At 72.7% G+C, this 112,648-nt stretch carries 98 protein-coding genes and 4 pseudogenes (2 of these 102 only partly in view); 51 read left to right on the top strand and 51 right to left on the bottom strand.

All coding sequences use genetic code 11. The features are described from left to right. Together ACZ516_RS07295 and ACZ516_RS07290 are read left to right on the top strand one after the other, a co-directional pair. A protein-coding gene (locus tag ACZ516_RS07295; RefSeq protein ID WP_469009000.1) for a beta-ketoacyl synthase N-terminal-like domain-containing protein crosses the window boundary here: on the top strand, positions 1–4,410 show its 3' portion. The gene continues 2,229 nt to the left of window position 1, outside the view; only the last 4,410 of its 6,639 coding nucleotides appear in the window; its start codon lies off the left edge, out of view; it ends in the stop codon at positions 4,408–4,410. Next, positions 4,407–6,692, top strand: coding sequence for a TIGR03617 family F420-dependent LLM class oxidoreductase (locus tag ACZ516_RS07290; RefSeq protein ID WP_468748823.1), 2,286 nt, complete (start codon positions 4,407–4,409; stop codon positions 6,690–6,692). Before ACZ516_RS07295 ends, ACZ516_RS07290 begins: the two co-directional genes overlap by 4 nt. Before the next feature lie 201 nt (positions 6,693–6,893). Here the strand turns inward: ACZ516_RS07290 and ACZ516_RS07285 are convergent, their stop codons facing one another. From ACZ516_RS07285 to ACZ516_RS07275, 3 genes are all read right to left on the bottom strand, one after another. After that, positions 6,894–7,775: a patatin-like phospholipase family protein gene (locus tag ACZ516_RS07285; RefSeq protein WP_468748822.1), complete on the bottom strand. Its 882-nt coding sequence runs from the start codon at positions 7,773–7,775 to the stop codon at positions 6,894–6,896. A gap of 502 nt (positions 7,776–8,277) precedes the next feature. Next, the gene (locus ACZ516_RS07280; RefSeq protein ID WP_468748821.1) at positions 8,278–8,691 is read right to left on the bottom strand and encodes an arsenate reductase ArsC; all 414 of its coding nucleotides are present in this window, start codon (positions 8,689–8,691) and stop codon (positions 8,278–8,280) included. A 57-nt stretch (positions 8,692–8,748) separates the two neighbouring features. Next, positions 8,749–9,108 carry an ArsR/SmtB family transcription factor gene (locus ACZ516_RS07275; protein WP_468748820.1) on the bottom strand — a complete coding sequence of 120 codons (360 nt, stop codon included), beginning with the start codon at positions 9,106–9,108 and terminating at the stop codon, positions 8,749–8,751. Positions 9,109–9,297: 189 nt separating this feature from the next. Between ACZ516_RS07275 and ACZ516_RS07270 the strand changes: the two genes are divergently transcribed. Together ACZ516_RS07270 and ACZ516_RS07265 are read left to right on the top strand one after the other, a co-directional pair. Then, positions 9,298–10,602: an NAD(P)-binding domain-containing protein gene (locus ACZ516_RS07270; RefSeq protein ID WP_469009612.1), complete on the top strand. Its 1,305-nt coding sequence runs from the start codon at positions 9,298–9,300 to the stop codon at positions 10,600–10,602. A gap of 159 nt (positions 10,603–10,761) precedes the next feature. Beyond that, the gene (locus tag ACZ516_RS07265; RefSeq protein ID WP_469008998.1) at positions 10,762–11,004 is read left to right on the top strand and encodes a chaplin; all 243 of its coding nucleotides are present in this window, start codon (positions 10,762–10,764) and stop codon (positions 11,002–11,004) included. A 63-nt stretch (positions 11,005–11,067) separates the two neighbouring features. Here ACZ516_RS07265 and ACZ516_RS07260 read toward each other — a convergent pair whose 3' ends face one another. Then, complete coding sequence (locus tag ACZ516_RS07260; protein ID WP_469008996.1) at positions 11,068–13,392, bottom strand: FG-GAP repeat domain-containing protein; 2,325 nt, start codon at positions 13,390–13,392, stop codon at positions 11,068–11,070. A 253-nt stretch (positions 13,393–13,645) separates the two neighbouring features. Between ACZ516_RS07260 and ACZ516_RS07255 the strand changes: the two genes are divergently transcribed. Continuing rightward, entirely contained in the window at positions 13,646–14,656 is a 1,011-nt protein-coding gene (locus ACZ516_RS07255; protein WP_468748818.1) for an RICIN domain-containing protein, read from the top strand. On the opposite strand, the gene ACZ516_RS07250 is transcribed toward ACZ516_RS07255, so the two are convergent. From ACZ516_RS07250 to ACZ516_RS07240, 3 genes are all read right to left on the bottom strand, one after another. Then, positions 14,640–15,929 (bottom strand): GDSL-type esterase/lipase family protein, encoded by a 1,290-nt coding sequence (locus ACZ516_RS07250; protein WP_469008995.1) that lies wholly within the window; start codon positions 15,927–15,929, stop codon positions 14,640–14,642. The two genes, ACZ516_RS07255 and ACZ516_RS07250, sit on opposite strands and share 17 nt — an antisense overlap. Positions 15,930–16,263: 334 nt before the next feature. Further along, positions 16,264–17,406 (bottom strand): M20 family metallopeptidase, encoded by a 1,143-nt coding sequence (locus ACZ516_RS07245; protein ID WP_469008994.1) that lies wholly within the window; start codon positions 17,404–17,406, stop codon positions 16,264–16,266. 113 nt (positions 17,407–17,519) lie between these two features. Then, positions 17,520–17,981, bottom strand: coding sequence for a GNAT family N-acetyltransferase (locus ACZ516_RS07240; protein ID WP_469009611.1), 462 nt, complete (start codon positions 17,979–17,981; stop codon positions 17,520–17,522). A 127-nt stretch (positions 17,982–18,108) separates the two neighbouring features. Between ACZ516_RS07240 and ACZ516_RS07235 the strand changes: the two genes are divergently transcribed. The 4 genes and pseudogenes from ACZ516_RS07235 (at position 18,109) to ACZ516_RS07220 (ending at position 21,995) form a co-directional block, all read left to right on the top strand. Beyond that, positions 18,109–18,630, top strand: coding sequence for a CGNR zinc finger domain-containing protein (locus tag ACZ516_RS07235; RefSeq protein ID WP_469008992.1), 522 nt, complete (start codon positions 18,109–18,111; stop codon positions 18,628–18,630). A 222-nt stretch (positions 18,631–18,852) separates the two neighbouring features. Next, positions 18,853–20,253 (top strand): annotated as a pseudogene (locus ACZ516_RS07230) (alpha-amylase); the annotation flags it as partial. Positions 20,254–20,322: 69 nt separating this feature from the next. Further along, positions 20,323–21,291, top strand: a complete 969-nt coding sequence (locus ACZ516_RS07225; protein ID WP_468748813.1) for a LysR family transcriptional regulator — start codon at positions 20,323–20,325, stop codon at positions 21,289–21,291. A gap of 200 nt (positions 21,292–21,491) precedes the next feature. After that, the gene (locus tag ACZ516_RS07220) at positions 21,492–21,995 is read left to right on the top strand and encodes a nucleoside deaminase (RefSeq protein ID WP_469008989.1); all 504 of its coding nucleotides are present in this window, start codon (positions 21,492–21,494) and stop codon (positions 21,993–21,995) included. 117 nt (positions 21,996–22,112) lie between these two features. Here ACZ516_RS07220 and ACZ516_RS07215 read toward each other — a convergent pair whose 3' ends face one another. Both ACZ516_RS07215 and ACZ516_RS07210 read right to left on the bottom strand, forming a co-directional pair. Next, entirely contained in the window at positions 22,113–22,775 is a 663-nt protein-coding gene (locus ACZ516_RS07215; protein ID WP_469008987.1) for a TetR/AcrR family transcriptional regulator, read from the bottom strand. A gap of 50 nt (positions 22,776–22,825) precedes the next feature. After that, a complete protein-coding gene (locus ACZ516_RS07210) occupies positions 22,826–23,767 on the bottom strand; it encodes an alpha/beta fold hydrolase (protein WP_469008986.1) in 942 nt (313 codons plus the stop codon). 152 nt (positions 23,768–23,919) lie between these two features. Here ACZ516_RS07210 and ACZ516_RS07205 point away from each other — a divergent pair, with 152 nt between their 5' ends. Further along, a complete protein-coding gene (locus ACZ516_RS07205; RefSeq protein WP_469008984.1) occupies positions 23,920–25,131 on the top strand; it encodes an acyl-CoA dehydrogenase family protein in 1,212 nt (403 codons plus the stop codon). 82 nt (positions 25,132–25,213) lie between these two features. On the opposite strand, the gene ACZ516_RS07200 is transcribed toward ACZ516_RS07205, so the two are convergent. The 3 genes from ACZ516_RS07200 to argG form a co-directional block, all read right to left on the bottom strand. After that, positions 25,214–25,843 (bottom strand): isochorismatase family protein, encoded by a 630-nt coding sequence (locus tag ACZ516_RS07200; protein ID WP_469008982.1) that lies wholly within the window; start codon positions 25,841–25,843, stop codon positions 25,214–25,216. 109 nt (positions 25,844–25,952) lie between these two features. Next, positions 25,953–26,945 carry a GlxA family transcriptional regulator gene (locus ACZ516_RS07195; RefSeq protein WP_469008980.1) on the bottom strand — a complete coding sequence of 331 codons (993 nt, stop codon included), beginning with the start codon at positions 26,943–26,945 and terminating at the stop codon, positions 25,953–25,955. Between the two features lie 163 nt (positions 26,946–27,108). After that, entirely contained in the window at positions 27,109–28,557 is a 1,449-nt protein-coding gene (gene argG, locus ACZ516_RS07190; protein ID WP_469008979.1) for an argininosuccinate synthase, read from the bottom strand. A gap of 146 nt (positions 28,558–28,703) precedes the next feature. Between argG and pstS the strand changes: the two genes are divergently transcribed. Next, on the top strand, positions 28,704–29,867 hold the full coding sequence (gene pstS, locus ACZ516_RS07185; RefSeq protein WP_469008977.1) for a phosphate ABC transporter substrate-binding protein PstS: 1,164 nt from the start codon (positions 28,704–28,706) through the stop codon (positions 29,865–29,867). Here the strand turns inward: pstS and ACZ516_RS07180 are convergent. Beyond that, positions 29,834–30,190 (bottom strand): annotated as a pseudogene (locus ACZ516_RS07180) (ArsR/SmtB family transcription factor); the annotation flags it as partial. The gene pstS and the pseudogene ACZ516_RS07180 overlap by 34 nt on opposite strands. A gap of 270 nt (positions 30,191–30,460) precedes the next feature. On the opposite strand from ACZ516_RS07180, the gene ACZ516_RS07175 reads away from it, so the two are divergent. The 6 genes from ACZ516_RS07175 to ACZ516_RS07150 all read left to right on the top strand — a co-directional run bounded on the left by ACZ516_RS07175 (position 30,461) and on the right by ACZ516_RS07150 (position 37,025). Then, on the top strand, positions 30,461–31,549 hold the full coding sequence (locus ACZ516_RS07175; protein ID WP_469008975.1) for a cation diffusion facilitator family transporter: 1,089 nt from the start codon (positions 30,461–30,463) through the stop codon (positions 31,547–31,549). A 118-nt stretch (positions 31,550–31,667) separates the two neighbouring features. Next, entirely contained in the window at positions 31,668–33,122 is a 1,455-nt protein-coding gene (locus tag ACZ516_RS07170; RefSeq protein WP_469008973.1) for a PepSY-associated TM helix domain-containing protein, read from the top strand. A 239-nt stretch (positions 33,123–33,361) separates the two neighbouring features. Then, positions 33,362–33,823, top strand: coding sequence for a four-helix bundle copper-binding protein (locus ACZ516_RS07165; protein ID WP_469008971.1), 462 nt, complete (start codon positions 33,362–33,364; stop codon positions 33,821–33,823). Between the two features lie 106 nt (positions 33,824–33,929). Continuing rightward, positions 33,930–35,129, top strand: a complete 1,200-nt coding sequence (locus ACZ516_RS07160; protein ID WP_469008969.1) for an acyl-CoA dehydrogenase family protein — start codon at positions 33,930–33,932, stop codon at positions 35,127–35,129. Between the two features lie 314 nt (positions 35,130–35,443). Continuing rightward, positions 35,444–36,376: a hypothetical protein gene (locus ACZ516_RS07155; protein WP_469008967.1), complete on the top strand. Its 933-nt coding sequence runs from the start codon at positions 35,444–35,446 to the stop codon at positions 36,374–36,376. 232 nt (positions 36,377–36,608) lie between these two features. Beyond that, on the top strand, positions 36,609–37,025 hold the full coding sequence (locus ACZ516_RS07150) for an ASCH domain-containing protein (protein ID WP_469008965.1): 417 nt from the start codon (positions 36,609–36,611) through the stop codon (positions 37,023–37,025). Positions 37,026–37,148: 123 nt separating this feature from the next. Here the strand turns inward: ACZ516_RS07150 and ACZ516_RS07145 are convergent. Next, a pseudogene (locus tag ACZ516_RS07145) lies at positions 37,149–37,223 on the bottom strand (hypothetical protein); the annotation flags it as partial. Here ACZ516_RS07145 and ACZ516_RS07140 point away from each other — a divergent pair. From ACZ516_RS07140 to ACZ516_RS07120, 5 genes are all read left to right on the top strand, one after another. Continuing rightward, a complete protein-coding gene (locus ACZ516_RS07140; RefSeq protein ID WP_469009646.1) occupies positions 37,197–37,403 on the top strand; it encodes a hypothetical protein in 207 nt (68 codons plus the stop codon). The pseudogene ACZ516_RS07145 and the gene ACZ516_RS07140 overlap by 27 nt on opposite strands. A gap of 26 nt (positions 37,404–37,429) precedes the next feature. Next, positions 37,430–37,684 carry a helix-turn-helix domain-containing protein gene (locus ACZ516_RS07135; RefSeq protein ID WP_469008963.1) on the top strand — a complete coding sequence of 85 codons (255 nt, stop codon included), beginning with the start codon at positions 37,430–37,432 and terminating at the stop codon, positions 37,682–37,684. 94 nt (positions 37,685–37,778) lie between these two features. After that, on the top strand, positions 37,779–38,405 hold the full coding sequence (locus ACZ516_RS07130; protein ID WP_469008962.1) for an SAM-dependent methyltransferase: 627 nt from the start codon (positions 37,779–37,781) through the stop codon (positions 38,403–38,405). 216 nt (positions 38,406–38,621) lie between these two features. After that, on the top strand, positions 38,622–39,050 hold the full coding sequence (locus tag ACZ516_RS07125; RefSeq protein WP_469008960.1) for a mycothiol transferase: 429 nt from the start codon (positions 38,622–38,624) through the stop codon (positions 39,048–39,050). Positions 39,051–39,190: 140 nt separating this feature from the next. Next, the gene (locus ACZ516_RS07120) at positions 39,191–40,126 is read left to right on the top strand and encodes an oxygenase MpaB family protein (RefSeq protein WP_469008959.1); all 936 of its coding nucleotides are present in this window, start codon (positions 39,191–39,193) and stop codon (positions 40,124–40,126) included. 165 nt (positions 40,127–40,291) lie between these two features. Here the strand turns inward: ACZ516_RS07120 and ACZ516_RS07115 are convergent, their stop codons facing one another. Next, on the bottom strand, positions 40,292–40,855 hold the full coding sequence (locus tag ACZ516_RS07115; RefSeq protein WP_469008958.1) for a hypothetical protein: 564 nt from the start codon (positions 40,853–40,855) through the stop codon (positions 40,292–40,294). Positions 40,856–41,055: 200 nt separating this feature from the next. Next, the gene (gene cpt / locus ACZ516_RS07110; RefSeq protein WP_469008956.1) at positions 41,056–41,589 is read right to left on the bottom strand and encodes a chloramphenicol phosphotransferase CPT; all 534 of its coding nucleotides are present in this window, start codon (positions 41,587–41,589) and stop codon (positions 41,056–41,058) included. A 275-nt stretch (positions 41,590–41,864) separates the two neighbouring features. On the opposite strand from cpt, the gene ACZ516_RS07105 reads away from it, so the two are divergent. The 3 genes from ACZ516_RS07105 to ACZ516_RS07095 all read left to right on the top strand — a co-directional run bounded on the left by ACZ516_RS07105 (position 41,865) and on the right by ACZ516_RS07095 (position 46,211). Next, entirely contained in the window at positions 41,865–43,418 is a 1,554-nt protein-coding gene (locus tag ACZ516_RS07105) for a phytoene desaturase family protein (RefSeq protein WP_469008955.1), read from the top strand. Positions 43,419–43,539: 121 nt separating this feature from the next. Further along, positions 43,540–44,652, top strand: a complete 1,113-nt coding sequence (locus tag ACZ516_RS07100) for an NAD(P)H-dependent flavin oxidoreductase (RefSeq protein WP_469008953.1) — start codon at positions 43,540–43,542, stop codon at positions 44,650–44,652. Then, entirely contained in the window at positions 44,649–46,211 is a 1,563-nt protein-coding gene (locus tag ACZ516_RS07095; RefSeq protein WP_469008951.1) for an acyl-CoA synthetase, read from the top strand. The genes ACZ516_RS07100 and ACZ516_RS07095 overlap by 4 nt, the downstream gene beginning before the upstream one ends. Positions 46,212–46,256: 45 nt before the next feature. On the opposite strand, the gene ACZ516_RS07090 is transcribed toward ACZ516_RS07095, so the two are convergent. Then, positions 46,257–48,662: a penicillin acylase family protein gene (locus ACZ516_RS07090; protein WP_469008949.1), complete on the bottom strand. Its 2,406-nt coding sequence runs from the start codon at positions 48,660–48,662 to the stop codon at positions 46,257–46,259. Between the two features lie 106 nt (positions 48,663–48,768). Here ACZ516_RS07090 and ACZ516_RS07085 point away from each other — a divergent pair, with 106 nt between their 5' ends. After that, positions 48,769–50,271, top strand: coding sequence for an acyl-CoA synthetase (locus ACZ516_RS07085; RefSeq protein WP_469008948.1), 1,503 nt, complete (start codon positions 48,769–48,771; stop codon positions 50,269–50,271). Between the two features lie 58 nt (positions 50,272–50,329). Here the strand turns inward: ACZ516_RS07085 and paaK are convergent, their stop codons facing one another. Then, positions 50,330–51,619, bottom strand: coding sequence for a phenylacetate--CoA ligase PaaK (gene paaK, locus ACZ516_RS07080; protein ID WP_469009609.1), 1,290 nt, complete (start codon positions 51,617–51,619; stop codon positions 50,330–50,332). A 182-nt stretch (positions 51,620–51,801) separates the two neighbouring features. Between paaK and ACZ516_RS07075 the strand changes: the two genes are divergently transcribed. Continuing rightward, a complete protein-coding gene (locus ACZ516_RS07075) occupies positions 51,802–52,647 on the top strand; it encodes an alpha/beta fold hydrolase (RefSeq protein WP_469008946.1) in 846 nt (281 codons plus the stop codon). A gap of 62 nt (positions 52,648–52,709) precedes the next feature. Here the strand turns inward: ACZ516_RS07075 and ACZ516_RS07070 are convergent, their stop codons facing one another. After that, positions 52,710–54,323: an acyl-CoA synthetase gene (locus tag ACZ516_RS07070; RefSeq protein WP_469008945.1), complete on the bottom strand. Its 1,614-nt coding sequence runs from the start codon at positions 54,321–54,323 to the stop codon at positions 52,710–52,712. Between the two features lie 224 nt (positions 54,324–54,547). Between ACZ516_RS07070 and ACZ516_RS07065 the strand changes: the two genes are divergently transcribed. From ACZ516_RS07065 to ACZ516_RS07045, 5 genes are all read left to right on the top strand, one after another. Further along, the gene (locus ACZ516_RS07065) at positions 54,548–55,348 is read left to right on the top strand and encodes a crotonase/enoyl-CoA hydratase family protein (RefSeq protein WP_358578547.1); all 801 of its coding nucleotides are present in this window, start codon (positions 54,548–54,550) and stop codon (positions 55,346–55,348) included. Between the two features lie 98 nt (positions 55,349–55,446). Continuing rightward, the gene (locus ACZ516_RS07060) at positions 55,447–56,409 is read left to right on the top strand and encodes a Zn-ribbon domain-containing OB-fold protein (protein WP_469008943.1); all 963 of its coding nucleotides are present in this window, start codon (positions 55,447–55,449) and stop codon (positions 56,407–56,409) included. Next, positions 56,410–57,489, top strand: coding sequence for a thiolase domain-containing protein (locus ACZ516_RS07055; protein WP_469008942.1), 1,080 nt, complete (start codon positions 56,410–56,412; stop codon positions 57,487–57,489). After that, complete coding sequence (locus tag ACZ516_RS07050) at positions 57,486–58,688, top strand: thiolase domain-containing protein (protein ID WP_469008941.1); 1,203 nt, start codon at positions 57,486–57,488, stop codon at positions 58,686–58,688. Before ACZ516_RS07055 ends, ACZ516_RS07050 begins: the two co-directional genes overlap by 4 nt. Positions 58,689–58,795: 107 nt before the next feature. Beyond that, entirely contained in the window at positions 58,796–59,038 is a 243-nt protein-coding gene (locus tag ACZ516_RS07045; protein ID WP_358578541.1) for a DUF397 domain-containing protein, read from the top strand. A gap of 65 nt (positions 59,039–59,103) precedes the next feature. On the opposite strand, the gene ACZ516_RS07040 is transcribed toward ACZ516_RS07045, so the two are convergent. Beyond that, entirely contained in the window at positions 59,104–59,865 is a 762-nt protein-coding gene (locus ACZ516_RS07040) for a leucine-rich repeat domain-containing protein (RefSeq protein WP_358578539.1), read from the bottom strand. Between the two features lie 14 nt (positions 59,866–59,879). Further along, positions 59,880–60,191 carry a hypothetical protein gene (locus ACZ516_RS07035; RefSeq protein WP_469008939.1) on the bottom strand — a complete coding sequence of 104 codons (312 nt, stop codon included), beginning with the start codon at positions 60,189–60,191 and terminating at the stop codon, positions 59,880–59,882. Between the two features lie 144 nt (positions 60,192–60,335). Here ACZ516_RS07035 and ACZ516_RS07030 point away from each other — a divergent pair, with 144 nt between their 5' ends. Next, complete coding sequence (locus tag ACZ516_RS07030) at positions 60,336–60,836, top strand: glycosyltransferase family protein (protein WP_358578535.1); 501 nt, start codon at positions 60,336–60,338, stop codon at positions 60,834–60,836. Between the two features lie 141 nt (positions 60,837–60,977). Here ACZ516_RS07030 and ACZ516_RS07025 read toward each other — a convergent pair whose 3' ends face one another. Next, on the bottom strand, positions 60,978–62,963 hold the full coding sequence (locus tag ACZ516_RS07025) for an N-acetylmuramoyl-L-alanine amidase (RefSeq protein ID WP_469008937.1): 1,986 nt from the start codon (positions 62,961–62,963) through the stop codon (positions 60,978–60,980). Positions 62,964–63,253: 290 nt separating this feature from the next. Beyond that, a complete protein-coding gene (locus ACZ516_RS07020; protein ID WP_469008936.1) occupies positions 63,254–64,441 on the bottom strand; it encodes an aminoglycoside phosphotransferase family protein in 1,188 nt (395 codons plus the stop codon). A gap of 235 nt (positions 64,442–64,676) precedes the next feature. Between ACZ516_RS07020 and ACZ516_RS07015 the strand changes: the two genes are divergently transcribed. Then, positions 64,677–66,176, top strand: a complete 1,500-nt coding sequence (locus tag ACZ516_RS07015) for a DNA-binding protein NsdB (protein ID WP_358578529.1) — start codon at positions 64,677–64,679, stop codon at positions 66,174–66,176. Between the two features lie 10 nt (positions 66,177–66,186). Here ACZ516_RS07015 and ACZ516_RS07010 read toward each other — a convergent pair whose 3' ends face one another. Beyond that, on the bottom strand, positions 66,187–67,611 hold the full coding sequence (locus ACZ516_RS07010; protein ID WP_469008934.1) for a PP2C family protein-serine/threonine phosphatase: 1,425 nt from the start codon (positions 67,609–67,611) through the stop codon (positions 66,187–66,189). 280 nt (positions 67,612–67,891) lie between these two features. Further along, positions 67,892–68,827, bottom strand: coding sequence for a hydroxymethylbilane synthase (gene hemC, locus ACZ516_RS07005; RefSeq protein WP_469008932.1), 936 nt, complete (start codon positions 68,825–68,827; stop codon positions 67,892–67,894). 237 nt (positions 68,828–69,064) lie between these two features. Here hemC and ACZ516_RS07000 point away from each other — a divergent pair, with 237 nt between their 5' ends. Continuing rightward, positions 69,065–69,535 carry a GNAT family N-acetyltransferase gene (locus ACZ516_RS07000; RefSeq protein ID WP_361080224.1) on the top strand — a complete coding sequence of 157 codons (471 nt, stop codon included), beginning with the start codon at positions 69,065–69,067 and terminating at the stop codon, positions 69,533–69,535. 25 nt (positions 69,536–69,560) lie between these two features. On the opposite strand, the gene ACZ516_RS06995 is transcribed toward ACZ516_RS07000, so the two are convergent. After that, positions 69,561–69,854 carry a DUF1330 domain-containing protein gene (locus tag ACZ516_RS06995; protein WP_361080222.1) on the bottom strand — a complete coding sequence of 98 codons (294 nt, stop codon included), beginning with the start codon at positions 69,852–69,854 and terminating at the stop codon, positions 69,561–69,563. 167 nt (positions 69,855–70,021) lie between these two features. Here ACZ516_RS06995 and ACZ516_RS06990 point away from each other — a divergent pair, with 167 nt between their 5' ends. Further along, positions 70,022–70,396 (top strand): winged helix-turn-helix transcriptional regulator, encoded by a 375-nt coding sequence (locus ACZ516_RS06990; protein WP_469008929.1) that lies wholly within the window; start codon positions 70,022–70,024, stop codon positions 70,394–70,396. A gap of 68 nt (positions 70,397–70,464) precedes the next feature. Here ACZ516_RS06990 and ACZ516_RS06985 read toward each other — a convergent pair whose 3' ends face one another. Both ACZ516_RS06985 and ACZ516_RS06980 read right to left on the bottom strand, forming a co-directional pair. Next, entirely contained in the window at positions 70,465–71,091 is a 627-nt protein-coding gene (locus ACZ516_RS06985) for a sigma-70 family RNA polymerase sigma factor (RefSeq protein ID WP_469008928.1), read from the bottom strand. Between the two features lie 134 nt (positions 71,092–71,225). After that, complete coding sequence (locus ACZ516_RS06980) at positions 71,226–71,900, bottom strand: hypothetical protein (protein WP_469008926.1); 675 nt, start codon at positions 71,898–71,900, stop codon at positions 71,226–71,228. Between the two features lie 241 nt (positions 71,901–72,141). On the opposite strand from ACZ516_RS06980, the gene ACZ516_RS06975 reads away from it, so the two are divergent. Further along, entirely contained in the window at positions 72,142–72,996 is an 855-nt protein-coding gene (locus tag ACZ516_RS06975) for an alpha/beta fold hydrolase (RefSeq protein WP_469008925.1), read from the top strand. Between the two features lie 17 nt (positions 72,997–73,013). Here ACZ516_RS06975 and ACZ516_RS06970 read toward each other — a convergent pair whose 3' ends face one another. The 3 genes from ACZ516_RS06970 to ACZ516_RS06960 form a co-directional block, all read right to left on the bottom strand. Then, complete coding sequence (locus ACZ516_RS06970) at positions 73,014–74,273, bottom strand: cation:proton antiporter (protein ID WP_358578511.1); 1,260 nt, start codon at positions 74,271–74,273, stop codon at positions 73,014–73,016. A 4-nt stretch (positions 74,274–74,277) separates the two neighbouring features. Next, positions 74,278–74,763, bottom strand: a complete 486-nt coding sequence (locus ACZ516_RS06965) for a cation:proton antiporter regulatory subunit (protein ID WP_358578509.1) — start codon at positions 74,761–74,763, stop codon at positions 74,278–74,280. A gap of 122 nt (positions 74,764–74,885) precedes the next feature. Continuing rightward, a complete protein-coding gene (locus ACZ516_RS06960) occupies positions 74,886–76,424 on the bottom strand; it encodes an ATP-dependent DNA ligase (protein WP_469008923.1) in 1,539 nt (512 codons plus the stop codon). A 257-nt stretch (positions 76,425–76,681) separates the two neighbouring features. Here ACZ516_RS06960 and ACZ516_RS06955 point away from each other — a divergent pair, with 257 nt between their 5' ends. Next, positions 76,682–77,110: an SsgA family sporulation/cell division regulator gene (locus ACZ516_RS06955; protein ID WP_358578503.1), complete on the top strand. Its 429-nt coding sequence runs from the start codon at positions 76,682–76,684 to the stop codon at positions 77,108–77,110. Positions 77,111–77,367: 257 nt separating this feature from the next. Here the strand turns inward: ACZ516_RS06955 and ACZ516_RS06950 are convergent, their stop codons facing one another. The 3 genes and pseudogenes from ACZ516_RS06950 to ACZ516_RS06940 form a co-directional block, all read right to left on the bottom strand. Next, complete coding sequence (locus ACZ516_RS06950) at positions 77,368–78,585, bottom strand: D-alanyl-D-alanine carboxypeptidase family protein (RefSeq protein WP_361083173.1); 1,218 nt, start codon at positions 78,583–78,585, stop codon at positions 77,368–77,370. 143 nt (positions 78,586–78,728) lie between these two features. Then, positions 78,729–79,217 carry a glutathione peroxidase gene (locus ACZ516_RS06945; protein ID WP_358578499.1) on the bottom strand — a complete coding sequence of 163 codons (489 nt, stop codon included), beginning with the start codon at positions 79,215–79,217 and terminating at the stop codon, positions 78,729–78,731. 11 nt (positions 79,218–79,228) lie between these two features. Further along, positions 79,229–80,037, bottom strand: a pseudogene (locus ACZ516_RS06940) (ABC transporter permease). A 101-nt stretch (positions 80,038–80,138) separates the two neighbouring features. Here ACZ516_RS06940 and ACZ516_RS06935 point away from each other — a divergent pair. From ACZ516_RS06935 to ACZ516_RS06925, 3 genes are all read left to right on the top strand, one after another. After that, positions 80,139–81,224: an S-(hydroxymethyl)mycothiol dehydrogenase gene (locus tag ACZ516_RS06935; protein WP_469008921.1), complete on the top strand. Its 1,086-nt coding sequence runs from the start codon at positions 80,139–80,141 to the stop codon at positions 81,222–81,224. Beyond that, positions 81,224–81,880, top strand: coding sequence for an MBL fold metallo-hydrolase (locus ACZ516_RS06930; protein WP_469008919.1), 657 nt, complete (start codon positions 81,224–81,226; stop codon positions 81,878–81,880). The genes ACZ516_RS06935 and ACZ516_RS06930 overlap by 1 nt, the downstream gene beginning before the upstream one ends. A gap of 116 nt (positions 81,881–81,996) precedes the next feature. Continuing rightward, on the top strand, positions 81,997–82,710 hold the full coding sequence (locus ACZ516_RS06925; protein WP_358578489.1) for a DUF2470 domain-containing protein: 714 nt from the start codon (positions 81,997–81,999) through the stop codon (positions 82,708–82,710). Here ACZ516_RS06925 and ACZ516_RS06920 read toward each other — a convergent pair. After that, a complete protein-coding gene (locus tag ACZ516_RS06920; protein WP_358578487.1) occupies positions 82,675–82,962 on the bottom strand; it encodes a DUF1232 domain-containing protein in 288 nt (95 codons plus the stop codon). The genes ACZ516_RS06925 and ACZ516_RS06920 overlap by 36 nt on opposite strands. A 65-nt stretch (positions 82,963–83,027) precedes the next feature. Here ACZ516_RS06920 and ACZ516_RS06915 point away from each other — a divergent pair, with 65 nt between their 5' ends. After that, on the top strand, positions 83,028–83,621 hold the full coding sequence (locus ACZ516_RS06915) for an isochorismatase family protein (protein WP_358912657.1): 594 nt from the start codon (positions 83,028–83,030) through the stop codon (positions 83,619–83,621). A 42-nt stretch (positions 83,622–83,663) separates the two neighbouring features. On the opposite strand, the gene ACZ516_RS06910 is transcribed toward ACZ516_RS06915, so the two are convergent. After that, complete coding sequence (locus tag ACZ516_RS06910; RefSeq protein ID WP_469008918.1) at positions 83,664–84,935, bottom strand: lactonase family protein; 1,272 nt, start codon at positions 84,933–84,935, stop codon at positions 83,664–83,666. A gap of 101 nt (positions 84,936–85,036) precedes the next feature. Next, on the bottom strand, positions 85,037–85,225 hold the full coding sequence (rpmF, locus tag ACZ516_RS06905) for a 50S ribosomal protein L32 (protein WP_361083165.1): 189 nt from the start codon (positions 85,223–85,225) through the stop codon (positions 85,037–85,039). A gap of 225 nt (positions 85,226–85,450) precedes the next feature. Here rpmF and ACZ516_RS06900 point away from each other — a divergent pair, with 225 nt between their 5' ends. Beyond that, positions 85,451–85,681 (top strand): hypothetical protein, encoded by a 231-nt coding sequence (locus ACZ516_RS06900; RefSeq protein ID WP_358578478.1) that lies wholly within the window; start codon positions 85,451–85,453, stop codon positions 85,679–85,681. 54 nt (positions 85,682–85,735) lie between these two features. Here ACZ516_RS06900 and ACZ516_RS06895 read toward each other — a convergent pair whose 3' ends face one another. From ACZ516_RS06895 to ACZ516_RS06885, 3 genes are read right to left on the bottom strand one after another with little or no spacing between them, the layout of a single operon-like run. Further along, complete coding sequence (locus ACZ516_RS06895) at positions 85,736–86,767, bottom strand: glutathione S-transferase family protein (RefSeq protein ID WP_361083163.1); 1,032 nt, start codon at positions 86,765–86,767, stop codon at positions 85,736–85,738. Beyond that, positions 86,764–87,126: a hypothetical protein gene (locus ACZ516_RS06890; protein WP_469008916.1), complete on the bottom strand. Its 363-nt coding sequence runs from the start codon at positions 87,124–87,126 to the stop codon at positions 86,764–86,766. Before ACZ516_RS06890 ends, ACZ516_RS06895 begins: the two co-directional genes overlap by 4 nt. Before the next feature lie 19 nt (positions 87,127–87,145). Beyond that, the gene (locus ACZ516_RS06885; protein ID WP_469008915.1) at positions 87,146–88,627 is read right to left on the bottom strand and encodes a cytochrome P450; all 1,482 of its coding nucleotides are present in this window, start codon (positions 88,625–88,627) and stop codon (positions 87,146–87,148) included. Between the two features lie 117 nt (positions 88,628–88,744). On the opposite strand from ACZ516_RS06885, the gene ACZ516_RS06880 reads away from it, so the two are divergent. After that, the gene (locus ACZ516_RS06880) at positions 88,745–89,353 is read left to right on the top strand and encodes a TetR/AcrR family transcriptional regulator (protein WP_469008913.1); all 609 of its coding nucleotides are present in this window, start codon (positions 88,745–88,747) and stop codon (positions 89,351–89,353) included. Positions 89,354–89,409: 56 nt separating this feature from the next. Here ACZ516_RS06880 and ACZ516_RS06875 read toward each other — a convergent pair whose 3' ends face one another. Next, on the bottom strand, positions 89,410–91,749 hold the full coding sequence (locus ACZ516_RS06875; RefSeq protein WP_469008912.1) for an ATP-binding protein: 2,340 nt from the start codon (positions 91,747–91,749) through the stop codon (positions 89,410–89,412). Between the two features lie 262 nt (positions 91,750–92,011). Here ACZ516_RS06875 and ACZ516_RS06870 point away from each other — a divergent pair, with 262 nt between their 5' ends. Continuing rightward, positions 92,012–92,824: a maleylpyruvate isomerase family mycothiol-dependent enzyme gene (locus tag ACZ516_RS06870; protein WP_361083157.1), complete on the top strand. Its 813-nt coding sequence runs from the start codon at positions 92,012–92,014 to the stop codon at positions 92,822–92,824. 30 nt (positions 92,825–92,854) lie between these two features. Here the strand turns inward: ACZ516_RS06870 and rph are convergent, their stop codons facing one another. Then, a complete protein-coding gene (gene rph, locus ACZ516_RS06865; protein ID WP_469008910.1) occupies positions 92,855–95,452 on the bottom strand; it encodes a rifamycin-inactivating phosphotransferase in 2,598 nt (865 codons plus the stop codon). A gap of 217 nt (positions 95,453–95,669) precedes the next feature. After that, on the bottom strand, positions 95,670–96,629 hold the full coding sequence (gene ppk2, locus ACZ516_RS06860) for a polyphosphate kinase 2 (RefSeq protein WP_358578463.1): 960 nt from the start codon (positions 96,627–96,629) through the stop codon (positions 95,670–95,672). A 197-nt stretch (positions 96,630–96,826) separates the two neighbouring features. Between ppk2 and ACZ516_RS06855 the strand changes: the two genes are divergently transcribed. Together ACZ516_RS06855 and ACZ516_RS06850 are read left to right on the top strand one after the other, a co-directional pair. Continuing rightward, the gene (locus ACZ516_RS06855; protein WP_469008909.1) at positions 96,827–97,696 is read left to right on the top strand and encodes a substrate-binding domain-containing protein; all 870 of its coding nucleotides are present in this window, start codon (positions 96,827–96,829) and stop codon (positions 97,694–97,696) included. A gap of 53 nt (positions 97,697–97,749) precedes the next feature. Beyond that, on the top strand, positions 97,750–98,238 hold the full coding sequence (locus tag ACZ516_RS06850) for a GNAT family N-acetyltransferase (RefSeq protein ID WP_469008908.1): 489 nt from the start codon (positions 97,750–97,752) through the stop codon (positions 98,236–98,238). Positions 98,239–98,247: 9 nt separating this feature from the next. Here the strand turns inward: ACZ516_RS06850 and ACZ516_RS06845 are convergent, their stop codons facing one another. Then, the gene (locus tag ACZ516_RS06845) at positions 98,248–99,063 is read right to left on the bottom strand and encodes a MerR family transcriptional regulator (protein WP_361083152.1); all 816 of its coding nucleotides are present in this window, start codon (positions 99,061–99,063) and stop codon (positions 98,248–98,250) included. 142 nt (positions 99,064–99,205) lie between these two features. Here ACZ516_RS06845 and ACZ516_RS06840 point away from each other — a divergent pair, with 142 nt between their 5' ends. Next, entirely contained in the window at positions 99,206–99,595 is a 390-nt protein-coding gene (locus ACZ516_RS06840) for a PPOX class F420-dependent oxidoreductase (RefSeq protein ID WP_361083150.1), read from the top strand. On the opposite strand, the gene ACZ516_RS06835 is transcribed toward ACZ516_RS06840, so the two are convergent. After that, the gene (locus tag ACZ516_RS06835) at positions 99,576–100,667 is read right to left on the bottom strand and encodes a hypothetical protein (protein ID WP_358699561.1); all 1,092 of its coding nucleotides are present in this window, start codon (positions 100,665–100,667) and stop codon (positions 99,576–99,578) included. The genes ACZ516_RS06840 and ACZ516_RS06835 overlap by 20 nt on opposite strands. A 160-nt stretch (positions 100,668–100,827) precedes the next feature. Here ACZ516_RS06835 and ACZ516_RS06830 point away from each other — a divergent pair, with 160 nt between their 5' ends. Further along, complete coding sequence (locus tag ACZ516_RS06830; RefSeq protein WP_469008905.1) at positions 100,828–102,792, top strand: M13 family metallopeptidase; 1,965 nt, start codon at positions 100,828–100,830, stop codon at positions 102,790–102,792. A 64-nt stretch (positions 102,793–102,856) separates the two neighbouring features. Here the strand turns inward: ACZ516_RS06830 and ACZ516_RS06825 are convergent, their stop codons facing one another. Both ACZ516_RS06825 and ACZ516_RS06820 read right to left on the bottom strand, forming a co-directional pair. Next, the gene (locus tag ACZ516_RS06825; protein WP_469008902.1) at positions 102,857–103,633 is read right to left on the bottom strand and encodes a PIG-L deacetylase family protein; all 777 of its coding nucleotides are present in this window, start codon (positions 103,631–103,633) and stop codon (positions 102,857–102,859) included. A 108-nt stretch (positions 103,634–103,741) separates the two neighbouring features. Then, positions 103,742–106,024 (bottom strand): FUSC family protein, encoded by a 2,283-nt coding sequence (locus ACZ516_RS06820; RefSeq protein WP_358578444.1) that lies wholly within the window; start codon positions 106,022–106,024, stop codon positions 103,742–103,744. A 219-nt stretch (positions 106,025–106,243) separates the two neighbouring features. Between ACZ516_RS06820 and ACZ516_RS06815 the strand changes: the two genes are divergently transcribed. Further along, positions 106,244–106,720 carry a peroxiredoxin gene (locus ACZ516_RS06815; protein ID WP_469008900.1) on the top strand — a complete coding sequence of 159 codons (477 nt, stop codon included), beginning with the start codon at positions 106,244–106,246 and terminating at the stop codon, positions 106,718–106,720. Positions 106,721–106,837: 117 nt separating this feature from the next. On the opposite strand, the gene ACZ516_RS06810 is transcribed toward ACZ516_RS06815, so the two are convergent. After that, a complete protein-coding gene (locus ACZ516_RS06810; protein WP_469008897.1) occupies positions 106,838–107,788 on the bottom strand; it encodes a CPBP family glutamic-type intramembrane protease in 951 nt (316 codons plus the stop codon). A 161-nt stretch (positions 107,789–107,949) separates the two neighbouring features. Beyond that, on the bottom strand, positions 107,950–109,458 hold the full coding sequence (locus tag ACZ516_RS06805) for a helix-turn-helix domain-containing protein (protein WP_469008896.1): 1,509 nt from the start codon (positions 109,456–109,458) through the stop codon (positions 107,950–107,952). A 176-nt stretch (positions 109,459–109,634) separates the two neighbouring features. Between ACZ516_RS06805 and ACZ516_RS06800 the strand changes: the two genes are divergently transcribed. Continuing rightward, positions 109,635–110,966, top strand: a complete 1,332-nt coding sequence (locus tag ACZ516_RS06800; RefSeq protein ID WP_469008895.1) for a M64 family metallopeptidase — start codon at positions 109,635–109,637, stop codon at positions 110,964–110,966. Positions 110,967–111,015: 49 nt separating this feature from the next. Here the strand turns inward: ACZ516_RS06800 and ACZ516_RS06795 are convergent, their stop codons facing one another. Then, complete coding sequence (locus tag ACZ516_RS06795) at positions 111,016–111,381, bottom strand: hypothetical protein (RefSeq protein ID WP_358911934.1); 366 nt, start codon at positions 111,379–111,381, stop codon at positions 111,016–111,018. Positions 111,382–111,580: 199 nt separating this feature from the next. Then, positions 111,581–112,648, bottom strand: partial view of a hypothetical protein gene (locus tag ACZ516_RS06790; RefSeq protein ID WP_469008894.1) — the 3' portion only. The gene runs 96 nt beyond the window's last position; the window shows 1,068 of its 1,164 coding nt (coding positions 97–1,164); the start codon falls outside the window, past its right edge — the gene reads right to left on this strand; the stop codon is at positions 111,581–111,583.

The following is a 112,648-nucleotide window of genomic DNA, read 5'->3' as shown; positions in this document are numbered from 1 at the left end:
GAAAAACCACTGCTGGAACAACTGGCCGCACTACGGCCGCAGCCGACCGGGGTGCCCCTGCTGTCGACCGTCACCGCGGCACCCCTGCCCGGTGAGCGGCTGGACGCGGAGTACTGGTGGCGGAATCTGCGCGAACCGGTCCGCCTGGAACCAGCGGTACGTTCGGTGCTGGACGACGGCCGGCCCACCCTCTTCCTCCAGGTGTCGCCGCATCCCGTCCTGACCGCGGCACTGACCAGCGAGGGCGCCCGGAGCCTGCCGTCGCTGCGCCGCGACCACGACGAACTGGCCACCCTGCACCGTTCGTTGGGGATGCTCTATACCGCGGGCTGCGACCCCGACTGGAGTCGGGTGCTGGGCAAACCCACGCTCCGTGTGGACCTGCCCCACTACCCGTGGCAGCGCGATCGCTACTGGCACCAGTCTGCCGACTTCCCCTGGCCCGCGATAGGCGAGGACCCTATGGAGGCTTCCATGACACCGGCACCTACGGGGGCACCCCCCACGGCTCTCCCCGTCACCAGCCGCCATCCCGTGCTGGAGGAACGGGAATCCGCTCCGCAGGGGCGCCGGCGCTGGAGCGGGCGTCTCGATCACGTGCGCCACGGCTTTCTTCTGGGCCACCGCGTCGGCGACCGCCCCGTGGCGCCGGCCACCTTCTACATCGAACTGGCCCTGGCAGCGGTCCACGAGACGGACCCCGGCAGCGGCCTGGGCGACGTGGTTCTGCGGGAACTGCTGCTGCTCGACGACAACGGCCCCTGGGACCTGCAATGCCGAGTCGAGGCGCAGGGCGATGACGGCAGCCGTATCGAAGTGGCGACCCGCTCAGGGCCCGACGGCCCGTGGCGCGTGCACGCCACAATGAGGCGTACGAACGCCGAGCCGGCCGCGCCGTTGCCAGAGGCGTCCCTCGACGTGCTCCGACAGCGCTGCAGCGCATGGCAGGCCGGTGAACGCTTCTACCGCACCCAGGCACTGGGAGGAAACGACTGGCAGGGCCCGTTCCACTGCATGGCGGAGATCTTCCACGGGCGGCAGGAAAGCCTGGTGCGACTGCGGCCCACCGTGCGGGGCGGATTCCGTGTCCACCCCGGCGTCCTCGACGGCTGCCTTCAGGCCGCCCTCACGACGACGCAGGACACCACGGGGGCCGGACGCGGCTTCGTCCTGCTGGGCGTGGACAGCCTGCACCTGCATGCTGACCTGGAGGTGGATGAACTGTGGGTCCACGCCCGGCAGCTGGCGTCACCGGTGGACGGCGAGCTGTCCGCCGCCCTGACGGTGATGGACGCAGACGGCAAGGTGCTGGCCCAGGCCCACGGGGTACGGGGCCGCAGGCTGCATCCCGCGACCACCTCGGAACCACCGGTCGATCAGGCGCACACCGCCTCCACGCCCCGGCTGCCCACGACCTCGGCTGCGGCGGGCATGCTCCAGCTGCGCTGGCGCCCGCTAGACCCGCCTGACGTCTCCCGCCAAGGCAACTGGCTGCTGGTGGGATCCGGCGGCCCCCTGGAAGCGGCAGTGCGTCGAGCACTGCACTCCACCGGCTGCACAGTCCACTTCCTACGGCCCGGGAACTGGTTCCACCAGGTCGCCCCCGGCGAATTCCGCGCAGACCTCACCGCGCAGGACAACCTGGTCGACGTCCTGGTAGAGGCGTCCAAGGAAGCACCCCTGACGCACATCCTGCACTTCGGCGCCCTGGGCGGCGCCACCCGGGCCGACGCCTCGACCCGCGAAGTCCAATGGACCACCGCCGACCTGTGCTCCGGACTCCTGCCCCTGGCCCGCGCTTTGGACAAGGCAGGACTGACCACCACACCGAACCTCTGCGTCCTCACCCGCGGGGCACAGGCCGTTGTGGACAGTGACCGGGTACCCGCCCCGTGGCAGGCCGGCCTCTGGGCCTTCTCCCAGACCCTCCGCCTGGAAATGCCGAAGTGCGCCACCGTCCTGCTCGACCTCGACGAAACAGCAGAACCGGCCGCCGAAGCACACCTCCTGGTCCGCCTGCTGTCGGCGTCCGGACAAGAGGACAGGCTGGCATTGCGTGGCGAACGCGCCTACGCGCCGCGTCTTGTACCCGCCGGGCAAGACGGGCCCCGACCGGACGCTGTCCGCCTGCAGACCACCGGAGGCATCGGAGGCATCCATCTCGCCCCCCTCTCCAACTGCCCGCAACCAGGCCCGGGGGAAATCGCCGTACAGGTCTCCCACACCGGCCTGAACTACCGAGACGTTCTCCGGGCAGTAGGGCTGCTCGCCGGAGAAGAAGACGGCCTCACCGCATGCGAGTGCGCGGGAACAGTGGTCGGGGTCGGTGCGGACGTCACGGAATTCTCGGTCGGCGACGACGTCCTGACCTACATGTTCACCCCGCCCGCCTCCTACACCCTCACGCCCGCTGCCTGCGCCGCCCACCGGCCGCACGAGCTGACCCCCGCCCAGGCCGCCTGCGTGCCCGTCGCCCACGTCTCCGCCTACCGCGGACTGATCGAAATGGCACAGCTCCAGCCCGGCGAGACCGTCCTGATCCACTCCGCGACGGGCGGTATGGGCATGGCCGCACTGGACATCGCCCGCCGGCGCGGAGCCACCGTCTACGCCACGGCCGGCACCGAATCCAAACGAAACCTCCTTCTGCAGATGGGGGCGGCCCGGGTCGCCGACTCCCGCTCGGCCAACTTCGCCCAGCAGTTGGCCGAACCCGGTGAGGCACCGGTGGACGTCATCCTCAACACCCTGAAAGGGTCCGAGGCACGAGAGGCGAACTTCGCCCTGCTCTCCCCCTTCGGGCGGTACGTGGAAACGGCACGCAACGAACTGCACGAGGGAGAGGCATTGCCCCTGCGCCTCCTCCAGCCCGGCCGCTCCTTCCACCCCATGGACCTGGCCGCCTTGCACCGCCACGACCCGGTAACCCTGGGCGCCACGCTCCGTACCGTCACCGGCCTGCTCGCACGCGGTGAACTCGCACCACCCCGTACCCAGGTCTTCGCCGCGGAGAAGGCGGCCGACGCCATGAGCCTGATGGCACGGGCAGGCCACACCGGCAAACTCGCCCTGGCCTTTCCCCCCAGCCCGGGCCCCGTCCGGAGCGGACCGACTCAGGTTGGAGTGCGCCCGGAAGCCACCTACCTCGTCATCGGCGGTCTCAGCGGCGTCGGCGGCCTCTTCACCGACTGGCTCCTCGACCAGGGCGCACGGCACTTGCTGCTCACCGGCCGCAGCCACGTCACCGCCGACCCCCACGGTGACGAGCGCGCCCAGAGGCTGGCCCGGCTCTCTGCCCACCCGGAGTGCCAAGTGACCTACGCGGCCGTGGACGTGGCCGACGAGAGCGCCATGCGCGAACTGCTGGATGAACGCGAGCGCCGACAGCTTCCCGCGGTGGCCGGTGTGGTCCACAGCGCCCTGGCACTGGAACCCACCCCGCTCATCGACATGACCGAGGCTGAAATCGAACAGACGATGCACCCCAAGGTCGCCGGGGGCTGGACCTTGCACCGCCTCTTCCCCGGAAACGATCTGGACTTCCTGCTCCTGTTCTCCTCCGCGGTCTCCCTGCTGAGCGGGCTGCGCCTGGGCGGTCAACTGGCCGCCTACGCGGCGGCCAACGCCTTCCTGGACGCGCTCGCGGCACACCGGCGCGCGGCCGGACTGCCCGCCACCGTCGTGCAGTGGGGCTACTGGGATCAGACGGGTATGGCTCACCGGCTCAGCGAACGCGGTGACCGCAGCGTCTGCCCCGACGGAATCCACCCACTGCGCCCCGCCGACGCCGCCGAACTGTTCCCCGCCGTCCTCGCGGCCGAAGGGCCCGTCTGCTGCATGCCGGCGGACTGGCCCGCCTACGCGAAGGCCGCGCCGCAGGACGCCGGTGCCCCCATTCTGCGGGAACTTCTCGCCACCTGCGGCAAGGTGCCCGCAGTGATACCCGCGTCCGAGCGTTCCACTCCCTCACCGCAACTTCCTCGCCCCGCCCGGAACATGCCCGGACCCAAAATCGCCGGAGAATCACCGCAGTCGGAGCCCGCGGCGCAACGACGAACTGTTCCTGCTCCCAGGCCGACCGCTCCCGCCCCAGCGGAGCGGCAGTCACAGACAGAGACGGCTCGGGCTCCGTCGGCCGAAACACCCCAGCCGGCGACGGCGTCCTCCACCGCTCTGGAATCGTGGCTGGCCGCCGAAGTCGCGCGAGTCCTGGAGTCGTCCGTCGACGACGTCGATACCACCCGTCCCGTCAACCGGCTCGGCATCGACTCGCTCCTGGCAGCCGAAGTCACCACCCGCCTGCGCCGTGAACACGGACACGACGTGACGGTCTCGCGCATGATCAAGGCCCAGAGCCTGCGCAGCCTCGCCGCCGAACTGGCCTCCAGCACGGGAGCCAATACCTCATGAACACGGCACCGGCCCCCGCCGTCAACGCAGTTCTCCTGACCGGCGCGACCGGGAGCCTCGGCGGCTATCTGTGCCGCGAGCTGCTGCACACCACAACCGCGAGCGTGTACTGCCTGGTCAGAGCGGACGACACCGACGGTGCCCGGCGCCGCCTGCAACAGCGCCTGAACGAACTGGGCATGCCCCACGCCCTCGAAGACCCCCGCCTGCACGCCATTGCGGGAGACCTGAGCACCCCCGCGTTCGGCTGCTCGGAACCGGAGTTCGACGCCCTGGCCGAGACGGTCGACACCATCCTGCACACCGCGGCCACCGTCAACCTGGCCGCCGACTACGACGACCTCGCACCCGCCAACCTGGGAGCGGTCCACCACGTCATCGCCCTGGCCCGGCGCCGCGCCGAACTCACCGGCCGTCCCTCGCGCCTGCACCACGTCTCCACTCTCGCCACCCTCCTCCACGCGCGAACCGCCGGCTGGGACACAGTAGACGAGCGGACGCCTCTTTCTCCGGCCACCAGCGGGCCTCAGGGCTATCCTCGCACCAAGAGAGAGGCCGAGGCCGCACTGCGCACCGCGGCCACCACCGACGGGCTACCGGTCACCGTCTACCGTCCCGGTGTCATCACCGGGCACTCCGAAACCGGGCGGACGACATCGACCGACCCCCTGGCCCCTCTCCTCACAGCCGCCGCGGCGCTCGGCGCCGCACCGACGGGGGAGCTGTGGGTACCCGGCCAGTGCGTCGACGCCGTTGCCCGCTGCATCGCGCGGCTGATCCCCCGGCCGGACCCTGGCGCAGGTGTCTTCCACGTCATCGAACCCGAGCCCCTGCGCATGCACGACCTCTTCGAGGCACTGCGCCGAGCGGGCCACTGCCTGGAGAGCGTGTCAGTGGAGGCATGGTGGAAACTGGTCGAGGACCACGTGCACGACCCATGCGTCCGCCCCATGGCAGCCATGCGCGACGTCAGCCAACCCATGCTGCCCTGTACGGTGCGCGCCGCGGCCCCCCGTGTGCGCTGCGACGTCACCTGGCAGGCACTCACCGACGCCGGGGTCACACCGGCCTCCTGGACACCCCAGTACTTTGACCGGCTGATCGCGGCGTTCTCGCTGCCGACGCCGAGGGGCGCCTCTTCCGTCGAACGCGGACACCACGCCCATCCGGCACGGACAGTGAACCGGATCGCGACGCCACCCTCCACCGAGCCCCCACCCGTACGGATCGACGGCCTAGCTGCCCCGGTCCATTTCGCGCACAACGGCCACGCCCCCGATCCCGTGGCCGCGGCCACGGCGTGCCAGACGGCCGGGTACGGCGGCTTCTGGGTCCAGGAACAACAGCACAACCCGCTGCTCGCCCTCGCCCGGACGGCCGACCACACGACCCTCCCTCTGGGGACCGCGGCCGTGGTCGCCCTCACCCGTAACCCCATGACCCTGGCCCACGCGGCGCACGACCTCCAGCACCTCTCCCAGGGCCGGCTGATCCTGGGCATCGCGCCGCAACTCAAGGCGAACCTGCTCTACCGCTATTCCATGCCCGCCGACCAGCGTCTGTCCCGCATGCGTGAGTTCATCCAGGCGCTTCGGCACATCTGGAGCAGCTGGAACACAGGCGAGCCCCTGAAGTTCCGGGGACGGCACTACAAGCACGTCCTCGACAGCCCCTTCTTCACCCCACCGCCCTGTCCCCACGGGCCGCCACGCGTCTTCCTGACCGCGACCGGGCCCCGCATGGCCGAGCTGGCGGGGCAATTCGCGGACGGACTCATCGCACCGCCCTACGCACCCCCCCTGCTTTTCACCCGCGTCCTCCTGCCCGCCCTCGAACGTGGCCTGGAGAAGGCCGGACGTGACCGTACCGACATCGAGGTGGTGTGCCCCCCGCTGCTCGTGACCGGACGTGACGCGGCGGAACGGCAGATGACAGCAGAACGAGCCCGGACTCTCATCGCGTTCTTCTGCGGCACCCGCGCCTACCGCCCCGTCTTCGACCTGTACCAACTGGGGGCGGTCTCGGACGCCATCGTGCGGATCGCCGCGGACACCGGCCCCTCCCGCTACCGTCGCATGGCCGACCTTGTCGACGACGACACGCTCCAAGTGTTCGCCACCGTCGCCGAGGACCCCTCACAACTGGGCGCCCTGCTGCGCGCCCGCTACGGCGGAAGCGCGGACCGGCTCTTGCTTCCGGCGCCGCACAGCGGGGACGGGGACTTGTGGTGCCCTCAGACCCTGGGGCTGTCAGCCGCCGATCCGCAACTTTCCAGCCACTGACCACTGTTGCACCGCACCTCATGGACGGCCCGCGGTCGCCGGTGTCGGCACAGCCGCGAACCGGCGCGACCGCCGTCAGCATCCACGGGTTCGCCCACGCGTGCGGCGTGGAACTCCGTACGAGCAGGAGCGGCAGGAAGACAGCACCCTGGCCGGAGTACGCAAACAGCCAGGCCGAGCAGGTCGCTTCGTCGTGAGTTCTCAGCCCGGCTCACGCTCCAGGTTCCAGACAGTGGCTGTTCGAGCGGCCCAGGCTGCTGCTTGGGCACGGCCTGCTCGGCCGGCTGACATACGGTTGCGCGCACTGAGAGGGTTGATGCCGATGGCTCGGCGTGACGCCCGATCGGGTGAGATCAACACGACGTGCGCGCCCTTTTCAGCGAGGTATGCGGCCTGATCTTTCGTGGTGGGCCTGCGCCAGTAGAGCCGCGGGACAGGGGCCAGAATGACGACGCGTTCGTAGCCGGCTGCCTGGTGGGCATTGGCGGGGGAGTGCATCCCACCGTCGATGCACAGACGCATGTCGAGGGGAATCGGTGGAAACAGGCCCGGGACAGAGCAGCTGGCGGTGGCGGCGCGCAGCAGACTGATAGGGGTACTGCGGTCCAGGACGATGAGGTTGCCGTTCGCGCTGTCGACGGTGCAGATATGCAGGGTGCGTTTCGGCCATTGCTGTATGTGGAGGGAGGCGCCGATGGCTTGGAATGCCTGGTCCGCACTGCGGGCAGGGAGAAGCCGTGCGAGTCGGGTGGTGCAGCGGGCAGCAGGGCCCGGCTTGCGGGGGCCCAGGAGGGCAACGAGAAGGTTGAACAGAACGGCACGCGTAGTGTGTGGCCCTAGATCCGGTGCGGGCGCACGGGTCTGGCGATCGTAGATCTGTTGGGCTGTGCGTCCCGAGGCGACTTCTGCGCCGATGATGGCGCCGGCTGAGGTTCCGATCACGAGGTCTGCCTGGGAAAGATCGATTCCGGCCTCCGCCAACCCGAGGAGCATGCCGGCTTCCCAGGCGCCGCCGCCCAGGGCGCCTCCTCCGAGGACCAGGGCGCGAGTGGCAGGAGTGGAGCAGGACGGGGCTTCGGTCATGTGCTGGGCTCCTACGCGAGCCGGCATGCCGTGCTTCCTCGATAGCCGCAGCGTTGCTTGCCGGAGATCCATTGACTGAGACCGGGCGATCCGCGGGGGAGGGGGAGGCATGACAGAAACGGCCGCGACACTGAGGGCGTGATGGTGCGATCGAAGGCGCGTGGGAGAGAGTGAGTGCCCTTCGCCCTGCTATCCGCAGAGCAAGTCGCCTATGTTCCAGGGCACCCGCCGTCGCATCGGAAGACAACCCCTGGTGGGGGTCGCATAGGGATTACACGGGGGTGGTGCATCTGCATTCCAACGCTCCCGAGTACATCTCTCCACCCCTCTCTTGCAGTGAGGCCGCGGGCCGGTGACACGCTGCCCCCGCACCTCCATCAGCGGCGCTCTGGCATATGCGACCGGTCGGTGATGGCCACGGGGACGCCGGCGTCGCGCAGGAGGTTGGCGGTGATGTTGGCGTACTAGGGCTCCTCCCCGGCCGAGCCGCGCCCCGCCCTTGTCACGCCGTCCTCCCGGGAGCGATCTCCGCGAGCAGATCCTCCACCAGGGCCCTGATCTCGTCGCGGATCGGACGGACGGCCTCGACACCCCGACCGGCGGGGTCGTCGAGGCGCCAGTCGAGATAGCGCTTGCCGGGAAAGACCGGGCAGGTGTCCCCACAGCCCATCGTCACGCACACGTCCGACTCCTCGACGGCGTCGACGGTGAGCAGTTTCGGGCGCTCGGCGGAGATGTCGATGCCCACCTCGCGCATGGCGGCGACCGCGGCGGGATTCACCGCTCCGCCGGGGTCGGACCCGGCGGAGCGGACCACCACGCGGTCGCCCGCCAGGTGGGTCAGCCAGGCGGCGGCCATCTGGGACCGGCCGGCGTTGTGGACGCAGACGAACAGGACGGAAGGCTTCTCGGGCACCGGGGGCTCTCTCGGCTCGTGTGCGGGCGTGGCGTCAGCTCGTGTGCGGGCGTGGCGTCAGGCGGCGACGCGCCCGAGGACGTGCCCCAGCGCCGCGAGCACGGACGGCTCGACGCGGTAGTACACCCAGGTGCCGCGCCGCTCGGAGGCGAGCAGGCCGGCCTCCTTGAGCCTCTTGAGGTGGTGGGACACGGTCGGCTGGGAGACGCCCACGTCGGAGATGTCGCACACGCACGCCTCCCCACCCTCGTGCGAGGCGATCAGGGAGAACAGCCGAAGCCGCACCGGGTCGCCGAGCGCCTTGAACATCGCGGCCGTCCGGGCGGCCTCCTCGGCCGTGAGGGGGCGCTCCGTCAGGGGCGGGCAGCAGGGCTCGACGTCCGTGTCCACGAGGGGCAGCACCTTGGCATTCGGCATCTGTCTATGTTGACACATGTCGAATCAAGGAGCCTCGCCCCGACGGTGCGCCCGCCCCCGTGCACGCCACGTCTCTGTTTCGGTGAATGTCTATGTTGACGTACGTCGATATGGAGAGCACGCTGGCCGCACAACTCATCGACGGATGTCGAATCAGAGGGAGTCACCGTGAACGCGCCGGACCACCGCATGCCCACCGCCGAGCTGCCCACCGTGGTGATCGGCGCCGGCCCCGTCGGCCTCGCCGCGGCCGCCCACCTCGTCGGGCGGGGCCTTCGGCCTCTCGTCCTGGAGGCGGGCGCCGCCGCCGGAAGCGCCGTGCGCGAGTGGTCGCACGTACGCCTCTTCTCACCGTGGGCCGAGCTCGTCGACCCCGCCGCCGAGAAGCTCCTGGCCCCCACCGGCTGGGTGAGGCCGGACGCGGCGGCCTGTCCGACCGGCGGGGACTGGGTGCGCGCGTACCTCCAGCCGCTGGCCGACGTACTGGGCGACCGTGTCCGCTTCCAGGCGGCGGTGACCGGTGTCTCCCGCCAGGGTCGCGACCGCGTGGTCGACGTCGACCGCGAGCGGCGGCCCTTCACCGTGCACGTCCGTGACGCCGGCGGCGGCGAGCGGCGCGTCCTCGCCCGCGCGGTCATCGACGCCTCCGGCACCTGGGCCACCCCGGGCCCGATCGGCGCCGACGGCCTCCCCGCCCTCGGTGAGCACACCGCGCGGGACCGCGTCTCGTACCGCGTTCCCGACCTGCGGGACCCTGCCGTACGGGCGCGGTACGCGGGCCGGCGCACCGCGGTGATCGGTGCCGGGGCCTCCGCGTTCACCGCCCTGGCCCAGCTGGCCGACCTCGCCCGGGAAGCGCCCGGCACGCACGCCGTGTGGGTGCTGCGGCGCGGCATCGGCGGCGCGACCTTCGGCGGCGGCGCGGCGGACGAGCTGCCGGCGCGCGGCGCCCTGGGCCTGGCGGCGAAGGCGGCCGTGGACGACGGCCACGCCGACGCCGTCACCGGCTTCCGCACCGACGCCGTCGACAGGAGCGGCGATCGGCTGGTGCTGGTGGCCGAGGACGGCCGCCGCCTCGACCCGGTCGACGAGATCATCGTCCTGACCGGTTTCCGCCCCGACCTGTCCTTCCTCGGCGAGCTGCGCCTCGCTCTCGACGAGCGGCTCCAGGCGCCCGTCACGCTCGCCCCGCTGATCGACCCCAACCAGCACTCCTGCGGCAGCGTCCGCCCGCACGGCGTGCGGGAGCTCTCCCACCCCGAGAAGGACGTCCACCTGGTCGGCATGAAGAGCTACGGCCGCGCCCCGACCTTCCTCGCCATGACGGGATACGAGCAGGTCCGTTCCGTCGCGGCCGCCCTCGCCGGGGACCAGGAGGCCGCCGGGCGCAGCGAGCTGACCCTCCCCGAGACCGGCGTCTGTGGCGGCGCGGGCCTCTTCGACGAACCGGCGGACGCCGACGAGTCCGCCGACGGCTGCTGCGGAGCGCGCTGAGCCCCTTCCGAGGCCCGTGGCAGGCGGGCCCGGGGCCGGGTGCGCGCCACGCCGTGGAGAGGCCCGGGGTCACCCGAATGGAGGCAAGCGTTCGCGCGAACGGCCCTCGCGCTATCTGCTGGAGAGAGATCGCATTTCCTACACGGAGGAGATCACTCCATGCGTGTCCGTACTCTCAGCGTCGCCGCCCTGCTCGCCGTCGGCACCATGCTCGGCGGTACGAGCCAGGCGCTCGCCGACGACGGCCCCTCCGCCGACGCCCACGTCGCCAACAGCCCCGGCCTTCTCTCCGGCAACGCCGTTCAGCTGCCGATCGACCTCGGCGTCAACCTCTGCGGCAACACCGTCGACGTCATCGGGCTCCTCAACCCGGCCACCGGCAACCACTGCAAGACCAACTGACGAACGCCTTCGGCACAGCGGCCCGACCGGGATCTCCCCGGCCGGGCCGCTGCGTCGCGCCGGTCAGGCGAGCGAGGCCCAGCTCTTCCAGTACTCCGCCGCGCCGAACGGGACCCGCCCGGCGAAGGAGCCGTCGCCCTTGCCCGCGTTGAGCCACAGACGGTGCGAGGTGTCCCGCGCGAGCAGGTCCTGCCGGCCGTCGCCGTTCACGTCACCCGCGCCGATGACGTCCTTGTAGGAGGCGCCCCAGTCCTTGAACACCTGGACGCGGTCCTTGAGCCTGCCGGTGCGCAGGCCGTCGTAGCGCCACAGTTCGCCGGACTTGTCGAGGGCGAGTACGTCCCCGAGACCGTCGCCGTTGAGGTCCCCGGCGCCGATCACCCGCGAGTAGCCGGTCCAGGCCGCGCGGATCCTCACCCGCGGCTCGAAGGCCCCCGAGCCGTCGGCCGCGTACAGATACACATCGCCGGTGGCCTTGTCGCGGGCCAGCAGGTCCGGGCGGCCGTCACCCGTCTGGTCGCCGCTCGCGAACAGCGTGTCGTAGCGGGTCCAGTCACGGGCGAGGCGCTTGTACGCGGAGTCGGGCGCCGGCAGGCCGCCGCCGCACGCCGGGGTGTACAGCCGGGTCTCGCCGTCGGGCAGCCGGACGATCAGGTCGTTGCAGCGGTCACCGTCGAAGTCGCCGAACGGCACCACCCGCGTCTTCTCGTTCCACGGTGATGCGTAGAAGGTGTCGGTGGGGTTGGTGGTGTCCCCGGTGTACAACTTCATCGAATCGCTGAACGACAGGCCGACGACGTCCCCGCGCGCGTCGTCGGCGTAGTCGTGCCACTTGGGCGCGGCACGCGTGCCCGTCGTCGCCGTGTACGCCGTGGCCGCGCCGCCCGCACCGGGCGACCGCGTCCACACGGCCACCGGCCGCCCCTTGCCGTCGACGGCGGCCCGGCCCGCGCTCACGGTGTCCTTGGTCTGCGCGCCGAGTGTGCGCGGCTTGGACAGATCGCCGCCCTCCACGGTCTGCGCGACGAAGTCCTCGCGCAGGGCACGCCCCAGTTCGAAGCGCTTCTGCGTGTACGTGACCACGACCGCGCCGCCCGCGCCGGCGACCGCGCCCAGCGAGTCCCCGTCGACGTTCGAGGCGAGCTTGCGCGCCGCGCCCCAACCGCCGCCGGAAGAGAGCCGGGTGGCGACGGCGGGCTCGCCCGGCCCCCGCATGCCGACAGCGGTGATGTCACCGTTCGGAGCCGTCAGGAGGTCGGCGGGCGCGGCCGGCCGTGCCCCGACGCCGGTCTGCACGGCCTCGCCCCACTGCGCCGCACCGGCCGCCTTGCGGGCGTAACCGCCGTGCGAGAGCAGTTGGAACCCGCCCTGCGGATGGGCGGCCAGCGTGACCAGCCGGGGCTTCTCGCCCAGCTGCGGCAGCTCACGCGGCGGCGCCCAGGCGGCATCGGCGCCCGCGGGCTTCTCCAGGTACCTGTAGTGCCACTTGTGGGCGGACGGATCCGGGTCGACGCCGTCGCCCTCGTAGAAACTGTTGCCGCCCCAGATCACCCCGACCGTGCCCGTCGGGTCGACGGCGACCCGCATGTCCCACAGCGCGTAGGCGTACACGTGGTCGTCGCCCACGATCGGGTCCGGCAGCCGGTCCAGGGTCGTGGGGGCGGACCAGGCGCCGTCCGGGCCCGACCGCTCGACCACGGTCAGGCGACGCTCCTCGTCCATCCACGCGACGGCCTGGTGGCCCCGCGCGTTGGAGGCCAGCGTGGCGCCCTGGGTACGCGTGCGGTCCCCGGCGCGCGCGACCGTGCCGGTCGTGACGTCCTCGGCGGGCGTGAAAGCGGTGCCGTCCGGTGCGAGCCGCGACATCTTCAGCGTGGCGGCCCCGCCGTCCGCGGGGTCGGTCCACCACAGCAGGGAGACGGCACCGTCGTCGGTGCGCTGGAGGCTGCGGCCCGGGGCGGGCGTGGCCGGCTGCCAGGTGGTGCTGCCCGCGGGCCGCACCGACAGCACGGTCCGGCCGTCCCGGGTGAAGAGCCCCGCGAGGGTCCCGTCACGGGTCGACTTCAGGTCGACGACGCCGGTGACGCCGGGCAGTTCCTCGGGCGCGGTCCACGGACCGAGGCCGACCGGGGCGACCGAGGGAACCGCCGCGGGCGTGGCCGCCTGCGCGTACGGCGCGAGGACACCGAGTGCGAGCACGGACGCGAGCGCGCTTCCCCGGAGCGCGCGGGTCCGCATGGTGGCGTGGGACTGCCTGATGCCGCGGGACGGTGCGGTGACGCGAGGCCGCGCCTGCGCATCGGTCTGCGTGTGCATATCGGCCCGTGCCTGCATATCGGCGTGTGCGGGCATGCCGGTCTGTGCGGGCATGCCGGACTGCTTGGTCATGTGAGAAGGCCCCCCCGGGCTCGACACCTGTCCCGGCTCACTGCCGGGAGAGTAGCCGCAGCGTATATCAGCCAAGATCGTCGCACCCGGGTGGGTTTCCGCCGTGCTGGGGGCCGCCGCCCGGGGGCGGCCGTGTCAGGCGGGCGTCAGCGGTGACGGGCAGCATCTGGCGCCGCCACGCCCGCATCGTGCGAGCCGAGCCGGGGCGCTCGGTCCGCCGGGCGGGCTCGATCCCCCAGGGATGGAGAAGTCCATGCTGAGCTCCCGTTCAGCCCGCCCGTACGCGCTCACCCCGACCCTGCTCCTCGTCCTCGTCCTGGCACTGGCCTCGGCCCTGCTGCCGGGCGCCGGCCAAGTGGCCCGGGCCGCGAGCACCGCCGCCGGCCAGCAACTCAACATCGCCGCGACCCACACCGGCATGTGCCTGGAAGTCGCCACCCAGACAGCCGGCGAGCGCGTCAAGCAGCGGCGCTGTGCCGGCCGGGAGGGAGCGCTGTGGTCCTTGCAGGAATCCTCGGCGCACAGCGGGGCCGTGCACATCATCAGCGCCCTCAGCGGCAAGTGCATGGCGGTGGAGAACTCCAGCGCCGACAACGGAGCCGCCGTCGTGCAGACGGACTGCGACGGCCGGCCCGGCACCAGCTTCTTCTTCGAGGACCTCGGGGACTCCGCGCTGATCCAGTCGGCGACGGCGAGCCCGCGCAAGTGCCTCGAGGTCACCGCCTCCGCCACCACCGACGGCACGCCACTGCGCCAGTGGACCTGCGAAAACCAACCGGGCGCGAAATTCACGCAGGGGACGTTCCGGGGCCTCCAGGAGGGCTGGATCAAGATCCGCCCCGCCAGCGCGCCCGGCCAGTGCCTGACCGAGGGGCGCGCCGGGCTCCTGAGCGTCCCGGTCGCCGTGCAGCGCCCCTGCGCGAAGGCCACGACCCCGCGCACATACCTGGCGTCGCAGGGCAACGGCCTCTACAAGCTCCAGTGGCACAACACCCAGGCGGGCATCCGCTGCCTCATGGTGTTCCCCTTCAGCTCGGTGCCCGACCTGCTGGAGACGACGAGCGACTGCGCGGGGGCCAACTCGTTCTACATCGAGGCGGTCGAGACACCCGTCCCCAACACCTTCCGGATCTACACGCTGTTCACCCCCGACCGGAAGTTCTGCGTGGGCATCACGGACAGGTCCACGGCGGAGGGCGCCGCGGCCAAGCAGGAGGCCTGCACCGACCGCACCGACCAGGTGTTCTTCATCGACTCCGAGTAACACCTGACGGCCGACCGGTGGTCGCCCGGGTGAGCGGGCCGCCCGGGCCGAAGGCCAGGGACGCGAAACGTTCGCCGATGCGGCGATGGGTCGCGGCGTCGGGATGGAGCTGGTCGGGCAGCGGCAACTCCTCGAAGTCCGCCCGGCCGTACAGCTCACGGCCGTCGAGGTAGTGGAGGTTCGGGTCGTCGCCGGCGCGCTGCTTCACGATGCGCGCCAGTTCGTCCCGGATGACGGTCAGCGTCAGCTTCCCGCCGGGCACCTCCGCGGGGTCGCCCATCGCCCGGAACTGGAACCGCCCCTCGCTGAGCCCGCTGAGGTCCGGCGCGCCCGGTCCGGGCGTGTCCTCGTGGATCGGGCACAGCAGCGGCGACACGACCAGCAGCGGAGCGGTGGGGTGCCCCTCGCGGATCGTGTCGAGGAAGCCGTGGACCGCCGGCCCGAAGGCCCGCAGGCGCATCAGGTCCAGATTGACGAGGTTGATGCCGATCTTGACGCTGATCAGGTCGGCGGGAGTGTCGCGCAGGGCGCGTGCGGTGAACGGGTCGAGCAGGGCGCTGCCGGCCAGGCCGACATTGATCAGCTCCACGCCGCCGAGGGAGGCGGCCAGCGCGGGCCAGGTCGTGGTGGGGCTCGCCGCGGTGGAGCCGTGGCTGATCGAACTGCCGTGGTGCAGCCACACTTCGCGGCTGCTTTGCGGGGCCGCCTCGACGGGGGCGTCGGTACGCAGGGCGACCAGCCGGGTGACCTCGTTGTACGGCAGCCAGATCTCGACGTCCTTGACCCGGTCCGGCAGCCCCTGGAAACGGACCGTGCCGACCGGCCCGGGCTCGGTCTCCGCCGCACCGGTGGTCATGTCCAGCGTCAGGACGTTGCCGCCCGTCGTACTGGCCTGACCGGCGAGGGCGCCGTCGACCAGCAGGTCGTACACGCCGTCCGGACGGGGCGGTGCGCCCCGGTAGGCCATCTTGGTGCGGAGCGTGTCGAGTTCTACGGCGGTCGCCCGCGTGCGGAACACCAGCCGTACGCCGGAGGGCTGGGACTCGGCCATGGCCAACTGCCCGTCGGCGCACTGCGCACGGGCCCGGGCGGGCAGCCGGTGCGGCAGCACGCCGTGCTCGGTGCCCTCCACGTCGAGCGCGCCGCGCAGGAGATCGGCGGCGAGGGACGTGGTGATCGGTGTCGTGATCCACTCCGGTTCCGGGGGAGTGGTGCGGGAGCCGGAGTCGGAGGCGGGGCCGGGGGCGGGAACGGGGTCGTGCGGAGAGTTCATGGTCTCAGCCTGTCAAGCGGATACGTGGAAGGCACACGCTTTTGGTGCGGTGTGCGGTGTGCGGTGTGCGGTGTGCGGTGTGCGGTGTGCGGTGTGCGGTGTGCGGTGTGCGGTGTGCGGTGTGCGGTGTGCGGTGTGCGGTGCTGGGTATGGGGCGCTGGGCGCGCGGTGCCGGGCACGGCATGCCGGGTGCTCGTGCCGAGTACGGGGTGTCCGCCACCGCTCCTCGACACGCCTCCGCCTCCCAGCACATCGGCGCGGCCCGGCACAGCTGCGCCGCCCGCACACTTGCGCCCCGCTTTGCGCCCCGCAACGTCTACGTGCCCCGCAACCTCTACGCGTCCCGGACGACCTCCTCGACGAGGGCGGCCAGCAGTCGCGCCCGGGGGACCATCTCGGCGACGACCACATGCTCGTGATCGGCGTGCGCCCCGCCGCCCACCGCGCCCAGTCCGTCCAGCGTCGGACAGCCGATCCCGCCCGTGAAGTTGCCGTCGGACGCTCCGCCGACCGCGACCGACCGCAGCGGGGGGAGGCCCAGGCGCCGGGCGACCGCGCACGCCCGCTCGAAGAGGTCGGCGGACAAGGATTCTTCCAGAGGAGGCCTGTTGGGGCCGCCCCGCACCTCCAGACGTGCTCCCGGCACGGTGATCTCCAGCGCCCGCATCGCCGTGTCCACCCGCTCCTGCGCGCCGAGGCCCGGAACGCGGACGTCCACACAGACCGTCGCCTCGGCGGGCACGGTGTTGGTCGCCGTCCCGGCCCAGGCCATCGTCGGCGTCGCCGTGGTCCGCCAGCCTTCCTGGGCGTCGCCGTCGGCCTGCCGGGCCAGGGCCTCCATGGCGAGGATGAGCTGGGCGGCCCCGATCGCCGCGTTGACGCCCTTCTCCGGTTCGAGCCCGGAATGCGCCGCCTTGCCGTGGACCACCAACTCGTAGGCGGAGGTGCCCTTGCGCGCCGTCTTCAGTGCGCCGCCGTCGCCCGCGGCCTCCAGTACGAAGGTGGCCGCGCACTGCCGTGCCATCTCCTCGATGAGCGGCCGCGAGGTGTCCGAGCCGGTCTCCTCGTCGCCGGTGACCAGGACGCACACCCCCTCCAGGGAGGGCAGCGAGCCGAGCGCGTGGAACATCTGCACCAGACCGGTCTTCATGTCGAAGACGCCGGGCCCGCGCGCGATGCCGTCCTCCAGCGACCAGGGATGGGTCTCCAGGGACCCCATCGGCCACACGGTGTCGTGATGGCCGAGCAGCAGCACCCGGGGTGTGCCGAACACCCACCGCAGATGCGTCACCCCGTCGACGACGAGGCGTTCGGGCGGGACACCGAGGTGCCGGGTGCCCTGCGCCGCCACGACATCGGCGCTGCGCGCCAGCGCCTCCAGGTCGGCGGAGAAGGACTCGCACACCACGAGATCCCGCAGGTCCGCGACCATCGCCGTGAGCTGGTCCGCCGCTCCTTCCGCCGCAGCCCCTCCCATCGCCGCCCCGTTGTCGCGCCTATCGCTGTGCGCATCCCTGGCCACTCCCGACTCCTCCCTGTGAACGTCTCTGTGATGCTAAGCGAGGGCCCGGGGAGTGCCCCGAGGGAACGTCACGGACGCCAGTACAGCGCGGGGTCGGGATGGTCGACGAAGCCCAGGGCGCGGTAGAGCGGTTCGCCCTCGGGGGAGGCGTACAGGTCCACGCGGGAGGCCTCCCGCCCGCGGAACCAGTCCAGCAGGGCCCGCATGATCGCGCGGCTGTGGCCACGGCGCCGGTGCGCCGGGTCGGTGATCACGCCGATGACGTGACCGACACGGCCGTTGATGTTGTGCGGGCCGGGAAACCACTGCTCGACGGTGCCGATGCCGCAGGCGGCGAGGCCTTCGTCGCCGTCCACGACGAGGATCCGCGCGGAGTCGGCGGTGAGCTGGTCATTGAGTACCTCGGCGAGGTGGTGACGCCAGTCGTCACCCGCCGAGGCGGGGTTGAAGTAGTCCCCGCCGAGGTTCTCGAACAACGACGCACGCAGGCGCACGAGTTCCGGCAGATCCTCTTTGGCGGCCCGCCGCACCACAGGGCCGGGACTACTGATCGGCTGTGCGGGAGCGGGAGCGGGAGCGGGAGCGGGCGTCGCGGGCCGAGGGGACGTGAGGTGTTTCTCGGGGTGGCTCATGTGATCACCCTGATGTAATGGCCTTATGCACCTCAACCCTTACGGCGCGGATGCCGTGAACCTGGCGGCGGACCTGGCCAACCGGCGGCCGGTCGACGCCGCGGACCTGACGGAGCGCTGCCGCGCTGCCGGACTGGCCCTGGAAGTCCCCGCCACGGCGCAGGACTTGGTCGTCCTCGGGGCCGCCCTGGACGCGTGGGAGGAAGTCGTCGACGCCACCGACGAGCAGGAGCGGGCGCAGTCGGTCAACCGGATGCTCGCCGCGTCCTGTGCCCACCCCCGGCTGACCGATCACGCGGGCGGCGGCTGGCACCTGCACTACCGCGACGACCAACTCCCCCTCGAAGCCCTGCTGTTCTCCCTGCTGTCCGTCGGCACCGCCCTGCATCTGGCCGGGCGCGGAATGCACCGGCTGCGGCGGTGCGAGGTCGGCGAGTGCACCACGATCTTCGCCGACACGTCCCGTACCGGACGGCAGCGCTACTGCTCCCACCCGTGCGCCAACCGCGACGCGGTACGTCGTCACCGCGCCCGGGCCAGGGCCTGACGCGGCGCCTGGCCGCTCCGGGGTGGCCTCCCCGGTGCGGCGGGGCGTGCGCGAAGGGTTGACCGGGCCTGCCAGGGCGCTTACGGTCCCGATCGCAAGTTCTTGCAGATTCAACCTGCAAGATCCTGCCGGTGATTCAGCGACGCCCCCGCGCCCCCCACACTCCCGCCCGTCCCCGCCCCCCACACTCCCGCCCGTCCCCGCCCCCCACTGGAGGCCCCCATGAACGGTCCGACGCACCCGACCCGCAGACCTGTCGCCGTCACCCTCGCCCTCGCGGCCGGGGTCCTCGGGAGCCTCCTCGGAGCGCCCCCCGAGGCCGGGGCGACCCCGCCCGGCGGCAAGGACGTCACCGCCGTGCTCTTCGAGTGGCGCTTCGACTCGGTCGCCGAGGCGTGCAAGAACCGGCTCGGTCCCGACGGTTACGGATTCGTCCAGGTCTCACCGCCCCAGGAGCACGTCCAGGGCGGCCAGTGGTGGACCTCGTACCAACCGGTCAGCTACAAGATCGCCGGGCGGCTCGGTGACCGGGCGGCCTTCAAGAACATGGTCGACACCTGCCACGGCGCCGGCGTCAAGGTGGTCGCGGACGCCGTGATCAACCACATGGCGGCCGGCTCGGGCACCGGCACGGGCGGCTCCTCCTACACGAAGTACGACTACCCCGGCACCTACTCGGGCGCGGACATGGACGACTGCCGCTCGCGCGTCACCGACTACGGCGACCGCGGCAACGTACAGAACTGCGAACTCGTGGACCTGGCCGACCTGGACACCGGCGAGGGCTACGTACGCGGCCGGATCGCCGCCTACCTCAACGACCTGCTCTCCCTCGGTGTCGACGGATTCCGCGTCGACGCGGCCAAGCACATGCCGGCCGGGGACCTCGCCGACATCAAGTCGCGGCTGAGCGATCCGGGCGTGTACTGGAAGCAGGAGACCATCTACGGCGCCGGTGAGGCGGTCTCACCGGGCGAATACCTGGGCAACGGCGACGTCCAGGAGTTCCGGTACGCCCGCGACCTCAAGCGCGTCTTCAACGCCGAGAAACTCGCCTACCTGAAGAACTACGGCGAGGGCTGGGGGTACCTGCCCTCCGACAAGGCCGCCGTCTTCGTCGACAACCACGACACCGAGCGCGGCGGCGACACCCTCAGCTACAAGGACGGCGCCAACTACACCCTGGCCAACGTCTTCATGCTCGCCTGGCCCTACGGCTCGCCCGATGTCCACTCCGGCTACGAGTTCTCCGACCGTGACGCCGGGCCGCCCAACGGTGGCGCCGTGCGGGCCTGCTACTCCGACGGCTGGAAGTGCCAGCACGCGTGGCGCGAGATAGCGGGCATGGTGGCCTTCCGCAACACCGCGCGCGGCCAGAACGTCACCCACTGGTGGGACAACGGCGGCAACCAGATCGCCTTCGGCCGCGGCGACAAGGCGTACGTCGCGATCAACCACGAGGGCGCCTCGCTGAACCGCACCTTCCAGACCTCGCTGGCCGCCGGCGACTACTGCGACGTCCAGGCCGACAGGCGCGTCACGGTCGACTCCGCCGGCCGGTTCACCGCCACGCTCGCCCCCAACACGGCGCTCGCCCTGCACACGGGCGCACGAACATGCGGCTCCTGACCCGCACCCGCCTTGTCGCCCCCGGCGCGACCTGGGGCGTCCGGCGGGCCTAGGCTCGGCCGTATGGGAAAGACACAGGCCACGGGCAAGGGAGGGGCCGGGAGCGAGGCGGCGGGACCGCAGGCGGGGGTGGGGGCGCTGGACCTCAACCAGTTGCGGACGTTCCTCGCCGTCTACCGCTCCGGGTCCTTCACCGCCGCCGCCCGCCTCCTCGGTCTGTCCCAGCCCACGGTCACCGCCCAGATCCGCTCCCTCGAACGGCAGCTCGACCGGGAGCTCTTCCAGCGGCTGCCCCGCGGCGCCGCCCCCGCCCCGTTCGCCGACGAACTGGCGGCCCGTATCGTCGAGCCCCTGGACGCCCTCGCGGAGGTCGCGGGCCACGGCGTCGACGGCTCGGCGGAGCCCGTCCATCTCGCGGGACCGGCCGAATTCCTCTCCCACTGCGTGCTGCCCGGCCTCGCCCCCCTCGTGGAGAAGGGGGTGCGGCTGCGGATCACCACGGGGCTCACCGACGACCTCCTGGACGAGTTGCGCGCGGGCCGCCATGACCTCGTGGTCGCCACGACCCGCCCCCGCGGCCGGACCCTGACCGCCGTACCCCTGGCCGACGAAGAGTTCGTGCTGGTCACGACGGGTGCCTGGGCGGAGCGGACCGGGGGCGCCGAGGCGATCGCCGGCCAGGGCCCGGCGGCCCTGCGCGGGGTGCCCCTGATCGCGTACGCGGAGGACGTGCCCATCGTCCGCCGCTACTGGCGGCACGTCTTCGACAAGCGCCTGGTCTGCGAGCCCGCCGTCACCATGCCCGACCTGCGCGCGGTCAAGGCGGCCGTGCTCGGCGGCGCCGGCTTCAGCGTCCTGCCCCGCTATCTGTGCCGCGACGAGCTGGCCTCGGGGGACCTCGTCCTGCTGAACGATCCGGAGGACCCGCCGATCAACACGGGCTTCCTCGTGCAGCGCCCCGGCTCCTCGGACAACCCGCACGTCGCCCTGGTCCGCGACCACCTGCTGGCGTCCTCACAGGACTGCGACTGAGGGGAGCGTCTCGTTGCCGTTGCCGTTGCCGCAGGCCCCGGCCGGTTTTCGGAGAAACCTACGAGAGATCGACAGGTCCTTTCAGGTCTTCCACGCCTAGCTGATTCCGGCCACCGGGCTGTGTACTGCTCAACAGGTTGCGATGGATGAGGCGTCCCCGGCGCGTAGCGCCCGCACCCCCACCGAAAAAGGGAGTCACCATGACCGCGTACGCCCAGGAAGCGACCGTCCAGGAGATCGAGAAGGCCTGGATGGACGAGGCGATCAAGCTCGCCACGGACAGTGTCAAGAACGGCGGTGGGCCGTTCGGCGCCCTGGTCGCCAAGGGCGGCGAGGTCGTCGCCACGGGGAACAACCAGGTGACCGCCTCCCTGGACCCGACGGCGCACGCCGAGGTGAGCGCGATGCGCGCCGCCTGCAAGACGCTGGACACCTTCGCGCTGGAGGGCTGCGTCCTGGTCACCTCGTGCGAGCCGTGCCCGATGTGCCTGTCGTCGGCGCTGTGGGCGCGGGTCGACCGGATCGTCTTCGCCGCCGACCGGGACGACGCCGCGGTGGCCGGGTTCGACGACCGCAAGTTCTACGACCTGTTCGAGAAGAAGCCCGCCTCGATGTGGCCGATGCCGGTCGAGCGGCTGGACGTGGCGAACCGTACGGCGCCCTTCGACGCCTGGCTGGCCAAGTCCGACCGCGTCGACTACTGACGGGCTGGCGACCGCTGACCCGGTTTCCGTACGGCCGGGGGCAAGCGCCCCAAGCCTGGGACCGGGATCAGCCGTGCGCCGCCCGTGCGTCAGGACCGGTCGGTGACCGCGTGGGGGTCAGGGCCGTGGTTCGGGGCCGGTCAGCCGCAGCCCGTTCTCCCAGATCTTGTTCAGCGTCGTGACCAGCCGCTCGTACGGGATGCGCTGGCCCAGCACGAACACCGTGTACGCCATGCGGCTCACCATCACCGACAGGGCGTGCGCGGTCACCAGCGGGTCGAGGCTCCGGTCGGCCTCGCCGTTCTCCTGGAGGGTGCGGATCAGCTTGGCGTTGCGTCGCACGAAGGCGTTGCCGCGCTCGATGCGCAGCGCCATGAACTGCTCGTCCACCTGCGCCACTTGCTCGAACAGCGCCATCAGGCGCGCGTTCTTCTTGTACGCCCGCAAGTACTCGCGGTTGGCGGCGTCGATGAGATCGCGGGTGTCGGTGATGCCGGTGCGCTCGCGCAGCTGCGGGTGCAACATCTCCTCCTGCACCTGCTCGACGAGCGCCTGGAAGATCTCTTCCTTGCTGTTGAAGTACGTGTAGAACGACCCGGAGGCGACCTGCGCCGCCTTGGTGATGTCCGTGATCCGGGCGTCCAGGTACCCGTCGCGTTCGAAGACCTCGCGGGCCGCGGCGATCAACGCGTTGCGGGTCCTGACACCGCGCGCGCTGCGGGGCGTGATCGGTTGCTTCTGGCCGCCGTCCGCGGCCGGGGCCTGGGCAGCCACTGCCATCCATTCACTGTCGTTTGCGAATCTGTGCGTAACCGGCGCAGCGGATGCCATCAGCCGACCATGGCGAGGAATTCCAGGAGAGCGGCGTTCACCTCGGCGGGCCGCTCCTGCTGGATCCAGTGGCCCGCGCCGTCGAGCACGACGTGCCCGCGCAGGTCGGTGAGCATCCGGTCGAGGCCTCCGGCGGGCATGAAGCGGGCGACGGGATCCTTGGACCCGGTGACGAACAACGCGGGCTGCTCGATCACGCGGCCGTCCAGGTGCTCGGTGAGCGCCCAGTTGCGGTCCAGGTTGCGGTAGTAGTTGAGGCCGCCGGTGAAACCGGTCTCCTCGAACGTGTCGACGTAGTAGGCGAGTTCCTCCTCGCCGAGCCACGACGGGGGAGGCAACTGCTCATCGGGCCTGGCCGCCCACTCGGCGGAGTAGATCTCCCTCGTGACGAGGGTCCTGCGCACATTGCGGCTCAGCGCCCGGTCCGCGACGCCCGGCTCCTGGAACCACACCATGTAGAAGTCGTCCCCGAGCCGCGAGCGCAGGATCGGCAGGGGCGGGGCGGGGGCCCGCGGCGTCACCGGCACACTCATCCCGGCCACCGCCCGCACCCGCTCGGGATGCGCCAGGGCCATGTTCCACACCACGTTCGCGCCCCAGTCGTGCCCCACGAACACCGCGTCGTCCGCGCCCACGTCGTCGAGGAGCGCGGCCAGGTCCGAGCAGAGCGTCAGGATGTCGTACGCGTCGACGTCGGCGGGGCGCGAACTGCCGCCGTAGCCGCGCATGTCGGGCACCAAGACCCGGTGCCCCGCCTCCGCCAGCGCGAACACCTGGTGCCGCCAGGAGAACGCCAGCTCCGGGAAGCCGTGGCACAGCACCACCGGCGGCCTGCCCGGCCGCGCCTCGCCGTGGTCGAAGACCCGCAGCGTGATGCCGCCCGTGGCGACCCGGCGCGTCGCGACGCGCTCCCACTCGCTGACCGGCACATGCGTCGTCATCAGGCAGCACTCCTGTGGTCGGGGCGTATCGAACTTGACGTTGGATTCAAACATACCGTCGAGGGCCGGGAGATGACTCTTGAACCTGAATACGGATTCAAATACGGTGACGGCGCCGAGGCGAGACGACCGTGGGAGGACCCGTGTTCGACATGACCGACAGGGCCGAGGAGTACCGGGAGAAGCTGCTCGCCTTCATGGACGAGCACATCTACCCCGCCGAGGCGGTGTACGAGAGGCAGCTGGCCGAGTCCGGCGACCCCCACCACCAACCGCCGGTGCTCGAGGAGCTCAAGGCCGAGGCCAAGAAGCGCGGCCTGTGGAACCTCTTCCACCCCCACCCCCAGTGGGGTCCCGGCCTGACCAACCTGGAGTACGCGCCGCTCGCCGAGATCATGGGCCGCAGCGCGCACCTCGCCCCCGAGGCCACCAACTGCAACGCCCCGGACACCGGCAACATGGAGGTCCTCACCCTCTTCGGCACCGACGAGCACAAGGAGAAGTGGCTGAAGCCGCTCCTCGCCGGGGAGATCGCCTCCGCGTTCGCGATGACCGAACCCGCCGTCGCCAGCTCCGACGCCCGCAACATCGAGATGCGGATGGTGCGCGACGGCGACGACTACGTCCTCAACGGCCGCAAGTGGTGGACGTCCAACGCCCTGCACAAGAACTGCCGGGTGCTCATCGTGATGGGCAAGACCGACCCGCAGGGGCCGAGCCACCGGCAGCAGAGCATGATGGTCGTCCCCCTCGACACCCCGGGCGTCACGGTCCTGCGCGGCCTGCCCGTCTTCGGCTACCAGGACCGCGAGGGCCACGCCGAGGTGCTCTTCGAGGACGTCCGCGTCCCGCGCACCGCCCTGCTGGCCGGCGAGGGCGACGGCTTCATGATCAGCCAGGCCCGGCTCGGCCCCGGCCGCATCCACCACTGCATGCGCTCCATCGGCATGGCCGAACGCGCCCTCGACCTGATGATCGACCGTGCCCGGTCCCGTACGACGTTCGGCGTGCCCCTGGACGACCGGGCCAACATCCAGGACTGGATCGCCGAGTCCCGCGTCGAGATCGACATGGCGCGGCTGCTCACGCTCAAGGCCGCGCACCTCATGGACACCGTCGGCAACAAGCAGGCCCGCACGGAGATCGCCGCCATCAAGGTCGCCGCGCCCGCGGTGGCCCTCAAGGTCGTCGACCGGGCGATCCAGGTCCACGGCGGCGCCGGCGTCAGCGACGACTTCCCGCTCGCGAGCATGTACGCCCATCTGCGCACCCTGCGCCTGGCCGACGGCCCCGACGAGGTGCACAAGCGCACCATCGCGCTGCGGGAGCTGCGCCGCCGCGAGACCGAGCGGAACGCCCCGTGAGGGTGTCCCGCGACGGCGGGGCCGCCGCCCGCGCGGGCGCCTGACGGGGCATCGGCCCGGCGGCCCGGACGGGTGCGGCAGGTCAGGCGGGGAGAGCGTCGACGGTCGGGACGACGGTGGCGAACAGATCGGTGAGGGTCGTCAGGGCGGCCCTCTGGAGCGCGTCGGCCGTCAGGACCGTGCCGTCCGGGGCGGCGAGGGCACGGGTGGCGGTCGCCTCCGCGACGACGGTGGGCCGGTACCCCAGCTTGAAGGCGCCCTGCGCCGTGTAGTTGACGCACATGTGCGTCATGAACCCGGCGAGGACCAGCTGCCCGCCGCCGCCCGGGGCGAAGCCGAGGCCGGTGAGTGTCTTCTCCAGCTCGGTGGCGTGGAAGGAGTCGGGGAACTCCTTGACCACGACCGGCTCGCCGGCCACCGGGGCGACCTCGTCGCTGATGGCGCCGATGTGGGCGCGGATGTCGTACGGGGTGCCCGCACCGCCGTCGTTGACGACATGGACGACCGGGACGCCCGCCGCGCGGGCCCGCTCCAGCAGCCTGGCGCCCGCCGCGAGGGCCGCTTCGGCGCCCTCCAGCGCCATGACGCCCGTGCGGTAGGTGTTCTGCAAGTCGATCAGGATCAGGGCGGACTCGCTCAGCCGAGGCGGCCGGCCGTCCAGGCCGATCACGTCGCGCAGGGTGGTGGAAGCGGAGTGCGGGTGGGTGCTCATGAGGTGCCTTTCGGGAAAAGGGCAGGGCGGGGCCTACGGCCGACCGCGTGCCGGAGAGTGCCGGGCGCCGCCGAGGACTTCGGCGGGGATCCGACGGGACGGAGAAGGATCAGAGGGTGGTGGTGCGGAAGCGGCGGCGGTAGGCGGCCGGCGTACTGGCGAGCTGCCGTCGGAAGGCGCGGTGCAGGGTTTCGACCGAGCCGAGCCCGGCGGCGGAGGCGACCTTCTCCAGGGGGCAGTCGGTGCTCTCCAGGAGTCGGCGGGCCGTCTCCACCCGGGCCGCCTCGACGTAGTCGGCCGGGCTCGTGCCCGTCTCCTGCTTGAACACCCGCGCGAAGTGCCGCTCGCTGAGACACATCCGGGCCGCGAGCGCCGCCGCCGACAGGTCCTCGCAGAGGTGCTCGGTGATCCACAGCCGCAGCTCGTCGATGTCACGCCGGTCGGAGACGGGCCGGCTGAGCGGCACCGAGAACTGGCTCTGCCCGCCCTGGCGCCTGAGGTACATCACCAGCTGCCGGGCCACCGCCAGGGCGACGTCCTCGCCATGGTCCTCGGCCACCAGGGCCAGCGCCAGATCCAGGCAGGCGCTGATCCCGGCACCGGTCCACAGCCGCCCGCGGTCCGCGCGGACGAAGATGGGGTCCGGGTCGACCGTGACGGCGGGATGGTCGGCGGCGAGCTGGGCGGCGGTCGACCAGTGCGTGGTCGCGGTCTTCCCGTCGAGGAGCCCGGCCGCGGCCAGCAGATGAGCGCCGACACACACCGACGCCACCCTGCGGGCCGCGGGCGCGGTCTCCTCCAGCCACCGCACGACCTGAGCGTCAATGCGGGCGACCGGGCCGTCCTCGGTCATGTCCACCGCGCCGGGCACCAGCAGGGTGTCCACCCGGCCATCGGTCCCGTCGAAGGACACGTCCGTGAGCAGCCGCACGCCCGCCGAGGTGCGGACCGCGCCGACGACCGGCCCCGCCAGGTGGACCTCGTAACCGGCGCGGCCGCGTGTCACCCGGTTGGCCAGCGCGAAGACCTCGGCGGGACCGGTCACGTCGAGGAGATCGACGTCGGGGAAGACCGCGATGACGACGCGGTGCGAGAGGGGCATGCGGCTATCCTCACGGCCACCGCCGAGGGCCGCAATGACGATTCCCTGTCACATCCGGACACGCGGTCCACGGCGGCGCGCGCGGCGGCGGCCGGGGCACATGACAGCGGGCCCGGCGGAAGGAATCCGCCGGGCCCGCAGGTCGGGAGTGCTCGCGGTGCGCTCAGTCCGTGCCCGCCTCCATCGCGGCACGGTCCAGCATCGTCTCCTCGTCCGTCGTCTCGCCCCGCGAGGCGATCGCCTGGGCGCCACCCGCGTCCATGGCCCCGATCAGGCCCGTCGAGGCCGCCTGCGCGGCACCGATCGGCGTCGGGTGGGCGGTGCCGACCAGGCCGAGACCGACGTACTGCTCCAGACGGGAGCGGGAGTCCGCGATGTCGAGGTTGCGCATGGTGAGCTGGCCGATCCGGTCCACCGGGCCGAACGCCGAGTCCTCGGTCCGCTCCATCGAGAGCTTGTCCGGGTGGTAGCTGAGCGTCGGGCCCCGCGTGTCGAGGACCGAGTAGTCCTCGCCGCGCCGCAGCCGCAGGGTCACCTCACCGGTGATCGCCGCGCCGACCCACCGCTGCAGCGACTCGCGCACCATCAGCGCCTGCGGGTCGAGCCAGCGGCCCTCGTAGAGGAGACGGCCGAGGCGCCTGCCCTCGTTGTGGTAGGCCGCGATCGTGTCCTCGTTGTGGATCGCGTTGACGAGCCGCTCGTAGACGATGTGGAGGAGCGCCATGCCGGGCGCCTCGTAGATGCCCCGGCTCTTGGCCTCGATGATCCGGTTCTCGATCTGGTCGGACATGCCGAGCCCGTGACGGCCGCCGATCGCGTTGGCCTCCATGACCAGGTCGACCGCGGTGGCGAACTCCTTGCCGTTGATGGCGACCGGGCGGCCCTGGTCGAAGGCGACCGTGACGTCCTCGGTGCCGATCTCCACCGACGGGTCCCAGAACCGCACGCCCATGATCGGGTCGACGGTCTCGATGCCGGTGTCGAGGTGCTCCAGGGTCTTCGCCTCGTGGGTGGCACCCCAGATGTTGGCGTCCGTGGAGTACGCCTTCTCCGTGGAGTCCCGGTAGGGCAGGTCGTGCGCGACCAGCCACTCGGACATCTCCTTGCGGCCGCCGAGCTCCGTCACGAAGTCCGCGTCCAGCCAGGGCTTGTAGATCCGCAGGTGCGGGTTGGCGAGCAGGCCGTAGCGGTAGAACCGCTCGATGTCGTTGCCCTTGAACGTGGAGCCGTCACCCCAGATCTGCACGCCGTCTTCCAGCATGGCCCGCACCAGGAGTGTGCCGGTCACGGCGCGTCCCAGGGGCGTGGTGTTGAAGTAGGGGCGCCCACCGGACTTGATGTGGAACGCACCGCAGGCCAGCGCCGCAAGGCCTTCCTCGACCAGCGCGGCACGGCAGTCGACGAGTCGGGTGATCTCGGCGCCGTACGCGGAGGCTCGGCCGGGCACGGACGCGATGTCGGGCTCGTCGTACTGGCCGATGTCGGCGGTGTACGTGCACGGGACGGCGCCCTTGTCGCGCATCCAGGCGACGGCTACGGAGGTGTCGAGGCCGCCGGAGAAGGCGATGCCGACACGCTCGCCGGTGGGGAGGGAGGTGAGGACCTTGGACATGGCAAGAGTATGCATCAGAACGCATGGCCATGCAAACGTCTCCGGCGCACCCGGCCGTCGCCCGATGTTCGCCCTGCCGTCACCCGCCGTCGTCCTCGACCGGCGACCATCTGAGTCCCGATCGCGATCGAGCCGAGGGGACCACGTTGCGACGCCCACGTCCGAGACGTACGTATCGAGGCGGCAGAACGCTCTTCACGGGCCCGCTGGTCGTCGCGGTGGCGCTGGCCTTCGCGGGATGCGGCCTCGCGGGGTGCGGCCTCATGGGGTCGGGGGAGGGTGACGCCGCCGCTCACGCGTCCGCCGCTCCCGCGGCCGTCGCCGGCATCGAGTGCGCGCGGGCGGGGAGGGTCCCGGGGACCGGTTCGAGCGCCCAGCAGAGCGCGATGAAGCACTGGATCACGGAGTACCAGCGCGCCTGTCCCGGTGTGCGACTCGCCTACAACCCGATCGGCTCGGGAGCGGGCAGCGCCCAGTTCCTGCGCGGCGCCACCGCCTTCGGCGGCTCCGACAGCCCCCTGAAGGCCGACGAGATCGAACGGTCCAAGGAGGCCTGCCGGGGCGGTCGCGCCATCGACCTGCCCATGGTCGGCGGGCCCATCGCGATCGGCTACGACCTCCCGGGCGTCGACCGCCTGGTCCTGGACGCCCCGACGCTCGCCAAGATCTTCGACCGGCGCATCACCTCCTGGGGCGATCCGCGGATCCAACGCCTCAACCCCGGCGTCGAACTGCCCTCCCTGCCGGTCCGCCCCGTCCACCGCTCCGACGACTCGGGGACCACGGCGAACTTCCAGGCCTACCTCGCGGGCGCCGCCACCGACGTCTGGCGGCACCCGGTGGGCAAGGCCTGGCAGGGCGGGGCCGGCGCGTCCGCGAGCGGTTCGGGCGGGGTCGCCTCCGAGGTCACCTCCGGCTTCGGCGCGATCGGCTACTTCGAGCTGTCCTTCGCGCGGGCCAGGGACATCAAGACCGTCAGGATCGACACCGGCGCGCCCGCCCCCGTCGAACCGACGCCCACGACGGCGTCGGCCGGAATCGCGGCGGCCAGGGTCGTGGGCGAGGGCAAGGACATGACGCTGAAGTTCCGCTACGGCGCCGCGACGCCCGGCGCCTATCCGATCGTCCAGGTCACCTACGAGATCGTGTGTGACCGGGGAAACCGGAAGGAGACCCTTCCCGCCCTCAGGTCGTTCCTCGGCTACACCGCGAGCCCGGCGGGCCAGAAGCCGCTGTCCCGGCTGCACTACGCGCCACTGCCCCGCTCCGTCGCGGGTCAGGTCCGCGAGGTGGTCCGCACGCTGTCCTGAGCGGGCGCCACCGAGGAGCCGTCCGGGCGCTGGTGCGTGGCGAGATCCAGTGCCTCGTCGACGACCCGCCGCAGCCGGCCGTCATGGAGGGCGTAGACGACCCGGCGGCCCTCCTTGCGCGAGCCGACGAGTCCGGCGAGGCGGAGCTTCGCCAGATGCTGGCTGACGGCGGGCCGCGCGGCGCCGCAGGCCTCGGTCAACGTGGTCACGTCGGCCTCGCCCTCGCTCAACCGGCGGAGCAGCGCCAGGCGGGTGCGATCGGCGAGCAGCGCCAACAGGTCGGCGGCGAGGGCGAATTGCTCCTCGCTCGGCGGGTGCGGGTGCGGGTACTCAGGCCGCCCAGGGTCCGGGGTGGGCTGGTGTGCAGGGTGCGAGGGGTCTGGGGCTTGCTGGTGCGAGGGATCCGGGGCCTGCTGGTGCGCGGGGAGTGGGGCGCCCGGGGTGTGCTGGTGCGCAGGGTGCGCAGGTGAGAGATGCTTGCGTGCGCTCATACGCACATAATGGGGGCCCGCACGCCCGGGGGCCACCGGGCCGGACGGTCCGTCGCGGCCGAGCCCGGCCGGCGTGGCCCCGCACACCGGAAGGGGCACCACGTGAGCGACGAGCACCACGAACACCCCCACCTCCCGCGAGCAGGGCATCACCACCCGCACCCGCACCCGCATCCGCACTCCCACGGCCACGGGCATGACCGTCGCCGGGTCGCCCACCGCCTGCGACACCTCTTCACCCCGCACTCGCACGACTCCGCCGACAAGGTCGACACCGCGCTGGAGAGTTCGGCGCGCGGCATCCGGGCGCTGTGGGTGTCCCTGCTGGTGCTGGGGCTGACCGCCGGGGCGCAGGCCGTCGTCGTGGTGATGTCGGGCTCCGTCGCCCTCCTCGGGGACACCGTGCACAACGCGGCCGACGCCCTGACCGCCGTACCCCTCGGCATCGCCTTCGTCCTGGGCCGACGGGCGGCCACCCGCCGCTTCACCTACGGATACGGCCGCGCCGAGGATCTGGCGGGCCTCGTCATCGTCCTCACGATCGCCGCCTCGGCCGCGTTCGCGGCGTGGTCGGCGGTCGAACGGCTCCTGAACCCGCGCGACATGAGCCATGTGCCCGTGGTGGCCCTCGCCGCGGTGATCGGCTTCCTCGGCAACGAGGGCGTGGCCCGCTACCGCATCCGCGTCGGCCGCGAGATCGGCTCCGCCGCACTGATCGCGGACGGACTGCACGCGCGTACGGACGGATTCACCTCACTGGCCGTGCTGTTCGGGGCGGGCGGCGCGGCCCTGGGACTGCGGCTCGCCGACCCCCTCGTCGGCCTCCTGATCACGGCCGCGATCCTGCTCGTCCTGCGGGACGCCGCCCGCGAGGTCTTCCGCCGCGTGCTGGACGCCGTGGACCCGGCGCTCGTCGACACGGCTGAACGCGCGCTCCTGGAGGTGGCCGGCGTGCACGAGGTGGGCGAGCTGCGGATGCGGTGGATCGGCCATCGGCTGCGCGCCGAAGTGGCGGTCGTCGTGGACGGAGCGCTGACCGTGCGCGCGGCCCACCAGGTGGCGGTCGAGGCCGAGCACGCGCTGCTGCACGCCGTCCCCCGCCTGACCGGCGCCCTCGTGCACGCGGATCCGGCACCGGCGGCGGGGGAGCGCGACCCGCATCTGGCCCTGGCCCACCACACGCACACTTGACCGTGCCGCAGTGGCGCACGTCACACGGGGGCGCGGGAACTTCGCCGGCCCCTGGGCCGACTCCTGGACCGGCCCGGTCGCAGTCGGGCCGTGGCCCGTCGATCCAGGAGAACACCTCATGCCCGCCGAACCCACCGTCCTCGCCGAAGGCGACGGGCAGCAGCCGGCCGACCCTTTGAGCCCGCCCGAGGACACGGAGGCCCGGCCGGCGGCCCGGCGATCCGGCTGGGCGTCGTTGCGTCCGCTGGTGCTGCGCCTGCACTTCTACGCGGGGCTGTTGATCGCGCCCTTCCTCCTGGTCGCCGCCACGACGGGCCTGCTGTACGCGGGCTCGTACCAGGCCGAGAAGATCCTGTACGCCGATGAACTGCGCGTGTCCGTCCCGGCCGGCAAGAGTGAACTGCCCCTGACCCGGCAGGTGGCGGCGGCCCGGCAGGCGCACCCGGAGGGGACGATCAGCGCGGTCCGGCCCGCGCCCGAGGACGGCGCCACCACACGCGTCCTGCTCTCCGGGGTGCCGGGCGTCGACTCCGACCAGACGCTCGCGGTCTTCGTGAACCCGTACACGGGCGAGGTGCGCGGCGCCCTCGCGCAGTACGGCGCGTCCGGGGCGCTTCCCCTGCGCACTTGGATCGACGGGCTCCACCGCGATCTGCACCTCGGCGAGCCGGGCCGGCTCTACAGCGAACTCGCCGCCAGCTGGCTGTGGGTGATCGCGGGCGGCGGCCTCGTCCTGTGGTTCGGGCGCCGCAAGGCACTGCGGAAGCAGCGGAAGCCGGGGAACGCGACGGGGCGACGCCGCACGCTGTCGCTGCACGGCTCGGTGGGCGTCTGGGCGGCGGTCGGCCTGTTCTTCCTGTCGGCGACGGGCCTGACGTGGTCGACGTACGCGGGCCAGAGCATCAGCGACCTGCGGGACTCCCTCGGGCAGAGCACACCGTCGGTGACGGCGCAGACCGCCGGGGAGCACGCCGGGCACGGGGGCGCGGCCGGGACCGCGCGGGCCAGGGCGGGAGCCGACGTCGGTCTCGACGCCGTCCTGAAGTCCGCGCGCGGCCGGGGACTCTCGGACCCGGTGGAGATCGTCCCGCCCGCCGGCGACGCGTCCGGGCCGACGGCGTACGTCGTCAAGCAGATCCAGCGCAGCTGGCCCGAGAAGCAGGACTCGGTCGCCGTGGACCCGGCGAACGGCGCAGTCACCGACGTCCTGCGGTTCGACGACTACCCCGTGCTGGCCAAGCTGTCGCGCTGGGGCATCGACGCGCACGCCGGTTCGCTCTTCGGCATCGCCAACCAGATCGCGCTCGCCGCGCTCGCCCTCTGCGTGATCCTGCTCATCGTGTGGGGCTACCGCATGTGGTGGCAGCGCGGCCGCGCCTCGTCCTTCGGCCGGCCGATGCCGCGCGGCGCCTGGCAGGACGTACCGCCGTACGTCCTGGTCCCGCTGATGGCGGCGATCGCGGTCCTCGGCTACTTCGTGCCGCTGCTCGGCATCCCGCTCGCGGCGTTTCTCGTCGTGGACATCGTGCTGGGCGAGATCGCGTACCGGCGGGGGAGGCGCACGTACGCCTGAGCCGTCGGCGTGGGCCGGACCCCTCGGCCGGCCCGAATCCGGCCTCGTCGTGATGAGTTTCGGGCAGGAGGGTGTGACGCGCCCCGGAACGGGCACTCGAACAATTGGGCCCCGCCGTGTCTCCCCCGTCGCGGCGGGGCTCCCTCGTTTTCGGCAGGGGGCCGCGGAGGAGTCGGGTGCCCGATGGGTTTGGCCGGCGGCGGCTCGGCTACCCGTGCGGGACCGAAGGGAGCAATCCCGTGACCGCCACGCCCTCCTCACCGGCCGTGCCCCGCCCCGCCACCCCCCTCGCCCCCGCGCCGGACCCGCGCATCCGGCCCGACGCGCCCGCGGACGGACCGCCGCAGTGCGACCACCAGGACCTCGTGCGCTATCTGGAGGACCGCTTCGCGTGCGTGGAGGCCTGCGAGGACTGCGTACGGGCGTGTGCCCGCCGCCAGGGTCCCGCCGGGTCGGGCGACGCGGCCCGCCTCCACCTCGCGTGCGCCGACGTGTGCGACGCGACCTCCCGCCTCCTCGGCGAACAGACGGACCAGGCCGACCGGGACGAGCGTCAGGTCCGCGCCCAGGTCGAGTGGTGCCGCGACGTGTGCCTCCAGTGCGCCGCGCTGTGCGATCCGGGCCCCGCCTCGAACACCTGCGCACAGGCGTGCCGACGCTGCGCGCGGGCCTGCGAGGACTTCCTCGCGGCCCTGGGCTGAGCGCCGCCCGCCCCCCGTCACCGGCATTCCCTATTTCTGAAACGGGTTCTACTGTGTGCGCCGTCAAGTCCGAGGCCGAGCGAGCCAGTCAGAGCATGGAGGGGCCGTGCACCTCGAATACACGCCCGAGCAGCAGCAGTTGCGCGCCGAGCTGCGTGCGTACTTCGCCGAACTGGTGCCGGACCACGCCTACGCGCGCCACGCCGATCCCGCGGCGCGGAAGCGGTTCTACCGGCAGACCGTCCGGCGCCTGGGCGCCGACGGCTGGCTCGGGGTCGGCTGGCCCAAGGAGTACGGCGGGCGCGGGCTCACCCCCATGGAACAGTTCATCTTCTTCGACGAGGCCGCCCAGGCCGGCGTACCCCTCCCGCTGATGGCCCTCAACACCGTCGGCCCCACGATCATGCGGTACGGCACGCAGGAGCAGAAGAGCTACTTCCTGCCGAGGATCCTCTCCGGCGAACTCGACTTCGCCATCGGCTACAGCGAACCGGACGCCGGCACCGACCTGGCCGCGCTCAGGACGAAGGCGGTACGGGAGGGCGACGAGGCCACCGGCCACTACACGGTCAACGGCCAGAAGATCTGGACGACCAACGGCGACACCGCCGACTGGGTGTGGCTGGCCGTCCGCACCGCCGCCCCCGAGGAGGGCGTCCCGCTCCACAAGGGCATCACCATGCTCCTCGTCCCGACGAGCGACCCCGGCTACTCCTGCACCCTCATCAACACCCTCGCCTCGCACGACACCACCGCGAGCCACTACGAGAACATCCGCGTCCCCGTCTCCCGCCGGGTGGGCGAGGAGAACAAGGGCTGGCGGCTGATCACCAACCAGCTCAACCACGAGCGCGTCACCCTCGCCGCCCACGGCACCACGGCCATCCGCGCCCTGCACGACGTGCAGCGCTGGGCCATGGACACCGAACTCGCCGACGGCCGCCGCGTCATCGACCTCGGCTGGGTCCGCCGCTGCCTGGCGCGCACCCACGCCAGGCTCGACGCGATGAAGCTCCTGAACTGGCAGATGGTGAACGCCGTCCAGGAAGGCACCTTGACCCCGCAGGACGCCTCGGCCGTCAAGGTCTACGGCTCCGAGGCCCGCCGCGACGCGTACGCCTCGCTGATGGAGGTCGTCGGCGCGGCGGGCGCCCTGAAGGAGGGCTCGGCGGGCTCGGTCCTCCACGGCGAACTGGAGCGCGGCTACCGCTCGGCCGTCATCTTCACCTTCGGCGGCGGCAACAACGAGATCCAGCGCGAGATCATCTCCTGGATCGGCCTGGGAATGCCGCGCGTACGCCGCTGACGCACTGTGACGAGGGTTTTTAGTTGGCATAAAAGACGGTGTGGCGGTCTCCTGAGCGACTACGCCCGCCACATCGACGCATGTTGGTTCATTCTGGTCGCACGCCGCGGCGAGTTGAGTCGTGTAGTTGGAGGCGCGGGAGGCGGCGGCCCGGGCCGGGGTGTGGTCGCCGCCGTCCCTCGACGAGTGACGGAACCGCCGGGGCCGCACCGTGCCGGGGGCCGAGCGGGGCCGCCCACCGACTAGCATCGCCGAGTTCGTGCCACCCACCGGCCCGGGCATCGCGGCACGGCGTACAGGGGAGCTGACACGGCATGAGAACGAAGAGCGCGGCGGCGCGGGCGGTAGCGGTGCTGATACTCGGCGCAGCCGTCGGCGGCTGCGCCGAGCAATCGGACAGGGGGCCGTCCGGCAGCGGCGCGAAGCACACGAAGTCCCACCGCGAACCCGAGGACAAGCCTGATTCACGGGTCGTCGAGGAAGACGACGACCATACCGTCCTCGAACTGTCCGACGGCCGGCAGGTGTCCCTCCGCTTCACTCACCGCGGCCTGGAGGCACAGCATCGCCACGCCTCTGACGACGCCTGGTCCGCCCGGAAGACGGTCCATGAGACCGGCACCAAACCGTGCCACGGCATCAGGGCAAAGGCGTACCGGGACACCGTGTGGCTCGCGGTCGGCTTCGGCGCGTATTGCAGGGACGGCGAAGAACCGCAAGAGGTGATCGCGGCCGTCGCGACCGGGGACCTCTCCTCCTGGACCACCGACCCGACCAAGAACTACCTCGTCTGGCCGAAGGCCCGCATTCGCGACGGTGGCGCCCGAGTGGACTTCATCGATCGCAGCATGCTGCAGACCACCACGCTGACCTGGCGCAAAGGCTCCGGATTCGCCAAGGTGGCCACGGAGTACAAGCCCATCCACCCCTGGTTCGTGGGCCGGTGGCGAGCCAGGGACGGCAGCCAGCAGCTGACCTTCCATCAGGTCGAGCCGGGCAGACGCGCACGCGTGGTCATCGAGTCCCGCACCGGCCCGCGATGCGAGGGCAGCGCCTTTGTCTCCAGCAGCCACCAGCACGGCCTGTCCCTGAGCAACTTCAAGCTCGATCACGGCACCAGGACCGTCAACTGCCCGCCGGAGGAGCTCAAGTACGACTTCGACGTGCAGTCCTCGGACGGCCCGCTGCGCCTACGCACGATCGGCAACCACCCGAAGACCGTCCTGACCTATGAGCGGGCGGGCTGACCTACGACTGCGCATGAGGGGCGGCCGGTCAGGCCCAGTCGAAGGCCCTTGCGGCGGCGGCGAACGGCGAGTGGAAACTCGGCTCCCTCTGCATCGCCACAGACGGCCCCGCCCATCAGCCGAGTCAGCGCTCCGGAGGCAATGCATCTAGGGCGTGTTGCGAGAGTGCTTGCTGTGGGTGTCGGGACAAGCGGCCATTGATCAACGCGACCCGGGTTCGTACCATCTCCCGATGGGACATGACGATCTTCCGACCCTTGAACTCGCTTTTCCCGGACCAGAACGTGACCGTGGCGTGGCGGCGATCCTGAGCGGTCAGAAGACCGCGCTCACAGGCCTCCTGGAGATCTCTGAGCACGCCGGAGAGGCAGTGCCGCAGAGCGGCCAGCGGTTCTCAGTGCTCGATTCCGAGGGTCGTCCGGCCGTCACGATCGAACTCGTCGACGTGCGGGTCGTTCCCATGAAGGAAATCGACGATGACTTCGCGCGAGCCGAGGGGCGTGGCTACTCCGACGTTGCACAGTGGCGAGCAGCCCACGAAGAGTTCTTCCAGAGCGATGGCGTGAGCGAGTTCCTGGGTCGCACCCCCGACATTACCGATGACACTCTCGTCGTCGCCGAACGCTTCCGAGTGTTCAAGCCCGTGTGATCGGTGGCCGGCACCCGACACGACGAGAGTCCGTCGCCACCCTCGCCGTCGCGGACGGTGCCGACCGGGGGTGAGCACCGCGGCCGTACCGCAGGCGAACACCTCGGTGATCTCGCCACGGTCGCAGCCGGCCCGCCACTCGTCGACCGAGATGGGGCGTTCGCTCACCCGGTGGCCGAGGCGCGCGGCGAGGCGCAGCAGCGAGTCGCGGGTGACGCCCGGCAGCAAGGTGCCGGGCAGCGGGGTGGTGCGCACCTGCGCACCACCCCCTCCCTCCCGGTACGCCTCATGATCCTGGGCCGTGAGGTGGCCATCGTGCCCACCGACAGGGAGAACAGCGCCGCGGGCGCCCTCGTCCTCGGTGCCGACGGCAGCTGACCGCCCTGTGCGCCCTGTTCGACTCCTTGTGGGAGAAGGCCGCCCCGCTCGGCGCCGTCGCCCGCGACCGGGAGGAGGACGTTCTGGCCCCGCAGGAGGTCGAGGTCCTCAAAGTGCTGGCCCAGAGTCTCACCGACGAGGCCGTCGCCAAGCGTCTGGGCGTGTCGCCCCGCACCGCACGCCGTATCGCGGCCGACCTGATGGAGAAGCTGGGCGCCCGCAGCCGCTTCCAGGCCGGGGCGCGGGCGGTCGCGAAGGGCTGGCTGAGCGGGGACGGGTGACGGAGCCGCGCGCCTTGCCGAACCGGCAAGTTCCCGTGCCGAATCCTGGTGCGGCGGCAAGGCTGGGGCTCATTCCCCTACCGAAGGAGCCCCGATGAGCACCACCGATGCGGTCACGTTCTGGGACGGCGTCCACGCGGCCCGCCCGGCGGACACCGAGCCCCGGCCGAACACACGGCTCACCGAGACGGCCGCGGATCTGGCGCCCGGCGACGCGCTCGACCTCGGATGCGGCGGGGGCGGCGACACGGTGTGGCTCGCCCGCCAGGGGTGGCACGTCACCGCCGTCGACGTGTCGGCCGTGGCGGTCCAGCGCCTCGAAGCCCTCGCCGGCGCCCTCGGCCTCGCGGACCGGGTCGTCGCCGAACGGCATGACCTGCAGGAGACGTTCCCGCGGGGCGCGTTCGACCTCATCAGCGCCCATTACTTGCAGACGCCGCTGGAACTGGACAGGGCGTCCGTTCTGCGCACGGCCGCGCAGGCGCTGCGCGCCGGCGGACGGCTGCTGGTCGTCGACCACGGCTCGACCGCCCCCTGGTCGTGGGACCAGGACCCCGACATCCGGTACCCGACCGCCCGGGAGGTCGCCGAGGGCATCGGCCTGGACCCGGCGGGATGGACCGTCGAACGGGCCGAGGCGGCGCGCCGGACCGCCACCGGGCCCCAGGGCCGCACCGCCGAGGTCATCGACCACATCCTGCTCATCCGCCGGGCGGCTTGACCGGCCCGGCTTGACCGGCGTGGCCTGACTGGCGCCGTCTGGCCGGTACGGCGTGCCGGGGCGTCGTCCGTCGCGGCGGGCGCAGGCGAGGGCTCGCCCGCCACCACAAAGGTCCCGCGCCACCCCCACCCCAAGGAGACCCCATGCCCACCGCCCCCCCGCCGCGCGCGCCGCGGTGACGCTCCGCCGCCCCGTACCGGCAGCAGCGAGGCCGACGTGCTGCGCGGGTTCCTCGACTACCCGCGGGCCTCGGTCGCCGCGAAGGTCGAGGACGCCCCCGAACCGCACGTCCGGGCGGCGGCGGTGCCCTCCGGCACCAATCTGCTCGGTCTGCTCCACCACCTCACCCACGTCGAACGTGCCACGTTCCTGGGCGTCGAGGTCACCGACTGGCCGGGGACCTTCCGCGCCGCGCCGGCCGACAGCGTGGCCCAGGTCGTCGCCCGCTACCGGGAGGCGGTCGAGCGCGCGAACGACGTGCTCGACGGATGCGCCGACCTCGCCGCGCCCCTGCCCCGCCCCCGTCCGGACACTCCCGCGCCCAGCGGCCGCTGGGCCCTCACCCACCTGATCGAGGAGACCGGCCGCCACGCGGGCCACGCGGACATCCTGCGCGAACTGATCGACGGCACGACCGGACGCTGACCCGCTCCCTTTCCCTCCCGGTTCTCCTCCCCGGGTCTTCTCCCCGGTTTCCTCCCGGGCGGGCACACTTGAGGTGCACGGCCCAGAACGAAACGTAGAACGAGACCCAGAGCGAGACCCCCAAGGTCAGGACGGACCCCATGCCCGCACCCATACCCGCGGCCGCCCCCGACCCCGGCCTCTTCGGGCCCGCGTCGGTGACCTGGCAGGTCCACTCCGACCCCATGATGTGGATCGCCGGGATCCGCGCCCTCTACCTCCAGGCCCTGCACCCCCGCGCGGTGCGCGGCGTCATGCACAACAGTGACTTCCGCAAGGACGCCTGGGGCCGCCTGATGCGCACCGCCGCCTTCGTCGGCACCACCACGTACGGCACCACCGAGGCCGCCGAGAAGGCCGGCGCCCGCGTCCGCAAGATCCACGCGATGCTCACCGCCACCGACCCGGCCACCGGGGAGCGGTACGGCGTCGACGAGCCCGAACTGCTGCGCTGGGTGCACTGTGCGGAGATCGACTCCTACCTCCACGTCGCACGCCGGTCGGGAATCCGGATGCCGGACGACCTCGCCGACCGCTACGTCCACGAACACCGGCAGAGCGCCCGTCTGGTGGGCCTCGACCCCGCCGACGTACCCGGCACGACGGCCGAACTCGCCGCGTACTTCGACCAGATGCGCCCCGAACTGGCCGCGGGCCCCGACGCCCGGGCCGTCGACGACTTCCTGCGGAACCCGCCGACGCCCGCGCTGCTCGTTCCGGCACGCGCCCTGCTGTGGCGGCGCGTGGCCGGGCTGGCGTACTCCTCCCTGCCGCCGTACGCCCACGAGCTGTACGGCAGACCCGCCCCCTCGCCCCCCGTGGTGACGCGCCGCCTCGTCCGGTCGGGCACCGTCCTGCGGGCCGTCCCCGCGCGCGTACGCTGGCAACTCCCGCCCCGGCACATCCTGCGCGCCATGGCTCGCCTGGGCCCCGGCAGCCGCCCGGCCCCGCGCCGACTCCACAGGCGGGCCGCCACCGGCCCGCTGCCCACCAGTAACAGGACCGACGCTCCCGGCACGCCACGGCCCGGGGTCTGAACGGCCAGATCGGGGCACCGCGGGGCAGGGCCATGGCCCTGGCGAAGGCCCGGCCGGTCCGCTACGCGGCCGGTGCGCCGCTCGCCGACGTCACCGGCCCGGCGGCTGCCGACGCTTCCTGGGGGCCGGTACCCGCGACCCGCTGGGGACCGGCCCCCGCGCGGCTCACAGCCAGCCGGAGCGGACCAGAGCCTGCCGCTGCCCCGGGAGAGGGGCGGGCATCTCACCCTCCGGCCGGGTCCCCAGCTCGCCCGCCCGGACCCTCTCCAGCAGCCTGCGGGTCGCGTCCACGATCTCGGGCGCCGCCCCGCGCAGCTGAGCCGCATCGGTCGGACCGGCCGTGTCGGCGGGGAACCGGGCCGCTTCCAGCAGGCCGTCGAGGTCCGCCAGCCGGTCCCCGAGCCAGCCCATGGGGTCCGCGGACAGTTCCCGGACGAAGACCCGCTGCCCCGGGTCCCAGCCGGTGAACGCCGGGTGGTGGTGGGTCCGGTCGAAGCTTCCCGGCCTGCCGTCGACCGACTCCAGGAAGTCGGCGCGCCACACCGGCCGCCCCACCGAGACCGGGTAGGCGGAGTACACGGAGCCCACCAGCTCACCCTGCTCGACCAGCCGCAACTCCAGGCGGACCCCGTGCTCGGGGCTCTCCTGGCCCTTGAGCGGTTCGGGGTCGACGAAGTACAGATCTCCGACCACGACGCCGACCTTGTCGAAAGCGAACATGTAGAGCATGCGCATCCCTTTCGCGATGTGGTGCTGTGACGGTGGCGCGGCCTGAGCCGCCTTCTCGAATGCGGCCGCCCGGCAGGACCCGAGCACGCCGGCGGGGACCCCGACCACCGAAAGCATCCCCGCCCAGCCACTGACCAGACCCGGATACCGGCGGCGAGAGAAAGCCGGACGGGCGGCGCGCTCACCCGGGGTATGTCACTTCACGTCACGCGCGCGGCGATGGTCCGCGCGCAGGCCAGGGCCTCGGTGTGACTGGTGTCCACCTCGACGTCGTAGGTCACGCCCTTGTGCACGGCCTCCGCCTGCGAGGCGGCCATGCCGATCACCCGGTCGCCACGGGCCATCTCACGGCCGGCCGCCACCTCGGGATCGCAGTGGACACCGACCCAGAGCACGTCGAGGCCCTCCAGGTGGGCGAGCAGGCGGCTTTGGGAGGCTGCCCCGCCGAGGAAGACGTCGTCGATGATGATCCGGGCCCCGGCACGCGCCATGGCCGCGACACCCTTCGTCCAGGCCTCCTCCATCTCACGGAAACCCTCGCCCAGCACGACCTCGCCCTGCTGGCCGAACTCCACGCCGGAGCCGGACTCGATCAGTGACGGCGGCAGGCGGTCGATGAGGTCGTCGACGCCGAGGTTGATCCACGGGTCGGGCAGGATCGCCTTCAGACAGCGGGTGATTCCGCTCTTGCCGGAACTGGATCCGCCGTTGAGGACGATGACTTGGGTACTCACTTGATCGGCTCGCCTTCGAGAGTGATGCGTTCCATTTGGCGGGCGTGCGGCCAGCGGCCGGAGGCCCCGTGCCGCCGAGGCCGTCGGCACACCCCGACTATCCTCCAGCGGAACCCGAGGGTCGACGCGGTGCGGGCAGTAGATGTCCTGATGGCCGGCACCGTAGAGCCGGGCACCGCCCCTGCTCGGCAGCACCACTACAAACGCCGCCCGGAACCACAATCCCCGGCCCACCGGGTAGCGGAAGACGGCCCCCGCCCATGCTAGGAAGAGTCATGACCGAACGCGATGCGTACGACGCCGTCATCGTCGGCGGTGGTCACAACGGCCTGGTCGCCGCCGCCTACCTCGCCCGCGCCGGGCGCTCCGTGCTGCTCCTGGAACGGCTCACCCGCACCGGCGGGGCCGCCGTCTCCAGCCGACCCTTCGCCGGGGTCGACGCGCGGCTCTCGCGCTACTCCTACCTCGTCAGCCTCCTGCCGAAGAAGATCGTCCGGGATCTCGACCTGAACTTCCGGGTGCGCACCCGCACCATCTCCTCCTACACCCCGACCGAGCGCGCGGGCCGCCCGACCGGTCTGCTCGTCGGCGGCGGCGAGGCCCGTACCCGGCAGGCCTTCGCCCGGCTCACCGGGGGCCCCGGCGAGTACGAGGCATGGCGGAGTTTCTACGCCATGACCGGGCAGGTCGCCCGCCGCGTCTTCCCGACCCTCACCGAACCCCTGCCCAGCCGGGCGCAGCTGCGGGCCCGCGTCGCCGACGACACCGCCTGGCGCACCCTGTTCGACGAGCCGATCGGTGTGGCGATCGAGGAGCGCTTCACCGACGACCTGGTGCGCGGAGTCGTCCTCACCGACGCCCTCATCGGCACCTTCGCCGACGCCCACGACCCCTCCCTGCGGCAGAACCGCTGCTTCCTCTACCACGTCATCGGCGGCGGCACCGGCGACTGGAACGTGCCCGTCGGCGGCATGGGCGCCCTCACCGCGGCCCTCGCCGACTCCGCGCGCGTCGCGGGCGCGCGGCTGCGCACGGGGTGCGAGGTGACGCGGATCGTCACCGACGGACAGCGAGGCGAGGTCACCTACCGCGAGGGCGAGGGCGACGAGCGGACCGTCGCCGCCCGGCACGTGCTCGTCAACGCCTCCCCGCAGGCCCTCGCCGAGCTTCTCGGCGACGAGCCGCCCGCGCCCGCCGAAGGCGCCCAATTCAAGGTCAACATGCTGCTCAAGCGGCTGCCGAGACTGCGCGACACCTCCGTCGACCCCCACGACGCCTTCGCCGGTACGTTCCACATCGCCGAGGGGTACGAGGAGTTGGCGACGGCGTACGCCGAGGCCGCCGCCGGGGTTCCGCCCGCCGCGCCGCCCTCGGAGATCTACTGCCACTCGCTGACCGACCCGACGATCCTCGCCCCCGAACTGATCGAGCGCGGCCACCAGACCCTCACCCTCTTCGGACTGCACACGCCCGCCCGGCTCTTCGCCCGGGACAACGACGCGGTCCGCGCCGAGCTCCTGCAGTCCACGCTCGCCCGGCTCGACACGTATCTCGCCGAGCCGATCGCCGACTGCCTCGCGTCGGACGCCGAAGGCCGCCCCTGCGTCGAGGCGAAGACCCCGCTCGACCTGGAGCGCGACCTGCGCCTGCCCGGCGGCCACATCTTCCACCGCGATCTCGCCTTCCCCTACGCGGAGGAGGCCGGCGGGCGCTGGGGCGTGGAGACCCGGCACGCGAACGTCCTGCTGTGCGGGGCGGGCGCCGTGCGCGGCGGGGGAGTCAGCGGCATCCCCGGGCACAACGCCGCGATGGCCGCCCTGGGAGCGTGACCCGTTGGCGCACCCCGTGGTCTCGAGCCGGACGGCCGACGGCTCCGAGGTTCGCCCACTGAACTGACGATGCATCAGAAAAGCCCTTCCCTCGTCCGGGCCGCTGCGGCATCCTGCGCCCATGCAGACGGAGTTGAGCAGGAAACTGGGAGTCGAGCACGCCATCTTCGGCTTCACGCCCTTTCCCGCGGTGGCCGCCGCCATCAGCAGGGCGGGCGGGCTCGGGGTGCTCGGCGCGGTCCGCTACACGGCGCCCGACGAACTGGCCAGGGACCTCGACTGGATCCAGGAGCACGTCGACGGCCGGCCGTACGGGCTCGACGTCGTCATGCCCGCCAAGAAGGTCGAAGGAGTCACGGAGGCCGACGTCGAGGCGATGATCCCCGAGGGGCACCGGCAGTTCGTCGAGGACACCCTCGCCGAGCACGGCGTCCCCGAGCTGGCCGAGGGCGAGGCGTCCGGCTGGCGCATCACCGGCTGGATGGAGCAGGTCGCCCGCGACCAGCTCGACGTCGCCTTCGACTACCCGATCGCCCTGCTCGCCAACGCTCTCGGCTCACCCCCGGCCGACGTGATCGCGCGCGCCCACGCCCACGACGTCCTCGTCGCGGCCCTCGCCGGCAGCGCCCGGCACGCCCGCAAGCACGCCGAGGCCGGCATCGACGTCGTCGTCGCCCAGGGGTACGAGGCGGGCGGCCACACCGGCGAGATCGCCTCCATGGTGCTCACTCCCGAGGTCGTCGAGGCGGTCGCGCCGCTGCCCGTGCTGGCCGCCGGGGGCATCGGCGGCGGCGAGCAGATCGCCGCCGCGCTCGCGCTCGGCGCGCAGGGCGTGTGGCTCGGCTCCCTGTGGCTCACCACCACCGAGGCCGACCTGCACTCGCCCGCCCTGACCCGCAAGCTGCTGGCGGCCGGCTCCGGTGACACGGTCCGCTCCCGGGCCCTGACCGGCAAGCCCGCCCGCCAGCTGCGCACCCGGTGGACCGACGCCTGGGACGACCCGCGGGGCCCCGGCCCACTGCCCATGCCGCTCCAGGGGCTCCTCGTCGCCGAGGCCGTCTCCCGCATCCAGAAGTACGAAGTGAAGGAGCTGCTCGGCACGCCGGTCGGGCAGATCGTCGGCCGCATGAACAGCGAACGCAGTGTGCAAGCCGTCTTCGACGACCTCACCCGCGGCTTCGAGAAGGCCGTCGACCGGATCAACCGCATCGCCGGAAGGGGAGGCCAGTCGTGAGCGCCGCCGGGAGCACACCCCCCAACGGATTCTGGGCGCAGGCGGCGGCCGACCCCGGCCGCACCGTGCTCATCGCACCCGACGGCGAGCGGTGGACGGCGGGCCGCCTGCACGGCGTCGCGAACCAACTGGTGCACGGGCTGCGGGCGGCCGGACTGGGACGCGGCGACGCGTTCGCCGTCGTCCTGCCCAACGGCGTCGAGTTCCTCACCGCCTACCTCGCCGCCGCGCAGGCCGGCCTCTACCTCGTCCCCGTCAACCACCACCTGGTCGGCCCCGAGATCGCCTGGATCGTCGCCGACTCCGGCGCCAAGGTGCTGATCACGCACGAAAGGTACGCGGACGCGGCCACGGCGGCGGCCGACGAGGCGGCGCTCCCGGCCACCCACCGCTACGCCGTCGGTGACGTACCCGGCTTCCTTCCCTACGGCCAACTCCTGGACGGGCGACCGGAGTCGGCGCCGGAGGGCCGCACCCTGGGCTGGGTCATGAACTACACCTCGGGCACCACCGGTCGCCCACGCGGCATCCGCCGCCCGCTGTCCGGCAAGCTCCCCGAGGAGTCCTACCTCGGCGGGTTCCTCGGCATCTTCGGGATCAGGCCCTTCGACGACAACGTCCACCTGGTCTGCTCCCCGCTCTACCACACCGCCGTGCTCCAGTTCGCCGGCGCCGCCCTGCACATCGGCCACCCGCTGGTCGTCATGGACAAGTGGACGCCCGAGGAGATGCTGCGCCTCATCGACGCGCACCAGTGCACCCACACGCACATGGTGCCGACCCAGTTCCACCGCCTGCTCGCACTGCCCGACGCCACGAGGGCCGCCTACGACGTGTCCTCCATGCGGCACGCCATCCACGGCGCCGCTCCCTGTCCCGATCACGTGAAACGCGCGATGATCGCGTGGTGGGGCGAGTGCGTCGAGGAGTACTACGCGGCCAGCGAGGGCGGCGGGGCCTTCGCCACCGCTCAGGACTGGCTCAAGAAGCCGGGCACCGTCGGAAAGGCCTGGCCCATCAGCGAGTTGGCGATTTTCGACGACGAGGGCAACCGGCTGGCGCCCGGCGAGCTGGGCACCGTCTACATGAAGATGTCCACCGGCGGATTCGCGTACCACAAGGACGAGTCGAAGACGCGGAAGAACCGCATCGGTGACTTCTTCACCGTCGGCGACCTCGGCCTCCTGGACGAGGACGGCTATCTGTTTCTGCGCGACCGCAAGATCGACATGATCATCTCGGGCGGGGTCAACATCTACCCCGCCGAGATCGAGTCGGCGCTGCTCGCCCACCCCGCGGTCGCCGACGCCGCCGCCTTCGGCATCCCGCACGACGAGTGGGGCGAGGAGGTCAAGGCCGTCGTGGAGGTCGCCGAGGGCCGGTCCGCCGACGACGCCCTCGCCGCCGAGATCCTCGCCCACTGCGCGCGCCGCCTCGCCGGCTACAAGCGGCCCAAGAGCGTCGACTTCGTGGCGACGATGCCCCGCGACCCGAACGGCAAGCTGTACAAGCGGCGCCTGCGGGAACCGTACTGGGAAGGCCGCGAACGCCCGATGTGAGCGTGGGCGGGACCGGGCCACCCGCCGGCGACCCGACCCGTGCGCTCAGTGCTCGCGCACCCGCACCACCTTCAGCGCCGGATCGCCGAGGATGTCCTTCTCGCAGAAGCGGGACGTCACCCAACGCTCCTCGGCGTACAGCCGCGTCTGATCGCTGTGGTGCGGCGAGTTGGGGTCGGCGGACTGGGAGTACGTCAGCAGCGTCCGGGCCCGCGGGCAGCGGCCGTCGCCCCAGCCGACCGCCTGGATGTGGCTCGACCCGTGCGCCACCTCGGTGTAGCCGGCCTTCGGGTCCCACACCGGCTCGATCTTGTTCCAGACACCGAGGGACTCCGTGCCGCCGTGGACCGGGACGCGCCTCCCCTTGCGTACGACGTACTGGTGCGCGCCCAGCGGGGCGCCGAGGGCGATCCCGGCGGCCTTCAGCTCGCTCACCGCGTCCGCCAGCGCCCTCGGGAAGCCGGGCGCGGAGGTGTCGAGGGTGTTCGGGGTGCGCACGGGGTCGGCCGCCGAGAACGGCACCTTCCACATCCGCTTCTGCGACCCGGCCGGCGCCGTCAGCTTGCGCCAGAAGCGGTCGAAGAGCAGCGCGCCCCGGCTCCCGGTGTCCATCGTGTGGTCCCAGCGTGCCAGGACCCGGCACGCCTGGCGCACGTCGACGGCCTTGCCGTCACTGCCGGTCGCGGTGCCCCCGGGCAGTACCGCACAGGCCCGCGCGGTGTCGTCGGCCGCGAGATCCGCCGCGGGCACACGGTTCGCGAACTGCAGGCGTTGCAGGTCGGCGACCGTGAGACCGCCCTTCTCCGCCATCGCGGCGACATCCTCGATGGCCCCGCGCGTACGCAGCGAGCGCTGGGTGCCGATCGTGCCGAAGACCCGTTCGTAGCCGGTGATCGGGCGGTCGGCGTTGGTCAGCCAGGCGCTGTCGTTGGAGTTCTCCGCGTAAGGGGCGTTCTTGAGTGTCGGCATCCTGGAGGGACCGAAGATGCCGGGCTGCAGCGCGTCCTTGTCGGAGCCGAGCGCGCACGAGCCGCGCGAGCCGTCGAGCACGGCCACGCCCGACGCCGGGTAGGTGACCTTGCCCAGGGGCGTGCCGCACCGCCGCACCAGGTCGTCGGTGATGCGGGGCAGCACCTGCGACTGGGTGAGCAGCGAGTGGCCGCGCCGGTCCGCCGCGACGGTGTTCACCCAGGGCAGCCCCTGCGTGTCGCGCAACGCCCGCAGGATGCCCGCGGTGGAACGGGCCCTGCCGAAACCGAGGTCGGTGTCGCTGCCGCGCAGGTTCACGGCGTTGGGGTCGTTGAGCGCGTACGCCGTGGTCGAGGACCAGGGCAGGGGCAGCTGCGGGCCGAGGCCGGTGAGGACGGGACCGTAGCGGGTCCACCACTGCGTGCGGGTGACCGGGGCGCCGTCCTTGACGGGCACCGTCACGGTGCGCTTGACCATCTTGTGCGGTGCGCCGTCGACCACATAGGTGGTCGGGTCGGCGTCGTCCAGCGTGAGCTGGTGCAGGTTCAGGGTGACCCCGGTCGCCACGGTGTGGCTCCACGCCACGTCGCCGTTGAAGCCGATGTTGACCACACCGGTGCCGACCAACGAGGCCCCGGAGACGTTCAGTTCGCCCGGGATGGTCTGCTGCGACTGCCAGAAGCGGCGCCCGCCGTGCCAGGGGTAGTGCGGGTTGCCGAGCAGCAGTCCCTTGCCGCTCGCGGTGACCTGGCCGCTGAACGCGACGGCGTTCGAGCCCATGTCGGCGTCCTGCGCGGCGAACAGCTCCCGGGCCGCCTTCGCCGAGCGGCGCGGATCGGCCGCCCGCTCCGCGCTCCGGGCGCCCGGCGGGCGGGCGGCCGTGATGCCGTCGACGCCGTGCCCCTGCCCCCCGAGCACCTGCACGGCGTAACCCTGCCGGGCCACGTCCAGGGCGGTGATCGGACGGACCCAGTCGGCCTTCGCGCAGGCCGGGTCGGTGACGCGGTTCTGCTTCAGCCAGGCGTTGTAGCCCGCCGCGAAGCCCCGCATGAGCTCCTTCGCCCGGCGGCTCGGACCCCGTGGGGCGGGCTGCGCCAGGAGTTTCTCCACGGTCCCCGCCCCGCGCACGCCACGGAAGTACAGGTCGCTGGCGAGGTTCGTGGACGCCGACGAGAGGGCCCCGCCGGGCGCGGCCTCGGCTCCGAAGTGGCGCGAGCGCTCGCCGCGTACGGTCACGTAGCCGTCGGCGAGCGTGCACACCTGGTCGGCGGCCTGCGCCCAGCCGGTGCCGAAGCCGAGGTCCGCGTAGTCCTTGGCGACGATGTGCGGAATGCCGTACTGCGTGTAGCGGATGGTGGCGTGCAGGCCGACGTCCGCGGGGCGGGCGTCCCGCGGTGCGGCCGACGCGCCGGCCGGCAGCAGGACCACGGCGGTCAGCAGGGCGACTCCGGCGGCGGCCAGTCGTCTCGTCCGGGTAGGCAAGGGTGCCTCCCAACAGTGTGGACGGTAGGTGCTGTTGAGCGTACCAAGTGGTATGTCATCTGTGTCATGCCTTGACCGGACCGCCGCAGCCCCCGAGGATCACGCCATGACGGGTGTACGCGACAGCACGGTCGACGCGGTCCTGCGCCGCAGCGCGCGCCGCACGCCACGGCGCACGGCGCTGCGCTACGGCGAGCGGTCCTGGACCTACGAGCGGCTCGACGACGCCGTCTCGCGCGCGGCCCGGGTGCTGCGCGACCACGGGCTCGCCCCCGGCGAGCGGGTCGCCGCCTACGCGCACAACTCCGACGCCTATCTGATCGGCTTCCTCGCCTGCGCGCGGGCGGGCCTGGTCCATGTGCCGGTCAACCAGAACCTGACCGGCGACGACCTCGCGTACATCGTCGGCCAGTCCGGCAGCTCCCTCGTCCTGACCGATCCGGACCTCGCGGGGCGCCTGCCCGCCGGTGTGCCGGCCCTGCCCCTGCGGGACGCGGACGGCTCCCTGCTCGCGCGGCTCGCCACCGCGCCCGCGTACGAGGGGCCGGGGCCCGGCGGCGACGACTTGGCGCAACTGCTCTACACCTCGGGCACGACCGCGAGGCCGAAGGGCGCCATGATGTCGCACCGCGCCCTCGTCCACGAGTACGTGAGCGCGATCGTCGCCCTCGACCTGACGGGCGACGACCGGCCCGTCCACTCGCTGCCGCTCTACCACTCGGCGCAGATGCACGTCTTCCTCATGCCCTACCTCGCGGTCGGCGCCGAGAACACCGTCCTCGACGCACCCGACGCCGAGCGGATCTTCGACCTGGTCGAAGCGGGGCGCGCCGACAGCCTGTTCGCGCCGCCGACCGTCTGGATCGCCCTCGCCGGCCATCCCGACTTCGCCACCCGCGACCTGGGCGCGCTGCGCAAGGCCTACTACGGGGCGTCGATCATGCCGGTGCCCGTCCTGGAGCGGCTGCGGGCCCGGCTGCCCGGGCTCGGCTTCTACAACTGCTTCGGGCAGAGCGAGATCGGGCCGCTCGCCACCGTCCTCGGCCCGGACGAGCACGAGGGCCGCATGGACTCCTGCGGCCGGCCCGTCCTGTTCGTGGAGGCCCGCGTCGTCGACGAGCACGGCCACGAGGTGCCGGACGGCACGCGCGGCGAAGTCGTCTACCGCTCACCGCAGTTGTGCGACGGCTACTGGGACAAGCCGCAGGAGACCGCCGAAGCCTTCCGCGACGGCTGGTTCCACTCGGGCGACCTCGCGGTACGGGACGCGGACGGCTGCTTCACCGTGGTGGACCGCGTCAAGGACGTCATCAACTCCGGGGGAGTGCTCGTCGCCTCGCGGCAGGTCGAGGACGCGCTGTACGAGCACGCGGGCGTCGCGGAGGCGGCCGTGATCGGACTGCCGGACGAGCGCTGGATCGAGGCGGTCACCGCCGTCGTCGTACGCAGGGACGAGGAGCTGACGGAGGCCGCCCTCATCGCCCACGCCCGCACGCGGCTCTCCTCCTTCAAGGCGCCCAAACGGATCCTGTTCGTGGACGCACTGCCGCGCAACGCCAGCGGCAAGATCCTCAAGAGAGAGTTGCGGGACCGCTTCGGCGTGTCCTGAGGCCTCCTTGGCACGGCCCAGGGCGCCGACCGGGCCGTGACCCTGCGAGGGGGGCGGTTCACGGCCGCTCCCGCAGGTCCACGATCCGCTTGAACTTGCCGACCGAGCGCTCCAGCGTCGCCGGGTCCACGATGTCGACGCCGACCGAGACGCCGATGCCGTCCTTGACCGCCGCCGCGATCTCACGGGCCGCCGCCTCGCGCCGCTGCGGCGTCGTGTCCGCGCGCGCCTCGGCCCGTACCGTCAGGGCGTCCATGCGCCCCTCGCGGGTCAGGCGCAGCTGGAAGTGCGGGGCGACGCCCGCCGTGCGCAGCACGATCTCCTCGATCTGCGTGGGGAAGAGGTTCACGCCGCGCAGGATCACCATGTCGTCGCTGCGGCCCGTCACCTTCTCCATCCGCCGGAAGACCCGCGCGGTGCCGGGAAGCAGCCGCGTGAGGTCCCGGGTGCGGTAGCGGATCACGGGCATCGCCTCCTTGGTGAGCGAGGTGAACACCAGCTCGCCGCGCTCCCCGTCCGGCAGGACCTCGCCCGTGAGCGGATCGACGACCTCGGGGTAGAAGTGGTCCTCCCAGATGTGCGGCCCGTCCTTGGTCTCCACGCACTCCTGCGCGACGCCCGGCCCGATCACCTCCGAGAGCCCGTAGATGTCGACCGCGTCGATCGCGAACCGCTCCTCGATCTCGCGCCGCATCTCCTCCGTCCACGGCTCCGCGCCGAAGATCCCGACCCGCAGTGACGTCGTCCGCGGATCGACGCCCTGCCGCTCGAACTCCTCCAGGAGCGTCAGCATGTACGAGGGGGTCACCATGATGATCTCGGGGCGGAAGTCCTGGATCAGCCGCACCTGGCGGGCGGTCATCCCACCGGACGCGGGGACCACCGTGCAGCCCAGCCGCTCCGCGCCGTAGTGCGCGCCGAGCCCCCCGGTGAACAGGCCGTACCCGTACGCCATATGGATCATGTTCCCCGGCCTGCCGCCCGCGGCCCGGATCGAGCGCGCCACCACGTCGGCCCACATGGACAGGTCGCGCTCGGTGTACCCGACGACCGTGGGCAGGCCGGTCGTGCCGCTGGACGCGTGCAGCCTGCGCACCTCGGACTGGTCCACCGCGAACATCCCGAACGGGTAGTTGGCGCGCAGGTCGTCCTTGGTGGTGAAGGGGAACAGTGCCAGATCGGCGAGCGACCGGCAGTCCTCGGGGCGCAGGCCCGCCTTGTCGAACGCCGCCCGGTAGAACGGGACGTTCTCGTACGCGTGCAGCAAGGTGTCCTGGAGGCGTTCCAGCTGTAGCGCCCCGAGCTCCTCGGGGCCGAGCCGTTCCGCCGCGTCCAGCTCCAGCGGCATACGCGCCATAAGGGGTTCCCCCGTCCCGAACGGGCGACCGATCATTCGGTCGACGATCTTCCGTGAGGTCAGTAATCCAGGCCGCGCGGTGGGCGTCAAGGGATCGCGCACGAACGCTTCGTGCAGGTGGGCCGGGTGCCGGGGCTTTGCCCCGGGGGTCCGGGGGTGTGATGATCATCGGCATGCCGGTATTCAGCGCGTACGACGGGACCCAGTTGGCCTACCACGAGAAGGGGGAGGGGGAGCCGCTGCTCTGCCTGCCCGGCGGCCCCATGCGGGCCTCCGTCTACCTCGGGGACCTCGGCGGTCTCACGGCGCACCGCCGCCTCATCCTGCTCGACCTGCGCGGCACCGGCGACTCCGCGATCCCGGACGACGTCTCGACGTACCGCTGCGACCGGCAGACCGACGACGTCGAGGCGCTGCGCGAGCACCTGGGCCTCGACCAGGTCGACGTGCTCGGCCACTCCGCGGGCGGCGACCTCGCCACGCTGTACGCGGCCCGCCACCCCAAGAGGATCCGCACCCTCGTCCTCGTCACCCCGGCCACGCTGGCCGTCGGCGGCACATTCACCGACGAGGACCGCCGCGAGGCGGCCGCGCTGCGCAAGGACGAGCCCTGGTACCCGGCGGCCGAGACCGCGCTGCGCGAGATCGCCCAAGGCGGCGCGCCCTCCGCGGGCTGGGAGGCCATCGCACCGCTCACCTACGGGCGCTGGGACACGGCGGCCCAGGAGCACCGGGCGCGGAGCACGGAGCAGAAGAACCTGGCGGCGTCCGAGGCGTACTACGGCGAGGCGTCCTTCGACCCGCCCGCGACCCGCGCCGCCCTCGCTGCGGTCGCCGCGCCGGTGCTCGTCCTCGCGGGGGCCTACGACGGCGGGCCGAGCCCCGCGCGCGCCGCGGAGCTGGCCGCGCTCTTCCCGCACGGCGTGTGCCAAGTGCAGCCGGGCGGCGGGCACTTCCCGTGGCTGGACGACCCGGAGTGGTTCGCGCGGCGGGTGGCGGGGTTCCTCGCGCAGCACTGAAGGGCTCCTCCCCCGGCGACCGGGGCGGGCGCTCATGCGCGGGGCGCCCCCGGCGATCACCCTCAGCCGCCCGCCGCCACCGCCTTGGCCCACCGGTAGTCCGCCTTGCCGCTCGGGGAGCGCTGGATGTGGTCGGCGAAGACCACCCTGCGCGGGATCTTGTAGCCGGCGAGCAGCGCGCGACAGTGGGCCTGGACCGCCGCCAGGTCCAACGGGGCCGCGCCGCGGCGGAGTTGGACGACGGCGGCGACCGCGGCGCCCCAGCGCTCGTCGGGCACGCCGGCCACCAGCGCGTCGTACACGTCCGGATGCGACTTGAGGGCCTGTTCGACCTCCTCCGGATACACCTTCTCGCCACCGGTGTTGATGCACTGCGAGCCCCGGCCGAGGACGGTGACGACGCCGGTCTCGTCGACGGTCGCCATGTCGCCGAGCAGTACCCAGCGCTCCTCGCCCTTCCGGAAGAACGTCTCGGCGGTCTTCGCCGGGTCGTTGTAGTAGCCGAGCGGCACATGGCCGCGCTGGGCGAGGCGACCGGGTTCGCCCACCGCGACCGGCTCGTGGGTCGCCGGGTCGACCACCTTCGTACGGTCGTTGACCGTCAGGCGAAAGCCCCTGACCGGGCCCGAGTCGTCGGTGGCCCTGCCGTTCGAGCCGGACTCGGAGGAACCGAAGTTGTTCAGGACCAGCACGTCGGGCACCAGTTGCTGGAACTGCGCGCGGACCGTCTCCGACATGATCGCCCCCGACGAGGAGACGCTGAACAGCGACGAGAGGTCGGTGCCCTTGAGGGGGCCGCGCAGCGCGTCGACGAGCGGCCTGAGCATCGCGTCGCCCACCAGGGACACGCTGGATACCTTCTCCCGCTCGATGGTGCGCAGTACCTCCTCGGGCACGTACTTGCGGTGCAGCGCCACGCGCTGGCCGTAGTTGAAGGCGATGAACGACGTCAGCGTGGAGGTGCCGTGCATGAGCGGGGGCGTCGGGAAGAAGGTGAGGCCCGGCCCGCCCGCCGCGACGCGCTCGGCCAGCTCCTCGGGCCGCTGCACCGGTTCGCCCGCCGGGTCGCCGCCGAAGAGCCCCGCGAAGAACAGGTCCTCCTGGCGCCACATGACGCCCTTGGGCATCCCGGTCGTACCGCCGGTGTAGATGATGAACAGGTCGTCGGGGGAGCGCGGCCCGAATCCCCGCTCCGGTGAGCCCGCCGCCTCCGCCGCCGCGAAGGCCGGCGCGTCCAGCGCGGGTGCGTCGGCGGGCGGCGCCCCCACCCGCAGCACGTGCCGCAGCTTCGCCGCGCGCGGCAGCGCCGCCGCGACCCGCCCGGTGAACTCGCCGTCGAACACGAGCGCCGCGAGGTCCGCGTCACGGTAGAGATAGATCAACTCCTCCGCCACGTACCGGTAGTTGACGTTGACCGGCACGAGCCGGGCCTTCAGGCAGGCCAGCACCGTCTGGAGGTACTCGACGCCGTTGTACAGATGCAGGCCCACGTGCTCGCCGGGCCGCAGCCCGGAGTCGATCAGGTGGTGGGCGAGGCGATTGGCCGCCGCGTCCAGCTCGGCATAGGTCAGCCGGCGCTCGGCTCCCGTACCGGGGTGGTCGATGTAGACGAGTGCCTCACGGCCCGGGACCACGTCGACAACCGACTCGAACAGGTCGGCAAGGTTGTACTCCACCGCACTCCTCCTGACCCCGGCGTCCGATGTCGCGGTCTCCCGCGACATCCGCTCCGGCGGCCATCACAGCAGAGGCACCCACAAGTGGGAAGTGCCGCCGCGAAGTAAAACTGACTGAGTGTCAGAAAGGTATTGAACTGGCTCCCCGCCTACTGCAACCTGTTCCAGGTCCGAGAAGCGACAGGCCGGCCGTACGGCGGCCGTCGACGGAGGGAGCACGGCACATGGCCGGGACGGAACACCTCTCCGTGCGGCGCGAAGGCGCCACACTGATCCTCACGCTCAACAGGCCCGAAGCGAAGAACGCCCTCTCGCTGTCGATGCTCGTGGGCCTCTACGACGGCTGGGTCGCCGCCGACGAGGACGACACCGTCCGCTCCATCGTGCTGACCGGCGCGGGCGGCGTCTTCTGCGCGGGCATGGACCTCAAGGCCCTCGCCGGCAAGGGAATGGAGGGCGAGCGGTACCGCGACCGGCTGACGGCCGACCCCGATCTGCACTGGAAGGCGATGCTGCGCCACCACCGGCCCCGCAAGCCGGTCATCGCCGCCGTCGAGGGCCACTGCGTGGCCGGCGGCACGGAGATGCTCCAGGGCACGGACATCCGCGTCGCGGGACGGTCGGCGACCTTCGGCCTCTTCGAGGTCCGGCGCGGCCTCTTCCCCATCGGGGGCTCGACCGTGCGGCTCCCTCGCCAGATCCCCCGTACGCACGCCCTGGAGATGCTGCTCACCGGGCGCCCCTACTCGGCGGCCGACGCGGCGGCGATCGGGCTGATCGGCCATGTGGTGCCGGACGGCTCGGCGCTGGAGAAGGCCCTGGTCATCGCCGAGCAGATCAACGCGTGCGGGCCGCTCGCCGTGGAAGCGGTCAAGGCCTCCGTGTACGAGGCCGCCGAGATGAGCGAGGAGGCCGGGCTCGCGGCCGAGCTGAAGCGGGGGTGGCCCGTCTTCGACACCGCCGACGCGAAAGAGGGTGCCAGAGCCTTCGCGGAGAAACGGGTGCCCGTGTTCCGACGGGCGTAGGGCATTTGGCCGGTCGCAGGCCTGGCATGGCCGGTCGCGCCGTCTCCCGCGCCCCTCTCGGGGGCCTTCCCGTTCACCGAGTGCAATGGAGTCCGCCCATGGCATCCACCTCTTCCCCCGACGTGCTGCGCGCTCCTCTCGTCGTGGAGTTCCCCTTCACGCGGTCCCTCGGGCCCGTGCAGAGCGCGTTCCTGACCGGGCTGCGCGAACGCACCGTCCTCGGCGTCAGGACCGTCGACGGACACACCCTCGTGCCACCCGTCGAATACGACCCGGTGACCGCCGACGAGCTGCGCGACCTCGTGGAGGTCGCTCCCACCGGCACCGTGACCACCTGGGCCTGGAACCACGAACCCCGCCGGGGCCAGCCCCTCGGCACCCCCTTCGCCTGGGTCCTGGTGCGACTGGACGGCGCCGACACCGCCCTGCTCCACGCCCTCGACGCCCCCGGCCCGGACGCCGTGCGCACCGGCATGCGCGTCCGCGTCCGCTGGGCCGGCGAACGCGTGGGCGCCATCACGGACATCGCCTGCTTCGAGCCCTACGAGGGAAGGGGAGCGGGGCAGCAATCCGGCCCGCACACGGGGGAGTTCGAGAACCCCGTCACCGGGATCGTCGCCTCCGCACGCCTCGACTACACCTACTCGCCCGGCCGCGCCCAGAGCGCCTACCTCCACGCCCTGGCCGAGCGGAAGACCGTCGGCGAACGCTGCCCGGCCTGCCACAAGGTGTACGTACCGCCCCGGGGCGCCTGCCCCACCTGCGGGCTCGCCACGACGGAACGGGTGGAGGTCGGCCCGCGCGGCACCGTCACGACGTACTGCATCGTCAACATCAAGGCGAAGAACCTCGACATCGAAGTCCCCTACGTCTACGCCCACATCGCCCTGGACGGCGCCGACCTCGCGCTGCACGCGCGCATCGCCGGCATCCCCTACGACGAGGTGCGCATGGGCCTGCGCGTCGAACCCGTATGGACCGAAGGCGGCCGCCACCCCGACCACTACCGCCCCACAGGCGAACCCGACGCCGACTACGACACGTACAAGGAGCTGGTCTAGATGGCGCCGCCGAAGCCCTCCGTGATGCGTCCCGCCCGTGCCGTCGCCGTCGTCGCCTTCGCGCAGACCGACCACCGGCGCTCCACCGGCGACCTGTCGGAAGTCGAGATGCTCATGCCGGTCCTCCACGAGGTCCTCGCCGCCACCGGCCTCAGGACCAGCGACATCGGCTTCACCTGCTCCGGCTCGTGCGACTACCTCGCGGGCCGCGCCTTCTCGTTCACCATGGCGCTCGACGGCGTGGGCGCCTGGCCGCCGATCTCCGAGTCGCACGTCGAGATGGACGGCGCCTGGGCCCTGTACGAGGCGTGGACGACCCTGCAGACCGGCGAGGCGGACACCGCGCTCGTCTACTCCTACGGCAAGTCCTCGCCCGGCTCCCTGCGCGACGTGCTGACCCGCCAGCTCGACCCCTACTACGTGGCGCCCCTGTGGCCCGACTCCGTGGCGCTCGCCGCGCTCCAGGCACAGGCGCTCATCGACGCGGGCGAGACCGACGAGCCCGCGCTGGCCGGCGTCGCGCACCGCAGCCGGACCGACGCCACCGCCAACCCCCACGCGCAGCTGCGCGGCGCGGTCCCGCAAGGGGAGTACGTCGTACGTCCGCTGCGCACCGGCGACTGCCCGCCGGTCGGCGACGGGGCCGCCGCCGTCATCCTCGCCGCGGGGGAGCGGGCCCGCGAGCTGTGCGAGCGGCCCGCGTGGATCCGGGGCATCGACCACCGCGTCGAGGCACACGGCCTCGGGGTGCGCGACCTCACCGACTCACCGTCCACCCGCCTGGCCGCCGAGCGCGCCGGAGTCTTCGAACGGCCCGTGGACACAGCGGAGTTGCACGCCCCCTTCAGCTCCCAGGAGGTCGTCCTGCGCAAGGCGCTGGAACTCGGCGACGACGTCACCGTCAACCCGTCCGGCGGCGCGCTCGCCGCCCACCCCATGATGGCCGCCGGACTCATCCGGATCGGCGAGGCCGCCGCCCGGATCCACCGGGGCGCCTCGGACCGCGCCGTCGCCCACGCGACGTCGGGGCCCTGCCTCCAGCAGAACCTGGTCGCCCTCCTGGAAGGAGACGCCCGATGAGCAGTGCGCCAAGTGGCCCGGTGGGCGGTGCGGCGGGCAAGGAGCCCGTGGCCGTCGTCGGGATCGGGCAGACCAGGCACGTGGCGGCCCGCCACGACGTATCGATCGCCGGCCTCGTGCGGGAGGCGGCCCGACGAGCGCTGGCCGACGCCGAGTTGGCGTGGCCGGACATCGACGCCGTCGTCATCGGCAAGGCACCCGACTTCTTCGAGGGTGTCATGATGCCGGAGCTGTACCTCGCCGACGCCCTCGGCGCCGTCGGAAAACCCATGCTCCGCGTGCACACGGCCGGTTCCGTCGGCGGCTCCACGGCGCTCGTCGCCGCCAACCTCGTCGCGGGCCGCGTCCACGGCACCGTCCTCACCCTCGCCTTCGAAAAACAGTCGGAATCCAACGCGATGTGGGGCCTGTCGCTGCCCATCCCCTTCCAGCAGCCGCTCCTCGCCGGGGCGGGCGGCTTCTTCGCCCCGCACGTGCGCGCCTACATGCGCCGCACCGGCGCCCCCGACACGGTCGGCTCCCTCGTCGCGTACAAGGACCGCCGCAACGCCCTGAAGAACCCCTGCGCGCACCTCCACGAACACGACATCACCCTGGAGAAGGTCCAGGCCTCGCCCATGCTCTGGGACCCGATCCGCTACTCGGAGACGTGCCCCTCCTCGGACGGCGCCTGCGCGATGGTCCTCACCGACCGGGCGGGCGCGGCCCGTTCACCCCGGCCGCCCGCCTGGCTGCACGGCGGCGCGATGCGCAGCGAGCCGACGCTCTTCGCCGGCAAGGACTTCGTCTCCCCGCGGGCCGGCAAGGACTGCGCGGCCGACGTCTACCGCCAGGCGGGCATCACGGACCCGCGCCGGGAGATCGACGCCGTCGAGATGTACGTGCCGTTCTCCTGGTACGAGCCGATGTGGCTGGAAAACCTCGGCTTCGCGGCCGAGGGCGAGGGCTGGAAACTCACCGAGTCCGGCGTGACGGAACTCGACGGCGACCTGCCCGTCAACATGTCCGGCGGCGTCCTTTCGGCCAATCCGATCGGCGCCTCAGGCATGATCCGCTTCGCGGAGGCGGCACTTCAGGTGCGCGGCCAGGCGGGCGAGCACCAAGTCGACGGCGCGCGCAGGGCACTTGGGCACGCCTACGGCGGCGGCGCGCAGTTCTTCTCCATGTGGCTGGTCGGGGCCGAGCCGCCCACCTCCTGACATCGACCGCCGCGACGGTGGCCGCGGTCCTCGCGTCGCGGCCTGTGCGGGGCGGGAGGCGAAAGCTAGGCTGGCGCCGGACGACGCAATTCGGGAGGAGCACGGACGTGGCCGAAAGCACCGCTCAGCAGCATCCGCTCGCGGGCTGGGACAAGCCGGAGCTCGACCTCAGCGCCGCCGACTGGCGGTCGAGCAGCGAAGGGCACGGGGACGTGGAGATCGCCTTCGTCGAAGGCTTCGTCGCGATGCGCAACAGCGGCCGGCCCGAGAGCCCGTCCCTGATCTTCACCCCGGCGGAGTGGGGCGCCTTCGTCCACGGAGCCCGCGCGGGAGAGTTCGACCTGACCTAGCACACCGAAGCGCCGCGGCGCACGGAGTCCGTCCTCGCGGTGGCACCGGCTAGCGGTGGTACCGGCTAGTGGAGTACGACGCAGCCCTTGCCCGCAAGCGTACGGAGGAGCCCTCCGTCGACGTGGGTGTCGTTCCAGCGCAGATCCAACTTCTCCAGGGACGGCAACTCGCCCAGCCAGTGCGGAAGATGGCGCACCCGGTTGCCCCGAAGGTCGACGCGGCGCAGCAGGGGCAGCCCGCGCAGGGCCTCCGGGACGGCGGTGAAGGCGTTCTCGCGCAGTTCGATCTCCCGCAGGGAGGTCAGGTGCCGTACGCCGTCGGGAAGAGAGGTGAGACGGTTGCCGCGCAGCCACAGCTCGCGCAGCGCGCCGAGCGCGCCGATCGTGTCCGGCAGGTGGGTCAACCGGTTGTGCTGCGCGCGCAGTTCGACAAGGCCGGTCAGGGTGCCGAAGGAGTCGGGCAGGGAAGTCAGGCGGTTCTCGCCGACGTTCAGGTAGCCGAGCCGGGTGAGCCGGCCGAGTGAGGCGGGCAGCTCGGTGAGCCGATTGTCGTGGAGATAGAGGAAGCGGCTCAACGCCGGGAGATCGCCCAGCTCGGCCGGGACCGCGCGCAGCCTGTTGTGACCGAGGTCGAGGGTGTGCAGCGCCGTGAGCGTCCCGATGCGGGCGGGGACGGCGGTGAGGGCGTTGTCGGGCAGCAGCAGCGCCTCAAGGCGCGGGTGGCGCCAGACCTCGTCCGGCACCTCGCTGAGACCGCCGTGCCAGTAGTTCAGGACCGGGCCGCCGGCCGGTGCGGTGCCGTTGCCGTCGCTCGGTGTGTCGCCCATGGCCTCGCTCCCCTTCACTGCGTCCCCCTGGCCTCACGGCCGGTCATCCCGTCGGCGTCGCCCCCGCGGAGCTTCCGTAGCCCGCTGCCGGTGCCGCCGCCGGTCACACCGCCCTTCGGCGCGCTTCCGTCGCCCTCCCGGCGGTCCCGTACGCCACCGTAGGCCTCGCCCCCGTCCTCCGGGGCGACGTGCCGGGCGGGAGCGGGGCGGACATCGATGTGCCGAGCGGCGATGCGAGGGGGCAGCGGCATGCGGACAGGGGCGGGATGGACGTCGGTGGGGCGGAGGGCGGCGAGGTGCTGACCAGCGGTGGAGTGGACGGCCACGTGCTGAGCGGCCGGGAAGTCGGTGGCGGTGCAGCCTACCGGCGGGGCCCTGCGGGTGCCGAGGGTGTGCGGGCCGACCGTTGGGGGCGGCGAGCGGTCGCGCCCCCGCGTCGGCGGACACCGGCGGCCACGTACCATGGGCGCATGTCCTTCCTCCGCCGCCGCAGCTCCGCCACGCCCGCGGGCCCGGACTTCGATGTCCTGGCCATGGACCCCGGTGACTGGCCCGGCAATCTCGGCGCGGGCCTGCTGCCCGCCCCCGACGGCAGCTGCCAGGGCGTCTTCCTGCGCTACGACCTGTTCGGCGGGCGCGGCCCAGCCATGGTCATCGGTAATCTCCCCGAGGGCGCCCCCGCGCGTGAGACCGCCGAGGGCGAGGTGCCCTTCGAGGTGGCCCAGCTGCTCCTGGCGCTGGAGAACGACGAGGACATCACGGTCGTCTCCACGGAGGACATCCCGGTGATGCAGGGCGACAACCTCCTCATCGTGCGCCGCCTGAAGCTCTCCGAGAGCCGCATCTCCTGCGTGCAGTTCGACCGCAGCGACAACGTCCTGGTGACCATCGCCGCCTGGGACCGGCCGATCACCGACGACCTGTACGCCCTTTTGAAGCCACTGCCCGCCGAGCTCTTCCAGCAGGGCTGAGCACGCCCGGGCCCCCGCGTACGTCCAGCACCGCCCCGTTCCCTTCAGGGAACGGGGCGGTGCCGCGTCTTGCCACGCCAGTCGGCCCAGCTCGGGGTCGCGCACCAGCGACCCACGCCCGGCCGGCCCGGCCCCATGCCGTCATGAGGTCGACGGCATCACCTGCACGTCCGCCGCCCGCACATAGCCGATGCGGTGCCCGTACTGGATCACGTAGTACATGTCCTTCCCCCGCACCACCGTGTGCCGCGCGGTGTCGAAGGTCGGCGCATAGAAGTACTCGCCCGGCACCTTGTCGCCGACCACGTACCTCTGGCCCGCCAGGATCTTGTACGGCAGCGGGGAGACCGCCTGCACGGGCACGCCCGCCGGGTACGCCTCCTTCTCCGGGTACGCGCGCCCGTACACGGGGACCTCGCCCGCCCCGGCCTTCGGCGTCACCACGAGCCCCTTCGCGGACACGGCGGTCGGCTGCTCGGCCGGGTTCTTGAACCAGGCCTTCTGCCCGAGGTACCAGACGGCGGTCCACTCGCCCTGACGGTCCGCGACCGCGTACTGCTGGCCGGTGGACAGCCGCGCGCCCACGTCGTTCACGTCGATCGTGGAGTCCTGGCCGCCCGGACGCTTGCCGATGTCCTTGATCAGCGGCGCGTCGTCACGCGGCGCGGTGTGCACGCGCACCGCCGCCGAACCGTGCGGCACACACGTCTCGGCCGGCTTCACGCAGCCCGTGTACAGCGGTCTGTTCGCCGCGTACTCGGGAGCCACCGTCACCAGACCGCCCTTCGGACCCGCCGTGCGGTGGAACGGCTTGCCGAGCAGGGTGAAGTAGTGCTGCCAGTCCCAGTACGGGCCCGGGTCGGTGTGCATCCCCGGGATGGTCGAGGAGACCGTGCCCTGGACGTTGTCGTGGCCGAGGATGTGCTGCCGGTCCAGCGGAATCCCGTACTTCTTCGCGAGGTACTTCACCAGCCGCGCCGACGTGCGGTACATCGCCTCCGTGTACCAGGTGTCGGGGGCGGTCAGGAAACCCTCGTGCTCCAGCCCGATCGACTTGGCGTTGACGTACCAGTTGCCCGCGTGCCAGGCCACGTCCTTGGCCTTCACGTGCTGGGCGATGTGGCCGTCCGTGGAGCGCAGGGTGTACTGCCAGGACACGTAGGTCGGGTCCTGCACCATGTTCAGGACGCCCTCCCACCTGCCCTCGGTGTCATGGATGACGATCGAGTCGATGCTCTGGCTCTTGGGCCGGTCCGACAGGTCGTGGTTGCCGTAGTCCGGATTCCCGTTGGGGTCCTTGAACTCCTCGTACGGCGCCGGGATCCACTCGCAGGACACCGTCCTCGGGCACTCCGTCTCACCCGCGTCGACCTCACGCAGCCCCATCCGCCCGAGCTGCGCCGGATCGGGCCGCAGTCCGGGCCGGGCCGGGAGCGTCACGCGCTGGCCCGCGTCCGTGGTGCGCCGCTCGCCGGCGCGGATGACGGCGAACACGTCATTGGCGTACGTCGCCGCCGTCGCCTCGTCGTCCGCCCCGGAGAAGCCGGCGATCGCGCCGTACCAGTCGGCGGGGTCGGCACTGAGGGGCTTGCCGAGCCGCTGCTGGGCCGCGGCGAGCAGCGCGGCACCGCCCGCCACGTTCGCGGCCGCGTCGGTACGCAGCTCCTCGGCCGGCAGACCGGTCAGTTCCGCCGCGCGCGGCAGGGTCATGAGCCGCGCCGGCAGCCGCGACTCGTCGGGCACCTTCGTCCCCGGCGGCGGCATCGGGCGCGAGGTGTCCCCGCGCGGGTCCTCCGACCCCTCGCCGTGGTGCGGGGCCGAGGCCAGCGCGGTGCGCGCGTCGGTGAGGTGCATGGGGCCGTAGCCGCCGGTGACGCTGGCCGCGCCGCCGTGCGCGTCCCAGCGGGACTGCAGATACGAGACGCCGAGCAGCACACTGCGCGGTACGCGGTACTCGTCGGCGGCGGACGCGAAGGCGTCCTGCAACTGGGTGGACGTCGGTCGGGGCGCGCCGGACGACGGGGCCGCGCCGAGCAGCGGCACGAGCAGCCCGGCGGACGCGAGGGCGCCCGCCGTCCTGATGGTGCGTCTGCGCGCCGACGAGGTACGGGCGGTGGTTCCTCGCAATGCAGCCTCCTGGGACTTCGGCGCCGATGAAGCGTGGCGGGGCGTGCGGGGCCGGGCGTGCGTCAGTGGTACCGGCTGGCCGACGATCCGTCAATCATGCCCAGCGGACGGGATTTCCCATGTCAGCGCCGGTTCCGGCGGGTCACGGGCACGCTTTCGTCCGGACAGGCGCCGCCGCCTGCGACGCGTCAGTGGCATGGACCAATGAGGGGGGCCCACCTCCAGGGCCGCGGGCATACGAAGGTCCGCGGTGCGCCCCTGTCAGGGTGCGCCGCGGACCTGTCCCCCCGTCAGCGGGTGCCGACCGCCGCCCGCACGGCCCGGCGGGCCATCTGGCAGTCGTCGTGCAGCCGCCTCAGCAGCAGCCGCTGCTCCTCACCCATCGGCGCGGCCCCCGCCTGGGCCGGCCCGGTCGGCGCCGGGGGCGCGTCGTGCATCGAACGCTGCAGCGCCGTCTCGTACATGCGGATCTCGCGGGTCAGCACCAGCATGAGATTGACCAGGAACGCGTCGCGTGCCGCGGTGCCCGTCGACTGCGCCAGCTGGCTGATCTCACGCCGCGCGACGGGGGCGTCGCCGAGGACCGCCCACAGCGTGGCCAGGTCGTAGCCCGGCAGATACCAGCCCGCGTGCTCCCAGTCGACCAGAACCGGCCCGGCCGGCGAGAGCAGGATGTTCGACAGCAGGGCGTCGCCGTGGCAGAACTGCAGCATGGCCTCCGGGCCCTCACCCTGGCGGACCGCCGAATGCGCGATGCCGTGCAGGAGCTTTTGCAGGTCACCCAGGTCGCGGTCCGTCAGCAGCCCCAGCTCGTGGAAGCGGGAGATGCGCTTGCCGTAGTCCATCGGCCGGCCGAACATCTCCGCCGGCGGCCGCCACTGGTTCAGGCGCAGCACGGAGCCGAGCGCCGCCCGGATGTCCGCCCGGGGCGGGACCTCGACCGGATGCCGCTGCAAGGCCGCCACCCGTCCGGGCATCCGCTCGATCACCAGCGTGCAGGCCTCAGGATCGGCGGCGATCAGCCGAGGCGCGCGCACGGGCGGGCGGTGCCGGACGAACGAGCGGTAAGCCGCTATTTCGTGCCGGATCCGGTCGGCCCACAGGGGAGAGTTGTCCAGTAAACACTTGGCGACGGCGGCACCGCGTCCCGCCGTGCCGACCAGCAGCACGGTGCGGCCGCTGCGGCGCAGGACCTGCACGGGGTTGAACTCCGGACAGATGCGGTGCACCGAGGCGATCGCGGTGCGCAGTTGCGCCCCCTGCGGGCCGGACAAGTCGAGTCTCCCGCTGAGCGGTTGGGTACCGGCCCCCGGCACGCGGCGCGTCCGGCCGGCGCCGAGCTGCGCGGCGGAGGGTCGCACCGGCTCCAGATAGGGGCCGCCTCCCGGCGAGGGGGACACCTCGCGGCCCCGGGGGGCCGGGGGGCGCGGGTGGAGCGGACGGGGCGGGGCGGACACGGAGGACGATGCTGCGTACATGGGAGATACAGATCCCTTCGTGTGCCTGTGAATTTGCGTGCGCCTCCCGCCCCGATCACATCGGGAGCACCCTGGGGAGTACCTTGCGGCGACCGGGCCGGGGTGGCGCACTCCTACCTGACACCCGGCGTCCCCTGGCACACCATGTGGCGCACCCTGGCGAACCCTGGCGAATAGTCGCTCAGCAACTGACAGGCGGTTACTGTCAACTCAGCCGAGAACCTGGGGGCTTGACGTGAACGGACAACCCAACACCCGCCTCGCGGACCTGTTCGGCCTGGCCGGCTGGTCCAAGGGCGAGCTCGCGAGACTGGTGAACCGGCAGGCGGCGGCCATGGGCCACCTCCAGCTCGCCACCGACACCTCGCGGGTGCGGCGGTGGATCGACATGGGGGAGATCCCCCGCGATCCGGTGCCGCGGGTGCTGGCCGTCCTGTTCACCGAGCGTCTCGGCCGTGTCGTGACCACTGAGGACCTCGGTCTGGTCCGGCACGGGCGCCCGGGAAAGCGGCGTGGCGACGGGAGTGCGGAGCACCCCGACGACGTGCCGTGGGCGCCCGAGCGGACAGCCGCGGTCCTCACCGAATTCACGGGAATGGACCTCATGCTCAACCGACGCGGCTTGGTGGGCGCGGGTGCCGCGCTTGCCGCAGGCTCCGCACTCAGCAGCGCCATGCACGACTGGCTGCACACCGACCCGGCCCTCGCGGCCGACGCCCCCCGTATCGGCGATCCCCTGTACGCGGACCCCGCCGGCTTCGACCGCTACGAGGCCGCTCCCATCGGCTCCCAGGAGATCGAGGAACTGGAGCGCTCCGTCGAGGTGTTCCGCGCCTGGGACGCGGCCCGCGGCGGCGGCCTTCAACGCAAGGCCGTGGTGGGCCAGCTCAACGAAGTGGGCGGCATGCTCGCCTACCGCCATCCCGATCACCTCCAGCGCCGCCTGTGGGGCGTCGCCGCCAACCTCGCGGTCCTCGCCGGCTGGATGTCCCACGACGTGGGCCTGGAGCCGACCGCCCAGAAGTACTTCGTCATCGCGGCCCACGCCGCGCGCGAGGGAGGCGACCGCCCGCGCGCGGGCGAGGCGCTCTCCCGGGCCGCGCGCCAGATGGTGCACCTCGGCAAGCCGGACGACGCCCTGGACCTGATGAAGCTCGCCAAGTCGGGCGCCGGGGCGGAGGCACTGCCCCGCACCAAGGCCATGCTGTACACCATCGAGGCCTGGGCGCAGGCGTCGATGGGGCGCGGCCAGGCGATGCGGCGCACCCTCGGTCTCGCCGAGGACCTCTTCGGGTCGGACAAGGGGGACGTGCCGCCGCCGAGCTGGATGCAGATGTTCGACGAGGCGGACCTGCACGGCATGCAGGCGCTCGCCTACCGCACGCTCGCCGACCACGACCCGGCCGCGGCGAACACCGCGCAGCGGCACGCCAAGGAGGCCATCGAGCTGCGCGCCAAGGGGCACGACCGTTCGCAGATCTTCGACTACATCTCGCTGGCGTCGGCCTGCTTCATCGCCGACGACCCCGAACAGGCGGACCGGTACGCGCGGCTGGCGCTGGTGTCGATGGGGTCCAACTCCTCCCACCGCACCTGGGACCGGCTGCGGGAGATGTACCGGCTGACGGCGCAGTACGCCGGGAACCCGACGATCCAGGACCTGCGCGAGGAGATCAAGGTCGCGCTGCCGAAGGCGAGGGGGACCAGGAGGGCGGGGCGGACGGCCAAGGCGTGACGCCCCGCCGTCAGCGGCACCGCGCGACCAACAGGCAGGCGTCGTCCTCCCGCAGGGCTGTGCCGAACTCCTCGACGACGATGTCCGCGCACTCCTGCGCCGTACGCCGTTCCGTGAGGCGGGGGGCGAGGGAGAGCAGGAGGTCGGTCGCCGCGTCCCTGTCCTGCCGTGGCACCAGGCCGTCGGTGTGCAGCAACAGCAGGTCCGAGGGCCGCAGATGCACTTCGGCCTGCCCGTAGGGGGCACCGGAGGCGGCGCCGAGGAGTGGGCCCTTGGGCGGTGGCAGCGCGTGTCCCGTCCCGTCGCGGAAGAGCAGGAGGGCGGGGTGCCCGGCCCGCGCCCAGGTGAGCAGCCGCGTGCCCGGGTCGTAGCGGCAGCAGATCGCGCTGCCGAGGGCGTGCGGGACGGTGGTGTCGATCAGATCGTTGAGCCAGCCCATGAGTTTGCCGGGCAGGGCGCCCGCGACCGCCATGCCGCGCAGCGCGCCGAGCAGCATCGCCGTGCGGGAGGTGCCGGAGGTCCCGGTGGCGCCGTTTCCGGTGAGGTCGCCGACGCTCAACAGGGCGTTGCCGTCGGGCAGTTCCATCGCGTCGTGCCAGTCACCGCCGAGGGGGGCGCCGATCGATGAGGGGAGATGACGGGCGGCGAGGTCGAGCCGCGCGGGGGCGCCACGCGGGAAACGCGGCGCCTCGTGCCACGGCGGTGCCGCTGCGCGCGGTTCCGCCGCGGGCCGGTGCCGGGCGCCCGCGTCCTCACGGCGCCGTCGCAGCGAGTCCTGGGTCTCACGCAGTACGCGCTGACTGCGCCGCAGTTCGCTGACGTCCCGCAGGACGGCCCACATGGAGGCGGTGGACCCGTCGGCGCCGAGCACGGGCTCGCCCATCATGTGGACCTGGCGCACCCCGCCGCCGGGGCGCGTGACGCGGAACTCGCCGTCGATGGGCTTCCCGTCGACCAGGCAGTCGGTGACCATCGCGGTCAGCAGCGGCTGGTCGTCGAGGTGCACGAGGGAGGGGAGTTCGTCGAGGGAGAGCGGGGGAGCGGCCGGGTCGCGGCCGAGGATGTCGTACAGCTCGCAGGACCAGCTGGCCTCGTCGGTGAGGAGGTTCCACTCGGCGCTGCCCACCCGGCTCAGGAGCGAGCCCCGGCGCGCGTCGTCAGTGGTGGGCTCGGCCGCCCCGCCGGGGCCGGCGGCAGCCTGCGGCGGGCCGTCCCGCAGCTGGGCGAGATGGTCGTCGAGGTCGTCGAGCTGATGCACCGCAAGGTCGCACAGGGCCCGCTGCCAGCGTCCCGCCGCGTCCGCCCGGTCGGCCGCCGCCTCGCGCCGCACGGCGTCGACCTCGCCGCGGAGCCGGCGCGTCTGCGAGATCAGTGCGTCGACCGTGCCGCGCTCGGGCGGCTGGGCGGCGTGGTCCGCGAAGACATGGGACGGCATGGGTGCTCCGGTGAAGGTGCGGGGCGACCGACTTGACGGGGGGCAGCCATGACGAGTGGCGGCCGTGACGGATGGTGGGCCAAGACGGGTGAGAGACCGGGACGGGTGACGGACTGTGACGGGTGAGAGACCGTGACGGTGGTGGACCGTGACGGACGGTGGACCGCTAACGACTTTCGCACAGCGGGAGGGGGCCTGTAAGGGATTTGGCGACACCCGGCACAGTGTTGCGTCTGGCATATGCCTATGTCCTGCGGAGGGGCCCCGACTCCCCGGCGGGTCAGTGCGCGATGCCGTCGATCAGCTCGCGGGCGCCCTGGCGCAGCAGGGCCACGGCCACGGACGTGCCGAGCGTCGCCGGGTCCAGCGGGCCCGCCCACTCGTGCGCGTTGAGCACCGTCTTGCCGTCGGGCGTGAAGACGCAGGCGCGCAGCGACAGGTCGCCGTTGCGCTGCGAGCGGGCGTACCCGGCGATCGGCGAGTTGCAGTGGCCCTGCAGGACGTGCAGGAACATGCGCTCGGCGGTCGCCTCGCGCCACGCGTCCCTGTCGCCGAGGCCGCTCACCGCGTCGATGGTCGTGGTGTCGTCCTCACGGCACTGGAGGGCGAGGATTCCGGCGCCGATCGGCGGGCACATCGTCTCGACCGACAGGATCTCGCTGGCCAGCTCGGGGCGGCCGATGCGTTCGAGGCCGGACTGGGCGAGCAGCAGCGCGTCGGCGTCGCCCGCGGCGAGCTTTTCCAGGCGGCGGCCCGCGTTGCCGCGCATCGGCACGCACTCCAGCTGCGGGTGCGAGGCGGCGAGCTGCGCGCGGCGGCGCACCGACGACGTGCCGACGCGGGTCCCCGCCGGCAGCTCGTCGAGGGTGAGGCCGCCGGGGTGGATCAGCGCGTCCCGGATGTCGTCCCGCTTGAGGAACGCGGCGAACGTCGTCCCCGCGGGCAGCGGCCGGTCCGCCGGCACGTCCTTGACGCAGTGCACCGCGAGGTCCGCCTCGCCGGCGAGCAGCGCGGCGTCCACCTCCTTGGTGAACGCCCCCTTCCCGCCGAGGCGCGCCAGATCACCCATCCAGCGGTCACCGGAGGTGGTGACGGGCACGACCTCGGTACGGATGCCGGGGTGCAGCGCGGCGAGTTCGGTGCGCACGCGCTCCACCTGGGCCAGGGCCATGGGGGAGGAGCGGGAGACGATGCGGATCAGCTCAGGAACGGACATGCGGTACACGATAGAGGGTGCGTCACGGCGGGCCGGACCGGCGTTCAACTGATCAAAGGACGTACGGCTCGGGCGAGTTGCCCCGCTCCGGTCCTAGCGCGGCCCCCGCCTCGACCACGGCCCGCCCGGGCCCCGCCCCGCCGCCGTGCCCGGCTCCGCATGCGGGACCCGGGGCCGCCTCATAGCGTGAGAGGGACGAAGCGCCGCCGAGCGCGGTACCCGCCCCCGGGAGGCCTCATGTCCACCTCCGCCGCGCCGAAGCGCCCGGCGATCGGCCTCGCGCCGATGACGGCCACCCATCTGGCCGACGTCCTCGCGCTGGGCCGCCAGGTCTACGACACCTCCGTGAAGCCCTACACGTCCTGGTCGCTGTCGGCGATCGCCGGCCACTTGGACAGCGAGGCGTCGGCCTGCTGGGTGGCGCTCGACGGGGACCGGCTCGCCGGGTTCGTGCTCGGCTCGATGGGCTTCGACCAGCGCGCCGACTGGGGCAACCTGGAGTGGATCGCGAGCGCCCCCGAGTACCAGGGGCAGGGCATCGCGAGCCGCCTGGTGAAGGCCTGCTGCGCCACGCTCACCGAAGCGGGCGCGAGCGCCGTGGTGACCGACGTGGAGGCCCGCAACACCGCGTCGGCCGCGCTGATGCGCAGCAACGGCTTTCAGGCGAGCGTGACGGTGACGCTGTTCGTACGCGAAACGCGCGACTGACCTGCCGGCCGAGCCGGAGTCGGGGTCAGGCAATGCCTTCGACGATGCGGAAGTCGCGCTCGACGCAGTCGGAGATGAGCACCAGCGCCTTCTGGTACGCCTCGCTGTCGTAGGCCGCGACGGCCTGATCGAAGCTGTCGAACTCGACCAGGACGACGCGGTGCTTGTTCCCCGCCTCGTGGGCGACGGCCCGACCACCACGGGACAGGGTGCGCCCGCCCCCGGCCCGGACGGCCGGCCCGGCCAGCTTGTCGTAGGCGGTCAGCCTCTCGGGGTCGGAAATGACGCGGTAGACACTGACCCAGTAGCCCTTGGCCATGGAAACCTCCAGTGTTCGGCCGGACAGGTCCGGCGGTGCGTTGACGTGCCGTCGTACGGCGGTTCCGGCAGGGCTGATCGCGACATCGGCGCTCCCATGCCCGGTGCTTCGCTTTTCGAATCACTATGCTGCTTCGAGAAGCGAAGCGCAAGGGAGGAGAGGGGAACATGGCAGGCAGAACACCGCGGCCCGGCGTACCGGTGCGGGGGTCCGCGTCGGGACGCCCGGTCATGGCCGCACTCGACCTGCTGGGACGGCGCTGGACGCTGCTCATCCTGTGGGAGCTGAGTCAGGCCCCGGGCGGTTTCCGTGAGTTGCAGCGCCGGTGCGAGCGCATGTCGTCCAGTGTGCTGAGCACCCGGCTCGGCGAGCTGACCGATGTCCGCCTGCTCACTCTGCGCGCGGACGGGTATCACCTCACCCAGCTCGGTGAGGACCTTGTCGACTCCCTGCAACCGCTGTTCGCGTGGAGCCGGCGGTGGGCGGAGGAAGCGGACCCGGACCCGGATCCGGCACAAGGGTCCGCGCACTGCGACGAGTAGCTGCGGCTCGCCCCCGCCCCCGACACTGGCGTCCGCACCGGACGGGGCCGGTGGCGGGGGCGTACCGGTCAGGCCGCGCCGTCGGCCGCGAGGAGTAGCGCGCTCACCCGCTCCCGGGCGCGCGCCACCCGCGAGCGGACCGTCCCTACGGGACAGCCGGTGGCGGCCGCCGCCTCCGCGTACGGCAGCCCGGCGAGCTGGGTCAGCACGAACGCCTCGCGGCGCGGCGCGTCGAGCGACGCCAAGAGGTCGAGCAGGGCCACGCCCTCGTCGAAGCCGGGCAGGCCGCGCGGCTGCGCCCGCTCGGCGGCCAGCTGCCAGTCGTCGGTGTCGATGACGCGCGGGCGGGCCGCGGCCGTGCGGAAGCGGTCCGCGACGGTCCGGCGCGCGATCGCGAGCAGCCAGGCACGGGCACAGGAGCGGGCGGCGTAGCCGCGCAGCCCGGTCAGGGCCCGCAAGTACGTTTCCTGGGTCAGGTCGTCGGCGCCGTGCAGGTCACCGCTGAGGTGGGCGACGAACCGCCAGACGTCGCGTCGGGTGGCCCGCACGAACCGCTCGAACGCCTCGGCGTCACCGTCACGGGCGGCCAGCGCCCACTCGGTGATCAGGTCGTCACGGGTCGGATCCGCGCCGCGCGCGGGGCGTGGCCGGGCGGAGGAGGCCGGAAGGGCAGGGCCCAGCAGGGCAGGAGTCATCGCAAGAGGTCCTTCGGGGAAGGGAGTCCGGGGACGGCGCGAACGCCGAAGAGCCGCCCGGCGCCGAGGGGCGCGGGCGGTGTCAGGAACCGACTTCGGGAACCGGCGTCAGGAGCCGGTGCCGGGAACGGGTCTCAGGAACTGACCGGAAGGACCGGCGGACCTCTGCGTGCGAGGGCGTACTGGAGCAGAACCCCGCGCAGCCGCGGTACGGGCACGAGCGCGCCGACGCGCGGCGGGGCCGGAGGCGGCGCCGCGACGAGAACCCTGAGGACGAGCCGCAGCGGCACGAAGACGGCCGCGGCGAGCGCGCGTCCGGCGCGGTGGGCGGCGGCCTCCCCGCGCCACAGCCACAGGGCGCAGACCAGCGCGGCGACGAGGTGGGCGAGGAACATGCCGAGGCCGCTGTGCCCGAACACGGACGTCAGCCAGTCGGGCATGCCCGCCTCGGACCCGGCGGCCGTGGCGGTGCCGGCTTGGGGGCCGGGGGACGGCGGCGGCATCGGATGGTTCATGTGGTTCATGCCGTCACCGGCGTGCGCCGGCCGTGGGCCCATCCGCTGCGCCACGGCGAACAGCTCGTGCAGGAGCAGCTGCGCGCCGACCGTGGCGCCCGTGACCGCCAGCGGCCCCCGCTCGCGCCCGGTCAGCCACCACGCGGCGGCCGCCGTGGCCCCGAACGCGTAACCGATGGCCCACCACGGCAGCGCGGCCCCCGACATGAGGGCGTGCCCGAGGGCCGTCGTCACCACGCACACGGCCGCGAACACGGCGGCTCGGGCGAGGCGGAAGGCGGGCCCTGGGGTCATGGAGAGCATCGTGCCAGGCGCCGGGGCCCCGGTGGGCGGCGAGTCCCGCACTCGTCCCGACCGCACCGCGCCACCTCCCGCACGCAACCCCTGGCCGGTGTGAGGAACGCGGAACGCAAAGCGCTTGACGCGCCGGGGGCCCACGGAAAACGATCTCTCCCAGCGGTCGGCATTGCCGAACCGCGTTCGCGTGCCGCCGAACGCCCTGCCCCGGCGGCCTTCCTGACCGACGGGAACTGTCATGCACCTTCGCACCCTGCGCCGCTCCGCACGGTCCGCCCTGGCCGCCGCGGCCACCCTCGCCCTGGCCGTCGTGGGCCTCGCCGTCCCGGCGGCCGCCTCCGCCCCCGCCGCGGCGTCCGCCTCGCTCCTCGACATACCGCCGCGCGGCGCGAACGACTGGTCGTGCACCCCGGACGCGGCGCACCCGCAGCCGGTCGTGCTGGTCAACGGCACCTTCAAGCTGATGCGGGAGAACTGGGCCACCCTCTCGCCGAAGCTGAAGAGAGCGGGCTACTGCGTCTTCGCGTTCAACTACGGGAACATGGCGACCGACCCGGTCGCGAGCTCCGCCGGGGAACTCAAGGACTTCGTCGAGGCCGTGCGGGGCGCCACGGGCGCGGCGAAGGTCGACATCGTCGGCCACAGCCAGGGCGGCATGATGCCCCGCTACTACGTGAAGTTCCTCGGCGGCGCCGACAAGGTGGACGACCTCATCGGCATCGTGCCGTCCAACCACGGCACGACCAACCCGCTGGCCAGGCCCCTCGGCCACACCGTCTGCCCGGCCTGCACCGACCAGATGGTCGGCTCGGACCTGCTGACGAGGCTCAACACCGGCACACAGACCCCGGCGGGCCCCGACTACACCGTCCTCACCACCCGCTACGACGAGATCGTCGTCCCGTACACCAACGCCCTGCTGAGCGGCCCGAAGGAGTACGTCACCAACGTCGTCCTCCAGGACCGCTGCCCGCTGGACCCGTTCCTGCACGACCAGGCGACGAAGGACCCGGTCGTCGCCCAGTGGGTCCTCGCCGCGCTGAGCCGCAAGGGCCCGGCGGACCCGGAATTCCGCCCCAGCTGCATCGGCTGACCGAGCGGTCCCAGGGCCTAGGCGCGATCGCCCGCGTCCTGTCCGTCCCGGGACTCGGCCGCTTCCCGGGGCCCGGGAACCTGTACGTTCCCGCCCCCGGTGGCGGCCGCCCGCCGCCGGGCGAGGGCGCCGCCCACGAAGCCGGCGACGGGCTGCGTGTAACGGGCGGTGAGCGGGCCGATGACCACGAGGATCAGGACGTACGCCGTCGCCAGCGGCCCCAGCGACGGCTCGATGCCGGCGCCGACCGCGAGGCCCGCGATGACGATGGAGAACTCGCCCCGCGCCACCAGCGCGCCGCCGGCCCGCCACCTGCCCTTGACGGAGACGCCCGCGCGCCGGGCCGCCCAGTAGCCGGTGGCGATCTTCGTCAGGGCGGTGACGACGGCGAGCGCCAGCGCGGGCAGCAGCACGGGCGGAATGCTCGCCGGATCGGTGTGCAGCCCGAAGAAGACGAAGAAGACGGCCGCGAAGAGATCCCGCAGGGGCGCGAGCAGCGAGTGCGCGCCCTCGGCGACCTCACCGGACAGCGCGATGCCGACCAGGAAGGCGCCGACGGCGGCGGACACCTGGAGCTGCTGGGCGATGCCGGCGACGAGGATGGTCAGGCCGAGCACCACCAGGAGGAGCTTCTCCGGGTCGTCGCTGGAGACGAAGCGGGAGATGAGCCGTCCGTAGCGCACGGCGAGGAAGAGGACGAGGCCCGCCGCGCCGAGCGCGACGGCGAGCGTGAGGCTGCCCGCGGCCCAGCCGACACCCGCCAGCAGGGCGGTGATGATGGGCAGGTAGACGGCCATCGCCAGGTCTTCGAGGACGAGGATGCTGAGGATGACCGGCGTCTCGCGGTTGCCGAGCCGCCCGAGGTCGCCGAGGACCTTGGCGATGACACCGGACGACGAGATCCAGGTGACACCGGCGAGGACGACGGCGGCGACCGGACCCCAGCCCATCAGCAGCGCGGCGACGGCGCCCGGCAGGGCGTTCAGCGTGCAGTCGACCAGGCCCGCCGGGTACTGCGTCTTGAGGTTGCTGACGAGGTCGCTGGCCGTGTACTCGAGGCCGAGCATGAGCAGCAGAAGAATGACGCCGATCTCGGCGCCGATGGCGACGAACTCCTCGCTCGCGCCGAGCGGCAGCAGCCCGCCCTCGCCGAACGCGAGCCCCGCCAGCAGATAGAGCGGGATCGGCGAGAACCGGAAGCGGCCCGCGAACCGGCCGAGCAGCCCGAGAGCCAGGATGATCGCGCCGAACTCGATGAGGAAGACAGCGGAGTGCACGCGATCACTCCTGCCCGAGTATCGCCGCGGCCGTCTCCACGCCTTCGCGCGTGCCGATCACGATCAGGGTGTCCCCGCCCGCCAGGCGGAAGTCGGGGGCGGGCGAGGGGAACGCGTCGGCCCGCCGCAGCACCGCCACGATCGAGACGCCCGTCTCGGTCCGCATCCGGGTCTCGCCGAGGAGCCGTCCGTTCCAGTGCGAGGTGGCGGACAGCAGCACCCGCTCGGCCACCAGACCCAGGTCCGTGGTGTGCAGCAAGGTGGGGCTGTGGTGCGACGGCATCAAGGCATCGATCAGCGATTCCGCCTCGCCCGAGCTGAGCCGCAGCGACAGGGCGCACGCGTCCGGGTCGTCGGACCGGTACGCGCTCAGTGTCCGCGCCCCGTCCCGGTGGGCGATGACCGACAGCCGCCGCTGTTCCCGGGTCGTGAGGTCGTAACGGATGCCGATGCCTGGAAGTGGCGTGCGGCTCAGACGTGATGCGGGCACAGCTTTCCCCTTGTGCGATAGGTGATCATCCCGTGGTGTCACCCTATCGGGGCCAAGTGTTGGCAAAATTATGCAATCGGCCCGAGGTGGGAACTAGACAATCGGCCCGAGGCCGGACCGGATCACGCCGTACGGCGGGCCAGCACGGTCTCCACGGTGTCCGCCTGCTCGGGGGGCTTGTCCTCGCGGTAGCGCAGGACGCGGGCGAAGCGGAGGGTCACGCCGGCCGGGTAGCGCGTGGAGCGCTGCAGACCGTCGTAGGCGATTTCCACGACGAGTTCGGGGCGGACCTCCACCACGTGGCCGTCGTCGCTGACCGCCAGCTCCTGGAGGCGCTCCGTCTGCCAGGCGAGCATCGCGTCCGTCATGCCCTTGAACGTCTTGCCCAGCATCGCGTACGTCCCGTCGGGCCGCCGCGCCCCCAGGTGGAGGTTGGAGAGCTTGCCGGTGCGGCGCCCATGGCCCCACTCCGCGGCCAGCACCACGAGGTCCAGCGTGTGCACCGGCTTGACCTTCAGCCAGGACGCCCCCCGCCGGCCCGCGTTGTACGGGGCGTCGAGCGACTTCAGGACGACTCCCTCGTGGCCGCGCGCCAGCGTCTCCTCGAAGAACTGCTCGGCCGCACCGCGCAGGCGCTCGTCACCGGGCTCGTCCACCACCGCGCGGCGCACCCGCATCGGCTCGGGGACCAGCGCGGCCAACTCCGCGTGCCGCTCGGCGAACGGCAGAGCGAGCAGGTCTCGCCCGGCCACGGACAGGGCGTCGAAGAAGACGGGGGACAGGGGCAGCCCGGCCGCCGCCGTCTCGACGTCGACGCGTGAGCCCACGCGCCCCGCGATGTCCTGGAACGGCCGCGGCCGCCCCTGCGCGTCCAGGGCGATGACCTCGCCGTCCAGGATGAACTGCTCACCCTTCAGCTCGCGTGCGGCGGCCGTCAGTTCCGGCAGCCGGCCGGTGATGTCGTCCAGGGTGCGGGTGTAGACGCGGACGTCGTCGCCACTGCGGTGGACCTGGACCCGGATGCCGTCCAGTTTCTCCTCGACCGCGCACGCGCCGAGCTTGTCGATGCCCTCGGCGACCGACGTGGCGCCGTGCGCGAGCATCGGCAGGATGGGCCGGCCCACGGTCAGCCGGAACTCCTCCAGCGCCTCGGGGCCGCGCGCCAGCAGCGCCTGCGCGACCGGGCTCACGGAGCCGGCGAGCATCACCGAGCGCCGCACGGCGTCCGCGGGCGTCTGCGTGGCCACCGCCAGGCCCTCGACGGCGACCGCGTCCAGCGCGCCCTGCCGGACCTCGCCGGTGAGCAGGCCGACGAGGAACCGCTGCTCGTCGGCGGTCGCGGCCCCCATCAGCTCACCGATCAGACGGCGCCGCTCGCCCTGCGACCCGGTACCGGACACCGCGCCGATCGCGGTGAGCGCCGCGTCCACGCCGCGCACCGTCAGGCTCGGTTCGGCGGCGGGCGGCCCGGCGTCCTTGAGCGTGCTCCAGCCGATGCCGAGCCGGCCCTGGGGCAGCCGCCCCGCCAGATAGGGGATGACGATCGGCACGTCCTGGGGCTCGGCGGCCGCGAACAGCTCCGCGAGCAGGGCGATCTTCCGGGACCGCGCGGAGGTGGCGGCCACTTCCTTGGACACGTGGGCGAGCCGGGCGAGCAGCATGGGCCCATCCTGCAACGCGCCGGGGCCCGGCGCACGGCCGCACCGGCCGGGGCCCGGCACGTGTGTACCGGCCCGTGAGGGGCACACGGACGGTCACACGGTCCTCGGACGCACCACTCATGCGAGGTGGGTGACACAGGTCACACCGGTCTCTTGCCGGAATCGCCGTAATGAAACCCCTCCGTACGGGGTCGTAAGGGCACAGGGGTCCGCGAAGGGATCCCGCGCAGTGGAAGAACCAGAAGTGGAGCTCGATCATGGCCGTCACCCTTCAGCAGCCCACCCGCGCCCGCCTCGTCGCCCCGGACGGACATGAGTACGGCCTCCCCGTGGTCCTGCGCTACTCGGCCGAGGACCCGCTGGCGGTCCAGATCACCTTCCCCTCCGAGGCCTCCCTCGACGGCATGGAGGTCACCTGGATCTTCGCCCGCCGGCTCCTGGAGGACGGCCTCAGCGCCCCCGCGGGCGGCGGTGACGTGCGCATATGGCCGTGCGGGCGGGCGCGGACGGTGCTGGAGTTCCACTCCCACCAGGGGATGGCCCTGGTCCAGTTCGACAGGATCGCGCTCCGCCGCTTCCTGGCCCGCTCGTACTCCGTGGTCCCCGACGGCGAAGAGGAGGGCGGCCTTGATCTCGACGAGGGGCTCTCCCGACTCCTCGGCGGCGTCCAGGGCAGCGGGCACTAGGGCGTGTTTCGAAAGTCCCGTCTGCCTGGCGACGCCTGGCACGCACGCTCGCCGCGTTGTCGGGATCGCCCCGATACCACCAGTATCGGGGCGACCCTCCGCCTTGCGAGCGCACGCACCAGACGCCGCCAGGCCCGCCCTGCGGGCGGACGACGCTACTTTCGAAACACGCCCTAGCGAAAACCTCCGCCCCCGCCTCCTCGCCCCGCACGGCCACCCTCGGCGGAGCACTCACCGCACGGTCTGCCCGCGTCCGCTCAGTCGGGGACCCTCCGTCCGGCGTTCCTGCGCCGGGACAGCGAGACGGCCCGCCGCCGCAGGGCCAGCACCACGCCCGCAAGGACGGTCACCGCGCCCGCGGCGACCAGCAGCACCGCGGGCCAGTCGGAGTCGTCCGGCTCCAGGGCCCGGACCGTCGCCGTGCCGGCGGCGTGCGCCGGGTTCGGCGCGGCGTGCGTGTCCTGCTGCGGCGGCAGCAGCGAGCCCACCGGCTGCACCTTCCCCGCCGCCGCGAAACCCCAGTCCAGCAGGGATCTCGCCTCCTCGTACACCGCCTGCGCACCGCCCGTCTGCGGATTCATCACCGTCACGACGAGGGTGTGCCCGTCGCGCTGGGCGGCGCTGATGAGGGTGGCGCCCGCATGGCTGGTGTAGCCGTTCTTCACACCGAGCAGCCCCGGGTAGGGCGCGACGCCGTCGGCACCCGTCAGCAGCCGGTTGGTGTTCTGGATCCGGTACGACCAGCCGCCCGCCGGGAACCGGGCGACCGCGGTCGAGCAGTAGCGGGCGAACTGCGGATCGGCGAGCCCCGCCTTGCCGAACACCGCGAGGTCGTACGCGGACGACACCTGCCCCTCGGCGTCGTAGCCGTCCGGCGAGACCACCTGCGTGTCCCGGGCGCCCAGCTCGCGGGCCTTGGCCCGCATCTGCTGCACGGTGGTGCGCAGACCGCCGTTGAGCCTTGCGAGGACGTGCACGGCGTCGTTGCCGGAGCTGAGGAAGACGCCGCGCCACAGGTCGGCGACGCGATAGGCGCGGCCCGGCGCCACCCCCACCAGGCTGCTGCCGTCGCCGACCTCGTCCAGCTCGTGCTCGGCGACGACGTGGCGCTGCTCCGCCTCGAGGTGGGGCAGTGCCGTCAGGGCGAAGAGCGACTTGAGGGTGGAGGCGGGCGGCAGTGGCCGGTGCGCGTTCTTGGCGGCGAGCACCTCGCCCGTACGGGCGTCCGCCACCAGCCACGCGAGGGCGGTGACGTCGGCGGGCAGCCCGGGCGCGGCGGGCCCGGGCCGGACCTGCACGCCCGGCCGGTCCAGCAGCGTGGAGGAGTACGCGGGCAGCGGCCGCGGCGGCGCGGGCTCGGCCGGGACGTCGGTCGCGGCGGCGGGGGAGGCAGGGAAGGACAGGAGGACCAGAGCCCCGAGCGCGAGGGCCGCGGTGCGTACGGAGGAGGAGCACGGAAGGTACCTGATGGCCATTCAGCCACCGTAGGAGCGCGGCACCGACTCCGCAGATCGGCTTGGCCCGGCTGGAGGTATCGCGCTCTCGCGAGTGAGCGGGGGAGCCCGGCCCGGCCGGTGCGACGGCGCACGTCCGGTACCGGGCGGGCCAGGGGCGCGGATCAGCCCTGGAGGTGCTTCTCGATGGCCGCGACGACCTCGGGCGCGTCCGGCTCGGTCTGCGGGGAGAAGCGGGCGACGACCTCCCCGGCGCCGTTCACCAGGAACTTCTCGAAGTTCCAGCGGATGTCCCCGGTGTGCCCCTCGGCGTCCGCCGTATCGACCAGGCGGGCGTACAGCGGGTGCCGGCCCTCTCCGTTGACGTCGACCTTCTCCGTCAGCGGGAAGGTCACGCCGTACGTCGCCGAGCAGAACTGCGCGATCTCCTCGGAGGTGCCGGGCTCCTGGCCAAGGAACTGGTTGCAGGGCACGCCGAGCACGCTGAAGCCGCGCGCCGCGTACTGCTCGTGCAGCCGCTCCAGGCCCGCGTACTGCGGGGTCAGACCGCACTTGGAGGCGACGTTGACGACGAGGACGGTCTTGCCCTCGAACTGGCGCAGGTCGGCGGAGCCGCCCCGCAGGGCGCCGATTTCTTCTTCGTAGACAGACATAGTGGTCGAGCCTACGCCTGGCTCCCGGCCGCAGGGGAGGCGCCCGGCTCCTCGCGGTGCAGCCGTCCCCGGGCGACCAGTTCGACGGTGAGGCCACGGCCACGGCCTGGACCGCCATCAGGGCCACCAGGACGAAGAGCTGCACGGCGCCCGCGAGCACCGGGGACGCGCCGCCCAGCAGCATGCCGACGAAGGCGCCGGGCAGCGTGACGAGCCCGACGGTGCGGGTCTGGTCCAGGCCGGGCAGCAGGGCGTCGGAGGCCGCCGGGCGGACCACCTCCAGACGGGCGTCGCGGTCGGCCAGGCCGAGGGCCAGGCCGGCCTCGAACTCCCCGTGGCGGGTGCGCAGTTCGTCCAGGCAGCGGCGGCCCGCGAGGACGGTCGCCGTCAGCGCGCCGCCGATGAGGATGCCCGCCACGGGGATCATGGCGATGCCCCGGGGCGGGAGCAGCCCGCCGAGGACCAGGCCGCTCACCACCGGGAGCACGGGACCCGCGATCGGCAGCGCCGTCCGCCACCAGGTGCCGTTCGCGGTGACGCGCCGGCCGGCGGTGCGGGTGGCGACGGCGAACATCAGCAGCAGGAACGCGAGGAGCGCCGCCGTGTGGTGCGCCACCCAGCCGATGACCAGCGAGACGACGGCCAGTTGCGCCGTGGCACGCGCCCCGGCGACCAGGATCTCCCGCGCCCTGCCCCGCGAGGCGTCGGGGGCGAGCCGGAAGACGGCCGCCGTCGCGGCGGCGGCGAGCAGCAGCACCAGCAGGGCCACGGCGAGCGCCGGGCCGACCGGCAGAAGGGCCTGGGCAGCGAGAACACGCACCCGCTCACCCTAGGGCGCGTTCCGGTGCCGCCCGGGACACGAGGCGTACGACCTGTAACGATGGGCGGGAAAGACGCGGAGTTGAGAGAAGGGCTGAAGTCATGGCGCAGCAGGTGCGGGGCGTGGTCGCCCGCGCAAAGGGCGAGCCGGTACGGATCGAGACGATCACCGTCCCCGACCCGGGGCCCGGAGAGGCCGTGGTGCAGATCCAGGCGTGCGGGGTCTGCCACACCGACCTGCACTACCGGGAGGGCGGCATCAACGACGACTTCCCGTTCCTGCTCGGGCACGAGGCGGCGGGCCTGGTCGAGTCGGTCGGCGAGGGCGTCACCGAGGTCGCCCCCGGCGACTTCGTGATCCTCAACTGGCGTGCGGTGTGCGGCCAGTGCCGCGCCTGTCTGCGCGGCCGCCCCCAGTACTGCTTCGACACGCACAACGCGAAGCAGAAGATGACCCTGGCCGACGGCACCGAGCTGTCGCCCGCCCTCGGCATCGGCGCCTTCGCGGAGAAGACCCTCGTCGCCGCCGGGCAGTGCACCAAGGTCGACCCGGAGGCATCGCCCGCCGCTGCCGGTCTCCTCGGCTGCGGGGTGATGGCGGGCATCGGCGCCGCCATCAACACCGGCAACGTCGGCCGCGGCGACTCGGTCGCCGTCATCGGCTGCGGCGGCGTCGGCAACGCCGCCGTCGTGGGCGCCCGCCTCGCCGGCGCCGCGAAGATCATCGCCGTGGACATCGACGACAAGAAGCTCCGGACGGCACAGGGCCTCGGCGCCACCCACACCGTCAACTCCCGCACCGCCGACCCCGTCGAGGCCGTGCGCGAGCTGACCGGCGGCAACGGCGCCGACGTCGTCATCGAGGCGGTCGGTCGCCCCGAGACGTACGAGCAGGCCTTCTACGCCCGCGACCTGGCGGGCACCGTCGTCCTGGTCGGCGTGCCGACGCCCGACATGAGGATCGAGCTGCCGCTCCTCGACGTCTTCGGGCGCGGCGGCGCGCTGAAGTCGAGCTGGTACGGGGACTGCCTGCCCTCGCGGGACTTCCCGATGCTCGTCGACCTCTACCGGCAGGGCCGCCTGGACCTGGACGCGTTCGTCACGGAGACCATCGCCCTGGAGGACGTGGAGAAGGCCTTCGAGCGGATGCACCACGGCGACGTCCTGCGTTCGGTGGTGATGTTCTGATGGCGGCCCCGTCCCCGGCGAACGCCTCCGGCGCGCGCGTCGACCACCTCCTCACGTCCGGGACCTTCTCCCTGGACGGCGGCACCTGGGAGGTCGACAACAACGTATGGATCGTCGGTGACGACCGCGAGTGCGTCGTCATCGACGCCGCGCACGACGCGGACGCCATCGCGGCGGCGGTGGGGGAGCGGCGCCTCGTCGCGATCGTGTGCACCCACGCGCACGACGACCACGTCGACGCCGCCCCGGCGCTGGCCGCCCGCACCGGCGCGCCGATCCTGCTGCACCCGGCCGACACGGAGCTGTGGAAGCGGACCCACCCCGACCGCGCCCCGGACGGCGAGCTGGCCGACGGGCAGGAACTGACCGTCGCGGGCACGGCGTTGCGGGTGCTGCACACGCCCGGGCACTGCCACGGCGCGGTCAGCCTGTACGCCCCGGCGCTCGGCACCGTCTTCACCGGTGACACGCTCTTCGCCGGGGGACCGGGCGCGACGGGCCGTTCCTTCAGCGACTTCCCCACGATCGTGGCATCCATCAGGGAGCGGCTGCTGACGCTGCCGCCGGAGACGGTGGTGCGCACCGGGCACGGCGACAGCACGACGATCGGCGCCGAGGCGCCGCATCTGCGGGAGTGGATCGCCCGCGGGCACTGACCGGATCGTCGCCGTGTCCCGGCCCCGCGTGGTTCGCCGCGCGGGGCCGTTTGCGTACTGGCCCCGCCCCCCGATCTCCGATAAGTTAGGCAAGGCTTACCTAATGGAGGTTGAGGATGGCTGTCCGTCACAGCAGCACGACCGTGCCCACAGCGGCGGCACGCGCCCGTTCGGTGCTCGCCACCGCATGGTCCTGCGCGGTCACCACGGAGATCGGCAAGGACGAACTCGTCGGCGCGCACAGCGTCACCGAGGACGGCAGGCTGCGGCTGTGCCCGCCCGAGGACAGCGCGCTCGCCGCCGCCCTGATCTGCGCGCCGCGCGGCGCGCCGACCACGCTGGTCGAGTTCGCCGACGTCGCGCCGGTGCCGGTCAGGGACCGCGTCCGCGCGCGTCTGTGGCTGTCGGGGTCACTGGCGTACGACGGCGACCACCTCGTCCTCGAACCGACGCGCGCGGTCCTGCAGGACGCGAACGGCGAACGCCACGGCATCGAGCCGGACGAACTGGCCCTGACCGTCCCCGATCCGCTCGCCGAGGCGGAGTCCCGGCTGCTCACCCACCTCGCCGACGCCCACCCGGACGCCGTCGAGCAGCTCACCCGCCTCATCAGCCCGGACAGCCTCCAAGGCGTGGTGCGGGTGCGCCCGCTCGCCCTCGACCGGCACGGCATCTGCCTGCGCCTCGAACGCGTCCGCGGCCAGGCGGACGTACGCCTGGCGTTCCCTCAGACGGTCGAGGACGTCTCCCAGGTGACGGACTGCATGCACGCCCTGCTCACCAGGGCCCGCCTCTCAGCCTCCCGGCGCGGGCGGCCCGTCGGCGGTTGACCGCATCGAGCGCAGCGCGAGGAGCAGCACCCCGACGTCGTCCAGGTATATCGGGTCGGGGAGCAGGTCGGTGGGCAGCACGAGATAGGCGACCGCGCCCCAGAACACCCACTGCCGCTCGACCGGAAGTCCGGCTCTGCGCAGGGCGCGGCGCGTGCGGACGAGGCGGACGAGCAGAACGACCGCGACGGCCAGCGTCGCGGCGAGCAGTACGGCCGCGCAGACGAGGAGAACGGTCAGGTCCGTGCTCATGCGTGGGTACGTTACCGACGCCACCGCCCCGCGTCGCGGTGTCACGCGCAGGGCATCATGGCGGGATGCAGAAACAGCCGCCCCCGCACCACCCCGAGTCCCACGCCCCCGTCCAGGCCCTGTTGGTGGTCGACATGCAGTGCGCCTTCGTCCACGGCGACGGCGCCGTGCCCCACGCGGACCGCCTGCTCGACCGGGTCCGCGACCTCATGGCGAGGGCACGCGAGAGCGGCGCGTTCGTCGTCCAGCTCCAGAACGACGGCGAGCCCGGCAGCCCCGACGAGCCGGGCACGCCGGGCTGGGCGGTCGCGCTGCCCGTCGACACCGACCGCGGCGAGGTCGTGCTGCGCAAGACCGTCGACGACGGCTTCGAGGGGACCCGCCTGGAGGAATTGCTCAAGGAGGCCGGCGTCACGGAGCTGGCCATCTGCGGGGTCATGTCCGAGATGTGTGTCAGCGCCACCGCGCGCACCGCCCTGGACCTGGACTTCCGAGTCGTCCTGCCGCACGACGCCCACGCGACCTACGACATCCCGGCCGCGGAGGGCATCAGCGACCTGGTCCCCGCCGCGATGGTCTCGCGCGTCGCCGAATGGGCCCTCGGCGACGAGGTGGAGATCGCCGTCCGGGCGAGCGACGTCGGCTTCACCAAGCCGTAGCGGCCGGCCGCGGCGACGACTGCCGCCCAGGGGCCCGCCCCGTCAGGCCGTCCGTCCCGCCTCGCCGCCGGGCAGCGCGCACACCGCGACCGGCGCCACGAACGGCTTGCCCGCCAGACGCAGTTCACCACTGCGCCGGTCGACCCGGAACACACTCACCGAGTCCGACTTCTGGTTCGCGGTGAACAGCAGCCGCTCCGACGGGGACAGGGCGAGATGCCGCGGGAAGTCCCCGCGCACGGGCACCGTACCCAGGAGCCGCAGCCGGGCGCCGCCGCCCTCGACCGCGTACCGCGCGACGCTGTTGTGGCCGCGGTTGGCGAGGAAGGCGAAGCGCCCCTCGCGCGTCACCACGATCTGCGCCGGGTAATTGGTCGTGGCACCGGAGCCCGTCGACTGCGGCTCGCCCGGGGTGAGGCGGCCGGTGGCGGGGTCGTACGCGCAGACGACGACGGTGTCGTCCAGCTCGTCGGCGAGATACGCGAAGCGCCCCGAGGGGTGGAAGGCGAGGTGGCGCGGGCCCGCGCCGGGCCGCAGCGTCGCGTACGACAGCCGGCGGAGGGTGCCCGCCTCGGTGTCGAGCCGGTAGGTGTGGACGGAGTCGGTGCCGAGGTCGACGGCGAGGACGTGGCGGCCGTCGGGCGCCGTGACGATCTGGTGGGCGTGTGGCCCGTCCTGGCCCGGGCCGGGCGGCGGGGTGGAGTGCGTGACCACGTCGGTCCGCTCGCCCAGCGCCCCGGACCGGTCGACGGGGTGGACGCTCACGCTGCCGGAGAGATAGTTGGCGCTGAGCAGCCAGCGGCCGCTCGGATGCACCGAGAGGTGGCAGGGCGCCCCGCCGCCGGTGTCCCGCCTCCCGAGGACCTTGTGACCGCCGTCGGGGGAGAGCGCGACGGCGGTCACCCCGCCCTTCTCCCGCTCGTCCACGGCGTAGAGGGTGCGGCCCGAGGGGTGCAGGGCGAGATAGGAGGGGTCGGGCACGCCGGTGATCGTGCCGGTGCCGGTGACGCGGCCCGTCGTCTCGTCGTACGTCGCGAGCCCGATGCCCTTGCCGCCGCCTTCCTGGGAGGTGTACGTGCCCAGGAACAACCGTCCCTCGCGGAGCGGGCGGTGTGCGGCGGACGAGTCGGGGGCCTTGCGCGTGCCGTCCGGACGTGTGCGGTCCGCGCTCTCGCGCTCGGGCGGGTGGGGGGAGGCGCAAGCGGCGGTGGCCGACAGGGCTCCCGCCGTGGCCGCTTTGGCCAGTGCCCCGAGGAACCGCCGCCGCCCCGGCCGGCCCCCGGAAGGCCCGGCCGGTCCTGCTCCGCTGTCCATGCCTGCACCTCGCGCGTCGGTGGTGACGGTTGTGGCAGCCACAGTGCCCTCTCCATGATCGGACCCACAAGAGGCGCACCGGGCGGGTGGCGGGGCTCAGGTCATCGGTGGTCACCGCGGTGCGCGGGCAGGCGCAGCAGGCCGTGCTGATACGCCTTGAGCAGGCGCTGCGGGACCAGGTGCCGGGTGCCGTCGACGGTGACGGGCACCAGTCGGGGAGCGGTGGCCTTCCACTGCGCGCGGCGGTGGCGGGTGTTGCTGCGGGACATCTTCCGCTTGGGTACGGCCATCGGGTCCTCCTGGGGTGGTGGGGGCGGGGCGACGGCCCGACGCTATATGAAAATGGTTCCCATGAGCAATTGGCGGGTCGTGACCTTGTCACCGACCACAAGGCTCACCCTGTACTTCAGCTTGAGGGTGTGCCGGTGTGCGGGCCCGCGGTCGGGCGGCCCGGGGTAGCCCGAGCGGCCGACTGGCGAGGCGGTCCCTCGCTCCGCCGTGGAAGAGTTCCAGGCATGAGCGAGTATCCGTACACGGCGAACCCCCGCATCACGGTCCTCGGCGTGCAGCCCGGCAGCCCGCCGTTTCGCATCGTGGAGATCGACGGCGAGGTGGTCGGCACGGCGAAGACCGTGACGGACGTCCTGGACGCCGCCGCCATGGCGGGCATCGCCGTGCACGACCTCGACGATCCGGACGCCGTGCGCTGGGTGGGCGGCGACAAGTTCACCTGGCGACCGCGCTGACCTCTCCCGAGCGGAAAGCCGGTAAAGGGGTACGGGCGGGAGCGTCCGCGCCGGTCAGGGCCGCCCGGTGGCCGGCACCTCCTCGCCGGCGGGCACGGGACCCGGCGGTGTGCCGTCACCGAACGGCCGCCCGCCGAGCTGCTCGCGGTGATGCGGTGTCAGCCAGCCGCCGAGGTCGGGCCCCAGCGGCACGATGCCGGTGGGATTGATGCCCGTGTGCACCTGGTAGTAGTGCCGCTTGATGTGGTCGAAGTCGATGGTGTCCCCGAACCCCGGCGTCTGGAACAGGTCCCGGGCGTACGCCCACAGCACCGGGTCCTCGGCCAGCTTGCGGCGGTTGCACTTGAAGTGGCCGTGGTACACCGCGTCGAACCGCACCAGGGTGCTGAACAGCCGGATGTCCGCTTCCGTGATCGTCTCCCCGACGAGATAGCGGCGGCGCGCCAGCCGCTGCGAGGTCAGCTCCAGGCGGCGGAACACATCGCGGCACGCCGCGTCGTACGCGCTCTGGTCGGAGGCGAAACCAGCGCGGTACACGCCGTTGTTGACGTCGTGGTAGATGTCGTCCATCACCGCGTCGATCTCGTCCCGCAGCGGACGCGGATACAGGTCCGGCGCCCCTTCGCGGTGCAGCGCCGTCCATTGCGAGGCGAAGTCCAGGGTGATCCGCTGGTAGTCGTTCGTGACCAGCTTGCCGCTCGGCACGTCCACGAGCGCGGGCACGCTGACACCGCCGGGGTGCCCGCGCTCGCGAGCCTCGTAGGCCTCGCCCAGGAAGCGGATGCCGAGGATCGGGTCGCGGCCGTCGGCGTCCAGCGTGAACCGCCAGCTCCGGTCGTCCTGGATCGGGTCGGTGATCCCCAGGGACAGGGCGCCCTCCAGGCCGAGCAACCGGCGGGCGATGAGCGCGCGGCCCGCCCAGGGGCAGGCGCGGCTCACCACCAGGCGGTAGCGCCCGGCTTCGACGGGCCAGCCGTCTCGCCCGTCGGCGGTGACGCGGTCCGCGAAGTGGCTCTTGGAGCGCTTGAACTCCTTGTGGCCGTAACTGGCGTTGCCCTCCGCCGGGCCGCCGGGCGCCGCGCTCATGACTGGCTCCGCTCGCGCGCACACGAACGGGCCACCGGGGGAGGGCCGGCCTCCTCCTCGGTGCGCGGCGAGGGAGCGAGATCGTAGATCCGTTCGATCAGTACCGCCTCGTTGCCCGCGAGGCCGGCGCGGCGCAGCGCGTCGTCGGCCTCGGCGATCGGCCCCGCGAGCAGGGTGGCCGCGGCGGCCGGAGGGACCTCGGAGGTGTCCGACAGTGCGGCGCGGGCGGTGTGCAGCAGACGCAAGCAGGCCTGGGCGGCGAGCAGTTCCTCGGACGTCGTGCCGGTCATGTCGAGCGACTCCTCTGCGCTGGGTGGCATGGGCGGCATCGCGGCGATGCCGTCTCCACTCTCGCGCACGGGTCTGACAATGGCGCTCCTACACGGCCGGTGAGCGGCGGGTGAGCCGCAAAGTGAGCCCGTCCGGCATGAGGGTCAGCCGCTCGGCGACGCGCAGCCGGTAGCCGGGGTCGGCGTGCAGGTCGTAGCGGCGCAGCAGCAGCCCGAGCACCAAGGTGGCCTCATGGAGGGCGAACTGACGTCCTATGCAGGCCCGCGCCCCGGTGCCGAACGGCTTGAAGACGTGCGGCGGCCTCGCCCGCACCGCCGCGGGCGTGAACCGGTCGGGATCGAACTCCTCGGGGCGCTCGCCCCACGCGGCCGGATCGCGGTGCAGCATCGTCGCGAGGACGAGCGCCCACGCGCCCCGCCGCATGGGGTGCGCGCCCCCGAGCACGGTGTCCGCGCGGGCCTCGCGGGCGAACCCGGGAGCGGTGGGCCACAGCCGCAGCGACTCCTCCAGCACCCGGCGCACGTACCGCAACTTGGCCACCTGCTCGTACGCGGGCTCCTCCCGCGCCCCCCACACCTGATCGACCTCGGCCCGCGCGCGGGCGAGCACTTCGGGGGAGCGCGACAAGTAGTGCAGCGCGAAGGACAGTGCCCCGGAGGTCGTCTCGTGGCCGGCGACCAGGAAGGTGATGACCTGACGGCGGATGTTCTCCGAGGACAGCCGCTCCCCGGTCTCGGGGTGCGCCACCTCCAGCATCCGGTCGAGCAGGTCGCCGTGGCCACCCGCCCCGGACGCGGTACGGCGGGCGGCGACCACCGCGTCGACGGTGCGGTTGAGATACGCCATGTCCGCGTCGTTGCGCCGGCCGGCACCGCGCAGCAGCAGCGGCGTGAGCAGGGGCGGGACGACGTTGCGGCGCTGGGCGAAGGAGAGCGTGCCGACCATGGCCGTCACGAAGGGGTGCGGGGCCGAGCGTTCGAAGGAGCCGAAGTCGTGCCCGAAACCGGTGCGGGCGATCGTCTCCAGTGTCAGCTTCGTCATGTCGCCCGGCACGTCCACCGCCCGGCCGGCCGCCTCCCGCTCGTCCCAGCGGGCGGTCAGTTGCCGCGCCACGTCGAGCATCAGGGGGTGGTAGCCGGCCATGGCCTCGCGGCTGAACCCCGGTGCGAGGATGTCGTGCGCCAGCTGCCAGTTGGGCTCGTGGTTGTACGCCGTGAAGAGCCCGTCGCCCGCCAGCGGCCGGAGATTGGCCACCCCGAGCCCCACGTGCTTGGCGAAGCGCGACTCGTCGGCCAGGTCGGCGGCGAGGTCGGCGCCCCACACGAACACGAACTCCTTGCCGAACGCCTTGCGCCGGAAGATGGGCCCGAGCCGGTGCCCCAGCCGCATCGAGTCCTGCAGGGGCGTGCGCGCGTCGGCGCCGAGGATGTCACCGAGGAACGGCAGACGGCGCGGCGGATGGGGTATCCGGTGCAGCTCGGGCCACCCCAGCTCGGCGCTGCGGAACCCCTTGGGCGGGGGCCCGGCCGGCGCCGCCTGCCCCGCCGCGGACCGCGTCGTCTGCGCCATGTGCCCATCTTCCTTGCCCGGCGGACCCGTTGGGCCTGTTGTACGTGGATTCAATAAGGCTCCCCAGTCTGGGGCCGCCGTTGAATTCGCGTCAAGCACGTCGAGTAAAGTGCCCGCATGGCCGCGAACCCTCAGGAGCGCACGCGCCGCAGACTGAGCACCGAGGAGCGGCGTGAGCAGCTGCTCTCGGTCGGGGCGCGGCTGTTCGCACAGAAGCCCTACGACGACGTGTGGATCGAGCGGGTCGCGGAGATCGCGGGCGTCTCGCGCGGACTCCTCTACCACTACTTCCCGACCAAGAGGGACTTCTTCGCCGCCGTCGTGCGGCGCGAGAGCGAGCGCATGCTGCGTCTGACGGCGGCCGTGCCGGGACTGCCGGTGCGGGAGCAGATCAGTACGGGCCTGGACGCCTTCCTCGGCTACGTCGAGAGCCACGCGCAGGGCTTCCGCGCCTTCCACCGGGCCGAGGCCGCGGGCGACCCCCTGGTGCGCGAGGTCTACGGCGCGGGCCTCGCCGCCCAGGAGCGGCAGATCCTCGCCGCCCTCGCCGCGGACCCGGACGCGACGGACATCGTCCGGGACGAGGACGTCCTGCGCCTCGCGGTGCGGGGCTGGCTCGCGTTCATGGTGGCCGTCTGCCTGGAGTGGCTGGCCGCGCCGGAACTGTCGCGCGCACAGGTGCGGGACCTGTGCGCGAAGGCGCTGCTGGGCGCGATCACGCGCTGAGACGCGGGGCCCGGCGGCGCCCCTCCCATCGCCAGGCGCGGCCCCCTGCCCCCGGGTCAGCGGTCGATCGCCGGGCGCGGGAAGAGCGGCGGTGAGGGTGTTCGGCCCGCCTCGATGTCCGCGATCAGCTCGCGGACGCGCGCGGCGCCGGGCGGTGCGGCCAGGGCGGCGGCAGCCGGGACCGCGGTGGCGGGGACGACGCCGGCCACCCCGAGGGCGCCGACCAGGGCCTTGTGGGCGCGCCGCCAGGCACGGCTGCGGCGGCCGCCCAGATGGTCGACGAGTGCCTGCGCGTACTGCGTCATGGACCGCGTCCACAGATCGTGCCGCGGTTGCGGACAGGTCGCGGCACGACGGGCGCTGCGCCGCGCCTCGGCGGGGTCGACCCGGGTCTGCGCCACGGCGAGCAGCGCCCAGCTGACGGCGGTGGGCGGGCCGTGCTCCGCGTGCGTGGCAACGGCGTCCGCGGCCGCCCGCAGATGGGCGACGGCCTGCTCGGTCCTGCCCTCTTGCAGGGCGAGCGCCCCCAGCACATGGCAGACGCGCCCGACGGTGGCGTCATCACCCGCGAGGACGGCCGCCTGCCAGGCCTCGCCGAGCAATGCGGCGGCGTCGGAGGAGTCCGTGCACACCGCCAGCCAGCCCGCCAGCCACAGCGCCTGCGCGCGGACCCAGGTCTCCGCCCCGTCCATCGGCAGCAGGCGCCGCAGATGGGCGCGCCCCTCCGCCGCCCGCCCGCACACCGCCCACCAGAACCACAGGTCGACGGCCAGGGCCAGGGCCGTCGACACCTGGTCCGCGTCGCCCGGCCGCCGGGTGAGGGCGGCACGCAGGTCGGCCTCCTCGTCGCGGACGAGCGCCATGGCCCGCTCGTGCCGACCGGTGCTCCACAAGTGGTGGGCGGTCGAGGCCACATGGCCGTACCAGTACTGGTGGCGGCTGACGGCGGCGGCCCCGGCCCCCGCCGACCGCAGCCGCTCGGCGCCGAAGCCACGGGCCGCCGCGGACATGCGGTAACGCGCGGTCAGGACGCCGCCGACGTCGCGGACCGGCTCCAGGACCGAGGCGAGGACCAGACGGGCCAGCGCGGCGGGCACCTTCCGCGCGTCGAGGCCTTCGCCCCCGCACACGAACGCCGCCGCGTCCCCGTCGAACTCCCCGGCGAACACGCTGAGCCGGGCCCAGACGGTGCGCTCGACCGTCCCGCACAGCGCGTAGCCGGCGCCCACGGCGGCGCGCAGCGAGCGGTGTCTGCGCAGCGGGGCGTCCGGCCTGCTCAGCCGGCCCTGCGCGTCGTCCGCCAGCAGCCGGGCGAGCCGCGGCAGCGGATGGTGCGCCGCTTGCACCGCCGCCAACTCGATGGCCAACGGCACGCCTTCGAGCCGTCGGCAGATGTCCCGGGCGGCGCGCACGTCGTCGTCCGAGAACTCCACGCCGTCGGACGGGATGCGGGCGGTGTCGTGCGAGCGGGCGCGCGGTTCGGTGGGGCTCACGGGGCCGGGGCCGCTGTGGGGGGCCGCCGGACCGCCAGTGCCGGGGGCTCGCCGCGGCCGGCTCACCCCGGTCGCCAGACCGCCTCGGACGGCCCGTACCCGGGTCAGGAACAGGGTGACGGCCGGGCCCACTTCCGTCTCGGCTGCGGGGCCTGCTTCCCCCTCGGCTGCGAGGCCCACTTCCCCCGCCGCAAACGAGTCAGTGCCCGGGCTGCGGGCGGGGCCCGGACGCGCGGTCATGTCCGGCTCGGCCACGCCCGTTTCGGCCCCGGCAACCCGCGCCCCCGGGTCCGCGACGACCGCGAGCGGCCCGAGGCGCAGCACCGCCTCCTCGCCGAGACCCAGGGGATGACGACCGGCGGCCAGCACCCGGACCCCGGGTGCCTCGGCCAGGAGCGCCCGCACCAGGCGTACGCACTCCTCGCGCACCGGATCGAAGTCGTCGAGCACCAACAGCAGCCGCCGCTCCCGCAACCGCGCGGCCAGCTCCGCGATCCCGACCGGCCCCCCACCCGTACGAGCCGCCCCGCCCGCGCCCGCCTCGCCCAGCGCCCGGTCTGCCGCTCCGTCCAAGGCATCGGCCACCACCCGCGCCACCGACCGCCCGCGTGCCGGGCCACCCTCCCACCACCGCACGCGCACCACGCCGTCCGGCAGCGCGCCGCCCACCGCCGCGGCCGCGTGTTCGGCGAGCACGCTCTTGCCCACCCCGGCGCCGCCGACCACCGTGACGAGCCGTCCCTGGGCGAGCAGCCGACGAAGCGCCCCCAACTCCTCGCCCCGCCCGATCAGCCCGCTTCCGATCAGCCCGCTCCCCGTCAGCCCACTCCCCGTCAGGCCGCTCCCGGCCAGGCCGCACCGCTCCGACCGGGCCGCGCCCTCCCCGTCACCCCGTACTCGCACGCTTCCCCATTCCTGCCCGCGGCCCGACCCCAGCTGCGTCGGGCGCCGGGCCGTCACCACCCCTGAAGGGCACGATGACCGCGCAGAATCGTCACTGCACCCTTTTCGACAGTTCGTCCAACCGCTCGCCGTCATTCCGGGTAGTGAAATGCCGAGCCGAATCACGCGAGGCGGCGAACCGTCGTATCCCTGTACGGGTAAGGGCCTTCGTCCGTCCCCGTTCCGGGAGCGGCGGCTCGCGCCCGTGCTCTACCGTGACGGCATGACATGTCCGAGCCCCCGTGCGGTGTACGACCGCTATGTCACCCGGATCTCCGCGCAGAGCGCCCAGTTGGTGGCCGCGATCGACGGTGCGGACGCCACCACACCCGTGCCGGGCTGCCCCGGCTGGACCCTCGCGCACCTGCTGCGTCACGTCGGCGGCACCTACGGCTGGGCCGAGACCATCGTGCGCACCCGCGCCGCCGAACCCGTCCCGGACCACGAGGTCAACGAGGTCACGCCCCGAGCGGACGACGACCTCGCGACGCTCGCGGCCCGGCTGACCGACAGCACCGCCCGTCTCGTGGACACGCTGCGCGCGGCGGGGCCCGACGCCGGGGTGTGGACCCCGGCGCCGGACGGCACCGCTCTCTTCTGGGCCCGGCGCATGACGTACGAGACGGTTATCCACCGCTTCGACGCGACCGCGGCGGTGGGCGGGACCTACACCCTGGACGCGGACGTGGCCCTCGACGGCCTGGCGGAGTGGCTGGGCTTCAGCACCCTGCCGCAGGCCTACGCCTCCCCGGCCGCGCACCGCGCGCTGCTCGGGCCCGGCCGCACCGTGCACTTCCACGCCACCGACGCCCCCGAGGGAACGGGGGAGTGGTTCATCGACCTCACCCAGGCGCCCGTCACCGTCGGCCACACCCACCGGAAGGCGGGCACGGCGGTGCGCGGCCCCCTCACCGACCTGCTGCTCCTCGTGTACCGGCGCCGCGCACCGACCCCGGCCGACCGCATCGAGGTGAGGGGGGACGAGGACTTCCTGACCGCCTGGCTCGACGGAGCCGGGCACTGGCTGCGCAGGTGACGGCGGCACGCCGGTCGCGGAAGGCTCCGGTCAGGGCAGGATCTCGACGTACCCGTCGGTTCCGTGCACCCGGATCCGCTGCCCGTCCCTGATCCGCCCGGTGGCCCGCGCCACGCCGACCACGGCGGGCAGGCCGTACTCCCGGGCGATCACCGCCCCATGGGTCATGAGACCGCCCACCTCCGTCACCAGACCGGCGATGCCGACGAACAGCGGCGACCAGCTGGGGTCCGTGAAGGTCGTGACCAGGATGTCGCCCGCCTCGAGATCGGCCTTCGCCGGATCGAGGACGACCCGGGCGCGGCCCTCGACGGTGCCGGCGGACACCGGCAGGCCGACCAGGGCGCCGGCCGGCACGTCGTCGCGCCGGTACGCCCCGGACAGGGCCTCACCCTCCGAGGTGAGCACCCGGGGCGGGGTCAGCGCGTGGTAGGACCGGAACGCCTCCTTGCGCCGCTGGACGAGCCCCTGGTCCACCTGGTGCGAGCGCACGACGTCGTCCAGTTCCTGGAACGTGAGATAGAAGGCGTCCTCCTTGTCACGGAGCACGCCGGCCCGCACGAGGCGCTCGGCCTCGCCCGTCAGGGCCTGCTTGTAGACGAAGTAGCGGCTGATGATGGCGTACTTCGGATACTCCCGGTACCCGACGAAGGCCCGCACCTGGTCGATCATCCGCTTGGTCTCGGCGGCCTTGCGCTCACCGTCCGGCAGGTCCCGGAGGCGTGCCAGCACCTCCTGCTCCTTCTGCCGCGCCTTTCGCCGCCCCTGTTCGAAGCGCCGGGCGGCGGCGCCCGCCTCGAAGTTCCGGACGTTGTCGAGGATCGCGGGCACCAGCGTGGTGGGGCGCTCGCGCCAGCGCGGCCTCGTGATGTCGATCTCGCCCACGCAGCGCATGCCGTACCGGTCGAGGTAGGCCTCGATGGCCTCGCGCGCCTCCTTGCCGCCCGCGACCTCGGGCAGCTTCTCCAGGAAGCCCTCGTCCTCGGCGTCCCGCAGAAACGCCACGACCTCCGGATGCGGGCGCACCGCGTCCGCGACGTCCAGCAGCGCCAGCCCCATCTCCGACGTGATGTTGTCGGGAGCGGACAGGGTGAGGGTGTCGGCCGCGTTCTTCTCGCCCAGCCACTCCCGCAGCCGGTCGTTGAGCCACCAGGTGGCCTCCATCCCCGCCATGATCGCCCGCAGGTTCAGCGGGTCGCTGAGCACGCGCTTGTGCTCCTCGAAGGCCTCCGCCAGGAAGTCGAACAGCGCCGGTCCGGTCTTCGTCCGGATGTCCCGCTCCAGGGCCGCGACGGACGTTCGGCTGCGCTCGATCAGCTCGGCGACGATGCCCGGATCGACCTCGGCCGGCAGGGGCAAGGCACCGCCCGCCGGCCGCCCGGGGCCCGGGTCCGGCACGGAGGGGACGAACTCGTCACGGTCGAGGACGGTCTCCAGCGCGTCCCTGACCAGCGGATCACCCTTGCCGATGAGGTCCAGGAGGGCCGTGCGGGCGGTGGGATCGGCCAGCCGCGGGGTGACGTCGACGAACAGCCTCCCGCCGGCCTCGTGCATCTCGACCATGGCCGTCAACCGCCACATCGAGAGCCCGAGGGGCCGCATGGGGTCGGTCATCATCTGCTGATGGCCGACGGAGACGTAGACGTGGTTGTCCTGGTCGCCGCTCTCGGGGACCGGGAAGAGCGTGGTGATCGGCCGGCTCTGCACGATCTGGAAGCCGTCGTCGGCCAGGCACCATTCGATGTCCTGCGGGCAGCCGAAGTGCGCCTCGATCCGCCGTCCGAGGTCCACCAGTTCCACGGCCCGGGCGTCCGTGAGCGCCGGCTGGCGCTGCTGCCCCGCGTCGACCGGCACCTCCCGCGTGCCTCCCGCGGGCAGGGCCCGCACGGCACGCTCCTTGGCGGCGATCGTCCGGTCCACGACCTCGCCGTCGCGCACCTTGAAGACGTCCGGGTTGACCAGGCCGGAGACCAGGGCCTCACCGAGGCCGAACCCGGCGTCGACGGTGGCGACCCTCCGGTTGCCCGAGACGGGGTCGGCCGTGAACAGGACGCCCGAGGCGTGCGGGAGGACCATCCGCTGCACGACCACGGCCATGTGGACCGTCCGGTGGTCGATGCCGTTGCGCCGGCGGTAGATCACGGCCCGCTCCGTGAACAGCGAGGCCCAGCACCGGCTGATGTGCCGCAGGACCGCCTCCTGCCCCACGACGTTCAAATAGGTGTCCTGCTGCCCGGCGAAGGAGGCCGTCGGCAGGTCCTCCGCCGTCGCGCTGGAGCGGACGGCACAGGCCGCCTGCGCGCCGAGCCGGGCGAGCGCCCGGCCGACCTCCGCCGCGAGCTCGCCCGGGAGGGGGCTCTCCTCGATGGTCCGGCGGATCCGCGCACTGAGCGCACGGACCGCCTCCCGGTCGTCCGGGGCCTCCGCGTCCAGGCGCGACAGCTGCTCCAACTGCTCCCCGACGGACGGGATCTGGGCCATGACTTGACGGAAGGCGTCCGTCGTCACGCAGAAACCGGCCGGCACGCGAACGCCGTCGATCCGCGACAGCCCGCCCAGTTGCGCGCCCTTGCCGCCGACGAGGGCGATCTGTGTCTCGTCGACCTCTTGAAGATCCAGCACATGCACGTGGAGCCCTCGTTTCCGCAGGTTGTGGCGTCGGCCGACGATTGTGCGCCTTGATGGGGGCCTTGCGGCAAGCCCCCCGGTACGCTATATCTTGAGAGTGGCGAGGAGAGTGCGTACTTCTTGCCCTTTGTTTTTTGGCCGTCCATACGAGAGCCGCCCGCCCGGGGGATCGGGCGGGCGGCTCTCGTCGTGTCACGCGCGGGCGGTCACCTGCGGCTCAGGGGTGCTGACCGGGCCCCTGTTCATGCCGGGCGATCCGGCTGGGGGACAGGTCCGTGGGGTCCTCGCCCGCTTCCAGCAGCGTGTCGGCCGGACCGATGATCAGCGGATCCGCCTCGCCCACCACGTCCTTGTCCTTCGACTCGTAGTCCATGCGCAGCAACAGGTGCCGGATGGCCTCGAGCCGACCTCGGCGCTTGTCGTTGAACTTGACCACCGACCACGGGGCATGCACGGTGTCCGTCGCCCGGAACATCTCCACCTTGGCCTTGGTGTACGCGTCCCACAGGTCCAGCGACGCCAGGTCCGTGGGGGAGAGCTTCCACTGCCGTACGGGGTCCACCTGACGGATCGCGAAGCGCGTGCGCTGCTCCGCCTGCGAGACGGAGAGCCAGAACTTGATCAGCACGATGCCGTCGTCGGTGAGCATCTTCTCGAAGAGCGGGGTCTGCCGCAGGAACTGGCGGTGCTGCTCCGGTGTGCAAAAGCCCATCACCGGTTCGACGCCGGCGCGGTTGTACCAGGAACGGTCGAAGAAGACGATCTCGCCCGCCGACGGGAGCTGCGCCACATAGCGCTGGAAGTACCACTGGCCCGCCTCGCGTTCCGTGGGCTTGTCCAGAGCCACCACCCGCGCCCCGCGCGGGTTGAGGCGTTCGGTGAAGCGCTTGATGGTGCCGCCTTTGCCCGCGGCGTCCCGCCCCTCGCACACGACCACGACGCGCAGCCCCTGCTCGCGCACCGTCTTCTGCAGTTTCAGCAGCTCGATCTGCAGGAAGCGCTTCCGGCTCTCATAGGCCCTGCGCCGCATCTTCTCCCGGTAGGGGTAGTTCTCCTGCCAGGTCCGAAGCGGCTCGCCCTTCTCGTCGAGCAGCACAGGGCGTTCGGGCCGGGCCTCGTCCACCCGCAACCCGTCGAGCAGGTGCTCGCCCTCGTCCTGCGCCTCGTCCGACGCCACATCGTCTCCTCTCGTCGCCGCGTAACCCTGTGTACCCCCATTTCGGGCGGCGACCCCGCAGAACCGCCCGCCTGTACCCACCGACGCCACCGCGGCCGCCTCCGTGTACGCCGGGGCGCGCCCGGGCAGGTAGCACCGGACGGCCGCGGCGGGAGCGGGCCCGAGCGACGGCACCGGAGCGGGAGGAGTCGAGGACCATGGCACAAGACGCTGTCCAGGACTGGGAGTTCACCGACGACCGGGGCCACCTGATCAGGACCCCGCACCGCCCCGCCCGCGTGGTCGCCTACGTGCCGACGGCCGCCGCCCTGCACGATCACGGCATCCGCCCCGCCGGCCTCTTCGGCTCCGCGCACGACGACCCCGACGCGCCCGATCCGGCGAAGGCGGGCGGCCTCCCCCTCGCCGAGCTCCCCTACTTCGGGGCGGGCCGGGCGCTCGACCTCGACGCGCTCCTCACCGCCGGGCCGGACCTGGTCGTCGCGCTCACCTACGGCGGCGGACAGGTCTACGGCATCGAACCGGAGACCGCCAAACACCTGGAGGAGCGCGTCCCCCTCGTCGTGCTCGACGTCGGACGGGGGCGCAGCCTCGCCGGGATCAGGGACCGCCTCACGGCCCTCGCCCGCGGCCTCGGCGCCCCCGCGCGGCCCGAGACGGACGCCGAACTCGCCGCCGCCGAGCAGCGGTTGCGCCGGGCGGCGGCCGACCTCGTACGGCCGCGTGTGCTCGCCCTCTCCCCGGCCGGACCCGACTCCGTCCACCTGGCGCGGCCCTACGCCTGGCCCGACCTCGCCGCCCTCGCCGGACTCGGCGTCGGCCTGGTGGACCCGGCGTCCGGCGAGGGGGCCAACTGGTCCACCACCGGCTGGGCCGAGGCGGCCGCGCTGGAGCCGGACCTCGTGCTCAGCGACGTACGCTCCAACGCGAGCGACCTGGGCGACGCCCTGGGCTCGCGCGTCCGCGTCCTGCCCTGGAACCCCGAACTGCCGCCCAGCGCACGCGAACACACCCGGCTGTGCACCATGCTCGCCGAGGCGCTCGAAGAGGCGCTCCCCGAGCGGTGACCCGGGGACAAACCAGATGCGGCCGGTTCCCCGGGCGTGATAGTTCCCCTGGCATGAAAGATCTTGAGACGGACCGGCTCGTCCTGCACCCGATGAGCGCCGAGGAAGCACGCCGTCTGGTGGCGCGCACCCCCGCCGACGGGGAGCGCTGGGGGCCCGGCTACCCCACCGACGGGGACGTGGAATCGGCCGGCGACTTCCTCGGCCACTGCGCGCGGACCGGCGACCCGCAGCCCTTCGGCGACTACGAGATACGGGAGCGCGACGGCGGCCGGGCGATCGGCAGCCTCGGCTTCAACCGGCCGCCGGACGCCGAGGGCACCGTCACGATCGGCTACGGCCTGATCCCCGCCGCCCGCGGCAAGGGGTACGCCGTCGAGGCCCTGCGCGAGCTTTTGCGGCTGGCGCGGGCGGAAGGGATCACCTGCGTGAAGGGGGACGCGGACCTCGACAACATCGCCTCGCAGCGCGTCATGGCCTCGGCGGGCATGCGGTGCGTCGGAGCGGACGAGCGCGTGAAGTACTTCGAGAGCACCTGGTAGGCCCCGGCCCTACGGCGACCCCTGCCGGGCACCGCTCCCGGGGTCCGCCCCCGCTCCGTCCGGGCCCTGCGCCGCCGCTTCCCCCGGGCCGGGGGCCATGGACGCGAGGTAGTGGTGCAAGTGGCCCGCGCCCTCCAGCATCGCCCGCGTCCGCTGGTCCAGCGCCGCCTCGCGCTGGGCCAGGGCGGAACGGAGCGCCGTGACGCTGCCGCCGCGCCGCAGATCGTCGAGGACCGGGCGGATCTGCGGCAGGAGGTAGTGGCTCTGCCGCAGCATGTGGATCACGCGGGCGTCGCGCACCTCGGCGGGCGCGTACGAGCGGTAGCCCGTGCCCGGATCGCGGGCCGGCGTGAGCAGCCCGGCCGACTCCCACACCCGCAACGCCGAGGCCCGCACGCCCAGATGGGCGGCCAACTCCCCGATGCGCAGCCGGGAGCGCGGCAGGGCGGGGGCGTCGGGCCCCTGCTCGGCGAGCGCCCGCAAGGCCTCCCCGGTCGTGCGGAGCGAGCGCCGCTGCTCGTGCAGGGCGGCGTGCCCGGCGTCGACGAGCGCGAGCGCCCGCGGCACGTCCCCGGCGTGCACCGCCCGCATGACGGCCTGGGCGGCCCCCGGACCGTGTCCGCGCAGCAGCGCCCGGTAGGTGAGCAGGGCCTGCCGGTGCCCCTCGTCGAACCCGCGGTACCCGGCGGGGGAGCGGGGCGCGGGCGGCAGGATGCCGGCGTCGGCGTAGTTGCGGATCTGCTGGGTGGAGACGCCCGCCGTCCGCGCCAGATCGACCGGGCGCAGCCGCTTGCCCGCGGCCCCCGGCGCCGGTCTCCCGCTCATCGGCCGCTCCCGAGGGGGCATGCCCGGCACGGCCTCTCGCTCACCCTGGGCGGTTCCATGCACCTACCGTAAGGGGCAGATGACCTTGCGCGGTTCCCTCGACGCCGTCCCGGGACCTCCGTACCGCCCTACACTTCCCGGCATGGACGACACTTCGCCGGACCGGCTCAGCGCCGGGAAATACGTGCTGGTCAGCAGCTATCGCAAGGACGGCACCCTCGTGCCGAGTCCCGTCTGGGTGGTGCCCGACGGGGACGCGCTCGGCATCTGGACGGCCGCCGACTCCTGGAAGGTGAAGCGCATCCGTCGCCGCCCCGACGTCCTGGTCGGACCGTGCGATGTGCGGGGCCACCCGACGGGCGGGCAGGTACCGGCGACCGCCGAGATCTGCCCGCCCGAGGTGACCGCCCGCTACCGCCGCCTCATCGCCCGCAAGTACGGGGTGATCGGCTCCCTCACCCTGCTCGGCAGCAGGCTCCGGCGCGGCGTGAAGGGCACGGTCGGGATCCGCATCACGCTCGCGACGCGCTGACGTCCGCCTCCCGGCCCGTCACCGACCGCAGGGCCGTGATGCAGGTGCCGATCGCCTGCTGGAGGTCCTCGAGGCGGCGCACCATGTCGTCCTCGTAGATCTCACGGATGTCCTCGGTGTCCTCGACGTCGTCGAACGTCAGCTCCTCGAACACCTTCGTCGCCTTCTGCAGGCTGCTGTAGAACTTCGCGCGCCGCTCCTGCACGCGCAGCTCCGGGTTGCTCTGGACGGTCTGCGCGACGATGTCGCGCACCGTGTCGTACGCTTCGCGCGCCCACTCGCCCGAATCCTCGCCGTCGTCCAGCTCGTCGATGAGCGACAGATGCCGCTCGGCCTCCTCCCGCAGCTCGGCGGGGGCCTCGATCATCTGGCCCGCCGGCGTCTTGACCTGGCCCTTCTCGACGATCTGCCGGACGTAGTCGACGCGGTCGCCCGCCTTGGCCTCGGCGGCCACGGCCTTCTTCAGGTCGTCGGTGCGGACGATGTCGCGGACCAGCTCGCCGCGGAGCGCCGGGTCCTCCTCCAGGCGGTCCATGAGCGCCTTCCTGGCCGCCTCGGCGGTGCCGGGATCGGCGAGGATCGCGGCGCGCAGCGCGGTCGGGTTCTCCGCGACCTCCAGCGCCTTGGTGGGACGGATGCCCTCGGCCTCGGCGGCCTGCGTGATCGCGGTGCCGCGCGGGGTCAGGGCGCTGGAGCGGGAGGCGTAGTACGACAGCCAGACGTCGGCGTCGGGCAGCTCCACGTCCAGGCCGGGGGCGAGCGCCTCGAAATGCGGCACCAGTCCGTCGTCGGCCGCCTTGTCCCACGCCTTGTAGTAGCGCATGACGCGGTCGGCCGAGCAGCCGGCCAGTTCCGCGAACTCCTTGGCCGAGACCTTCGGCGTCTCGCCCGCGCCCTGCCCGCCGGGCCGCACGCTGCGGGCGACCTTCAGGCCGAAGGCCCAGCCGCCGGTGCGGGCGTACGCACCGAAGGCACGGGCGTCCTCGGCCACCAGGCGCGCCGCCGGGTCGGCGGGCGCGGCGGCCGCCCCGGCGGCGGCTTCCTCGGACGGGGCGTCGATGGCTACGGTCACAGAAGCTCTCCTGGTGGGACGGGGGCAGAAGGTTGACGCGCTACTTTATCGCTCCTATTGGGCCGGTTTGCGCGCGAGTCGGCGGGTGGGAGGAGCCGGCCGCGCCTGCCGGCGAGGCAACTCCTTCGTCCCGGCCCGGTCACTCGCATAGGGTGCGTGGATGAGCATTCTGGATGACGCCCGCCCGGGCATGAACCCCGAGATCCGCCCGCAGGACGACCTCTTTGGACACGTCAACGGCCGGTGGCTGGACACCGAGAAGATCCCCGAGGACCGCTCCAGCTGGGGCCCCTTCGTGCAGCTGGCCGACACGGCCGAACAGCAGGTGAAGGAGATCATCCAGGACCTGGCGCAGTCCCCGGACGGGGAGGGCGCCTCCGCCGACGAGGCCCGCAAGATCGCCGCGCTGTACGCCTCCTTCATGGACGAGGAGAACATCGCCGCCCGCGGCCTGGACCCGGCGCGTCCGCTGATCGAGGAGGTCGCCGGCCTGCGGGACATCCGTGACCTCGCGGCGTTCCTCGGCCGCTTCGAGCGCATCGGCGGCTCCGGACTCTTCGGTTCGTACATCGACTCGGACGACCGCGACTCCGACCGGTACCTCTTCAACATCCTCCAGGGCGGCCTCGGCCTGCCCGACGAGTCGTACTACCGCGACGACAAGTTCGCCGAGATCCGCGAGAAGTACGTGGCGCACCTCACCGAACTCCTCACGCTGGGCGAGCACACCGCCCCCGAGGCCGCCGCCAAGACCGTCCTCGCGGTGGAGACGCGGCTCGCCGCCGGCCACTGGGAGCGCGCCGCGACGCGTGACGTGCTCAAGACCTACAACCTCACCTCGCTGGACGAACTGCTCGCACTGGCCCCGGAGTTCGACTGGCGCGGCTATGTCGCGGGCCTCGGCGGCTCCGACGCCACCATCGCCGAGACCTGCGTCCGCCAGCCCTCCTACCTCTCCCACCTCTCCACGGTCCTCGCCGAGGTGCCGATCGAGCAGTGGCGGGACTGGGCGCTGACGCGCGTGCTGCGCGCCTGCGCGCCGTACCTCACCGATGCGTTCGTGCGCAACAACTTCGAGTTCTACGGTCGCACCCTCAACGGCACCCCCGAGCTGCGCGCCCGCTGGAAGCGCGCCGTCGCCCTCGTGGAGAACGCCATGGGCGAGGCCGTCGGCAAGGAGTACGTCGCACGGCACTTCCCGCCGTCGTCCAAGGCGATGATGGACGACCTCGTCGCCAACCTCCTTGAGGCCTACCGCCAGTCCATCGCCCGCCTGGACTGGATGACCGACGAGACGAAGGCCCGGGCGTACGAGAAGCTCGCCACCTTCCGTCCCAAGATCGGCTACCCGGACACCTTCCGCGACTACTCCGCGCTCCGGGTCAGCGCCGACGACCTGCTCGGCAACGCGCAGGCGGCGGCCGCGTTCGAGTCGGACCGGGAGCTGGCCAAGATCGGCAAGCCGGTCGACCGCGACGAGTGGTTCATGCTGCCGCAGACGGTCAACGCGTACTACAACCCGGGCACCAACGAGATCTGCTTCCCCGCGGGCATCCTGCAGAAGCCGTTCTTCTCGCCCGACGCCGACCCGGCGGAGAACTACGGCGGCATCGGTGCCGTCATCGGCCATGAGATCGGCCACGGCTTCGACGACCAGGGCGCGCAGTACGACGGCGCGGGCAACCTCAACGACTGGTGGACCCCCGCCGACAAGACCGCGTTCGAGGCCAAGTCGAAGGCCCTGATCAAGCAGTACGACGCGTTCTCGCCGCGCAACCTCCCCGGCGAGTTCGTCAACGGCGCCCTGACGGTCGGCGAGAACATCGGCGACCTCGGCGGCCTGACCATCGGGCACACCGCCTACCTGATCGCGCTCGACGGTGCGCCGATGCCCGAGAGCGAGGAGGGCACCGGTTCGCAGCGGCTGTTCAAGAACTGGGCGTACTGCTGGCGCGCCAAGCGCCGCAAGGAGCAGGAGCAGCAGTACCTCACGATCGACCCGCACTCGCCGCCGGAGTTCCGCGCCAACATCGTCCGCAACCTCGACGAGTTCCACGAGGCGTTCAGCACGGTCGAGGGCGACGGCCTGTGGCTGGACCCGGCGGAGCGCGTACGGATCTGGTGACCACCCCCGTGCGGGCCGCCGAGGCCACTCGGCGCCCCGCACGGACACGCCCGCCGACGTCCCGTCAGCCTTTCTTGACGGGGTCGGCGGTCAGTTCCGTCTGCCTGCCGGCCACCGGGGCGAGTTCGTGCCGGATGTACCACTCGGTGGACAGCAGCCGCGCGCGGGTGTCCGGGGCGAGGCCGGCGATCAGCGCGGGCAGGGCGCCCCGCTCCACCTCGCTGCGGTGGGCCAGCACGGCCGCGACCTTCCGCTCCAGCCACGGCCCAACGTCGACGGCGGCCCCGATCCACGCGTCCGGCACACTGAACACCGCCCGCCGCGAGCCGATCACATCCGCGAACTCCGCCACCGCCGCGTGTGGGTGCGTGGCCAGATACAGGGCGCTCGGCTGCCAGGGCGCGCCGGCCTCCGGGCAGAACTGTTCGAGCCTGGCCGCCTGTGCGGCGAGCATCGTCACCCGATGGGTGTGCACGTGGTCGGGGTGACCGCTCAGCCCGCCGTAGGCGTCGTGGGTCACCACGATCTCCGGCCGCACGTCCCGGATATGCGCCACCAGCTCCCGCACCGTCTCGTCGATCGGCGCGTCACACCACCGTGCCCGGCCGGGGGCCGATTCCGGCACGCGCCCGTCGGCGTACCCGAGCAGCCGCGGCCCGTCGGCGCCGAGGAGCCGCACCGCCTCGGCCAGCTCGGCCGCACGCCGGGTGCCCGCGGCCCAGGTCGCGGTCACCACGGTGGTCCGGGCCCCCGCCGCCGCGTGCCGGGCGAGCACGCCGCCCGCCATCAGTGACTCGTCGTCGGGATGGGCGAAGACCGCGAGGAGACCGGGCACGGGCATCGGCAGCCACCTTCCTGTCCGGGGACGCGACGGGCAGGGGCCCAGCATAGGGAGGGGCCCGGCGGCCCTCCCGTACGCGGCGGGGCGGCCTCGCGCCAGGAGGCGACCTCAGCGTTTCGCGGCGCCGCGTGCGCCGGCCGGCTTCTCCTCGCGGATCGGCAGCGGGACGCCCAGCGGGCGCGCCAGGCCCACGATCCCCTCGTCCAGGCGCTGCAGATGGCGCAGCACACGGAACGCCACCGAGCCCGTGCGCAGCACGTCGTGGCGGCCACTGTCCAGCATCGAGGCGATGCTGGCACCCGACTCGATCTCCCCGTCGCTCTCCTCGTCGCGAACATGCGCGGCGATCAGCTCGATGTTGTGGGTGATGCGCCGCCCCGCGAGCGCCAGCCGCGCGTCGGCCGCCACGCTCTTGCTCGCGGGCACCAGCTCCGCCGTCGCCGCCAGCGACCGCGCGTGATAGGCGCAGGTCTCCAGGAGCGCCACCACATAGCGGGCGTTGCGCCGCCGCGCCCGCAGCGGGGCGATCGGATGGGTCAACGGCTTCGTGGAGCTGCGCAGGGCGTCCAGCGCCGTGTCCAGGTCCCGCGCCAAGTCCACGAGATCGATCGCGGGGCCGCCGCTGAGCTGCGCGACCGCCGCCGCGACCACATCGCGCAGGCGCGCGAGGACGGTGCCCAGTTCCTCGTCGGTACGGTGCGACGTACGCACCGGCAGCACCAGCACCGCGGCGATGATGCCGCACGCCGCGCCCAGCGCGGTCTCCTCGACGCGCAGCACGAGGACATCGAGGCTGTAGGTGTTGAGCAACGTGTAGAGCAGGCCCAGCATCGCCGTGACGAAGAACGACATCAGGGCGTAGGACAGGGGCGCGGTGAAGAACATCCCGAACACGCAGAGGAGCACCAGCGCGAACGCGATCCACGTGTGGTCGCCGACGGCCCCGGCCAGCGCCACCCCGGCCACCACGCCGAGCACCGTACCGAGCAGACGCCGGTAGCCCTTGACGAGGATCTCGCCGGTCGACGCGGTGTTGAGGAAGACGACCCAGCACGTCAGGACCGCCCAGTACCAGCGCTGCGCGGACAGGAACTCGCCGCCGACGATGGCCAGCGCCGAACCCACCGACACCTGCACGGCCGCCCTCGTCGTGGGACGCCGCAACCCGCGCGGCTGCTCCTCGGCCGCCTCCGCCTCCGCCGCCTCACCGGAGATGGAGATCTCCTCCGCCTCGAACTCCTCGCGCGAGCGCGCGGCTTCGGGCGTGTCGTACTCCTCGTCCCGCGCCCCGTCCACCGCGAGCCGCAGGCCCACGATGGCGCGCGCCGTCTCACCGACCGCGCGGAAACAGTCCTGGATCGCCGGTGAACCCTGGGGCAGGCCCTGCTCCTCGCGGTAGCCGAGCAGCCGGTTGCGCACGTACGGCAGCGCCGTTCCCCGGTCGTCGGGGACCAGGCGCACCACGAGCAGATGCAGGGCCCGCAGGTCCCTGCGCAGCGCCGTGCCCGCGTCCTGGGCGAGCCGCGAACGGGGCGGCATGGCCGCGGACGCGTTCGGCAGATGCAGCGTGAGCGTGTCCACGCGCTCGGCGCTGCGGGCGTTCAACAGCAGGACGCCGAGGCGCTCCGCGGCGATCTCGGCGTCGGCGACCCTGCGCTGGAGCAGGGCCGCCGCCGAGGCGTCGCTGGTGCCCTCTTCGAGGCGGCCCTGGATCATGAGCGCGGCCTCGTGCAGCCGGGCGGTGCTGCGCCGCAGGTCGACCAGGACCTTGTCCACGTCCTCGGTGTCGGCGTCGAGGAGGTCGATCTGGTGGGCTATGAGCTGCGCGAGGCGGGCCCGGAAGGCCTCGCGCAGCCGCGCCAGGGTGCGTTCGGGGCTCTCCGGCACCAGCGCGAACCGGGCGACGGCGCTGCAGGCGAACGCGACCGTCAGCGTCAGGTACAGCTCCGGCAGGGCCGGCACGGACGCGTTCACGAAGAGCGACACGAAGTAGACCTGGAAGCCGATCAGCCCGAGCGCGGTGCCCCGGTCCCCGAACCGGCGCGAGTACACCGCCGCGAAGATCAGCGCCACGAAGAAGAGGTCACCGGCGATCACCCGGGAGTTGAGGAGCGCTCCCAGGGATATCGCCGCGAGCGCCACGGGCAGGCCGAGGAGCAGCGTGATCGCCTGGCCGCGCACCTCCTTCTCCTGGATCGCGAACGTGGCGACCATCGCCGTCATCGCGCCCGCGACGAGATGCGGCACCGGGGTGCCGAGGAGCGCCAGCACGGCGAGGGCGAGCAGAATCGCCCCGACCGTGCGCAACCCCGCCATCAGCCGCAGGAGTCCTGGGTCGGACGCCGAGAACCGGTCCCAGACGCCCTTCGCTGTCTTTCGTGCCACTGCCATCGCGATGCCGTGCTCCCCGTCGCTCTCTCGGTGTCCGTGGGCGTGTGCCCCAGCATCGCACGAGGGCTTTCCCGGAGATCAAGGCTGGTGGGAGGCGGTTTGCCGAGACCGGGGCGGGGCCCTGTGACAGCCCTCGCCCACCGTCGAGTAGGGTTTCGCTCCCGCCACTCGAGGAGGCATCGTGTCGCCGATGATCCGTACGTCGCACGGAAGCCGGGCATGACGGCCCGCTTGGCGGTCGGTGACACCGCCCCGGACTTCACGCTGCCGGACGAGACCGGCACCCCACGCCGGCTCTGCGAACTGCTGGCGGACGGCCCCGTCGTCCTGTTCTTCTACCCGGCCGCCCTCACCCCCGGCTGCACGGCCGAGGCCTGCCACTTCCGGGACCTGGCCGCGGAGTTCGCCGCGGCCGGCGCGCGGCCGGTGGGGGTGAGCGCCGACGGGGTCGAACGCCAGCGGGAGTTCAGCAAGCGGCACACCCTCGGCTTTCCTCTGCTCTCGGATCCCGAGGGCGCGGTGCGCGACCGGTTCGGCGTGACCCGCGGTTTCTCCCTCGCGCCCACCAAGCGCGTGACGTTCGTCATCGCTCCGGACCGCACCGTCGCCGAGGTGGTCCGCAGCGAACTGCGGATGAGCGCTCACGCGGACCGCGCTCTGGCGGCCGTGCGGCGCATCAAGGAGAACACGGCCTGAGGGCCGTTCCGTCGGCTCCGGCCCCGTGACCCGGCTCCCGCGCCGGCCTTCAGGAACGCGGCCTTTCACGAGGATTGGCCTTCACGAACGCCAGCTTTTCACGAACGCCGGCCTGCATCAGCGGGACCGGAGCGGGACCCGACGGCCTGCCGGGACGCCCTGCCCGCGACCGCGCTCGCGCCGCCGGACCACCCGTCGCCGGGCCAGGAACACCGCCATGGCCACCAACAGATAGGCCAGGACCAGGAGTTCCGCTGCCGAGGAGAGGCGGTCCGCGTACCAGCCCGCCCCTCGGCCTCGGCCCTCGTACACGACCCGGTTGACGGTCAGGAACGCCAGATGGGCGCCGACGCACACACTCAGCGGGGCGCGCCGCACCGCTGAGCGGGCGGCGACGAGCATCAGGCCGAACACCGTCAGCAGGATCAGATAGCCGACCGGGTCCTGCCCGCCCGGCGCCGCCCCGACCGGCCCGGCCTCGCGGCCGACGAGGCGCGCGGTCACCGCCCCCACGACCGTGGAGAAGCCGGGCACGACCAGGAACACGGCCGTCGTGCCCAGCGCCGCGCCCAGACCGCCGAACCGCCTCCGCAGCGCGGTCCACGTATAACCGCGCAGCGTCGTCTCCTCGGGCAGCGCCTCCAGAAGCAGGGCGACGACACCGTTCGCCACCACATACCCGGCGAGCGTCCACAGGTCGGGGCGCGACCACCGCAGCATCCCGGCGGCCGTCCCCGCGCCCAGCACGAGCGCCGCCGACCCCACGACCACCCCGGCCCCCGTGAGCAGTCCCCGCAGGTTCTCGCCCGCCCCGCCGAACCCGAGGCACCTGAGCGAACCGCCCCGGCGGTGGACCGCGAGCACCACGAGTGGCACGGCCACCGCGCTGACCAGCACGGCCGGCAACAGCCTCGCCGGGAAGCCGCTCACCCCGAGGGCGTCGGCCGCCACCGGGCCCAGCTCGGTGCCGACACCCAGCGCCGCGCCCATGACGAGCCCGCCGCCCAGAGCGTGGGCCGGCGCCGAGGTGCGCGGGGGAGTGAAGGGAACGGGACGAAGGCCTGCCATGGATCTCTCCTCGCTGAACAACCGCCTCGCCCCCCCGTCGCGCCAGGGGGGCGTCCCCTTTATCGTCGGCGCCCTCGCGATCAAGGAAGTCGTAGCCGCGGAGGAGATGCGGCTACATCCTTCGATGCAGCGACGAGGGGGACGAGGGGTGCGGGCAGGGGTCAGCCGTACGCACCCCACGCCGGGGACATCGGGGGAGTGGCGGGCGCAGGCCCCAGCGTGGTGGTGCCCGGCGCGGCCCGGTGCCCGAGCCCCGTGCGGTACGCGTCCATGGCCGCCTCCACCCGCCCGGTACGCCGCAACAGATCCCCGAGGAGCCGGCAGAGGTCCGCCAGATCCCCCGCCGCGCTCGAACGTTCGAGCAGGGAGAGCGCCGCGCAGTAGTGCTCCTCCGCGTCCTCCGTGTCCCCCCGTTCCTCGGCGATGAGACCGAGCAGCCGGTGCGCGCCGCCCGCGTGCACCGCACCCCGCCCGGCCCCGAGCGCCCCCGGCGCCCTGCCCGGCCGCCCCACCGCACCCGCGGCGTCCGCCCGGTCCGTTCCGCCCGCCCGATCCGTCTCCGCCGCCTTGCCCGTCTCCGCCGTCCCGCCCGTTTCGGCACCGGAGGCCAGCAGGGGCCGTAGCAGCGCCTCCGCCTCGGCGGTCCTGCCGAGCCGCCGCAGCACGTCCGCCAGTTCCACCTCCACCTGCTCGGTGAAGAGCGCGGCCCGCTTGGAGGCGAGGATGGCCCGGGCCGTGCGCAGCTCGCTCTCGGCGTGCTCCAGGTCGCCGTCCTGGGCGTGGACGTACCCGCGCATCCAGTGGCAGTGGGCGAGTTCGGTGCGGATGTGCAGCTGGCGGTAGAGCTCCTGGGCCTTGGCGAGCGACGCGTCGGCCTCGGCGATGCGGCCCTCCGCGATGAGCGTACGGGCGACCCCGCGATGCATGCCCGCGACCAGCGCCGGGTCGCTCACGCGCGGGGCGAGCGCGAGCGCCAGTTCGGCGGCCTGCGCGGCCCTGGCGTGCGCCCCCATGTCCATGTAGGGGGCGATGGACGCGGTGTACAGGAGCAGCAGCGCCTCCGGATCGTGCAACCCCGCCGCGTCGAGCTCGTCGAGGGTGCTCTCCAGGAGGTAACAGGCGTACCGCAGCTCGCCGGTCAGCAGATGGGCGGTGGCGCGCCCCCGGATGGCGGGGACCCGGCGGGGCAGCGGCTGGTCCGCGAGGAGCCGTTCGGCGGAGGCGAAACAGTCGCGGGCGTCCGTCAGTTCGCCCGACTCCAGCAGGCAGTCGCCGAGCCCGAGCAGCGCGGCGGCCTGCTCCTCGCCGAGCGCGTGCCCGACCGCCTCCTCGTGGAGCTCCCGGAAGAGCGTGGCCGCGTCCTCGGGAGCGCCGGTGGCCAGGGCGCGCCGCGCGTCGGTCAGCCGCAGCCGCAGTCCGGCGGCGAGGTGGGCGGGGCGGCCCGTGGCCAGCTCCTCGTGACTCACGCCGAGGCGCTCCGCGAGGTGCCGCAGCGCGGCCTCGGAGGGCCGCACCTTGCCCGCCTCCAGGGTGGAGACGTACGCGGGGGTGTAGGCGGGTTCCGCCAACTGCCGCTGGGTGAGGCCGCGTTCGCCGCGCAGACGCAGGACGCGCCGCCCGATCTCGGCCGGGTCGTCGGGCCGTACGCCACCGGAACTGTTCTGCGCCACCACTGACCTTCTCCCCGCATCCGGACCGGAGGGCGCCCCGAACGCCCTTACCGCACAGGCAACTTGTCGCATCTTCACGCACACCCATTGCCTGGAACCTCAGGAACCTCTACGTTGAGCCGCGCCTTAACCCCGCTTAACCCGCCATTTATATCGCGGACTTCGGAAGGACGCCCATGCCCCCCACGCACCGAATATCCGGTCGTGCCAGACGCGCGACGCTGCGCGCCGCCCTCGCCACCGGCACCGCCCTGACCGCGGCGCTCGCCGCCACCGCCCCGGCCGGACCCGCCGCGGCGGACCCGGACCCGCAGGACCGGCGCGCCCAGCGCGTCGAGTACTTCACCGGCCCCGGCGCCCACCCCCGGCACACCGGGATTCCGGCGCCCGCCCCGCTCACCGCGAGGGAGCGCGCCACGATCCAGGCCGACGGCGACGTCGTGCCGATCGTCCAGGCCGGGCCGACCGCCGCCAAGCTGGACGTCGTCTTCATCGGCGACGGCTACACCGCCACCCAGCAGGCCGACTTCCACGCCGACGTGCGCGCCAAGTGGGCGAAGGTCTCCGCCGTCGAGCCGTACGCCTCGTACAAGGGCCTGTTCAACGTCTGGGCGGTCGACGCGGTCTCCCGGCAGTCCGGCGTCTCCGGCGACCCGACGAGCGGCACCGTGAAGGACACCGCGCTCGGCTCGGCGTTCTTCTGCGACGGCATCGAGCGCCTGCTGTGCGTCGACACCGCCAAGGTCGAGGCGTACGCGAAGAAGGCCGCCGACCCCGATCTGGTGATCGTCCTCGCCAACTCCACCAAGTACGGCGGGGCGGGCTACAACGACATCACCTCCCCGTCGGGCTACGACGGCATCGCGACGGCCTCCTCCGACAACGCCCAGTCCGACCAGGTCGTCGTCCACGAGACCGGGCACTCCCTGGGCAAGCTGGCCGACGAGTACTGGTACGACGAGTACGGCACCTACACCGGCGCCGAGCCGTGGGAGTCGAACATCAGCAAACTGAAGGCGGCGCAGCTGACCGCGCAGAAGAAGAAGTGGTACCGCTGGATCGGCCGGACCTCCCCGGACGGCGGCACGGTCGGCGCGTACGAGGGCGGCGGCTACTATCCGCGCGGCCTCTACCGCCCCACCACCAACTCGATCATGCGTACGCTCGGCCGCGAGTTCAACCTCCCCGGCCGCGAGGCGATGATCGCCGGCTTCCACCGGCACGCGTCCGTCGTCACCGCCCTCACCCCGACGGACCGCGTGGTCCGGCGCGACGCGAAGGTGTCCGTGCGGGTCGCGGAGGGCATCCGGCCGCGCTGGTCCGTCGACGGCCGCGAGGTGCGGTACGCCAGGGGCGACAGCACGGTCAGCCCCCGCGCCCTGGGCGTCCCGGCGGACGGCCGCGAGCACACGCTCTCGGTCCGCGCCACCGACCACACCGACGCGGTCCGCGACCCGGCCCTGCGCCGCCTGCTGACCGACTCACTGACATGGCGGGTGGTCCGCTGACCGAGCCTCCGCCCTCCCGCGCGCTGAGGGCGGCAGTGGCGTCGACCGGTCACGCGAGGTCCATGAGGACGCGGGCGCGGCCGCCCGTGTCCCGTGGGGTGGTGAGCGTGACGGCGCGGGCGACCGCGCTCACGATGTTCCAGCCGAGGCCCGCATGCGGCGCGGTGCGCGCTCCGGGCCGGTATTCGAGCGTCAGCTCCAGGGTGTTCTGGTAGGTGCGGACAGTGAGGTTCCGGATTCCGGCCGAGTTCTGTTCGGCGTCCGCGACCAGTTCCGAGAGGGCGAGGAGGGCGTCCATGCGCCTGGACGGCGTGTACTCGTCCGCACCGTCGAGAAAGGCGACCAAAGCGTCACGCGCCTCACCCGCGCTCCGAGGGATACCGCTGAGAGTGCAGACGTGCTGCGGCAAGGACACGAAACCTCCTGCGAATAACGATCTGTCGCCTGCACGTGCCCGGCCTCCGGCATCCGACGCATGGAGCAGCCCTTCTTCACCCGGTCGAGGTAACGGAACCGCCCCGGTGTTTACGCGGCGTCCGTCCCCGGCCCGGAACCGACGGTGCATTACCACCCCGTCTCTCAGCTCGCAGGTGTGTTTCCCCGTACCGAAGAGTTCAGGAAGAGCCGAAGGCAGCGGTAGGAGTCTCGCCGTTCAGCGTCTGCCGGGTACGGGCGGCGACCGTCTTGCTGAGGGCGCCGAGCGTGTCAAGATCGACACTGCGTCCGTGGTCGTTGTAGAGGCGGATGCTGAACATGACGGTCCCGCAGTGGACAACACTGCGTGCCTCCGATCTGTCCACTCCGTCGAGGACTCCGGCATAGGACGCGCTGAAGAAGGCCGAACGATCGCAGGAGGAGGGCAGCGATTCCACTGTCACGCCATCAGGCGGGTTGTTGGCCAACTCCGCCTTCTGGCCGAGGTATCCCTGAACGGCGGCGTGCCGGCTGGAGTACGTCACGACCTCAATGGAAACCCGGTCGAAACCGGCTGAGGCTTCCGGGGCGTACCACGCTGTCAGATCAAGCAGTGAGCCCTTGCAGATGTAGTGGAGTGTCTCGTCCTCCTCCACGCCCACACGGTTGTCGGGGCACGTGTCCTTCTTCGGCGAGCCGTCGGTGAAAGCCCAGCCCTCCGGCAGGCTCTCCGGGCCGGGGAATATACGCTTCGCCGCGGCCAGATCGCGTACTTCCGGAGCGGACGTGCCACCGGAGGGTGACGGTGCCGAGGGGGCGGAGGACGCCGCCGTGCGGGAACTTCGGGGCGATGTACCGTCGGAGGAATCGGGAAGCTCGTCACCGGTGATTAACTGTGTCCCGCCGTACACGGCCAGGGTCAGCAGCGCGAGCAGCAGCGCGCCACCCGCGGTCAGGTACGCGCGAGCGCTGCGGGAGTTGTTGATCGTCAGCGGGCCCAGCGAGATCTGGCTCCGCCGTATCCTGCCGCCGCTACCGATGACGATGCTGTCCTTGTACGAATGGTTGCTCGTACCGGCGGGGGGAGCGGCCGGAGCCGGCCCGGCCAACGCCGCCGCCACCCGGCCCCTGAACTCGGGGTCGGCAGCCAAAGCCTCCCGAATCGCCTCCTGGAGACCCTGTGCCGCCACCGGGTCCGTCGGGTCGGCACTCACCCGGGCCAGCGCGGCCCGGCCCTCGCCCGAGGTCCCCAGCCGCGCTCGGACCAC

Source organism: Streptomyces sp. NPDC034037 (assembly GCF_055575715.1).
Note: the sequence above shows the minus strand (reverse complement) of the source record. Positions and strands in the feature narration are given on the sequence as shown.

Bases quoted from the DNA above. Each gene is read 5' to 3' on its own strand.
- ACZ516_RS07215 (WP_469008987.1), bottom strand. From the start codon at position 22,775: ATGGCAGTGGCTGCCCAGGCCCCGGCCGCGGACGGCGGCCAGAAGCAA.
- ACZ516_RS07195 (WP_469008980.1), bottom strand. From the start codon at position 26,945: ATGCCCCTCTCGCACCGCGTCGTCATCGCGGTCTTCCCCGACGTCGAT.
- ACZ516_RS07060 (WP_469008943.1), top strand. From the start codon at position 55,447: ATGGCATCCACCTCTTCCCCCGACGTGCTGCGCGCTCCTCTCGTCGTG.
- ACZ516_RS07285 (WP_468748822.1), bottom strand. From the start codon at position 7,775: ATGACCGAAGCCCCGTCCTGCTCCACTCCTGCCACTCGCGCCCTGGTC.
- ACZ516_RS07000 (WP_361080224.1), top strand. From the start codon at position 69,065: ATGTCCACCTCCGCCGCGCCGAAGCGCCCGGCGATCGGCCTCGCGCCG.
- ACZ516_RS07235 (WP_469008992.1), top strand. From the start codon at position 18,109: ATGCACCTCAACCCTTACGGCGCGGATGCCGTGAACCTGGCGGCGGAC.
- argG (WP_469008979.1), bottom strand. From the start codon at position 28,557: ATGTCCAAGGTCCTCACCTCCCTCCCCACCGGCGAGCGTGTCGGCATC.
- hemC (WP_469008932.1), bottom strand. From the start codon at position 68,827: ATGTCCGTTCCTGAGCTGATCCGCATCGTCTCCCGCTCCTCCCCCATG.
- ACZ516_RS06980 (WP_469008926.1), bottom strand. From the start codon at position 71,900: ATGACCCCAGGGCCCGCCTTCCGCCTCGCCCGAGCCGCCGTGTTCGCG.
- ACZ516_RS07275 (WP_468748820.1), bottom strand. From the start codon at position 9,108: ATGCCGAATGCCAAGGTGCTGCCCCTCGTGGACACGGACGTCGAGCCC.
- ACZ516_RS07260 (WP_469008996.1), bottom strand. From the start codon at position 13,392: ATGACCAAGCAGTCCGGCATGCCCGCACAGACCGGCATGCCCGCACAC.
- ACZ516_RS07245 (WP_469008994.1), bottom strand. From the start codon at position 17,406: ATGGGAGGGGCTGCGGCGGAAGGAGCGGCGGACCAGCTCACGGCGATG.
- ACZ516_RS07200 (WP_469008982.1), bottom strand. From the start codon at position 25,843: ATGAGCACCCACCCGCACTCCGCTTCCACCACCCTGCGCGACGTGATC.
- ACZ516_RS06845 (WP_361083152.1), bottom strand. From the start codon at position 99,063: ATGAGCGGGAGACCGGCGCCGGGGGCCGCGGGCAAGCGGCTGCGCCCG.
- ACZ516_RS07030 (WP_358578535.1), top strand. From the start codon at position 60,336: ATGTCCTTCCTCCGCCGCCGCAGCTCCGCCACGCCCGCGGGCCCGGAC.
- ACZ516_RS06960 (WP_469008923.1), bottom strand. From the start codon at position 76,424: ATGCTGCTCGCCCGGCTCGCCCACGTGTCCAAGGAAGTGGCCGCCACC.
- ACZ516_RS07055 (WP_469008942.1), top strand. From the start codon at position 56,410: ATGGCGCCGCCGAAGCCCTCCGTGATGCGTCCCGCCCGTGCCGTCGCC.
- ACZ516_RS07290 (WP_468748823.1), top strand. From the start codon at position 4,407: ATGAACACGGCACCGGCCCCCGCCGTCAACGCAGTTCTCCTGACCGGC.
- rpmF (WP_361083165.1), bottom strand. From the start codon at position 85,225: ATGGCCGTACCCAAGCGGAAGATGTCCCGCAGCAACACCCGCCACCGC.
- ACZ516_RS06820 (WP_358578444.1), bottom strand. From the start codon at position 106,024: ATGGCAGTGGCACGAAAGACAGCGAAGGGCGTCTGGGACCGGTTCTCG.
- ACZ516_RS06930 (WP_469008919.1), top strand. From the start codon at position 81,224: ATGGCGGCCCCGTCCCCGGCGAACGCCTCCGGCGCGCGCGTCGACCAC.
- ACZ516_RS07020 (WP_469008936.1), bottom strand. From the start codon at position 64,441: ATGTACGCAGCATCGTCCTCCGTGTCCGCCCCGCCCCGTCCGCTCCAC.
- ACZ516_RS07075 (WP_469008946.1), top strand. From the start codon at position 51,802: ATGCCGGTATTCAGCGCGTACGACGGGACCCAGTTGGCCTACCACGAG.
- ACZ516_RS06825 (WP_469008902.1), bottom strand. From the start codon at position 103,633: ATGCCCGTGCCCGGTCTCCTCGCGGTCTTCGCCCATCCCGACGACGAG.
- ACZ516_RS07150 (WP_469008965.1), top strand. From the start codon at position 36,609: ATGGGACATGACGATCTTCCGACCCTTGAACTCGCTTTTCCCGGACCA.
- ACZ516_RS06870 (WP_361083157.1), top strand. From the start codon at position 92,012: ATGACATGTCCGAGCCCCCGTGCGGTGTACGACCGCTATGTCACCCGG.
- ACZ516_RS06855 (WP_469008909.1), top strand. From the start codon at position 96,827: ATGGCACAAGACGCTGTCCAGGACTGGGAGTTCACCGACGACCGGGGC.
- ACZ516_RS06945 (WP_358578499.1), bottom strand. From the start codon at position 79,217: ATGTCTGTCTACGAAGAAGAAATCGGCGCCCTGCGGGGCGGCTCCGCC.
- ACZ516_RS07065 (WP_358578547.1), top strand. From the start codon at position 54,548: ATGGCCGGGACGGAACACCTCTCCGTGCGGCGCGAAGGCGCCACACTG.
- ACZ516_RS07210 (WP_469008986.1), bottom strand. From the start codon at position 23,767: ATGACGACGCATGTGCCGGTCAGCGAGTGGGAGCGCGTCGCGACGCGC.
- ACZ516_RS07085 (WP_469008948.1), top strand. From the start codon at position 48,769: ATGACGGGTGTACGCGACAGCACGGTCGACGCGGTCCTGCGCCGCAGC.
- ACZ516_RS07155 (WP_469008967.1), top strand. From the start codon at position 35,444: ATGAGAACGAAGAGCGCGGCGGCGCGGGCGGTAGCGGTGCTGATACTC.
- ACZ516_RS07120 (WP_469008959.1), top strand. From the start codon at position 39,191: ATGCCCGCACCCATACCCGCGGCCGCCCCCGACCCCGGCCTCTTCGGG.
- ACZ516_RS06895 (WP_361083163.1), bottom strand. From the start codon at position 86,767: ATGAGCGCGGCGCCCGGCGGCCCGGCGGAGGGCAACGCCAGTTACGGC.
- ACZ516_RS06850 (WP_469008908.1), top strand. From the start codon at position 97,750: ATGAAAGATCTTGAGACGGACCGGCTCGTCCTGCACCCGATGAGCGCC.
- ACZ516_RS06800 (WP_469008895.1), top strand. From the start codon at position 109,635: ATGCCCCCCACGCACCGAATATCCGGTCGTGCCAGACGCGCGACGCTG.
- ACZ516_RS06830 (WP_469008905.1), top strand. From the start codon at position 100,828: ATGAGCATTCTGGATGACGCCCGCCCGGGCATGAACCCCGAGATCCGC.
- ACZ516_RS07250 (WP_469008995.1), bottom strand. From the start codon at position 15,929: ATGAACTCTCCGCACGACCCCGTTCCCGCCCCCGGCCCCGCCTCCGAC.
- ACZ516_RS06995 (WP_361080222.1), bottom strand. From the start codon at position 69,854: ATGGCCAAGGGCTACTGGGTCAGTGTCTACCGCGTCATTTCCGACCCC.
- ACZ516_RS07130 (WP_469008962.1), top strand. From the start codon at position 37,779: ATGAGCACCACCGATGCGGTCACGTTCTGGGACGGCGTCCACGCGGCC.
- ACZ516_RS07170 (WP_469008973.1), top strand. From the start codon at position 31,668: ATGCCCGCCGAACCCACCGTCCTCGCCGAAGGCGACGGGCAGCAGCCG.
- ACZ516_RS07040 (WP_358578539.1), bottom strand. From the start codon at position 59,865: ATGGGCGACACACCGAGCGACGGCAACGGCACCGCACCGGCCGGCGGC.
- ACZ516_RS07220 (WP_469008989.1), top strand. From the start codon at position 21,492: ATGACCGCGTACGCCCAGGAAGCGACCGTCCAGGAGATCGAGAAGGCC.
- ACZ516_RS06935 (WP_469008921.1), top strand. From the start codon at position 80,139: ATGGCGCAGCAGGTGCGGGGCGTGGTCGCCCGCGCAAAGGGCGAGCCG.
- ACZ516_RS06955 (WP_358578503.1), top strand. From the start codon at position 76,682: ATGGCCGTCACCCTTCAGCAGCCCACCCGCGCCCGCCTCGTCGCCCCG.
- ACZ516_RS07270 (WP_469009612.1), top strand. From the start codon at position 9,298: ATGCCCACCGCCGAGCTGCCCACCGTGGTGATCGGCGCCGGCCCCGTC.
- ACZ516_RS06815 (WP_469008900.1), top strand. From the start codon at position 106,244: ATGACGGCCCGCTTGGCGGTCGGTGACACCGCCCCGGACTTCACGCTG.
- ACZ516_RS07100 (WP_469008953.1), top strand. From the start codon at position 43,540: ATGCAGACGGAGTTGAGCAGGAAACTGGGAGTCGAGCACGCCATCTTC.
- ACZ516_RS07010 (WP_469008934.1), bottom strand. From the start codon at position 67,611: ATGCCGTCCCATGTCTTCGCGGACCACGCCGCCCAGCCGCCCGAGCGC.
- ACZ516_RS06925 (WP_358578489.1), top strand. From the start codon at position 81,997: ATGGCTGTCCGTCACAGCAGCACGACCGTGCCCACAGCGGCGGCACGC.
- ACZ516_RS06985 (WP_469008928.1), bottom strand. From the start codon at position 71,091: ATGACTCCTGCCCTGCTGGGCCCTGCCCTTCCGGCCTCCTCCGCCCGG.
- ACZ516_RS06885 (WP_469008915.1), bottom strand. From the start codon at position 88,627: ATGGCGCAGACGACGCGGTCCGCGGCGGGGCAGGCGGCGCCGGCCGGG.
- ACZ516_RS06900 (WP_358578478.1), top strand. From the start codon at position 85,451: ATGAGCGAGTATCCGTACACGGCGAACCCCCGCATCACGGTCCTCGGC.
- ACZ516_RS07265 (WP_469008998.1), top strand. From the start codon at position 10,762: ATGCGTGTCCGTACTCTCAGCGTCGCCGCCCTGCTCGCCGTCGGCACC.
- ACZ516_RS07050 (WP_469008941.1), top strand. From the start codon at position 57,486: ATGAGCAGTGCGCCAAGTGGCCCGGTGGGCGGTGCGGCGGGCAAGGAG.
- ACZ516_RS06880 (WP_469008913.1), top strand. From the start codon at position 88,745: ATGGCCGCGAACCCTCAGGAGCGCACGCGCCGCAGACTGAGCACCGAG.
- ACZ516_RS07115 (WP_469008958.1), bottom strand. From the start codon at position 40,855: ATGCTCTACATGTTCGCTTTCGACAAGGTCGGCGTCGTGGTCGGAGAT.
- ACZ516_RS07225 (WP_468748813.1), top strand. From the start codon at position 20,323: ATGGGAAAGACACAGGCCACGGGCAAGGGAGGGGCCGGGAGCGAGGCG.
- paaK (WP_469009609.1), bottom strand. From the start codon at position 51,619: ATGCCGCTGGAGCTGGACGCGGCGGAACGGCTCGGCCCCGAGGAGCTC.
- ACZ516_RS07105 (WP_469008955.1), top strand. From the start codon at position 41,865: ATGACCGAACGCGATGCGTACGACGCCGTCATCGTCGGCGGTGGTCAC.
- ACZ516_RS06950 (WP_361083173.1), bottom strand. From the start codon at position 78,585: ATGGCCATCAGGTACCTTCCGTGCTCCTCCTCCGTACGCACCGCGGCC.
- ACZ516_RS06910 (WP_469008918.1), bottom strand. From the start codon at position 84,935: ATGGACAGCGGAGCAGGACCGGCCGGGCCTTCCGGGGGCCGGCCGGGG.
- ACZ516_RS07205 (WP_469008984.1), top strand. From the start codon at position 23,920: ATGACCGACAGGGCCGAGGAGTACCGGGAGAAGCTGCTCGCCTTCATG.
- ACZ516_RS06915 (WP_358912657.1), top strand. From the start codon at position 83,028: ATGCAGAAACAGCCGCCCCCGCACCACCCCGAGTCCCACGCCCCCGTC.
- ACZ516_RS06920 (WP_358578487.1), bottom strand. From the start codon at position 82,962: ATGAGCACGGACCTGACCGTTCTCCTCGTCTGCGCGGCCGTACTGCTC.
- ACZ516_RS06840 (WP_361083150.1), top strand. From the start codon at position 99,206: ATGGACGACACTTCGCCGGACCGGCTCAGCGCCGGGAAATACGTGCTG.
- ACZ516_RS06975 (WP_469008925.1), top strand. From the start codon at position 72,142: ATGCACCTTCGCACCCTGCGCCGCTCCGCACGGTCCGCCCTGGCCGCC.
- ACZ516_RS07255 (WP_468748818.1), top strand. From the start codon at position 13,646: ATGCTGAGCTCCCGTTCAGCCCGCCCGTACGCGCTCACCCCGACCCTG.
- ACZ516_RS06990 (WP_469008929.1), top strand. From the start codon at position 70,022: ATGGCAGGCAGAACACCGCGGCCCGGCGTACCGGTGCGGGGGTCCGCG.
- ACZ516_RS06810 (WP_469008897.1), bottom strand. From the start codon at position 107,788: ATGGCAGGCCTTCGTCCCGTTCCCTTCACTCCCCCGCGCACCTCGGCG.